Annotated in this window: 105 protein-coding genes and 3 pseudogenes; 32 read left to right on the top strand and 76 right to left on the bottom strand. The window is 42.4% G+C overall.

Going from position 1 to position 103,639, the window contains the following annotated elements:
- Nucleotides 1-463: 463 nt before the first annotated feature.
- From rplQ to CWB80_RS18210, 18 genes are all read right to left on the bottom strand, one after another.
- Nucleotides 464-865 carry a 50S ribosomal protein L17 gene (gene rplQ / locus CWB80_RS18295; RefSeq protein ID WP_004589197.1) on the bottom strand — a complete coding sequence of 134 codons (402 nt, stop codon included), beginning with the start codon at nucleotides 863-865 and terminating at the stop codon, nucleotides 464-466.
- Nucleotides 866-904: 39 nt separating this feature from the next.
- Nucleotides 905-1,891, bottom strand: coding sequence for a DNA-directed RNA polymerase subunit alpha (locus CWB80_RS18290; protein WP_004589198.1), 987 nt, complete (start codon nucleotides 1,889-1,891; stop codon nucleotides 905-907).
- A gap of 24 nt (nucleotides 1,892-1,915) precedes the next feature.
- Nucleotides 1,916-2,536: a 30S ribosomal protein S4 gene (gene rpsD, locus CWB80_RS18285; protein ID WP_036974007.1), complete on the bottom strand. Its 621-nt coding sequence runs from the start codon at nucleotides 2,534-2,536 to the stop codon at nucleotides 1,916-1,918.
- A gap of 21 nt (nucleotides 2,537-2,557) precedes the next feature.
- Complete coding sequence (gene rpsK / locus CWB80_RS18280) at nucleotides 2,558-2,944, bottom strand: 30S ribosomal protein S11 (RefSeq protein WP_036974009.1); 387 nt, start codon at nucleotides 2,942-2,944, stop codon at nucleotides 2,558-2,560.
- A gap of 13 nt (nucleotides 2,945-2,957) precedes the next feature.
- Nucleotides 2,958-3,314 carry a 30S ribosomal protein S13 gene (gene rpsM, locus CWB80_RS18275; RefSeq protein WP_036974011.1) on the bottom strand — a complete coding sequence of 119 codons (357 nt, stop codon included), beginning with the start codon at nucleotides 3,312-3,314 and terminating at the stop codon, nucleotides 2,958-2,960.
- A 128-nt stretch (nucleotides 3,315-3,442) separates the two neighbouring features.
- Complete coding sequence (gene rpmJ, locus CWB80_RS18270) at nucleotides 3,443-3,556, bottom strand: 50S ribosomal protein L36 (RefSeq protein WP_002959476.1); 114 nt, start codon at nucleotides 3,554-3,556, stop codon at nucleotides 3,443-3,445.
- Between the two features lie 22 nt (nucleotides 3,557-3,578).
- The gene (secY, locus tag CWB80_RS18265) at nucleotides 3,579-4,907 is read right to left on the bottom strand and encodes a preprotein translocase subunit SecY (protein ID WP_036974013.1); all 1,329 of its coding nucleotides are present in this window, start codon (nucleotides 4,905-4,907) and stop codon (nucleotides 3,579-3,581) included.
- A gap of 10 nt (nucleotides 4,908-4,917) precedes the next feature.
- The gene (gene rplO / locus CWB80_RS18260) at nucleotides 4,918-5,352 is read right to left on the bottom strand and encodes a 50S ribosomal protein L15 (RefSeq protein WP_054554386.1); all 435 of its coding nucleotides are present in this window, start codon (nucleotides 5,350-5,352) and stop codon (nucleotides 4,918-4,920) included.
- Between the two features lie 4 nt (nucleotides 5,353-5,356).
- Complete coding sequence (gene rpmD / locus CWB80_RS18255) at nucleotides 5,357-5,539, bottom strand: 50S ribosomal protein L30 (RefSeq protein WP_016710201.1); 183 nt, start codon at nucleotides 5,537-5,539, stop codon at nucleotides 5,357-5,359.
- A 3-nt stretch (nucleotides 5,540-5,542) separates the two neighbouring features.
- Nucleotides 5,543-6,049 (bottom strand): 30S ribosomal protein S5, encoded by a 507-nt coding sequence (gene rpsE, locus CWB80_RS18250; protein ID WP_036974018.1) that lies wholly within the window; start codon nucleotides 6,047-6,049, stop codon nucleotides 5,543-5,545.
- 9 nt (nucleotides 6,050-6,058) lie between these two features.
- Nucleotides 6,059-6,409, bottom strand: a complete 351-nt coding sequence (gene rplR, locus CWB80_RS18245; protein ID WP_036974021.1) for a 50S ribosomal protein L18 — start codon at nucleotides 6,407-6,409, stop codon at nucleotides 6,059-6,061.
- A gap of 9 nt (nucleotides 6,410-6,418) precedes the next feature.
- Nucleotides 6,419-6,952 carry a 50S ribosomal protein L6 gene (rplF, locus tag CWB80_RS18240; protein ID WP_054554387.1) on the bottom strand — a complete coding sequence of 178 codons (534 nt, stop codon included), beginning with the start codon at nucleotides 6,950-6,952 and terminating at the stop codon, nucleotides 6,419-6,421.
- 13 nt (nucleotides 6,953-6,965) lie between these two features.
- On the bottom strand, nucleotides 6,966-7,358 hold the full coding sequence (rpsH, locus tag CWB80_RS18235) for a 30S ribosomal protein S8 (protein WP_054554388.1): 393 nt from the start codon (nucleotides 7,356-7,358) through the stop codon (nucleotides 6,966-6,968).
- A gap of 21 nt (nucleotides 7,359-7,379) precedes the next feature.
- Nucleotides 7,380-7,685: a 30S ribosomal protein S14 gene (rpsN, locus tag CWB80_RS18230; protein WP_054554389.1), complete on the bottom strand. Its 306-nt coding sequence runs from the start codon at nucleotides 7,683-7,685 to the stop codon at nucleotides 7,380-7,382.
- 10 nt (nucleotides 7,686-7,695) lie between these two features.
- The gene (gene rplE, locus CWB80_RS18225; protein WP_054554390.1) at nucleotides 7,696-8,235 is read right to left on the bottom strand and encodes a 50S ribosomal protein L5; all 540 of its coding nucleotides are present in this window, start codon (nucleotides 8,233-8,235) and stop codon (nucleotides 7,696-7,698) included.
- Between the two features lie 16 nt (nucleotides 8,236-8,251).
- Complete coding sequence (gene rplX / locus CWB80_RS18220; RefSeq protein WP_054554391.1) at nucleotides 8,252-8,566, bottom strand: 50S ribosomal protein L24; 315 nt, start codon at nucleotides 8,564-8,566, stop codon at nucleotides 8,252-8,254.
- A 10-nt stretch (nucleotides 8,567-8,576) separates the two neighbouring features.
- Nucleotides 8,577-8,945: a 50S ribosomal protein L14 gene (rplN, locus tag CWB80_RS18215; protein WP_010378257.1), complete on the bottom strand. Its 369-nt coding sequence runs from the start codon at nucleotides 8,943-8,945 to the stop codon at nucleotides 8,577-8,579.
- A gap of 275 nt (nucleotides 8,946-9,220) precedes the next feature.
- Nucleotides 9,221-11,164, bottom strand: a complete 1,944-nt coding sequence (locus CWB80_RS18210) for an AsmA family protein (RefSeq protein WP_138601061.1) — start codon at nucleotides 11,162-11,164, stop codon at nucleotides 9,221-9,223.
- Between the two features lie 230 nt (nucleotides 11,165-11,394).
- Between CWB80_RS18210 and CWB80_RS18205 the strand changes: the two genes are divergently transcribed.
- The 4 genes from CWB80_RS18205 (at nucleotide 11,395) to CWB80_RS18190 (ending at nucleotide 14,307) form a co-directional block, all read left to right on the top strand.
- Nucleotides 11,395-11,814, top strand: a complete 420-nt coding sequence (locus tag CWB80_RS18205; protein WP_054554393.1) for a hypothetical protein — start codon at nucleotides 11,395-11,397, stop codon at nucleotides 11,812-11,814.
- 8 nt (nucleotides 11,815-11,822) lie between these two features.
- The gene (locus CWB80_RS18200) at nucleotides 11,823-12,023 is read left to right on the top strand and encodes a helix-turn-helix transcriptional regulator (protein WP_138601059.1); all 201 of its coding nucleotides are present in this window, start codon (nucleotides 11,823-11,825) and stop codon (nucleotides 12,021-12,023) included.
- A gap of 151 nt (nucleotides 12,024-12,174) precedes the next feature.
- Complete coding sequence (locus CWB80_RS18195) at nucleotides 12,175-13,341, top strand: hypothetical protein (RefSeq protein ID WP_138601057.1); 1,167 nt, start codon at nucleotides 12,175-12,177, stop codon at nucleotides 13,339-13,341.
- A 288-nt stretch (nucleotides 13,342-13,629) separates the two neighbouring features.
- Entirely contained in the window at nucleotides 13,630-14,307 is a 678-nt protein-coding gene (locus CWB80_RS18190; RefSeq protein ID WP_054554395.1) for a TorF family putative porin, read from the top strand.
- Nucleotides 14,308-14,372: 65 nt separating this feature from the next.
- On the opposite strand, the gene CWB80_RS18185 is transcribed toward CWB80_RS18190, so the two are convergent.
- Nucleotides 14,373-15,266 (bottom strand): aldo/keto reductase, encoded by an 894-nt coding sequence (locus CWB80_RS18185; protein WP_138601069.1) that lies wholly within the window; start codon nucleotides 15,264-15,266, stop codon nucleotides 14,373-14,375.
- A 170-nt stretch (nucleotides 15,267-15,436) separates the two neighbouring features.
- Here CWB80_RS18185 and CWB80_RS18180 point away from each other — a divergent pair, with 170 nt between their 5' ends.
- Genes CWB80_RS18180 through CWB80_RS18165 form a run of 4 tightly spaced genes read left to right on the top strand, consistent with a single transcriptional unit; the run spans nucleotide 15,437 to nucleotide 19,300 of the window.
- Nucleotides 15,437-16,147: a YIP1 family protein gene (locus tag CWB80_RS18180; protein ID WP_054554396.1), complete on the top strand. Its 711-nt coding sequence runs from the start codon at nucleotides 15,437-15,439 to the stop codon at nucleotides 16,145-16,147.
- Between the two features lie 48 nt (nucleotides 16,148-16,195).
- The gene (locus CWB80_RS18175) at nucleotides 16,196-17,362 is read left to right on the top strand and encodes an efflux RND transporter periplasmic adaptor subunit (protein WP_054554397.1); all 1,167 of its coding nucleotides are present in this window, start codon (nucleotides 16,196-16,198) and stop codon (nucleotides 17,360-17,362) included.
- A complete protein-coding gene (locus CWB80_RS18170) occupies nucleotides 17,362-18,069 on the top strand; it encodes an ABC transporter ATP-binding protein (RefSeq protein WP_138601055.1) in 708 nt (235 codons plus the stop codon). The genes CWB80_RS18175 and CWB80_RS18170 overlap by 1 nt, the downstream gene beginning before the upstream one ends.
- Complete coding sequence (locus CWB80_RS18165) at nucleotides 18,062-19,300, top strand: ABC transporter permease (protein ID WP_138601053.1); 1,239 nt, start codon at nucleotides 18,062-18,064, stop codon at nucleotides 19,298-19,300. The genes CWB80_RS18170 and CWB80_RS18165 overlap by 8 nt, the downstream gene beginning before the upstream one ends.
- Here CWB80_RS18165 and CWB80_RS18160 read toward each other — a convergent pair whose 3' ends face one another.
- Both CWB80_RS18160 and CWB80_RS18155 read right to left on the bottom strand, forming a co-directional pair.
- A complete protein-coding gene (locus CWB80_RS18160) occupies nucleotides 19,301-19,624 on the bottom strand; it encodes a Bor/Iss family lipoprotein (RefSeq protein ID WP_138601051.1) in 324 nt (107 codons plus the stop codon).
- A complete protein-coding gene (locus CWB80_RS18155) occupies nucleotides 19,621-19,935 on the bottom strand; it encodes a Bor family protein (protein WP_054554401.1) in 315 nt (104 codons plus the stop codon). The genes CWB80_RS18160 and CWB80_RS18155 overlap by 4 nt, the downstream gene beginning before the upstream one ends.
- A gap of 175 nt (nucleotides 19,936-20,110) precedes the next feature.
- Here CWB80_RS18155 and CWB80_RS18150 point away from each other — a divergent pair, with 175 nt between their 5' ends.
- The 3 genes from CWB80_RS18150 to CWB80_RS18140 are packed head-to-tail and all read left to right on the top strand — an operon-like array spanning nucleotide 20,111 to nucleotide 22,043.
- Nucleotides 20,111-20,965, top strand: coding sequence for an endonuclease/exonuclease/phosphatase family protein (locus tag CWB80_RS18150; RefSeq protein WP_054554402.1), 855 nt, complete (start codon nucleotides 20,111-20,113; stop codon nucleotides 20,963-20,965).
- A gap of 8 nt (nucleotides 20,966-20,973) precedes the next feature.
- Entirely contained in the window at nucleotides 20,974-21,336 is a 363-nt protein-coding gene (locus CWB80_RS18145) for a YfeK family protein (RefSeq protein ID WP_054554403.1), read from the top strand.
- A 29-nt stretch (nucleotides 21,337-21,365) separates the two neighbouring features.
- Nucleotides 21,366-22,043 (top strand): nitroreductase family protein, encoded by a 678-nt coding sequence (locus tag CWB80_RS18140; RefSeq protein ID WP_054554404.1) that lies wholly within the window; start codon nucleotides 21,366-21,368, stop codon nucleotides 22,041-22,043.
- Here CWB80_RS18140 and CWB80_RS18135 read toward each other — a convergent pair.
- From CWB80_RS18135 to CWB80_RS18125, 3 genes are read right to left on the bottom strand one after another with little or no spacing between them, the layout of a single operon-like run.
- On the bottom strand, nucleotides 22,036-23,097 hold the full coding sequence (locus tag CWB80_RS18135; protein ID WP_138601049.1) for an efflux RND transporter periplasmic adaptor subunit: 1,062 nt from the start codon (nucleotides 23,095-23,097) through the stop codon (nucleotides 22,036-22,038). The two genes, CWB80_RS18140 and CWB80_RS18135, sit on opposite strands and share 8 nt — an antisense overlap.
- A complete protein-coding gene (locus CWB80_RS18130) occupies nucleotides 23,087-26,374 on the bottom strand; it encodes an efflux RND transporter permease subunit (protein ID WP_138601047.1) in 3,288 nt (1,095 codons plus the stop codon). Before CWB80_RS18130 ends, CWB80_RS18135 begins: the two co-directional genes overlap by 11 nt.
- Nucleotides 26,375-26,377: 3 nt before the next feature.
- Nucleotides 26,378-26,683: an ArsR/SmtB family transcription factor gene (locus tag CWB80_RS18125; RefSeq protein ID WP_054554407.1), complete on the bottom strand. Its 306-nt coding sequence runs from the start codon at nucleotides 26,681-26,683 to the stop codon at nucleotides 26,378-26,380.
- A 145-nt stretch (nucleotides 26,684-26,828) separates the two neighbouring features.
- Here CWB80_RS18125 and CWB80_RS18120 point away from each other — a divergent pair, with 145 nt between their 5' ends.
- Nucleotides 26,829-27,173: a rhodanese-like domain-containing protein gene (locus CWB80_RS18120; RefSeq protein ID WP_054554408.1), complete on the top strand. Its 345-nt coding sequence runs from the start codon at nucleotides 26,829-26,831 to the stop codon at nucleotides 27,171-27,173.
- A gap of 62 nt (nucleotides 27,174-27,235) precedes the next feature.
- The gene (locus CWB80_RS18115; RefSeq protein WP_138601045.1) at nucleotides 27,236-29,026 is read left to right on the top strand and encodes an alkaline phosphatase D family protein; all 1,791 of its coding nucleotides are present in this window, start codon (nucleotides 27,236-27,238) and stop codon (nucleotides 29,024-29,026) included.
- Here the strand turns inward: CWB80_RS18115 and CWB80_RS18110 are convergent.
- From CWB80_RS18110 to CWB80_RS18085, 6 genes are all read right to left on the bottom strand, one after another.
- Nucleotides 29,023-29,565, bottom strand: coding sequence for a PH domain-containing protein (locus tag CWB80_RS18110; RefSeq protein WP_054554410.1), 543 nt, complete (start codon nucleotides 29,563-29,565; stop codon nucleotides 29,023-29,025). The genes CWB80_RS18115 and CWB80_RS18110 overlap by 4 nt on opposite strands.
- Nucleotides 29,566-29,663: 98 nt before the next feature.
- The gene (locus CWB80_RS18105) at nucleotides 29,664-33,968 is read right to left on the bottom strand and encodes an alpha-1,6-glucosidase domain-containing protein (RefSeq protein ID WP_138601042.1); all 4,305 of its coding nucleotides are present in this window, start codon (nucleotides 33,966-33,968) and stop codon (nucleotides 29,664-29,666) included.
- Between the two features lie 22 nt (nucleotides 33,969-33,990).
- On the bottom strand, nucleotides 33,991-36,885 hold the full coding sequence (locus CWB80_RS18100; protein WP_138601040.1) for a TonB-dependent receptor: 2,895 nt from the start codon (nucleotides 36,883-36,885) through the stop codon (nucleotides 33,991-33,993).
- Nucleotides 36,886-37,072: 187 nt separating this feature from the next.
- Complete coding sequence (locus CWB80_RS18095; RefSeq protein WP_054554413.1) at nucleotides 37,073-37,690, bottom strand: LysE family translocator; 618 nt, start codon at nucleotides 37,688-37,690, stop codon at nucleotides 37,073-37,075.
- Entirely contained in the window at nucleotides 37,690-37,869 is a 180-nt protein-coding gene (locus CWB80_RS18090) for a DUF4177 domain-containing protein (protein ID WP_054554414.1), read from the bottom strand. The genes CWB80_RS18095 and CWB80_RS18090 overlap by 1 nt, the downstream gene beginning before the upstream one ends.
- 1 nt (nucleotide 37,870) lies before the next feature.
- Nucleotides 37,871-38,275 carry a DUF3224 domain-containing protein gene (locus CWB80_RS18085; RefSeq protein ID WP_054554415.1) on the bottom strand — a complete coding sequence of 135 codons (405 nt, stop codon included), beginning with the start codon at nucleotides 38,273-38,275 and terminating at the stop codon, nucleotides 37,871-37,873.
- 77 nt (nucleotides 38,276-38,352) lie between these two features.
- On the opposite strand from CWB80_RS18085, the gene CWB80_RS18080 reads away from it, so the two are divergent.
- Nucleotides 38,353-40,125 carry an ABC transporter transmembrane domain-containing protein gene (locus tag CWB80_RS18080; RefSeq protein ID WP_138601038.1) on the top strand — a complete coding sequence of 591 codons (1,773 nt, stop codon included), beginning with the start codon at nucleotides 38,353-38,355 and terminating at the stop codon, nucleotides 40,123-40,125.
- A 224-nt stretch (nucleotides 40,126-40,349) separates the two neighbouring features.
- Here CWB80_RS18080 and CWB80_RS18075 read toward each other — a convergent pair whose 3' ends face one another.
- Nucleotides 40,350-40,982 (bottom strand): YiaD family glycine zipper/OmpA-like lipoprotein, encoded by a 633-nt coding sequence (locus CWB80_RS18075; RefSeq protein ID WP_054562840.1) that lies wholly within the window; start codon nucleotides 40,980-40,982, stop codon nucleotides 40,350-40,352.
- An 80-nt stretch (nucleotides 40,983-41,062) separates the two neighbouring features.
- Nucleotides 41,063-41,842 carry a substrate-binding periplasmic protein gene (locus CWB80_RS18070; RefSeq protein ID WP_171041555.1) on the bottom strand — a complete coding sequence of 260 codons (780 nt, stop codon included), beginning with the start codon at nucleotides 41,840-41,842 and terminating at the stop codon, nucleotides 41,063-41,065.
- Between the two features lie 119 nt (nucleotides 41,843-41,961).
- Between CWB80_RS18070 and chrA the strand changes: the two genes are divergently transcribed.
- Nucleotides 41,962-43,098 (top strand): chromate efflux transporter, encoded by a 1,137-nt coding sequence (chrA, locus tag CWB80_RS18065; RefSeq protein ID WP_138601034.1) that lies wholly within the window; start codon nucleotides 41,962-41,964, stop codon nucleotides 43,096-43,098.
- On the opposite strand, the gene CWB80_RS18060 is transcribed toward chrA, so the two are convergent.
- From CWB80_RS18060 to speA, 4 genes are read right to left on the bottom strand one after another with little or no spacing between them, the layout of a single operon-like run.
- Nucleotides 43,095-44,345 (bottom strand): mechanosensitive ion channel family protein, encoded by a 1,251-nt coding sequence (locus CWB80_RS18060; RefSeq protein ID WP_054554419.1) that lies wholly within the window; start codon nucleotides 44,343-44,345, stop codon nucleotides 43,095-43,097. The two genes, chrA and CWB80_RS18060, sit on opposite strands and share 4 nt — an antisense overlap.
- Nucleotides 44,342-45,265, bottom strand: coding sequence for a 1-acylglycerol-3-phosphate O-acyltransferase, YihG family (gene yihG / locus CWB80_RS18055; RefSeq protein WP_138601032.1), 924 nt, complete (start codon nucleotides 45,263-45,265; stop codon nucleotides 44,342-44,344). The genes CWB80_RS18060 and yihG (CWB80_RS18055) overlap by 4 nt, the downstream gene beginning before the upstream one ends.
- Nucleotides 45,266-45,293: 28 nt before the next feature.
- Nucleotides 45,294-46,172 (bottom strand): 1-acylglycerol-3-phosphate O-acyltransferase, YihG family, encoded by an 879-nt coding sequence (yihG, locus tag CWB80_RS18050; protein ID WP_054554421.1) that lies wholly within the window; start codon nucleotides 46,170-46,172, stop codon nucleotides 45,294-45,296.
- Nucleotides 46,173-46,193: 21 nt separating this feature from the next.
- Nucleotides 46,194-48,074, bottom strand: coding sequence for a biosynthetic arginine decarboxylase (gene speA, locus CWB80_RS18045; protein ID WP_054554514.1), 1,881 nt, complete (start codon nucleotides 48,072-48,074; stop codon nucleotides 46,194-46,196).
- Nucleotides 48,075-48,272: 198 nt separating this feature from the next.
- On the opposite strand from speA, the gene speE reads away from it, so the two are divergent.
- Nucleotides 48,273-49,136, top strand: coding sequence for a polyamine aminopropyltransferase (speE, locus tag CWB80_RS18040; RefSeq protein WP_054554422.1), 864 nt, complete (start codon nucleotides 48,273-48,275; stop codon nucleotides 49,134-49,136).
- Between the two features lie 49 nt (nucleotides 49,137-49,185).
- Here the strand turns inward: speE and CWB80_RS18035 are convergent, their stop codons facing one another.
- The 3 genes from CWB80_RS18035 to CWB80_RS18025 form a co-directional block, all read right to left on the bottom strand.
- On the bottom strand, nucleotides 49,186-50,787 hold the full coding sequence (locus tag CWB80_RS18035; protein ID WP_138601030.1) for a methyl-accepting chemotaxis protein: 1,602 nt from the start codon (nucleotides 50,785-50,787) through the stop codon (nucleotides 49,186-49,188).
- Nucleotides 50,788-50,860: 73 nt separating this feature from the next.
- Nucleotides 50,861-52,090: a hypothetical protein gene (locus tag CWB80_RS18030; RefSeq protein ID WP_138601028.1), complete on the bottom strand. Its 1,230-nt coding sequence runs from the start codon at nucleotides 52,088-52,090 to the stop codon at nucleotides 50,861-50,863.
- Entirely contained in the window at nucleotides 52,077-52,691 is a 615-nt protein-coding gene (locus CWB80_RS18025) for a methylamine utilization protein (protein ID WP_138601027.1), read from the bottom strand. The genes CWB80_RS18030 and CWB80_RS18025 overlap by 14 nt, the downstream gene beginning before the upstream one ends.
- Nucleotides 52,692-52,851: 160 nt before the next feature.
- Between CWB80_RS18025 and CWB80_RS18020 the strand changes: the two genes are divergently transcribed.
- Nucleotides 52,852-54,894 carry a glycoside hydrolase family 97 protein gene (locus CWB80_RS18020; RefSeq protein WP_054554426.1) on the top strand — a complete coding sequence of 681 codons (2,043 nt, stop codon included), beginning with the start codon at nucleotides 52,852-52,854 and terminating at the stop codon, nucleotides 54,892-54,894.
- 132 nt (nucleotides 54,895-55,026) lie between these two features.
- Here the strand turns inward: CWB80_RS18020 and envZ are convergent, their stop codons facing one another.
- Entirely contained in the window at nucleotides 55,027-56,322 is a 1,296-nt protein-coding gene (gene envZ, locus CWB80_RS18015; RefSeq protein WP_054554427.1) for a two-component system sensor histidine kinase EnvZ, read from the bottom strand.
- A gap of 5 nt (nucleotides 56,323-56,327) precedes the next feature.
- Nucleotides 56,328-57,047, bottom strand: a complete 720-nt coding sequence (ompR, locus tag CWB80_RS18010; protein WP_054554428.1) for an osmolarity response regulator transcription factor OmpR — start codon at nucleotides 57,045-57,047, stop codon at nucleotides 56,328-56,330.
- 166 nt (nucleotides 57,048-57,213) lie between these two features.
- On the opposite strand from ompR, the gene greB reads away from it, so the two are divergent.
- The 4 genes from greB (at nucleotide 57,214) to CWB80_RS17990 (ending at nucleotide 61,197) form a co-directional block, all read left to right on the top strand.
- Nucleotides 57,214-57,696, top strand: coding sequence for a transcription elongation factor GreB (gene greB, locus CWB80_RS18005; RefSeq protein ID WP_054554429.1), 483 nt, complete (start codon nucleotides 57,214-57,216; stop codon nucleotides 57,694-57,696).
- Between the two features lie 113 nt (nucleotides 57,697-57,809).
- Nucleotides 57,810-58,115, top strand: a complete 306-nt coding sequence (locus tag CWB80_RS18000) for a hypothetical protein (RefSeq protein ID WP_054554430.1) — start codon at nucleotides 57,810-57,812, stop codon at nucleotides 58,113-58,115.
- A gap of 49 nt (nucleotides 58,116-58,164) precedes the next feature.
- Nucleotides 58,165-58,746: a CBS domain-containing protein gene (locus CWB80_RS17995; RefSeq protein WP_054554431.1), complete on the top strand. Its 582-nt coding sequence runs from the start codon at nucleotides 58,165-58,167 to the stop codon at nucleotides 58,744-58,746.
- A gap of 135 nt (nucleotides 58,747-58,881) precedes the next feature.
- The gene (locus CWB80_RS17990) at nucleotides 58,882-61,197 is read left to right on the top strand and encodes a Tex family protein (RefSeq protein ID WP_054554432.1); all 2,316 of its coding nucleotides are present in this window, start codon (nucleotides 58,882-58,884) and stop codon (nucleotides 61,195-61,197) included.
- Between the two features lie 68 nt (nucleotides 61,198-61,265).
- On the opposite strand, the gene CWB80_RS17985 is transcribed toward CWB80_RS17990, so the two are convergent.
- The 3 genes from CWB80_RS17985 to bioH form a co-directional block, all read right to left on the bottom strand.
- Complete coding sequence (locus CWB80_RS17985) at nucleotides 61,266-62,132, bottom strand: putative metalloprotease CJM1_0395 family protein (protein ID WP_138601025.1); 867 nt, start codon at nucleotides 62,130-62,132, stop codon at nucleotides 61,266-61,268.
- A 6-nt stretch (nucleotides 62,133-62,138) separates the two neighbouring features.
- On the bottom strand, nucleotides 62,139-62,447 hold the full coding sequence (locus CWB80_RS17980; protein WP_054554434.1) for a hypothetical protein: 309 nt from the start codon (nucleotides 62,445-62,447) through the stop codon (nucleotides 62,139-62,141).
- Between the two features lie 101 nt (nucleotides 62,448-62,548).
- A complete protein-coding gene (gene bioH / locus CWB80_RS17975) occupies nucleotides 62,549-63,286 on the bottom strand; it encodes a pimeloyl-ACP methyl ester esterase BioH (protein ID WP_054554515.1) in 738 nt (245 codons plus the stop codon).
- A 58-nt stretch (nucleotides 63,287-63,344) separates the two neighbouring features.
- Between bioH and CWB80_RS17970 the strand changes: the two genes are divergently transcribed.
- Nucleotides 63,345-64,061 carry a ComF family protein gene (locus tag CWB80_RS17970; RefSeq protein ID WP_138601023.1) on the top strand — a complete coding sequence of 239 codons (717 nt, stop codon included), beginning with the start codon at nucleotides 63,345-63,347 and terminating at the stop codon, nucleotides 64,059-64,061.
- A gap of 6 nt (nucleotides 64,062-64,067) precedes the next feature.
- On the opposite strand, the gene CWB80_RS17965 is transcribed toward CWB80_RS17970, so the two are convergent.
- The gene (locus tag CWB80_RS17965; protein ID WP_138601021.1) at nucleotides 64,068-66,620 is read right to left on the bottom strand and encodes a M14 metallopeptidase family protein; all 2,553 of its coding nucleotides are present in this window, start codon (nucleotides 66,618-66,620) and stop codon (nucleotides 64,068-64,070) included.
- A 411-nt stretch (nucleotides 66,621-67,031) separates the two neighbouring features.
- On the opposite strand from CWB80_RS17965, the gene nfuA reads away from it, so the two are divergent.
- On the top strand, nucleotides 67,032-67,607 hold the full coding sequence (nfuA, locus tag CWB80_RS17960) for a Fe-S biogenesis protein NfuA (protein WP_054554437.1): 576 nt from the start codon (nucleotides 67,032-67,034) through the stop codon (nucleotides 67,605-67,607).
- Nucleotides 67,608-67,621: 14 nt separating this feature from the next.
- Nucleotides 67,622-67,891, top strand: coding sequence for a hypothetical protein (locus CWB80_RS17955; protein WP_054554438.1), 270 nt, complete (start codon nucleotides 67,622-67,624; stop codon nucleotides 67,889-67,891).
- A gap of 1 nt (nucleotide 67,892) precedes the next feature.
- Here CWB80_RS17955 and dinF read toward each other — a convergent pair whose 3' ends face one another.
- Entirely contained in the window at nucleotides 67,893-69,227 is a 1,335-nt protein-coding gene (gene dinF / locus CWB80_RS17950; RefSeq protein ID WP_138601019.1) for an MATE family efflux transporter DinF, read from the bottom strand.
- On the opposite strand from dinF, the gene CWB80_RS17945 reads away from it, so the two are divergent.
- Nucleotides 69,204-70,235, top strand: coding sequence for a polysaccharide deacetylase family protein (locus CWB80_RS17945; RefSeq protein ID WP_249362635.1), 1,032 nt, complete (start codon nucleotides 69,204-69,206; stop codon nucleotides 70,233-70,235). The two genes, dinF and CWB80_RS17945, sit on opposite strands and share 24 nt — an antisense overlap.
- On the opposite strand, the gene CWB80_RS17940 is transcribed toward CWB80_RS17945, so the two are convergent.
- The 13 genes from CWB80_RS17940 to CWB80_RS17880 all read right to left on the bottom strand — a co-directional run bounded on the left by CWB80_RS17940 (nucleotide 70,222) and on the right by CWB80_RS17880 (nucleotide 82,273).
- Nucleotides 70,222-71,256 (bottom strand): protein-glutamate methylesterase/protein-glutamine glutaminase, encoded by a 1,035-nt coding sequence (locus CWB80_RS17940; protein ID WP_138601017.1) that lies wholly within the window; start codon nucleotides 71,254-71,256, stop codon nucleotides 70,222-70,224. The two genes, CWB80_RS17945 and CWB80_RS17940, sit on opposite strands and share 14 nt — an antisense overlap.
- 8 nt (nucleotides 71,257-71,264) lie before the next feature.
- Nucleotides 71,265-71,882 carry a chemoreceptor glutamine deamidase CheD gene (gene cheD / locus CWB80_RS17935; RefSeq protein ID WP_054554441.1) on the bottom strand — a complete coding sequence of 206 codons (618 nt, stop codon included), beginning with the start codon at nucleotides 71,880-71,882 and terminating at the stop codon, nucleotides 71,265-71,267.
- Nucleotides 71,879-72,697, bottom strand: a complete 819-nt coding sequence (locus tag CWB80_RS17930) for a CheR family methyltransferase (protein WP_054554442.1) — start codon at nucleotides 72,695-72,697, stop codon at nucleotides 71,879-71,881. The genes cheD and CWB80_RS17930 overlap by 4 nt, the downstream gene beginning before the upstream one ends.
- Nucleotides 72,698-72,761: 64 nt before the next feature.
- Nucleotides 72,762-75,089 carry a methyl-accepting chemotaxis protein gene (locus CWB80_RS17925; RefSeq protein WP_138601015.1) on the bottom strand — a complete coding sequence of 776 codons (2,328 nt, stop codon included), beginning with the start codon at nucleotides 75,087-75,089 and terminating at the stop codon, nucleotides 72,762-72,764.
- A 29-nt stretch (nucleotides 75,090-75,118) separates the two neighbouring features.
- A complete protein-coding gene (locus tag CWB80_RS17920; RefSeq protein ID WP_054554444.1) occupies nucleotides 75,119-75,604 on the bottom strand; it encodes a chemotaxis protein CheW in 486 nt (161 codons plus the stop codon).
- Nucleotides 75,601-77,682, bottom strand: coding sequence for a chemotaxis protein CheA (locus CWB80_RS17915; protein WP_138601013.1), 2,082 nt, complete (start codon nucleotides 77,680-77,682; stop codon nucleotides 75,601-75,603). The genes CWB80_RS17920 and CWB80_RS17915 overlap by 4 nt, the downstream gene beginning before the upstream one ends.
- Before the next feature lie 15 nt (nucleotides 77,683-77,697).
- On the bottom strand, nucleotides 77,698-78,060 hold the full coding sequence (locus tag CWB80_RS17910; RefSeq protein ID WP_054554446.1) for a response regulator: 363 nt from the start codon (nucleotides 78,058-78,060) through the stop codon (nucleotides 77,698-77,700).
- Between the two features lie 9 nt (nucleotides 78,061-78,069).
- Complete coding sequence (locus tag CWB80_RS17905) at nucleotides 78,070-78,342, bottom strand: STAS domain-containing protein (RefSeq protein ID WP_054554447.1); 273 nt, start codon at nucleotides 78,340-78,342, stop codon at nucleotides 78,070-78,072.
- A 164-nt stretch (nucleotides 78,343-78,506) separates the two neighbouring features.
- Nucleotides 78,507-79,124 carry an SCO family protein gene (locus CWB80_RS17900; RefSeq protein WP_054554448.1) on the bottom strand — a complete coding sequence of 206 codons (618 nt, stop codon included), beginning with the start codon at nucleotides 79,122-79,124 and terminating at the stop codon, nucleotides 78,507-78,509.
- Complete coding sequence (gene cyoE, locus CWB80_RS17895) at nucleotides 79,121-80,029, bottom strand: heme o synthase (protein WP_054554449.1); 909 nt, start codon at nucleotides 80,027-80,029, stop codon at nucleotides 79,121-79,123. Before cyoE ends, CWB80_RS17900 begins: the two co-directional genes overlap by 4 nt.
- A gap of 9 nt (nucleotides 80,030-80,038) precedes the next feature.
- Nucleotides 80,039-81,028, bottom strand: a complete 990-nt coding sequence (locus CWB80_RS17890) for a COX15/CtaA family protein (protein ID WP_054554450.1) — start codon at nucleotides 81,026-81,028, stop codon at nucleotides 80,039-80,041.
- A gap of 20 nt (nucleotides 81,029-81,048) precedes the next feature.
- Nucleotides 81,049-81,543, bottom strand: a complete 495-nt coding sequence (locus tag CWB80_RS17885) for a redox-active disulfide-containing membrane protein (protein WP_054554451.1) — start codon at nucleotides 81,541-81,543, stop codon at nucleotides 81,049-81,051.
- Nucleotides 81,524-82,273 carry an SURF1 family protein gene (locus CWB80_RS17880; RefSeq protein ID WP_138601011.1) on the bottom strand — a complete coding sequence of 250 codons (750 nt, stop codon included), beginning with the start codon at nucleotides 82,271-82,273 and terminating at the stop codon, nucleotides 81,524-81,526. The genes CWB80_RS17885 and CWB80_RS17880 overlap by 20 nt, the downstream gene beginning before the upstream one ends.
- Nucleotides 82,274-82,287: 14 nt before the next feature.
- Between CWB80_RS17880 and CWB80_RS23165 the strand changes: the two genes are divergently transcribed.
- Complete coding sequence (locus tag CWB80_RS23165; RefSeq protein WP_138601009.1) at nucleotides 82,288-82,599, top strand: DUF2909 domain-containing protein; 312 nt, start codon at nucleotides 82,288-82,290, stop codon at nucleotides 82,597-82,599.
- Here CWB80_RS23165 and CWB80_RS17870 read toward each other — a convergent pair.
- From CWB80_RS17870 to lexA, 5 genes are all read right to left on the bottom strand, one after another.
- Entirely contained in the window at nucleotides 82,499-83,374 is an 876-nt protein-coding gene (locus tag CWB80_RS17870; protein WP_138601007.1) for a cytochrome c oxidase subunit 3, read from the bottom strand. The genes CWB80_RS23165 and CWB80_RS17870 overlap by 101 nt on opposite strands.
- 37 nt (nucleotides 83,375-83,411) lie before the next feature.
- On the bottom strand, nucleotides 83,412-83,942 hold the full coding sequence (locus CWB80_RS17865) for a cytochrome c oxidase assembly protein (RefSeq protein ID WP_054554454.1): 531 nt from the start codon (nucleotides 83,940-83,942) through the stop codon (nucleotides 83,412-83,414).
- The gene (ctaD, locus tag CWB80_RS17860) at nucleotides 83,942-85,537 is read right to left on the bottom strand and encodes a cytochrome c oxidase subunit I (RefSeq protein ID WP_054554455.1); all 1,596 of its coding nucleotides are present in this window, start codon (nucleotides 85,535-85,537) and stop codon (nucleotides 83,942-83,944) included. The genes CWB80_RS17865 and ctaD overlap by 1 nt, the downstream gene beginning before the upstream one ends.
- The gene (gene coxB / locus CWB80_RS17855; RefSeq protein ID WP_138601005.1) at nucleotides 85,537-86,679 is read right to left on the bottom strand and encodes a cytochrome c oxidase subunit II; all 1,143 of its coding nucleotides are present in this window, start codon (nucleotides 86,677-86,679) and stop codon (nucleotides 85,537-85,539) included. Before coxB ends, ctaD begins: the two co-directional genes overlap by 1 nt.
- A gap of 437 nt (nucleotides 86,680-87,116) precedes the next feature.
- Nucleotides 87,117-87,734: a transcriptional repressor LexA gene (gene lexA / locus CWB80_RS17850; RefSeq protein ID WP_054554457.1), complete on the bottom strand. Its 618-nt coding sequence runs from the start codon at nucleotides 87,732-87,734 to the stop codon at nucleotides 87,117-87,119.
- A gap of 161 nt (nucleotides 87,735-87,895) precedes the next feature.
- On the opposite strand from lexA, the gene CWB80_RS17845 reads away from it, so the two are divergent.
- Nucleotides 87,896-88,333, top strand: coding sequence for a PaaI family thioesterase (locus CWB80_RS17845; RefSeq protein ID WP_054554458.1), 438 nt, complete (start codon nucleotides 87,896-87,898; stop codon nucleotides 88,331-88,333).
- 7 nt (nucleotides 88,334-88,340) lie between these two features.
- On the opposite strand, the gene CWB80_RS17840 is transcribed toward CWB80_RS17845, so the two are convergent.
- Nucleotides 88,341-88,721, bottom strand: coding sequence for a hypothetical protein (locus CWB80_RS17840; RefSeq protein ID WP_054554459.1), 381 nt, complete (start codon nucleotides 88,719-88,721; stop codon nucleotides 88,341-88,343).
- A 158-nt stretch (nucleotides 88,722-88,879) separates the two neighbouring features.
- On the opposite strand from CWB80_RS17840, the gene CWB80_RS17835 reads away from it, so the two are divergent.
- Nucleotides 88,880-89,605, top strand: coding sequence for a PepSY-associated transmembrane domain-containing protein (locus CWB80_RS17835; protein ID WP_138601003.1), 726 nt, complete (start codon nucleotides 88,880-88,882; stop codon nucleotides 89,603-89,605).
- Here CWB80_RS17835 and CWB80_RS17830 read toward each other — a convergent pair.
- A complete protein-coding gene (locus CWB80_RS17830; protein WP_054554461.1) occupies nucleotides 89,580-89,933 on the bottom strand; it encodes a VOC family protein in 354 nt (117 codons plus the stop codon). The two genes, CWB80_RS17835 and CWB80_RS17830, sit on opposite strands and share 26 nt — an antisense overlap.
- Before the next feature lie 116 nt (nucleotides 89,934-90,049).
- Between CWB80_RS17830 and CWB80_RS17825 the strand changes: the two are divergent.
- Nucleotides 90,050-90,703 (top strand): annotated as a pseudogene (locus CWB80_RS17825) (endonuclease).
- Between the two features lie 114 nt (nucleotides 90,704-90,817).
- On the opposite strand, the gene hmpA reads toward CWB80_RS17825, so the two are convergent.
- Entirely contained in the window at nucleotides 90,818-91,981 is a 1,164-nt protein-coding gene (gene hmpA / locus CWB80_RS17820) for an NO-inducible flavohemoprotein (protein ID WP_138601001.1), read from the bottom strand.
- 20 nt (nucleotides 91,982-92,001) lie between these two features.
- The gene (locus CWB80_RS17815; RefSeq protein ID WP_138600999.1) at nucleotides 92,002-93,234 is read right to left on the bottom strand and encodes an NnrS family protein; all 1,233 of its coding nucleotides are present in this window, start codon (nucleotides 93,232-93,234) and stop codon (nucleotides 92,002-92,004) included.
- A gap of 156 nt (nucleotides 93,235-93,390) precedes the next feature.
- On the opposite strand from CWB80_RS17815, the gene norR reads away from it, so the two are divergent.
- Nucleotides 93,391-94,953: a nitric oxide reductase transcriptional regulator NorR gene (gene norR / locus CWB80_RS17810; RefSeq protein WP_054554465.1), complete on the top strand. Its 1,563-nt coding sequence runs from the start codon at nucleotides 93,391-93,393 to the stop codon at nucleotides 94,951-94,953.
- Here the strand turns inward: norR and CWB80_RS17805 are convergent.
- The gene (locus CWB80_RS17805) at nucleotides 94,950-95,843 is read right to left on the bottom strand and encodes a LysR family transcriptional regulator (protein ID WP_054554466.1); all 894 of its coding nucleotides are present in this window, start codon (nucleotides 95,841-95,843) and stop codon (nucleotides 94,950-94,952) included. The genes norR and CWB80_RS17805 overlap by 4 nt on opposite strands.
- Nucleotides 95,844-95,958: 115 nt before the next feature.
- Between CWB80_RS17805 and CWB80_RS17800 the strand changes: the two genes are divergently transcribed.
- Complete coding sequence (locus CWB80_RS17800) at nucleotides 95,959-96,528, top strand: NADPH-dependent FMN reductase (RefSeq protein ID WP_138600997.1); 570 nt, start codon at nucleotides 95,959-95,961, stop codon at nucleotides 96,526-96,528.
- Nucleotides 96,529-96,551: 23 nt separating this feature from the next.
- Here the strand turns inward: CWB80_RS17800 and CWB80_RS17795 are convergent, their stop codons facing one another.
- Nucleotides 96,552-96,998 carry a tellurite resistance TerB family protein gene (locus tag CWB80_RS17795; protein ID WP_054554468.1) on the bottom strand — a complete coding sequence of 149 codons (447 nt, stop codon included), beginning with the start codon at nucleotides 96,996-96,998 and terminating at the stop codon, nucleotides 96,552-96,554.
- 175 nt (nucleotides 96,999-97,173) lie between these two features.
- On the opposite strand from CWB80_RS17795, the gene CWB80_RS17790 reads away from it, so the two are divergent.
- A complete protein-coding gene (locus CWB80_RS17790) occupies nucleotides 97,174-97,491 on the top strand; it encodes a hypothetical protein (RefSeq protein WP_251603649.1) in 318 nt (105 codons plus the stop codon).
- A 2-nt stretch (nucleotides 97,492-97,493) separates the two neighbouring features.
- Here the strand turns inward: CWB80_RS17790 and CWB80_RS17785 are convergent.
- The 6 genes and pseudogenes from CWB80_RS17785 to CWB80_RS17760 form a co-directional block, all read right to left on the bottom strand.
- Nucleotides 97,494-98,086 (bottom strand): annotated as a pseudogene (locus CWB80_RS17785) (hypothetical protein).
- Nucleotides 98,087-98,209: 123 nt separating this feature from the next.
- Nucleotides 98,210-98,809: a 3-isopropylmalate dehydratase small subunit gene (gene leuD, locus CWB80_RS17780; protein WP_138600992.1), complete on the bottom strand. Its 600-nt coding sequence runs from the start codon at nucleotides 98,807-98,809 to the stop codon at nucleotides 98,210-98,212.
- The gene (gene leuC / locus CWB80_RS17775; RefSeq protein ID WP_138600990.1) at nucleotides 98,809-100,209 is read right to left on the bottom strand and encodes a 3-isopropylmalate dehydratase large subunit; all 1,401 of its coding nucleotides are present in this window, start codon (nucleotides 100,207-100,209) and stop codon (nucleotides 98,809-98,811) included. The genes leuD and leuC overlap by 1 nt, the downstream gene beginning before the upstream one ends.
- A 58-nt stretch (nucleotides 100,210-100,267) precedes the next feature.
- The gene (gene leuB / locus CWB80_RS17770; RefSeq protein ID WP_054554475.1) at nucleotides 100,268-101,344 is read right to left on the bottom strand and encodes a 3-isopropylmalate dehydrogenase; all 1,077 of its coding nucleotides are present in this window, start codon (nucleotides 101,342-101,344) and stop codon (nucleotides 100,268-100,270) included.
- Nucleotides 101,341-102,888, bottom strand: a complete 1,548-nt coding sequence (leuA, locus tag CWB80_RS17765) for a 2-isopropylmalate synthase (RefSeq protein WP_063528590.1) — start codon at nucleotides 102,886-102,888, stop codon at nucleotides 101,341-101,343. Before leuA ends, leuB begins: the two co-directional genes overlap by 4 nt.
- Before the next feature lie 451 nt (nucleotides 102,889-103,339).
- A pseudogene (locus tag CWB80_RS17760) lies at nucleotides 103,340-103,639 on the bottom strand (DUF2931 family protein); the annotation flags it as partial.

Below are 103,639 nucleotides of genomic sequence, written 5' to 3'. Positions count from 1 at the left end.
TTTATTTTTTCAAAACTCAGTTTTACTTGACTTAACCAACTCGTCGTTTTGCTTTTTTGTAAGCAGTCCGCCGTGTCGGTGGATGCGCATTATAGGGAGATCCGAATTGAGATCAACTGTTTTTTGAAGTTTTTATGAAAAAAATGACTGTTCGCGCAAAATACGAGCGAAACGGGTAAAAATAGCACTAAATTACTCGTATTATGACTATTTAGGCAGTGTTTTTTATAAATGAGCTTGTATTTAAGTTGTATAGAAGGTGATTTTAACTATAAAAGAACGCGAATTGATCTTTATATGTGATCTTAATTGCTGGGTGCTAAGTGCTAGGTGCTAGGTGCTTCAAGATTGCATGGTAATGTTTAGGGTTGATAGAGCTGTTTTATTGAGAGTGAATTTTTAGTAGTGAATTTTAGAAAGTAAAAAGCCGAGCATAAGCTCGGCTTTTTGGTGTCTTTACGACTTACTCTGCAGACTGCGCGTCTTCTTGAACTTCTTCGTTTGTCGCTGGGCGACCAACTAGTTCAATATAAGCCATTGGTGCATTATCACCAGCACGGAAGCCACACTTAAGAATACGAGTGTAACCACCAGGACGGTCTGTATTACGTGGACCGATTTCGCTGAATAATTTACCAACTACTTCATTATCACGCGTGCGAGCAAACGCTAAACGGCGGTTTGCTACACTGTCAGTCTTAGCCAGTGTGATTAAAGGTTCAATTACACGGCGCAACTCTTTAGCTTTAGGCAAAGTTGTTTTGATGATTTCATGTTTCACCAAAGAACCAGCCATGTTGCTGAACATCGCTTTGCGATGGCTGCTGTTACGGTTTAATTGACGACCACTCTTACGATGGCGCATGACCCTATCCTTCTAACTAAACTAATATAGTGATTTAGATTATTCAGCTAGGCTTGCAGGCGGCCAATTTTCTAGGCGCATACCTAGAGAAAGACCACGTGAAGCTAGCACGTCTTTAATTTCAGTTAGAGACTTCTTACCTAAGTTAGGCGTTTTAAGAAGCTCAACTTCAGTGCGCTGAACTAAATCACCGATATATTGAATTTGCTCGGCTTTCAAACAGTTTGCTGAACGTACTGTTAGCTCAAGATCATCAACTGGACGAAGCAGAATAGGATCGAATTCTGGCTTCTCTTCTTTCTCTTCTGGCTCAGTTACATCACGTAAATCTACGAATGCATCTAATTGCTCAGCTAAGATAGTAGACGCACGGCGGATCGCTTCTTCAGGATCTAGAGTGCCGTTTGTTTCCATATCAATGATTAACTTGTCTAAGTCTGTACGTTGCTCAACACGGGCTGATTCAACCGAGTACGCAATACGTTCAACTGGGCTGAATGATGCATCAAGCAGCAGACGACCAATTGGACGCTCATCGTCATCAGAGGATAAACGACTAGATGCCGGCACATAACCGCGACCGCGCTCAACACGAATACGCATGCTGATCTCGCTGCTATCTGTCGTAAGGTGACAGATAACGTGATCTGGGTTGGCGATAGTTACATCACCATCGTGCTGAATATCAGCCGCAGTCACAGGGCCTACACCAGATTTAGTCAGGGTCAGAAAAACTTCATCTTTGCCTTCTAAAGTTACTGCTAGACCTTTAAGGTTTAACAGAATTTCAATGATGTCTTCTTGTACGCCCTCTTTCGCGCTGTACTCATGCAATACACCGTCGATTTCTACTTCAGTTACTGCACATCCAGGCATAGATGATAACAGTATACGGCGTAAGGCATTACCCAAAGTGTGACCAAAGCCACGCTCTAATGGTTCTAAAACTACTTTAGAACGCGTTGGGTTGATAGCGTCGATATCGACTAACCTTGGTTTTAGGAATTCGGTAACAGAACCCTGCATTTTATCCTCTCTTAACTCTTAACTTTACTTAGAGTAAAGTTCGACGATTAGTTGTTCGTTAATGTCCGCAGACAGATCTGAACGCTCAGGTAGGCGCTTGAAGCTACCTTCCATTTTCTTACCGTCAACTTCAACCCAAGTCGGCTTTTCACGTTGCTCAGCCAACTCTAGAGCAGCGATGATACGTGCTTGTGTTTTTGACTTCTCACGAATTACAACAGTATCTTCTGGAGTAATTACGTATGAAGGAATGTTCACAACACGACCATTAACTAAAATCGCTTTGTGGCTTACTAACTGACGTGCTTCAGCGCGTGTGCTAGCAAAACCCATGCGATATACAACATTGTCTAAACGTTGCTCTAAAAGCTGTAACAAGTTTTCACCTGTATTACCTTTAAGGCGAGCAGCTTCTTTGTAGTAGTTACGGAATTGCTTTTCTAATACACCGTAGATACGACGTACTTTTTGCTTTTCACGTAGCTGTAAACCGTAATCAGATAAGCGACCTTTACGAGCGCCGTGCTGACCAGGTGCAGTCTCAAGTTTACACTTAGAGTCGATAGCTCTTACGCCGCTCTTAAGGAACAGGTCAGTACCTTCACGACGACTCAGCTTGAGCTTAGGGCCCAAATATCTTGCCATGTTATTTCTCCTAACCTATTGTTAAACGCGACGTTTCTTCGGTGGACGACAACCATTATGAGGGATTGGCGTCACGTCAGTGATGTTGGTGATACGGTAACCAGCAGCATTCAAAGCACGTACAGCAGATTCACGACCTGGACCTGGACCTTTGATGAAAACTTCTAGATTTTTTAAACCGTATTCTTGAGCAGCAGTACCTGCACGCTCTGCAGCAACCTGAGCCGCGAATGGAGTAGATTTACGTGAACCACGGAAACCTGAACCACCTGCTGTTGCCCAAGATAGTGCATTACCTTGACGGTCGGTAATTGTTACAATAGTGTTGTTGAAAGAAGCATGAACGTGAGCCATACCATCAGCAACTTGCTTTTTAACCTTCTTACGACGAATTGGTGCTTTAGCCATAATCTACCCCACCTTATTTCTTGATAGGCTTGCGAGGACCCTTACGAGTACGCGCGTTAGTCTTAGTACGTTGACCACGTAGTGGTAACGAACGACGGTGACGTAGGCCACGGAAACAACCAAGGTCCATAAGGCGCTTGATATTTAATGTAACTTCACGACGAAGGTCACCTTCTACAGTGTACTTGCCAACTGCTTCACGCAATACGTCAAGTGTTTCGTCTGAAAGTTCACCGATTTTTGTGGTCTCGGCGATACCAGTCGCTGCTAAGATAGCCTTAGAGCGAGTCTTACCTATGCCATAAATAGCAGTTAAACCGATAACTGCGTGTTTATGATCAGGGACGTTAATGCCAGCGATACGGGCCACTAACACATCTCCTATATTTGAATTTGGTAATCATCTGTTTGAAAAGCCCGTAAGGATACTCAAACGAAGACCAAATCACAACTAAAAACACAGGCCGAGTAAATAACTCAGCCTGCACGACTGTTTAATTAGCCTTGCCTTTGCTTGTGCTTAGGCTCACTGCAAATTACGCGTACTACACCAGCACGTTTAATAACTTTACAGTTACGGCATATTTTCTTAACGGAAGCACGTACTTTCATTGCTCAACTCCGTAAAATGACCTTATCGACCGTAGCCTTTAAGGTTTGCTTTTTTCAGCACAGAATCATACTGATGTGACATCAGATGCGTCTGTACTTGTGCCATAAAGTCCATGATTACAACAACGATAATCAAAATTGATGTACCGCCGAAATAGAATGGCGTTTGCCATGCCATAGTCATGAATTCGGGCACCAGACAGATAAAGGTTATATACAAAGCACCTGCCAATGTCAGGCGTGTCATCACTTTATCAATGTATTTAGATGTCTGCTCACCTGGACGAATACCTGGGATAAATGCGCCAGATTTTTTCAGGTTATCTGCTGTTTCACGCGGGTTAAATACCAACGCGGTGTAGAAAAAGCAGAAGAAGATAATAGCCGCAGCTAAAACCATCGCATATAAAGGTTGACCTGGAGTCAACGTTGTAGCGATTGCTTGTAGCACATCAGCGACCGGACCTTCACCCTGGCCGAACCAGCTTGCAATTGTACCAGGGAACAGAATTATACTGCTAGCAAAGATTGGTGGAATAACACCCGCCATGTTTACTTTCAGTGGTAAGTGCGTGCTTTGAGCAGCAAATACCTGACGACCTTGTTGACGCTTTGCGTAGTTAACGACGATACGACGTTGGCCACGTTCAAAGAATACAACTAGGTAAGTAACAGCGAATACGATTACAGCAATCAATAACAGTACAAGTACATTCAGATCACCTTGGCGCGCCATTTCGGCTGTCGAACCAATAGCAGACGGCAGGTTAGCTACAATACCAACAAAAATCAGAACTGAGATACCGTTACCGATACCACGCTCTGTAATTTGTTCGCCCAACCACATTAGGAACATAGTACCAGTTACTAAACTCACTACAGCAGTGAAGTAGAAACCGATACCTGGGTTAACAACTAACCCGTCCATCATGCCCGGTAAGCTAGTAGCAATACCGATTGATTGGATTGTAGCAAGCACAAGCGTGCCGTAGCGTGTGTACTGGCTAATTTTCTTACGCCCTTGCTCACCTTCTTTCTTAAGCTCTATAAACGGCGGATACATATGCGTTAATAGTTGCGTAATAATCGAAGCCGAGATGTACGGCATAATACCCAGTGCTAACACTGAAGCGCGCTCAAGCGCACCACCGCTGAACATGTTAAACATTTCAACAATGGTGCCCTTTTGTTGCTCGAAGAAATCGGCAAGTACAGCGGCGTCAATCCCAGGGATCGGCACGAATGAACCTAGACGGTAAATAATGATAGCACCTAATACAAATAGTAATCGACGCTTCAATTCCGAAAGCCCACTTTGTGCACTTTTCATATCTTGACCTGGTTTAGCCATTAGTACTTCCTTAGTCTTCTACCTTGCCTCCGGCAGCTTCGATAGCTTCGCGAGCACCTTTAGTCACTTTAAGACCTTTAACGGTAACTGCGCGTGAAACTTCGCCAGATTTAACTACTTTAACGAACTGGATGTTCTTTTTAACTAGACCAGCTGCTTGTAACGCGTTTACGTCTACTACATCGCCTTCAACTTTAGCGATTTCAAAAAGGTTAACTTCAGTAGATACTAATGATTTACGTGAAGTGAAACCAAATTTAGGTAGACGACGTTGCATAGGCATTTGACCGCCTTCGAAACCAACGCGTACTTTACCGCCAGAACGTGATTTTTGGCCTTTATGACCACGGCCACCAGTCTTACCAAGACCAGAACCAATACCACGACCTAGACGTTTCTTTTCAGTTTTTGCACCAGCAGCAGGTGAAAGTGTATTCAAATGCATCGAATTAACCCTCAACCTTTACCATGTAAGAAACTTGGTTAATCATACCACGCACACATGCTGTGTCTTCTAACTCAACAGTGTGATTGATACGACGTAGACCAAGACCGCGTAATGTAGCTTTATGCTTCGGTAAACGACCGATAGAGCTCTTTACTTGTGTTACTTTTACAGTTTTATTAGCCATGGTTTACCCCGTGATTTCGTCAACGCTAAGACCACGTTTAGCAGCGATTGACTCTGGAGAGTTCATGTTCTCTAGAGCAGCAATCGTTGCACGAACGATGTTGATCGGGTTAGTTGAACCGTATGCTTTTGACAATACGTTCTGTACACCAGTTACTTCTAGTACTGCACGCATCGCACCACCGGCGATGATACCTGTACCTTCAGAAGCAGGCTGCATGTATACTTTAGAACCCGCGTGGCGACCCTTGATTGGGTGCTGTAGCGTGTTACCGTTAAGGTCTACACTGATCATGTTGCGACGTGCTTTTTCCATTGCTTTTTGAATAGCAGCTGGAACTTCACGTGCTTTACCATAACCAAAACCTACTTTACCTGCGCCGTCACCAACTACTGTTAGTGCAGTGAAGCTAAAGATACGACCACCTTTAACCACTTTAGACACACGGTTTACCGCGATTAGCTTTTCAGCCAAATCAGGCTGTTGTTGCTTTGCTTCTACGTTAGCCATTGTCTACTCCTAGAATTGCAGACCGGCTTCACGCGCTGCATCAGCAAGCGCCTTCACACGGCCGTGATATTTAAAGCCACTGCGATCAAAAGCAATCTTTTCGATGCCTTTGTCAGCTGCACGTTCAGCAACCGCTTTACCAACTGCTTGAGCAGCTGCAACGTTACCTGTGCCTTTAACTGTTTCGCTAATTGCTTTTTCAACAGTAGAAGCAGCAGCCAGTACAGTACCCTCAGCAGTAACTACTTGAGCGTAAATGTGACGTGGCGTGCGGTGGATAACAAGACGCGTTGTGCCTTGTTCAATATAATTTCTACGAGTGCGCTTAGCACGACGTAGACGAGCTGTTTTTTTATCCATCGTCTTACCTTACTTCTTCTTAGCCTCTTTACGGCGTACATTCTCGTCCGCGTAACGAACACCTTTACCTTTATAAGGCTCAGGTTTACGGTATGCACGGATGTTAGCAGCTGTTTGACCAACTAACTGCTTGTCTACGCCCTTAACTAGAACTTCTGTTTGGCTTGGTGTTTCAATCGTAATACCTTCTGGTACTTCGAAATTCACTGGGTGTGAGAAACCAAGAGTTAAGTCTAATACTTTGCCCTTAGCTGCTGCACGGTAACCAACACCTACTAACTGAAGTTTCTTCTCGTAACCTTCATGCGTACCAACAACCATGTTGTTGATTAGAGCGCGAGCAGTACCTGCTTGTGCCCATGCATTAGCTACGCCTTCACGAGGTAAAGTTGTAATAACGTTGTCGTTAACTTGTACTTCAACAGCGTCGTTGATTGTACGAGTTAATTCACCGTTTTTGCCTTTAACTGTGATGTCCTGGCCTTTTAATGTAACTTCTACACCGGCAGGAACATTGATTGGTGCCTTTGCTATGCGAGACATAGTTCCCCTCCGATTAAGCTACAAAGCCAATGATCTCACCACCAACGCCGGCACTACGTGCTGCGCGGTCTGTCATTAGGCCTTTAGAAGTTGATACGATAGCGATACCAAGACCACCCATTACCTTTGGTAATTCGTCACGTTTCTTATAGATACGTAAACCAGGGCGGCTAACACGCTGGATGTTTTCAATAACAGCTTTGCCTTCGAAATATTTTAAATCGATAGAAAGCTCAGGCTTCGCTTCACCGCTTACAGCGTAATCTGCGATATAACCTTCATCTTTTAATACTTTAGCTACTGCTACTTTCAGTTTTGAAGTTGGCATCGTTACTGATACTTTCTTCGCTGACTGACCGTTACGGATACGTGTAAACAAATCCGCAATAGGATCTTGCAAGCTCATAGTCTTACTCCCGTGATACTATTACCAGCTAGCCTTTTTAAGGCCAGGAATTTCACCGCGCATAGCTGCTTCGCGAACTTTAATACGGCTCATGCCGAATTTGCGAAGGTAACCATGTGGGCGGCCCGTAACGTTACAACGATTACGTTGACGTGAAGAGCTAGAATCACGTGGTAAAGCTTGAAGCTTTAATACCGCGTCCCAACGATCATCGTCAGATGTATTAACATCACTGATGATAGCTTTTAGTGCCGCACGCTTTTCAGCGAACTGAGCAACTAATTTCGCACGCTTTGCTTCGCGCGCTTTCATAGAATTCTTTGCCATAACCCTACCCTTATTTCTTGAATGGGAAGTTAAACGCTTCTAACAACGCACGGCCTTCATCATCTGTTTTCGCAGAAGTAGTGATTGTGATATCCATACCGCGAACACGGTCTACTTTATCATAATCGATTTCTGGGAAGATGATTTGCTCACGTACGCCCATGCTGTAGTTACCACGTCCATCAAAAGACTTAGCACTTACACCACGGAAGTCACGGATACGTGGGATAGCGATTGAAACCAAACGCTCAAAAAAGTCCCACATACGCTCGCCACGTAGGGTTACTTTACAACCAATTGGGTAACCTTCACGCACTTTGAAGCCAGCAACTGATTTGCGTGCTTTAGTGATTAGAGGTTTCTGACCAGAGATTGCTTCTAGATCCGCAACAGCGTTATCTAGGATCTTCTTGTCAGCTAGAGCTTCGCCCACACCCATGTTTAATGTGATCTTTTCGATCTGAGGGACTTGCATGACAGAGCTGAAACCAAACTTCTCTTGAAGCTCAGCAACTACTTTGTCTTTATATACTTCATGCAGTTTCGCCATCATTCTACTCCAACTATTAGATAGTTTTACCAGTAGATTTAAAGATACGTAATTTCTTACCATCTTCAATCTTGAAACCTACACGATCTGCTTTACCCGTTTCCGAGTTGTAGATCGCAACGTTTGATACGTCGATAGACGCTTCTTTCTCAACAATACCGCCAGCTTGGTTCAACTGAGGAACAGGCTTTTGGTGCTTCTTGATTAAGTTGATGCCTTCGACAAATACTCGACCAGATTCAGCAACAACTGAAAGCACTTTACCGCGCTTACCTTTGTCTTTGCCTGCTAGTACGATTACTTCGTCATCACGACGGATTTTTGCTGCCATGATAGACTCCTTATAGTACTTCTGGTGCTAGTGAAACGATTTTCATGAACTTTTCAGTACGAAGTTCACGAGTCACAGGGCCGAAGATACGAGTACCAATTGGCTGTAAGTTATCGTTTAAGATAACAGCCGCATTGCTATCGAAACGGATCAAAGAACCGTCCGGACGACGAACGCCTTTTTTAGTACGCACAACTACCGCGTTTTTAACATCACCTTTCTTCACTTTACCGCGAGGAATAGCTTCTTTTACAGAAACTTTGATGATATCGCCAACCGCTGCATAGCGACGGTGCGAACCGCCAAGGACTTTAATACACTGCACTTTGCGAGCGCCGCTGTTATCAGCAACGTCCAGCTGAGTTTGCATTTGGATCATGTTAATGACCTCCGGTGTAGAAATTACAACACGCCTTAATTTTGTTTAAAATCAAGACATTTCGGTTAAATTCCACTCAAAAAACAAGCAAGTTGTCTCTTAAGGGCGGGCAATTGTAGCAGCAATGGCAAGGAAGTGGTAGGTTATTTTTTAATTAATTTGGAATTAATCGCAATGCTTGCATTGAGGAATTACAGCAGCTTGCTGGTTTGTTATTGATTATAAAACAAACAGGACGCAAATGCGCCCTGTTTTTGACTTTAATTAAATTTTTATTAATTACCAAATAGACCTTTTAATTTGTCTTTGATTTTATCTTTAGCTTTTTCTTTGACTTCTTCTTTAGCCGCATCACTGACATCTAGGCTATAACCAACATCATGGAATGGACCTTTGATACGCAGTGGAATTTTAAAGCCGGTACTGTCATCGGTCGTGCCTTGCCCTTCGATTGAATCAACAATCCCCGTTACCAAGCGATAGTCTACATTCGTCATAGGTAAATCAACTTTACCTGAGCCTGTAATGCGAATAAGCGGGCTAAGTAGTGATAGGTCTTTATTTTCACCAACACCGTTAGTGAATACAAAACTGCCCTGCAATGCCGAGAAGTCTGTTTGCTGTGAGTTATCAAAGCCTGTATCTAAACCTTCTGATACTGCACTCAAGTTACCTTTGATAAGCTCTTTTGCTTTACGAACCATCTCTGCAATGTTGGCCCCTTTTACCGCACCATCAGCAAACTCAAAGCCTAACTTACCATTTAAAGCATTGATAAAGCTCTTTTGGCTTTGACCTGTGGTCGTTAGATCCCAATTTAGAGAGCCTTTACCCATTAACTTATCGAAACCAGCCGCATCAGTTAGTAATGGCTGTGCATCGATTTTATCTAAAGAAAAGTTAGTACTAATTTTATAAGGTGTTTGCTTGGCGTTAACGGTTATTACACCTTTACCATTGCCTTCATAAGCAACAAACTTATCTAAACTGATTTTAGCCACAGCATTTTTTAGGTTCACCGTTAACTGGTTTTCACCAAGGGTAATATCATTTGCTTTTAAGCCACTTGAACGCACGACTACATTTGCATCTAGTGCGTTTAAGCCGCTCATATCAATTGCAGTATCATCCCAAACAATTGGCTGTGCTGGTGCATCTGCGGCAGGTTCTGTATGTTCTTCTTTAGCTACGCCCTCTGGTAGGTAAGGGTTTAAATCAAGCATGCCTAAATCAATATCGGCATTCACAGCTAAGCGGTCACCAAGCTTAATATCGCTTTTACCTTTAATTTGCAGCTCATCGAGGGTGGCAAGTAGCTCAGTAAGCTTAAACTGCTGTCCTTTTAGGTGCATTGAACCCTTTACATTAAAGGCATTAAACGCATTTTCTTTTGCATTAAGCTCAACACCTTGCCAACTCGCAATGTTTTTAACAGAGTCACCACTAACAGAAAGAAGCCCTTGCACGTCATTACCCATTTCTGCAATCGCACCTTTAAAATTTAAATCGACTAAGCGCGAATCAACCTCAGTGCTTACATTAAAGGTTTCGCCTTCAATCGCTTTAACAGGTGTATCTAGGGTGACATCTAAATCAAAGCGCTCACCCATATAGGTAATACCGCCTTTTAATTCTAAGGTCTTACGCAGAGAAGGTAGTAAGATGGCTAACTCTAAATCGCTTATCTGTTGCTTTGCCCCAGTTTTACCATCTAGATAAGTGAAAGTACCACCGTAGATTGCTACTTCACCAAGTTCAATATCAAAGTTATCTGGTAAGTTAACAGCGCCAGAACTCTTTTGCTGCTCTGTCTGTGGTTGCTCAGCAACCGCATCAAATAATTGCCAGTTTGCTTTACCATTTTTATCGGTTTCTAACAAAATCGTTGGTTCGTTAATAACGAATTTATCAAGCTTAAACTCACCGCCAAATAACGACATCCACGGGATACGGATAGCAAGTTGCTGCATGCTTGCCATATCTTTTTGCGAGCCTGTTTGCATATTGGCAAAGTGCACATCATTCAATTCGAGTTTTAATGATGGAAATACCGACAGCTTTTTATCGCCATTAATAGTCAGACTACGACCTGTGGTTTGTTCTACTTGCTCCGATACTTTATTAAATATCGCGTCTGTAGGTATTAGGAATGGTGCTGCGACTACCAATGCAATCAGTAATACGAAGATGACACCAACAATTTTCAGTAAGGTTTTCATAATCATCCTTAAAAATGGGCAAACAATGTTCTTATCATAGCGGGAGTTAGGCGCAATTGCATTGCCGAACACACAAAAAGGTTTGTAAACAAGCTTAGGTACAAGAATATGAATCAGCGCTGAAACTTTTTGATACCTGTAGGTTACAAAATGATCTTGATCGTATGATACCCTAGGGTTACATTGATACCTGTAGGTTACATTTGAGTTTAAAATAAAAGGAAACGATTATGTCTAAGCAAGATATCAAAACGGAAGAAAAGTTTATGAGTCATAACGCATGGTTTTCAATATTCATGGGAGTCACGTTATTAATTATTAGTGTTTACCCAATGCTCAAGCAAACATCAGTATTTTTACTATTTATTGGTGTTGCCGCATTTTTAGGATCTTTCTTTATGTTTGTGATTAGAGGGGGATTTACATGGAAACTTGGTTATCGCCTTACTTATAAGGATGAATTTTTAAATACGATTGATACCATCGCTTATAAACATGTTGTGCTTGGATTGCTTTTTAGCATGGGGGCTATTTTTTTATTGTCTGATGAACTTGCTTTAAATGTATCTCATAGCATGATGGCCACATTTTACCTTGCCTTGATGTGTTTGATATATGGCGTATCAATTCTTTGGCAAAGTAGAGACTAGGTATAAAAGTGCAAAATAATATCGCTAAATTCCGCAAAGAAAAGGGATTATCGCAGCAAGAACTTGCTGATGCTATTGCAGTATCACGTAAAACCATTAGCACAGTTGAAACAGGCCGCTTTATACCCTCAGTGATTATCGCGTTAAAAATCGCTGCTCAGTTTGAACTCAGTGTTGAGCAATTATTTACACTCGATGACCATGATTAATAAACCACGTCAGTCGCAATCTTACTTATAAATTATCAGTAAGATTGCATCATTTCATTACTTCGGTATGATGCACGACCCTGTTGTTTTTGCACCCTGTGTACTAAAATTAAACAACCCAATTTGGTCAAAACTGGAGTATCGATTAAGCATGAAGAAACTGCTTATTTCACCGTCAAAAATGGCGCTTGGCGAGCAAGAAAGTCAAATTTATCAAAATATCCTCAAGCAAGCCTCTGATATCAGCTTAAACCTTATGGCAGTTAAAGTAGAAAACCACCCTGAAGACTTTTTAGGTTGGTGCTATGAGCTATTAAGTGCAAGCCGCGATCGCATTAACTACGATCTGTTAGAAGATAAGCAATTACCCACTCTTAAAAAACTTCATGACTTATTAATTTCTGCAATCAGTTTTTTGCAGTTAAAAACATTAAGGGTTGCGCCATGGCCTGTTATTGCAGGCTTCATCGAGCAGCATAAAGAGCTTTTAGCCCTTGATGAGCAACTACGCTTAGCTAATTACATTGCTGCAATTAAATCGCAATCCCTAAAAGAGATGATCCCAGAAGACCGTTTAGCGTTTTCAGGTAAACACAGTGCCTCGCTTGATCCAAGCAGCTATAACTTCGACGTTGAATGGTTTGCTTCTACCAAGAACGCGAAAGGTTTCCACCAAATGTTGAGTGATTTACCTGGTGCGTTCGATGAGGCGCTTGTACACATTCCAGCTGAGGGTGAAGTAACGCAAGAACATTATCAGCATTTTATGGTTGCTTACTTCATGGCATTTAATGGCAGCGATGAAAAGCCAACGCTTGCTCCTGCTACTCGCTTGCTTGCGATGCGCCGACCTGACGTGTTTACACCAATCGTAAATAGTAAACTTGATGCCCTTTGTGCGGCATTAGGCATTACTAAGCTTAATAACCGTGATTTTGAGCGCTACTGGCAAGATGTTGTCGAAGCAATACATAGCATGCCTTGGTTCAAAATGGCCAGTGCAGCAAATGAGCTTGAACAATCTCTGGTTGAAATCAAAGCCCTATTGCCTAGCTTCTTTTATTATGCAGATAAAAGTACCGCTGATAACTCTAACTATATTAAGTTGTTAAACAAACCTAAGAGTACCACGAGCTCAGCAGGTAAAAAGACCGTACGCCGTGGCAAAGAATCAGCAGAGATACTGGTGGACCGAGCATTAGCAAGTGATGATATCCCTGAACATATCAAAGCTAAGCGCGATTCAATCATCAGTGAAGTTGAAAAAGGCCGCAGTGTTGAAGAAACCATTAGTCTAATGCGTGCAATTTTCGGCTAAGTTACTCTCAAATAAGCAAAACCCGGTTGCTTCGCAATTGTGCAACCGGGTTATTTTTTGCACCACACATGTGCGCATGAACAATTCAAATAACCATCCTTTTCACAATTAAACAAGTTTAAAAGCCTGTTTTTAAAGCCTTTAAGCATAAAATATCCCGTTAGAAATTAACTTGGCACAACCAGTGCAATATCGTATCCAGACAACACATAGAAAATGTCCTCAAATAATAACCAGACTGCAATCTGAAAATGGGACAAAATCAACATAACAACAGGATACAGAAACATGCTAAAACTAAAAAAAACGGTCGCAGCAAGCGCCCTTGCGCTATTAACTTTGAGCTCAACATATAGCTATGCAGAAGTCACAGCAAACGCTGCGGCAACTTCAAACTACTTATGGCGTGGTCAAGAGCAAGGCGGTGGTGATGCTGCAATCCAAGGTGGTATCGACTACGCAAGTGAATCTGGCTTTTATGCGGGTACTTGGGTGTCGAATGCTAGCTGGGCTGACGACATGACTTACGAGCTAGACCTTTATGCTGGTTTTGGCGGTGAAATCAATGAAACCTTTAGCTACGATGTTGGCTACATTTATTATGCATACCCAGATGCAGCATCTTACACAGATGCAGACTTCTCAGAAATCTACGGTAGCATTAGCATGGGTAGCTTCACCTTTGGTGCAGCTGTCCTAGCAACATCAGCAGCAAGCGGTGACGGTACAGATTTTGGTGATTCACTTTATTTAAATGCTGACTACAGCTTCCCAGTTGGCAGTACCGGTGCAGAAATGGCCCTTCACCTAGGTCATTACTCAGGGGATTTCATTGGTGATGATGACATCATCGACTACGGTGTTTCAGTGTCGAAAGACGGCTTTACTTTCGGTCTTTCAGACAACGACATTGATGGTTCAGATGTAAAAGTGTACGTCGCTTACGCGGTTGACTTCACTTTATAAAGAATGTGTTACTTGCTGCAACACGAAGGGCCGTTAAGGCCCTTTTCTCATTTATATCAATACACTTATGGTACACTATGACCAGTTGAGCCTTGCCAAATGCGATACCATTGCTCGCGGTTCATAGTAAGCTGCTTAGCGTCAACAGCTGATTTAACACGCTCAATATTACCCGTACCAAGTACCACAGATGGTGCACTTGGGTGCATTAACAGCCAAGCATAAACAACCTGATCAATGGCTGTGGCGCCAATTTCAGCCCCAACCTGCTCCAACACTGCACGTAAACGCACCGCTTTTTCATCTTCACTTGAGAATAAGCGACCCCCAGCTAATGGAGACCAAAGCATAGGTTTGATATCAAGCAATTGGCATTGGTCTAAGCTGCCATCATCAAGGGCTTTCATTTCGTACGGAGAAAACTCAATTTGATTAGTCACAAGCTCAAAGTCTAAACGCGACTGCAACAAGCTAAGTTGCGATGGGGTAAAATTAGATACACCAAAGTCAAGCACATCACCATTTGCTTTTAGGGTATTAAATGCTTGTGCCATTTCATCGGCGTTCATCAAGTAATCAGGGCGATGAATAAGTAATACATCTAAACGATCAGTGCTGAAGTTTTTAAGTGACTGCTGTGCCGAGGCAATAATATGCGCGGCACTTGAATCATAATGATTTGCTTTGCCTTGTAGCCCTAGGCTTGCAAACGCAGGCTTGATACCACACTTTGTGATTATTTTGATTTCATCACGAATACTTGGTTTTAGTTTAAGTGCTTTACCAAATTCAGCTTCACAACCGTATTCACCGTAAATGTCAGCGTGATCGGTATGTGACACCCCCATTTCAATTGCATTTTCTAAAAAACTTAAGCATTGCTGGGGCGTTATCTGCCAATCTAGCAAACGCCAGAACCCTAATACCAACTCATCAATACAACGATCATTGTTATTCACCATAACGACCTACTTTTCCTAATAAATTCGACTCAAATTAACTCTTTAACCATATCACAGATTTACCAATCACAGCTGTTAACATACAGTTACAAAATAGATTGCTAATTTGTTACTAAACAGGATATTTTAGTACCTAAAAACAAATGTTATAAAACAAGGAATAAAAAATGAAATCGTCAAATGTTATGACTGCTTTGGTTGATATTTTTATCAGCCCAAGCAAAGCCTTTAATGGTTTAAAAGAGGCAAAAGGTTGGTCTTTTGTTGCCTTTATTTTACTTGCCGGCATTCTCGCTGCCAGCATGTTTGCTTTTTACAATAAGGCTGACCCGCAGTTTTTAATAGATCAACAAGTGGCAGCGGCCAGTGTTGATGCCACCATTGCAGAACAAAAAATGATTCGCCAAAGCATGGAGCAAACCATAGATATGCAAGTATGGTTTGCTATGTTTGGTGGCATTATTGGTTTGGCTGTTATTAATGCTCTAATGGCAGGCTACTACCTATTTGTATCTAAGCAAGACCCAGAAGCTAATTATGGCTATGGTGCGTGGTATGGCTTTGGTGTGTGGACTATGATGCCAATGATTATTTCAAGCCTAGGTTTACTCATCTTAGTATTAACTGCGAGTACCGACCAAATCTCACAGACGTTATTTAACTATGCTTCGATTAACCAACTTTTAATTGGTTTAGAAATTGGCCACCCATTCTACACCTTACTTGAAAGTCTCAATATCTTTTCTATTTGGGGTATTTTCATCGCAGCTATCGGTTTAAAGAGCTGGACTAATTTCACTTTCAATAAGGCGCTACTGTTTGCAGCCTTACCAAGTATTGTTATTTACGGTATTTGGACTGTAATCGCTCTCGTTTAATTCTGCTTTGAGCGGCAATATGCCGCTCTTAACTTCCAAGGAAGAAAGATGAAAAAAGCCATTATAATTGGCCTCGCTGTTACGGCATTTGTCGCTTTACTAATCTCAAAACAAGTCACAGGCAATAAAGATGCACCAGAAATGCATATTGCAGAAGTTGAACAAGGCAATATTGCCGATTCAATTTTAGCCTCTGGTAACCTAGTTTTTAACACCCAAGTGCAACTGCGCTCAGAAGTGACTGGCCGTGTAGCTAAAGTATTTGTAGAAGAAGGTGAAAGTGTCACTGAAGGCGATATTCTTATGCGCTTAGATACGACCGCGTTTGAATCTGAAGTTGCCCGCAATAAAGCCGTGCTTCGTGCGACCGAAATCGATATTAAACATAGCGAAACCCGATTAAAAAATATTGAGCGCCAATTAAGCCGCCAAAAAGAGCTTTATGAAGTTGGCCTTGCTGGCCAAGAAGTGTATGAAAACCTACAAAATGCCCGCGATTTAGCAAAAATAGATATTGAAGCAAAACGTGAAGCTTACAACCAAGCCCAAGCATCACTATTGATTGCTGAAGACCGTTTAAATAAAAGCGTGTTTCGCGCTCCAATGAGTGGCCTACTTGCTTCGGTAAATATTAAAGAAGGTGAAACCGTTATTGCGGGAACAACCAACATTATTGGCTCAGACTTGATGCTAGTAGCTGACCCCAGCGCAATATTAGCCGAACTTCGAGTGGATGAAACCGATATTGCCGGTATCAAACTAGACCAACATGCAGATATCTATGCTGCCGCTTACCCAAATCAACCTTTTACTGGTAAAGTCATAAACATTGGCACATCAGCAAAAAATCAAGCTGGTTCACAAGGCTTATCATTTAAAGTCAAGGTACTGCTTGATGCCACTGACCGCCAGCTTTATGCCGGAATGAGCTGCCGCGCAGAAATCGCCACAAGCATTGCCGAAAACGGCTTAAAACTGCCTATTGAAGCTATTCAAAAAGAGGATGATAGCTACTTTGTCTGGAAGCTTAACGCAGATAACACAGTAACTAAAACAGCTGTTACGGTAGGTATTTCTTCAGATATCGAACAAGCACTAACCAGCGGTGTTGCAAAAGGAGATCGTATTGTTATCGGCCCAGCTAGACCACTTAGCTCACTTAAAGAGGGTGATACGGTAGCCGTTAAAAACAGCCCTGAAAAAGGTGCTAGCTAATGTCTGTGGTGATCAAACTCAGTAATATCAATAAACAATACAAAATGGGCGAACAAGTTTTCAAAGCCCTTGATGATATTAATATTGAAATTGCTCAAAATGAGTATGTTGCCATTATTGGCCCTTCCGGCTCAGGTAAATCAACCCTGATGAACTTGCTTGGCTGCTTAGATACTCCCACCAGTGGTGACTACTATTTAAAAGATAAGCTCGTAAAGCGCATGACCGAAACGGAGCTTGCTCATCAGCGTAATGAAAGTGTTGGCTTTATTTTTCAAAGTTTCAATTTATTACCAAGAGCATCCGCCCTTGAAAATGTTATGCAGCCCTTAGTGTATCGATTTATCTCAGCCAAAGAGCGAAAGCAACAAGCGCTCGAATCATTACAACGGGTTGGTCTTGGCGATAAGGTGAATCACCTTTCAAGCCAACTTTCTGGTGGTCAACGTCAACGTGTCGCTATAGCTCGCGCACTAGTTACTAAGCCCCATATTCTACTTGGTGATGAGCCTACCGGTAACCTAGATAGTAAAACCACCACTGAAATCATGGCGCTGTTTGATGAGCTTCATAACGAAGGACACACCATTATTTTGGTTACTCACGAACAAGATATTGCTGATCACTGCCAACGTGTTATTCGTTTAGTTGATGGCAAAGTTGTTAGTGATACCCGCAAAAGCGAAGGAGCAAGACAACATGTTTAAATCTGCTATCGCTGTAATGGAAGGCACAAAAGCAGCACTGATGGCAATTAAAGCCAATGCAATGCGTAGTGCCCTTACCTGCTTGGGCATTATTATTGGTGTTGCTGCAGTTGTGACCGTGGTAGCAGTAATGCAAGGGTTTACCAAGCAAATTAATGATCAGCTTGCTGATATGTCTCCAGATGTCACCAATATAAAGCCTTACACTAGCGTAGAAAAAGAAATGGTAGGGCAACAAGCAAAGTTAACCTACAGCGACTTTCTAACTCTAAAAGCACGCGTGAAAGAAGCTGAAACCTTTACTGCGCTTATGTTTACTTGGCGCTTTTCTGGTGCAGCAGAGTATGGCAATAAAAGCCATGCTTCAAGGGTAATGGGCACAGAGCAAGACTACCAAAAAGCTTACCGCACCTACCCAGAACTCGGCCGATTTATTCGCGCAGAAGATGATGCAAAACGCCGTAGAGTGGCGTTTATTGGCCCTTCAATTATCGAAAAGCTTAACCTGCCAGAAAACCCTGTAGGTGAATATATCAAACTCGGTGGTGAGTGGTTTCGCATTATTGGTGTTGCTGAAAAACAAGGTAGTTTATTAGGTTTTGACCAAGACGATTACATTAATATTCCGATAAGTACCATGAGCGCGCTAGAAGGTGGCAGTGTTGATACCAATGTACAAATGATGTTTCGTTTAAAAGACGATGCTAACGAAGCGCAAGTACTGGCTAAAATTCGCCGCATCTTACGTCAATTACATAAACTGAAAGACGGTGAAGATGACGACTTTGAATTTGAAACCGCCGAAAAAGCCCGTGCTAATATCGATAAATTTACCGGAAGTGCAACCGCAATTACCGCGGGGATCGTAGGTATCAGCCTGGTAGTTGGTGGTATCGGAGTGATGAATATCATGCTGGTTTCGGTAACAGAACGTACGCGTGTGATCGGCACTTTAAAAGCATTAGGGGCAACACCTGGTTTTATTATGCTGCAATTTTTAGTTGAAGCGGTGGTGCTATCACTGTTTGGTGGTTTAATTGGTTTAGCGATAGGCTACGGTGCTGCGGCACTAATTTCAGTTTTAGTGCCGAGCATGCCAGATGCCTACATACCGGGTTGGGCGATTATGCTGTCATTTGGCTTTACTTCATTGATTGGTATTGTGTTTGGCTTAGCGCCCGCTATTAAAGCGGCACGCTTAAACCCAATTGATGCACTGCGTTATGAATAACTAGTCTGGCTTATAAGGTACTTGAGCGCAGCTTATTTCAACTGTTTTCGGGTACCAAATAGGCCCAACTTGGTTTACTGCAACTTCAGCTAAACCATTGGTGAACGACTTATAAGTGTGAACAGTTTGCCATTCGGAATCAGGGCACTCCTCTGATAAGTCTACAGGCTCTGAACCTTCGTAAAGCGCCGCGGCAAAGTTATGATGCCATTGCTCTGTTGCAGGCGCTTTATTGGCTTGTGCAGCACTGCCATTATCAAAGTAGATATTTGTGCAACCACTTAAGGTTGCCACTAACACAGTTGTTGCTAGTAGGCTTTTCATAATTGTTGCTCCTGTGCTTGTTGCTCACACCATACTTTTACTGTGTGAGGAGCATAAATTCCGAGTGTAACGAGTCCTAATGCGCCATCAGCGAATGTTTGTTGCGATTGCATTTGGGCAACTTTTTTATCTTGGCAAATAGCCTTTACATCAACGCGCTCTTCACCAACGAGGCCCCACAAAAAGAATGGGCGACTATCTTGGTAATCAGCTTTAGTGGCTAATTTATTGGTTGTTTTTTCTGGCACTATGGTGACTGATGAACACGCTGTCACCGATAAGGCAAGCAGCATACAGGCCATTTGTTTCATGAGTAGTTCCTTTGTCTGAGTTGTTAAGCTCAGTAAGTATAAGAATATGAGTACTCATTTTGGGTAAGAAAGCGTATAGAAATTGTAGAAAATACTACAGTTTCTAACATTTAGCCTTTGAACTAAACTGAGGCTAACAACGACTAACTCTCAAGGAACGTAACTAAAGGTCATTATGACGGCATATCTGCGTATATTTTTATTACTTGTGTGTTTGAGTGTGCTGTCTTGGTATAGCTTTTCAAGCGATCCTAGCTCTGATGAGCAACAAGGTATAACCAAAACCGCTGTGAACCTTGCTAATTGCCAACAGCAGTTAGCACAAAGTCGTATGCAAACTTACGCTGAACATTATATTTTGCCCTATCAGTTCAAGTTATTGAGTTGGAATATCTACAAAGCACAAATAGATGGCTTACTCACCGATTTGCAAAACCTAAATGCCGGTGCTGATATTGTGTTACTACAAGAAGCTATCGAAGAACCTTCGCTTACAAAGCTCAAACCCTATTGGCGCTTTGCTAAAGGGTATAAGAGTGGCGGCGTGCAATCTGGAGTTATGACACTCAGCCGCTGGCCAGCTACTGTGCATTGTACACTCACCCATAAAGAGCCTTGGCTACGTAGCCCAAAAGCCACCAATATTGTGGAATATGCGCTGCCAGATCAACAGTTATTACTGAGTATTAACCTGCATGCCATTAACTTTGCTTTTGGCGTTAGTGACTTTAAACAACAGCTAGACGATGCCGCTGCTATTATGCAAACGCACAAAGGGCCTATCGTGTTTGCCGGTGATCTCAATACTTGGAGTGATGAGCGCCAAGCCTTATTACAGCAAACATTGACTCAGCTAGGTTTGCACGAAGCTATCTATTTAGATGATAAACGTACCAAAGCATTTGGGTTAGCACTTGACCAAGTATGGGTGCGTGGTGTCAAAATAAAGACAACCATAGTACCTGAGCTTGTAAGCTCAGATCATAATCCAATAATTGCAACCTTGACCATAGAGCAAAAAGTACAGTGAAAATAACAATGAAAGGATATTGGTTTATCGCGTTAATGTTATTGAGCATTAGCCAATTCAGTAATGCAGCGACCCCAGAACAAGAGATAAATCACCTCATTGATTTTGTCGCTAAGAGTGATGCCGTATTTATTCGCAACGGCACAGAGCACTCAAGCCAAGATGCTGCCGAACACCTAGCTATGAAGTATCGAAAAGCAACCCGCTATGCAAAAACTGCCGAAAAGTTTATCGAAAATCTGGCGAGCAAAAGCTCATGGAGCGGTAAGCCCTATAAAGTTAAACTCAGCAACGGTAACTTAATCAATGCAAAAGATTGGTTAAGCAATGAATTAAAAGAGTACCGTCGAAACCAACATATTCATAATTAAAATCATCAACACACAAGAAGCGAAAAGCCATGCAAGAACACAAGAATCAGCCACTCAATGACTTTATTGAGTACCCTCATGACGAGATGCTAAAACGCGCCGAAGAGTTTTTAGCCGTGAGTCAGCGTCGCCACAGTATTCGTAGCTTTAGCGATCGCCCAGTGCCAAAAGAAATAATCGAAACTTGTATTAAAGCGGCTGGCACTGCACCCAGTGGGGCCAATCATCAACCTTGGCACTTTGTAGCAATACACAGCAGCGATGTGAAAAAACAAATTCGAGAAGCCGCTGAAAAACTAGAGCGCTCATTTTATGAAGGTCGCGCAGGTGAAGAATGGTTAGATGCCTTAAAACCACTTGGCACCGATGCCAGTAAGCCCTACCTTGAGCATGCACCTTGGCTAATTGCCGTGTTTAGTCAAAAGAAAGGCGGTATTTCTGCCGATGACAAAAATACCAATTACTATGTTCATGAATCTGTTGGCCTAGCAACCGGCTTTTTAATTCAAGCACTACACAGAGCTGGTCTTGCCACCCTCACGCATACACCAAAACCAATGAGCTTCTTAACCGAAATTTGTGGCCGCGATAAAGATAATGAGCGCCCTTACATGCTACTTATTGCAGGCTACCCTGGCACAGATGCAACCATCCCTGAGCATGCCTTAGTGAAAAAGTCGCTAGACGAAATAGCAACCTTTATTTAGTTTTAAAATCAACAGCCAGCACATCACCCGGGTTTAAACCTGAAACGATGTGCTGCTGGCCATCGAGCATTTCTCCAAGGCGCACATAGCGGCGCACTATCTGATTATTTTCAAGTAAATAGACCATACTCAATTGGCCATATTGGTACACCCAGCTTGACTCAATCAACACCCCTTTTTCAGTAGCGAGCGGTAATTGTAATTGCGCATAAAGCCCTGGCATTAATCCAGTTTGCGCATCTGTTTCTAAACGGATCTCCATACTACGCGCAGCACTATCAGCAACCGGCACAATTTCTGTCACTGTAGCAGGCATTGACGTAGATAAAGCAGGTAGTTTAACCGTTAGAGTTTGACCAACATTCAACTTAATTGCTTGTTGTTCTCTGACATCAAATGCTAATTGCAATTGTTGTGGGTTATACAGTGCGAGTAATGGCGTGCCAGGAGTTGCGGTATCGCCAGGCTCTGCAAAGCGCTCAACCACAACACCTGAAATCGGCGCTTTAATTTGCGTAAAACTCAGTGCAACTTGCGCTTGTGTTTGCTGCTGTTTAGCAATCGCTAGGTTCGCCGTTAAATTATCGAACCTTGCTTTTGCATCGTCGTATTCGCTAATAGATACCAAACCTTGCTTGTATAAATCGTTAATACGCTTTAGTTGTTTCTCTGCTTGAGTCAGCGATGCATTAATCGCATTTATTTGTGCTTCGCTTTGAGCCAGCCCTGCTTTAAAGTCATCTTGCTGCAAGGTAATTAGCACGTCACCTTGTTTTACAGTATCGCCAGCGCGTACATTTAAACGCTCAACTTGTGCCATTACACGAGAAGAGATTTGCGTATTTTGTTTTGCAATCACGGTGCCCGGTACAACTTCATCACGCGCAATATCTGCCAGTGTCACTGTCACTAACTGACCAGTGTAATCATTTGCTGATGGGTTTTTCATGCCTGCAGCTTGCTTATCAGAGAAACTGCCCGCCATGTAAAGTACCGCCACAATGATCACAGATAACGCGATGATCGAGCCAGTAAGTTTTGATTTACCCTGCATGAGCTTGTTCCTCTTTACCTGCATCCTTTGCAAACACTAAATAATAAACCAGTGGCACAACAAATAATGAGAACAATGTTGATGCCACAATACCAAAAATAATTGCAATCGCTAGACCGCTAAATACCGGATCTAGGGTGATCACCAAGTTACCTAATAAGGTGGTTCCCGCTGTGAGTAACACAGGGCGCATACGCACCGTACCTGCGGCAATCAAAGCCTGTTTAATTGCCATACCTTGGCCGCGAGCTTGATTAATAAACTCAACTAAAATAAGTGAGTTACGAACCACAATACCAGCAAGTGCAATCATACCAATCATGGCTGTTGCAGTGAATAACACCGGCTCTGGAGCACCAGCAATGCTGCGCTCTCCAAATTGATTTAATAGCCAAAAGCCCGGCATGATCCCTATTACGGTTAATGGAATAGCCGACATGATGATCAGTGACAAACTGGCAGAGTTTGTTTGAATGCGTAAAATGATGAAAATGGCAGTGAGCGCAAACGCAAAGGCAATCCCCATATCTCTGAATACATCAATGGTAATTCGCCATTCGCCTTCACCACTAAAGGTCACGTCAGTGCCAGCAGGTAATTGCCAAGCTTGGCTACCACCATTATTGAAAAAGTGCCTACTTTGCCAATCAGTTTGGCTAAATTCGTCAGCGCTAATGCCTAAGTCAGCATTGACGTCAGCAATAATTTCAGCGGGTGTACGACCATTTAACTCAGCCATTACATACACAACATTACGCTGATCTTTACGCATAATTGGCTTGGCAACATCTTGATGCTGAAATTCACCTAACTCAGAGAGCGCCACCAGCGGACGCGGTGCACTTTGCAGCCCAAATTCATCACTGGTTTTTGCAAGCTCCCTATCACCACGAACTAGTAATGCCAGCAATTGAGCAAATTGGTTACGATCTTGATATGGCAGTTGTAACTTTATATCGACAGGGTCTGTTTCGCCGCTAACATATAACACCCCAACATTTTGCCCATGCGAAGCAATGGCTAAGGTCTGGGCAATATCTTGCGTAGACACCGCTGACAATGACGCTTTACTTTTATCAGTAACAAAACGTTGTAAGGGTGCATTGGCAGCAATACTGGTATCAACCTCAACCACATGCGGCTCTTGTTTTAACCTTGCAGCAACAGCAAGGGCTGCTTGATAGTGCGTGTCTGTATCAACAAATGGCTCACTGTAAACTTCGGCCACTAAGGTACTTAAAACCGGCGGACCCGGTGGTACTTCAACCACTTTAATCACAATGCCATCGGTTGCCAGTTGCGCTAATGCTGCTCGCAAGCGCATGACCACGCCATGAGATTGATGATCACGCTCAGTCTTATCGAGCAATAATACTCTGAGCTCAGCAAGGTTCGCTGCTTCACGTCGATAATACCCACGCACCATACCATTAAAGTCCATGCTTGATGGCTGACCAACGTAGGCTGCCGCCTCGCTTACTTCATTTAATTGCCAAGTGATGGTTTGTACTTGTCGAGTGAAAGCGGCGGTTTGCTCCAGGCTTGTACCTTCTGGCATATCGATTAAAACTTGTAACTCGTTTTTATTATCAAACGGTAATAGCTTTAAAGGCACTGCACGCATTACGGGTAACATGGCACTGGCGACAAACAAAGCTAATGTGGTCCATAAAACGAGTTTGGCACGGCCTTTAGACTCAAGTAATGGTGATAATATGCGCTCATATAAACCATGCTGATTGGCATCGAGTTGAACGCTGTCACCGACTGGCGCTTTAAGTAGTTTCATTGCCAACCACGGCGTAACAAAAAATGCCACTATGGTCGAAACCATTACACTGATTGGCACATTGAATGCCATCGGTGCCATGTACGGCCCCATCATGCCAGTAATAAACGCAAGTGGGATAAACGCCACCATAATGGTTAATGTAGACATAAACAGCGCCACACGAATTTCGCTCATGGCATCAACTATGCGTTGTTTTTTATCGCCTTTATGGGTTAAAAAACGACTTATGTTGTCTATCCCTGTAATTGGATCATCAACCAACAAACCTAAAGAAAGGATTAGTGCAAACAGTGTGACTCGGTTAATTGTATAGCCAAAGGCAAAATCAAGTGTCAGGGTGATGCCGTAGCAAATAGGCACTGCCAAACCAACCACAATCGCTGGTCGCCAACCTAAAAATACGCCAACAAAAATAACCACGGTAAATACCGCAAACACTAAGCTTGAGGTAAGGTTATTTACTTTCTCGTTCGCGGTTTGGCCATAATCACGCAGTACGGTGTAGCCCACTTCATCTGGCAATAGATTAGCCGATAAACTGTCCATCATGCTGTGCACTTCGTTGGCTACAGCGACCGCATTGGTGCCTGCTTGCTTAGCGACACTAATGGTGACTAAAGGAAGTTGTTGTTGGTTATCTGAATGAGCCAGCCATTGATAGCTTTGCGCTTCGCTTGGACCATCACTCACCTCGGCCACATCGCTTAGATAAACACTCTTACCGTTTACCACGTTGACAACAAGACGTTCAATCGCAGATTGAGAGCGTAAAACATCACCCACTTGTAAGGCAATTTGCTGCTTACCCTCAACAACACTGCCCACATTCACTAATTGGTTAGATACGCTAAGCGCATAATACACATCAGTTAGGGTTGTTTGATGGGCAGCAAGAGCGCTTGCATCAAGGTTAATTGTTAATTGACGGGTTCTACCAGCAATCACTTTCACTTCGCTGGTGTTTTCGATGCGCTGTAAACTATTAGCGATTTCGTTAGCAAAGCGGGTTAGTTGATAGTCATCGTAAAGTTTTGGATCTTTACTAAATAAGCCCAGCATCACAATGGGCACATCGTTCACTTCAACCGGACGGATTTGCCATGAGCTGATCACTGACGCCATAGTGTGTTGATAGCTATAGAGTTTAGCGTAAGTGTCGAGAATGGCTTGCTCACGATCGTGACCGACTTCAAAACGAAGAGTGACAACAGCAGCATTACTTTGTGTAGTCGAGTAAATATGCTCAACGCCCGTTAACTGCGCCAATAACTTCTCCAATGGTTCAGTTACCAGCCTTGCTACTTCTGGCGCTTCGACGTTTGGCGCTGCTACATATATATCAAGCATAGGAACCACAATTTGCGGTTCCTCTTCACGCGGGGTTTGCTTTAATGCCATTAAGCCAAGCAACACCGACATAATAAAAATAATAACAGGAAGGCGGCCACTCAAGCTGTTTTTAACAGCATTATCGATAGCACTCACAGGTTAATTACCTTTGCAAAATAAGCCATATAGAGTTGCTAGGATCGATACTACATTTTCATCAACCACGCGATAATAGATAGTTTGGCTTTCGCGTCGAGTAGCAACTATCTGAGCTTTTCTCAGCGCCGCTAAGTGTTGCGATAATGCAGACTGCGCCAACGGCACAGCTTCGTTTAATTCGCTCACGCTCATTTCACCATCTTGCAGCGAACATAAGATCATCAAGCGATTTTTATTCGCCAATATCTTTAGCATTTGCTCTGCTTGCTCCACATTGTCGGCCATAGCCGCAAAATCGATGTTCATATTCACACTACTCTATATTCTTAAAATGCCGCGAAAGTATAGATTGATATATTAGAAAAGTCTAATATTAAAATTTACTAATATAGTGTTATCTAATATATTAAATACATCACCCTTTTACGAAAACTTGGCATGGAGGATTAGTATGCTGACACCAATTCCTGACTTAATGAAAATTGTTGCCCCCAACCAGCGCCGCATTAGCGCTGACCAAGCAAAACAAGAGCTAAGCGAAAACCATGGTTTATTAATTGACGTACGTGAGCCTGCTGAGCACGCAACTAAAGCAGCGACAGGTGCAATTAATATCCCACGTGGTGTACTTGAAATGAAATTAATGGAAATCGAAAAAGATCCTGCAAGACCCATTTACTTACACTGTGCAAGTAGTGCCCGCGCCACACTCAGTGCCGAAGCACTGACTCGTGTTGGCTACGAAAATGTCACTGTAATCACCTGTAATACAGAACAAATTTGTCAGGTGTTTTAACTTCATAGAACAGTAACACTGGTCGGATAAGCTCGTACTTTTCTACTTATAGGTACAGAGCAATGACTTTTACGCGCAGACGCTTTTTAAAAGCATCGGCGGCTGGTTTTGGAGCCGCCGTTTTATCTTTTGGTTTAACGGGCTGTAGTCTTAATGACGATGATGACGAAACTACAAAGCAAATCCCTGTCAACTTTGATCACGGTGTTGCCAGTGGCGACCCGCTCGCTGACAGTCTAATTATTTGGACTCGCATAACCCCTCTTGAAAACGTCACGAGTGTTAACGTAGTTTGGCAAGCCTCAACAGATGCTAACTTTACAACCATTAGCCATGATGGCGAAACACAGGTAAGCGATGCAACTGACTTCACCTTAAAAGTTGATCTGCAAGGTCTCGATGCCAACACCACCTATTACTACCGCTTCATAAGTAATGGTAAAACCTCACCCACTGGAGCAGGTAAAACACTTCCAACCGACAACATAGAACAAGTAAAATTTGCCGTTGTCTCTTGCGCTAACTATCCTGCAGGCTACTTCCATGTGTATGGTGAAATCGCAAAACAAACCGATTTAGATGCAGTACTGCACTTAGGTGACTACATCTATGAATACGGTAATACAGGTTATGCCACTGAAGATGCCGCCGAACTTGGCCGTTTATTACCTGATGACAATAGCGATGAAATCATTTCTTTAGCGGATTATCGCAAACGTTACGCCCATTATCGTAAAGACGATAACTTGCAAGCTGCCCATAGTCATTGTGCATTTATTACTGTTTGGGACGACCATGAAATAACTAATGATACATGGCATAGTGGCGCTGAAAATCACAACGACGGCGAAGGTGAATTTAGCGAGCGCAAAATGCATGCGCTACAAGCATACTTTGAATGGATGCCTATCCGTAATGTTGCCGATAAAGAACGTATTTATCGACGCTTTGAGTTTGGTAATTTAGTTTCATTACACATGCTCGATACCCGTGTTTTGGCGCGCGACGAGCAAGTTAATTATGCGGATTTCGACTTAACCAGCAGCCAAGGACAAACTGACTTTGTTGCAGCAATTAGCTCACCTACTCGTGCTCTATTAGGTAACGAGCAACTTACATGGCTGACTGATGGTTTAACGACAGCAACAACACAATGGCAAGTACTTGGGCAACAGGTGCTGATGACCAAAATGCATTTGCCACTCGAGATTTTACAGTTACTAATGAATATTCAAGTGACTCAAGCAAACGGTGCTGATCCCTCGGCATTACTTGCTCAAGCAAACACATTATTTAGTGAGCTTGCGCAAATTAAAGGGCGCGTATTAGCTGGCGATCCAACGGTTACTAGTGAACAGCGAGCACGTGTAGAAACAACAGCACCTTATAATCTTGATGCATGGGATGGCTATGCTTATGAGCGCGAGCAAATACTTGGGACTGCAATTGCAGCACAAAAGAATTTGGTCGTTTTAGCTGGTGATACGCATAACAGTTGGGCAGGACACTTAGTCACTGATGCAAGCAATCCTGTTTCTGCTAAAGCCGCAGCTGGTGTTGAATTTGCAGCATCTTCGGTTTCATCACCAGGTCTTGAGAACTACTTAGCGTTAAATACGCAATCGAACGAAGCTGTCGCACAAATTGAGCAAGTCATTGCATTATTGGTTAACGACTTAGCTTACAATAACTTAGTTGAACGCGGCTACTTAACCGTCACCTTTACTCAACAACAAGCGCTTGCCCAGTGGCATTATGTAAGTAGCGTTAAAACAGCCGATTACACACTGCTTAGCGAGCGTCAAAAAGCGCTCAGCGTACAAGCTGGTAACCCTACTTTACAAATGGTTTAACGCTTTTCATCTAATAGCGTAACTAACATTTGCTCAATGTTTTTTACGCTATAAGTAAGTGAACGCAGCAGCTCTAACTGACTATCTTCAGGTTGATGCTCAGCTTTAGTACTGCTGCTTTGAGTCATCTCATCTTTTTGTTTTAAGATTGCCTCGCGAAACGTCTCTGCATCAACCACTCCGAGCAATGATACTAATGCACCTTGCCCTGATTGACCTGCCGTTTCAAAACTCAGTCGATAAAGACCAAATTGGCGCATTAAGGGACCTTGGCTCAGTGCCACATCAGTTATTTTTTCAAGTGGGATCGATTTTTCTTCTTTAAAGAAGACACCGCGTTTTACCACTAACTTACGTGTTAACAACGTGGCTGACATCGCCGCTAAAATACGCCCTGCCACCAGCCAGATTATTAACGCAACAATGGGAATGAAAGGGATCCCTACCATACTAATCACACAGGTAAAAATACCCAGTAATAACCAATACTGTTTTACTTTTGGATCAAAGCTGGCACTCAATAAACTGGTTTCTGTCATCATAGGCTCCTTGATAGAGAGTTATGACAATATACAAACTTTTCATTAAACACAAAAAAAGCCGAGCAAAGCCCGGCTTAAGGGTACTGCAGGGAAAGCTATTCCACTGCTTCAACCGTCACTGTTAATTTACTCAGATCAGGTCCTTGCACTGTAAAACGATAATCCCCCGCTACAGCAATACTCAAGGTGATATCGCCCCCAACGGCTTCTAATAAGGTCGCTTCACCAATAATAGCGATGGGTGAATCACCACTACCGCCATAATTTATGGTGTTCCAGTCGCTTGAAGCGACTTTGAATCCATATTCTCCCACTTCAAGTGCCAGTGTCGTACTATATAAAGCATCACCAGTATAAATTAACGGATCCACTGGATCCCAATTATTCATGCTGCCTCGCAAATAGACTTGAGTTTCGCCAAACATTTCTGCATTAAATACGGTCATGAGTGGCTCTTCAAGGTTACTAGCATCAAACACAAACTGATATTGACCATCGCTGGCAATATCCATTGTCATGTTTGCGCCTTTTACTGCGAGTAGTTTTTCAGTACCCACTGTAACCGCTGCGCTACTTTCACCTGAGCCATAATCGACTGTATTCCAATCACTTGAAGCAAACTTAAAGCTATAGCTACCTGCAGTTAATTGTTTAGTGAAAGTATAAACACCTTTGCCTTGGTACATTAACTCATCACTGGTATCCCAACTATTGAAGTCACCGCGCACATAAATTGGGGTGCCAACAAATGGCTCTTCATTATAGATTTTAAGCACTGGGTTATCGGTGTCTGTGGCATCGAATGAGAACACATAAACAGCATCCATTGCCGCCGTAAAGGTCATATTGGCGCCACTGCGTGTTAGCGGCTCATCTTCACCTTCGATCACTTCAGCAACATCGGCAGAAAGCGCACCAAAATCAACGGTAGACCAATCTTCAGAAGCCACTTTAAATTCATAGCTACCTGCTGTTAGAGGAATCGCAATTTTGTACTCGCCATTACCTACATATTCAAAGCTATTTGCCGTCCCCCAGTCATTTAACGAGCCACGAACATAAACTGTTGTGCTACCAAATGGCACAATATCTGGCGCCCCCACAGTCGCATCAGCACTTAAGCCTTCACCTTGTGCATCAGCTTGTGGTTTCACAAACACAGCAACAGTATATGGTGGAACATTAAAGGTACCTTCGCCCTCACCAGCCATAAAGCTTGCCGCTGACATACTTGAGTCAACACTCGCTTTTAAAACAGGATGAAGCTCAAAACCCGCAGCCGTTGATACCGTATGCGATAAGCTTTGCTCTGTACCGTTCATCACCACGACAATGGCATCGTATTGGCTATCTAGGTCAGTCAACCCAACACCATCATCAATACTCATCACGACTAAGCCTTGTTGTTGACGCTTACCAATATTGTGGAAGCCAACGCGGTCTAGAATGTCTTGCTCTGTGGTTAAACTAAATAATGGGCTGGCACTACGAATTGCTAAGAACTCAGTAAATACATTACTTGCGTACTCAATGTCGCTTGCCATCGCTTGCGCATTCGTATTTGCAGAAATAGGTGCAATTTCGCCCCACTTCGCTTGGTTATCTTGCGCAGGAGGTAGGCCTACATTCCAGTTATTGGTATCCATACTGAAATCAACAAAGTTGAACCAATCACCAGAATCATAGCTGTTACGATCCATTGATTTAGAACGCAGCATATCAGCACCCATTTGCATAAATGGAATACCTTGGCTCATCAGCGGCATAGCTAAAGCCATATTGTGAACACGCACACGCTCTTCAATACTTAAGTTAGTACCATGCTTATATTGCAGCTGATCCCATAGTGTTTCGTTATCATGCTTAGAGACATAGTTAATGCTATCAGCTGGGTCGAGTGCATAAGCTGCTGGCTGACCACCCCAACTAAAGCTGCTACCTTTTGCTGAATTACCTTTAAAGTCTTTAAGAATGTAGTTTTGTAAGTTACCTGCCAGCGATAAACGCAACGTATCTTGCTCAGATAAATTGCCATCTGTGGCATTATTGCTAAAGAATGCACCACCACGAATTGCTTCACGAATACGGTCATTAAAGGTACCTACTTCAGTTCCAGCCATATCCATTTGTTTAGCTTGCACAAATAAACGATTATCTGCGACTTCATCAAAGTTCCATCCTTCACCGTAAAAGTAAGTATCTGGGTCAACTGCTTGCACTGCATTAAGCGCTGCCATAATTGAGGCTTTTGGCATATGCCCCATCACATCAAAGCGGAAGCTATCGTAACCAAAGTCACGGGCTAAAATCACCATAGAGTCAGTAACAAACTTATCCATCATGACATGTTCTGTTGCAGTATTCTCACAACATGTTGAGCGTTCCATTATGCCTGTTGTTTCGTTATATCTGTGGTAGTAACCTGGTACTAGTTTATCAAACACAGATTTATCCCAAACACCTGATGAGGTAGTGTGGTTATAAACAACATCAAGCACAACACGCAAACCAATTTCCTGTAAAGACTGGATCATCGCACGGGTTTCTTTGACTCGTGCAATACCTTCAGGCGATGAAGCGTAAGAGCCTTCAGGCGCAATAAAATGATGCGGATCATAACCCCAGTTAAAGCTATCAACACCACGCATTGCATTAGCAAGTGCTTGAGCATCATCAGAGCCAGGTAGGTATGACGCCATTAAATCAACTATCAATGAACTCTTATCTTCGGTTTTACATGCATCGGCATCATCGTCAATGCGGCTACATAAATCACCTAAGGTTGCAGTGATATCAACACGCTGACTGGCATCTTCATCTATGGTGCCAATATCTGTCAGTGGCAGTAAATGGAAATGGGTTAAACCATTATCTGCCAGCTTTTTAAGATGTTGCATTGGTGCGCTATCAAGTTCAGTAAACGCTAGATACTTACCACGGTTTGCTTCACTGACAGTTTCATCACGCACACTAAAATCACGTACATGACCTTCGTAAATAACCGCTTGCTCTGGGTAATCAACCGTTGGCACCATACGCTCATCCCAGCCGGTTGGTTTAGTATCTTCATCATTAAGGTTAATCAATTGGCTATATAAACCATTGGTCGAAACGTTCAATGAGTAAGGATCTGTGCTCCATAAGCTTTCAATTTGCTTGGTCGCTGGGTGATAAACATCAAACATAAAGCGGTAGTAATGGCGATCGTGACTAATATCGATATTGCTAGACCAAATACCCGTTGCGCTATCAAAGGTCATCGCAAATTGTTCAAGCTCTGTTTTATCAGCATCATACAGCGCTAATTTCATATTGCTTGCAGTCGGTGCCCATACCGACACATCAATGCCATTATTTGCGTAATACACACCAAGTTGTGCTTCATTAGCATCACTTTCGCCACTGGTGTATAAGTCATCTAGGGCTTTAGCGGTTTGCACATAAGTGGCTTCTGTTAGCTTGCCATCAGCATCATAGCCCGCCACAACTAATTGTTGTTTAATAAGCTCTTTTGCAGCGGCGGCATCCCAGTTACCTTGGTACGCATTCCATCCGGCAAGGTGTGGTACTTTAGCGATTTGCTCATCACTTAAAGATGTCGATGTAAGCTCAACCACTTGACCATTTAGCTCTTCGGTGTCTTCATCTATTGCTAAATCTGCATTGTTTGATGAGTGTAATTTAATGATACTAGTCAGTTCATTACTTGGATTATAGACAAAGGTTGAGAGGTCAAGCCAATGTGCTGAGGCACCTGAAAGACTCACTCCTAAACTCAAAATTGGGAATTCAAAAACAGACGGTTCACCATGAAAAGTAAAGTTCATACGTTGGAACTTTTCATCGTCCTGCATCAATGGCATTTTTAAGTCAACATCACCAAACGCTTTGCCGGACCCTTCGGTTCCAATATGCACAATGAAGTTAGCACACTCGTTGTAACCCTCTTTTAGTTTTACAATCCAATACGCGCCGTAGTTAGGGTCAACACCATCGTATTCATGACCATTGGCCCAATCAGTGGCATCAAACGGTGCAGCGTAAGCATCACAGTCATCGTTATTCCATGAGTGTAAACGGTATCCTTCATAGATTTTATCTGTGCGGTTATAGAATAAGATGGCTTCGTCGTCTGCAGGGAAAACCACAGGATCAGGCAAAGTGGGATCAGCGCCTACTACGCAGCTCTCATTATTTTCATCTGGTACGGAATTGCCTTTACAACTAATTGGTGGTGGATCTACACACTCAGTCCCTGCTTCATTAGGGATTTGCGGTACGCTACAAGTTAATAAAACTTGCCCAGAATCTATATCGTCACTTGCGCCACCACCACATGCAGTTAGCAATACCATGCTACATGCAATCAGTAAGCGGTTTAAATTAGCTATTACTTTCATATTATTATCTCCAGCTTACTGATCAATGGTTATAGGTAAAACCCAGATAAAACTGACGACCAAAGAATTGCGTGGTGCCTGTTTTACTGGTTGTTCCAAAATAGCTTTGTGTTGGTTCATCGGTTAAGTTATTTACTTGTAATAACATGCCGAATGAATCTGTGAACTGATACGATGTTTGGAAATCGACAACCGTTTCTGCATCAAAATTCACCACTTGCTCATTGACAGCAACTTGCTCTGAAACAAAATCATCGCGATAACGAACATTCAAACGTGTTTCAAAGTTTTCATAGCTGTAAAAAAGTGTGCCGTTAAAGACATTGTTTGATAGGCCAGGCAAGTCTTGCGACACAGAATCACCACCTAAATCGGTAATAGATTGCACCTCACTCTCGGTATACGAGTAACTGGCGTTAATACCTAGGCCTTCAAACGGTGAGGGTAAGAATGAGAAAACTTGCGTATAGGCAAGCTCAATACCACGAATATAACCGCCTTTGGCATTGTTAACCGCAGTGGTGTACACCCCATTAGTAGTTTCGATTTGCTCACCGCTGACAGGGTCAATAATGTATTCTGGTACGTTAAAACCATTACCCTTAAAGTCAAAGTTCTCTATGGCTACCGTATCTATGAATGAGTCGATATTCTTATAAAACGCAGCAACAACCAGTGCACCATCGGTGTCTTCAAAGTATTGCTCGTACGAGATATCGTATTGATCAGCATAAAAAGGTTTTAAGAATGGGTTATTAGTACTTGAACCGTTAATTTCGCCGTCATTGTTAACCGATGCACTGGCATCGCCTGCTAAACGGTTAATCGGAGCACGCGCCATCACTTTTGCCGCAGCAAAACGAATTTGTGTCGCGTCACTCACTTTAAAGTTTAGGTTTAATGAAGGCAGGTAGTCTGTGTATTTTATGCCTAACACGCTTGGTGCATAAAGGTCGTTAACAATGCCATTGTCATCAACAATATACTGCGCACCGAGTTGTGGGTCACCACCGACGTTTTCAAGCACCGTCGCGGACTGATCGGTATCTACTCGGCGAATACCAATATTACCTGTGATTGGCAGCTTGCCAATTTCAGTATCAATGTTAAGCATAAGGTAAGCGGACACCACTTCTTCATACACTGAACCACTTTGCAACATGGTCCATGAATAGTTAGTGGTATAGTCTTGTGCATCTGGCTCACCATCACCATCTAAATCAACAACACCATCAGCATTACCCCAGGTTTGTACTGGTTGCGGAATACCATTTGGGAACCATGCGTTAAGTGCTTTATCTAAATCTATCGCTAGATATGATGGGAAATAACTAAACTCACCTTGCCAATTGACGACTGTAGCCATGTCATCGGTAAGGCGAAGCGGTGGTTGAGTCGAAGAAAATGCACCGTCGTTACCGTATTCAAATACAGAGCGATTATTGCTGTACTCACGGTCTGAATAACGAGCGCCAAATTCAATGGAGCTAAACCAGTTATTCTCTAACTCATACTTAAAATCGAGTCGAAATGCTTTTACTTCATCTTCATTTTCATACGGGTAAATACCGTATTTACTGACCATAACTCGGTCAATATCGCTAAATGCGTCGGCTTGGTTAAAACCTACATCAGGCAAGTTTAAGCCGTTCAATTGATAGTTAAGCGATACATTGGTATCGAACACTGGGTTCTCAACGGTGGCATCTTCCGCAACCAATGCCCAAAGTAAACCATTACGGAAATTACTCTTAGCACGTGATAGCGACACGTCAGCATTGACGTTTAAACGCTCAGTAACTTGCCAATCCGCATTAATGCCGTAGCTGTCTACTTCATCGAAATCTTGGTTATCATCATTAACAATTTCAACACGGGTAAAGCTATTTGATGTGCGGTTAATCGCACCACCAATCACCGCATTACCGTCAAGCACTGGGTTAGCATACACCGCAGACGGACCACCAAACTTAACTCGGAAACCACGGGCAAATGACTCGCTATCAAAACGCGATAAAAACGCATCACCCTTTAATTTAAAGTTATCGGCTGGCACCCATTCAATTGAGGTTAAATAACCATTACGGGTTTCTTCACCACCTAAGTGCTGAAGCTCAAATCCCTCGCTGATGTATTCATTGGCAGGATTATCTGCAGGGCCATCGGTATCATTTGCCAGTCCATCAACATCTTTGTTTCCGTTATATGCTAAACCGATAAACTGAGTCGCCACACTTGGTTGGAATAAGCGCGCGTAACCCACTGCGACACCTAGCGTATCGTCAAGAAACTTACCTTGGTAAGAAAAGCTAATACGGTCGCCGTACTCGGTTGCATCAAAGACCTCTGAAGCACGGTCGTTATACATACCACGCACATTCGCAGTAAATTTGTGTTGCTGGTCATTATCCAATGGGCTGGCTGTTTGTAGCTCTACCGTACCTGCTACGCCCCCTTCAATGAGCGATGCCTTTGGCGACTTGTAGACCGCCGCTGAACTGATTAACTCAGACGGGTATTGATCAAACTCAATACTGCGACTACCACTAGTAGATACTTGCTCACGACCATTTAATGTCGAAAAAACAAAGCCACCAGATAAACCGCGAATGTTGATTTCGGCAGCTTGGCCTCCGGTACGTACCGCCGAGATCCCCGGTAGACGTGTTAATGCATCAGCCATAGACACATCAGGTAATGCCCCTAAGTCATCAGCTGATAGTTGCTCAGAGACAGTGTCGCTAAAGCGTTTTTGATTTAATGATTGAATTAAGCTGCGACTAAAGCCGCGCACTTCGATTACTTCAAGCTCAGGATCGATTTCCTTTGCTGATGTGCGTTCTTCTTCCGTCGCCGCTATTGCACTATTTGCTGCCACTAAAGCCAGCATAAGCGCACTTAGCTTGAATTTCCCCATTGGATTTCCACCCTGTTGTCGTTGGAGGTGTTGTATTTGTGGTTATTGTTGTTGTCAAAAAACAACCAATAAAGTGTAACCAAAAGGTAAATATTGTGTGATGAATACGTATGCAATAGGAGCTTGCTGGGGAGAGCAGCGATCACAACCCTTTTCTATTAGTGATGTAATCGCAATATAGAGGGATTTATAAAGTAATAACGACGCGAACAGCTAGAGCAATAAAGATTATCCCTAGCAATTTTTCGAGCCATGGATTTGTCTTGGTGAAACCAAAACGCTTTTTTGATATGTCGGTTAACAGTGCAACAACTAGATACCAGCCCGTATCAAGCACAAATACCGTTAAACACATGATTAAACCAACTTGCAAAGTCAGCTTTTCAGGATCAATAAATTGCGAAAACAGTGCTAAAAAGAACACCGCAAGTTTTGGGTTTAAAAAGGCAATAGCAAAGCCATCTTGCAATGCGCTACGAGGACTCGGCTTAGTCTGCTCAACATTCAATGTTTGCGAGCTGGGTTTAGCTAACAGAATACGAATACCTAAATATGCGAGATAGGCTGCACCGCCATAGACCAGCACTTGATAAAGCGTTGGCAACTGAGTCATCAGCGCACCTAAACCAAGTAACGAGGCACACGCATAAAAGCCAACCCCAATACCATGGCTTAACGCCGCTAACATGCCATTCTTCATACCGCCATGTAAACTGTGTTTTAAAACCACAGCTAAACTCGGCCCCGGCGACATCGCTCCCATCACGCAAATTAAAACTAAACTCAACCACTCAGTTAGTGTCATTATTCGTTATTCTCGATTAGCAATAAAACGGATGTTATCTGACCATAAACCCCTGTTGCTGTAGTGATGGTTTTCACTTGCCAACCTGCTTGTCCTAATTCGAACACTCGTTGATTTAATGCATCAATATCGATGCCGCCAAAAAAGCGTTTCTTTTTAAACTCTACAACTTTTTGCATGTTAGTCCGTCAGTTGGTATTCAAAGTCATAATGATGAATACCCGATTCAATTCGAATTGCCATTTTACCAGAAATACCTTCAAGTTCACCTGCGCCTGAGTCTGGTACCACTTCTAAAATCAATCGGTCAGCCCCTTTATCCATGGTGCCAAAATGTTGCAGCACAAAACTGCCTTGCTTACCTTCTAAGCTACCAACAACTTGCTCTATCGCTACATAACCTGCACTGCCCTGAGTTGCAGTCATGGCACTGAGCATTTCGCCTTGGCTTGTTGCTTCTAATGGACCTGAAAACTGTTTATCAATCGACATACGTCCTAAATTTACGCCATCTTGCCCTGTGGCATAGCCGCCAATTGGGTTTAATTTTACGGTGAATTGACCACTGATCGTTGTAGATTCCATACTAATCCCTTAATAACTGTTGATTTTTAGAGCATTGATAACCATATCTATACCCTATTCATCAACAAGAATCTAGCATGTCTACCAATAAAGAAAAGGCCGCATTTAGCAGCCTGTTACCGATTTTAGCTTTTATTAAACCCTATAAATGGGTGGTGTTTGCAGCCCTTGGCGCCTTGCTGCTTACGGCCGCTGTTAACTTATCACTCGGACAAGGCGTTAAATTTGTTATCGACCATGGCTTTATTGCAGGCTCACAAGCTCAGCTTCAACAAGCAGTAATGGTGTTGATTGGTTTAATAAGCTTATTAGCTGTAGGTACTTTTTGTCGCTTTTATTTAATGTCGTGGATTGGTGAGCGAGTCAGTAACGATATCCGTAAAGCCGTGTTTGATCGCATCGTGACACTACACCCCAGCTACTTTGAAGAAAACCGTAGTGGCGAGCTGATGTCGCGCCTGACCACCGACACCACCTTATTGCAATCTATCATTGGTTCCTCTTTTTCAATGGCACTACGTAGTAGTTTAATGCTGATTGGTGGCTTGGCTATGTTACTAATTACCAACTTAAAGCTGACCCTTGTCGTTGTTGCCTGCGTACCAGTAGTATTAGTGCCGATGATGATTTTTGGCCGAAAAGTAAGAAAACTGGCAAGCTCAAGCCAAGATGCCATTGCCGATATCAGCACCTATGCTGGTGAGATCATTCAAAATATTAAAGTAGTGCAAAGTTATAGCCATGAAGAACGTGAAAAAGCAGCATTTAGCGAAGAGACCAACAAGGCGTTTCAAGTAGCGAAGAGCCGAATCAAACAGCGCTCGTTTTTGATTGCAGCGGTGATATTTCTGACCTTTAGTGCTATTAGCGTGATGCTTTGGGTTGGTGGCAGTGACGTATTAGCTGGCACTATGACAGGTGGTGAGCTAGGTGCTTTCGTGTTCTATGCGATTATGGTGGCGATGTCTGTAGCAACCGTTGCCGAAGTGTATGGTGAGCTGCAAAGAGCCGCAGGTGCAGCAGCACGGCTGTTAGAGCTACTTGCCGTTGAAAGCATGATCAAAAGTCCAGATACAAATCATGATGCACAACTTGAAGCAAACAAACTTAATCACCCTGCTATCGAGTTTAATGAGGTATCTTTTCATTACCCTTCAAGGCCAGATAAAGCCGCTTTAAATACGCTGAATTTACAAGTAAAACAAGGTCAAACTCTTGCTATCGTTGGCCCATCGGGGGCTGGTAAAACAACGTTGTTTGAGTTACTGCAGCGCTTTTACGACCCAAGTTCAGGGAGTATTTCGCTGGCAGGAATAAACATAAAAGCACTCTCTCTTGATTGCTTACGCCAGCAAATGGGGATGGTGGCACAAAACCCAATTTTATTTAGCTCAGACGTAATGCATAACATACGTTATGGCAACCCAAGCGCCAGCGACGAGCAAGTATATGCGGCGGCCAAATATGCCCATGCCGATGAGTTTATTAGTCAACTACCAGATGGTTACCACAGCTTTTTAGGGGAGCAAGGTGTTAGGCTTTCAGGTGGGCAAAAACAACGCATAGTTCTGGCCCGCGCAATATTAAAAGACCCTGCAATTTTATTGCTTGATGAAGCAACCAGTGCACTCGACGCACAAAGTGAGTTTCATGTACAAGCTGCCCTTGAGCATCTAATGAAAGACAGAACAACACTGATCATTGCCCATCGTTTGGCAACGGTTAAACACGCCGATGTGATTGTCGTGATGGATAAAGGAGAAATTATTGCAACGGGTACGCATCAGCAATTGTTTGAGACTAACCCATTGTATAAACAATTGTGCGAATTACAGTTTAATCGAGATTAAGAAGGGAAATGTCAGGTTTGAAAGGGCATATCAAACCTGACCACAAATCTAGATGAAATACCAATTCGCTTAATTAAGTAGTCTATTTTGAGGCAATAAAACCTCGTTGATAGCAAGGCAAAAATTTCGTTATTTAGTTGTTCTAAATCAGAAATTTTTAACGCAGTTAACGACAGGTTTTATCCCTCAAAATAATTAAGTATTATCGCGGATTGGTATAATATCTAACCTTGTGTATTCGGTACGATCTGAATTTCTACGCGGCGGTTTAACGCTCGGCCATTTGCTGAGTCATTGCTTGCCACGGGACGTGTTTCACCATAGCCTCGTGTGCTGATACGCGCAGACATAATCTGATGATTCACTAAGTAATCTTTTACGCTTTGCGCACGTTGTTGAGATAACGTCATATTGTAGCTATCTTTACCTGTGCTGTCGGTATGACCTTCTACGCTTAAGTAGGTTTTTTCGTATTTATTCATCACCTTAGCAATCGCATCTAAGGTGCTATGAAAGCCCGACGAAATATAAGATTGGTCAGTTGCAAAAGTAATATTTGATGGCATGACTAGACGAATATTGTCGCCTTCACGAACCACTTCAACACCTGAGCCTGCTAGCTCATCGCGAAATGCTTCTTCTTGCTTATCCATATAATCGCCAACGGCTGCACCTGCTAATGCACCAATAGCCGCACCAATGAAGATACGTTTATCATCGTGGTCGCCAGTTGCTTTACCTAGAACGGCACCTGTAGCAGCACCAATCGCAGCGCCTTTACCTGTATTCGTTGTCTCACAACCTGTCAATAAAACGGCTAATACGCCCACTGTTAAAACTGATTTTGTAAAAGTCATGTGTCTCTCCATGGCAATTATTCAAATTGAATTGTTAACAATTATGAATGAACGTCTATGAACAAACTATGAAGAATGGGTTACTTATCGATTGCTACAGCAGTAACCGGAGGTAAGTTATAACTTTTGACCAATTCTGTTAAACGGCCATTGAGGACTAAGGTATTGAGGCGCTCTTGAATTTTTTCGGCTAAACTCGAGCTTGCAAACTGTTTACTTAGGGCAATGTGACCATAAATAACATCTTTATAGCGATAAGGCATTTTTACAATTTCTTGTGAAGGTCGCTGCAAAAAAACGGAGGCATGATCTGCAGTCTCTTCAACAGCAATCACTAAATCAACACGATTTTTTAATAACATCTCAAAAGCATTATGTTCGCTTAAAGCCTCGATTTTAGTGAGGGTTTTATCAGTGTCGAAGCGGGGAAAATGCGCAGCACCTCGCATTATCGCAATGCGCTTACCGACTAGGTCTTGGTAATTGTTTATTTTAAGCTCGCTATCAGCTTTTGCATAAAACACGAAAGAAGACGACAGCATCATATACGGCGGGGTAAGAAACTGCATTTTTTGTTCGCGCGCTTCTGTGCGAATAAGGCCGCCCATCACATCCAGCTCATTTTGCTCAAGCATCTTTAAACAACGAGAAAATGGGCAAGCAACATACTCAAACTTAATTGGTAAGCTAGGTTGCATTTCACGCATAATATCAACAATTGCGCCACTCACTTTACCATCATCAGAAATCATGCCATAAGGGGGCGCATGATCAACAGCCACCAACACTTTCTCGTAAGAGTTCGCAGATACTAAGCCACTGAAAAAAAATAACAACAAACTTGCAATGTAGTGTTTCATAGTGATACTCATGACTACGTTCACTGGTTCTGTATATTGTAGACGGCCTTGTGTCATAAAAACCACAAAAATGTCATACAATTTTGTCATAATTGAAAAAAATTACTGATGGCAAATCAATGTTATTCATCATATTTAAGCAATTCTTTTTATTAGGCTGTATGAGCTTTGGTGGCCCTGCAGCACACCTTGGTTACTTCAAACGCCACTTTGTTGATAATTTAAAATGGCTTTCTGCTGAACGCTATGCCCAACTGATTAGTCTTAGCCAAGCATTACCGGGCCCAGGTTCGAGTCAAGTTAGCTTTGCGATGGGGGTTGAAAAAGGAGGGGTATTGGGTGGCCTGTGCGCTTTTATTGGGTTTACCCTACCCTCATTTTTAATCATGTTTTTTCTGGCTCTAAGCGCTCATCAATTTGGTGATATATACTTTGCAGTAATTGCTGGGCTAAAACTCTTTGCAGTAGTGATTGTTGCCGATGCAACCAATAGCATGGCAATGAGCTTTTGCAAAAACCGCTTACATAAACTTATAGCAGTGCTAAGTACTGTTGTATTGATTATTTTCTCACAATTATCGAGCCAAATTTTAGTACTTATTGCAGCAGCGGCTATAGGTTGGTGCTATCCACAACTTAAATTACCTGAAAGCCAAGAGCAAAAATCAGTGAAAATAGCTTGGTTACCACTTGGCTTATTTGCCATCTTGTTATTAATTAGTTTTTTACCTTTCGGTGAATGGTTTTCTGTGTTTGCCCCATTTTATCAAACTGGCGCTATGGTCTTTGGTGGCGGTCACGTTGTGTTACCTATTTTACATGCTGGTGTACCGAGCCTTGAAACTGAGCAGTTTTTATCGGCTTATGCCAGTGCCCAAGCCATACCTGGACCGATGTTTACTATCGCTACTTATTTAGGCGCACAAGTTACACCAAGCATTCCACTTGTAGGTGCTATTGTCGCGACCATCCTGATTTTCTTACCTGGTTTTTTGTTGATGTTAGCCTTTATGAAAAGCTGGTTACAGTTAGCAGATAAGCCACGCTTTGCAGGCAGTATCGCAGCGCTAAATGCCGCTGTAGTGGGGTTTTTAGCCGCTGCTCTTTATTCACCGATTTGGCAATCGGCAGTGCAAAATCTATGGCAAGTAGCTTTAGTCATTGCAGCATTTACATGGCTAAGAATGGCAAAGCCACCTATTTGGTGGCTTTTGTTAGGCTTTATTACGATTAGCTTATTGATTGGTCAGCTTTAAGCTTTCTCACGTGGAGGATTAGCTACCTTGATACTAGGCTTTAAGCCAGTTTGGGCTTCGCTTGTGCTCAACTGACCCGTAACACTTTGATAAGGTCTAAGCCCAAAAATAGGCAGTACAGCAAGTAGATGATCCATGATCTCTGCTTGCAAGTGCTCGTATGAAATCCAGCGCTTATCCTCACTAAAGCAATAAAACTCAATAGGTAAACCATGATTTATTGGTTGCAGCTCTCGCACCATTAAAGTTAAATCACGATTAATTTTTTCATGTTGCTTTAAGTAACCTTCAGCATAACGTCTAAATAAGCCAAGATTTGTTACTGGGTTAGGTAAATTTGCTACTCGTATGTAGTCATGCAAAGGAATTGCATCATCAATTTGCTCTCGAAAAGCATCATCCACCAAACGAATACTATTCATATCAATGTTTAAAGAACGCTTGATACGACGACCACCTGACTCTTGCATACCACGCCAGTTTTTAAATGACCCTGCAACTAACATGTAAGTTGGAATGGTTGTAATCGTGTTATCCCAGTTACGCACTTTTACTGTATTTAAACCAAGGTCGATAACTTCACCGTCTGCGCCATAGCTATCCACTTGGATCCAATCACCGTAAGTTACTAGTCGATTTGCCGCAATTTGAATACTGGCGACAAACCCTAAAATAGTATCTTTGAATACGAGTAAGGTTACCGCCGCTATCGCACCAAAACCAGACAAAATATAAGTCGGTGATTTCTCAAGTAGAATACTCACAATGAGGATTGCACAGACCATAAAGGTGATAAGTTTTACAACTTGGATCAAGCCCTGAATCGGAATATCGCGCGCAAAATCAAGCTGGTTATAAATACCACCAGCAATGCTCACCACACTACTTAAAATGAAGCCACCGTAAATGATCAGTGCAATTTGACCCACCGTTTTAAGTACTAATGCAGCGACATCATGAACTGGATAAACATAATCGAAGGTCGCTAAATAAAGTACACAGCACAATATCCCTGCAAAACGACGGTTTAACTTATTGAGCATAGGTGTGAGCGCACCAATACGCTCAGGAGACAGGCGTGTAACAACCTTTTGAATACCCGGTAGTAATAAGCGACGGGTAAACATGTAAATTATTAGTAATGAGCCAACGCCGATAGCTGTAGCGGTTAATGCACTTATTAGCGCCGCGTCTGGCATTGATTCAAACCAAGGCATCACCAACTCTTGTAGGTGAGTTTGCTTCATGGCGCTTCAATCTCCTTATTGATGGTATCAAGGTACTCAGCTTGCTGAGCTTGGTGATAAGTTAGTAGCTGAGCATCTTTTTGTAACCACAACTCATTAATATGTTGTTGGAAAGCCGTTCTAAATGCACGGTCATGCTGATAATCACCAATCATCTCTGCGCTAATTGCTTGCACTTGCACTTCAACTTTAATCACGTTTAAACGGCCACGCATCAGGTTACGGCAAATATGGTCGCCCTCCCCCTGATAAATAATCGAGGTATTTAATAATGCATCAAATTGCTCACCTAACACCTCAAGAGCAAATGCTATACCGCCTGCTTTGGGCTTTAAAAGGTAAGTAAACGGACTATTTTGCTTACTGTGCTTTTGACTTGTAAAGCGCGTGCCTTCAACAAAGTTAATGATTGTTGTTGGGTGATTACGAAAATCACGGCAGCTACGTTTGGTGCGCTCAACATCAAGCCCTTTCAGCTTAGGATTTTTTGCCAGTTGCGCTTTGCTCACCCGCTTCATAAAAGGCATACCCATAGCCCATGCGCCAGTGCCAATGAATGGCACATACTTCAGCTCATCTTTTAAGAAAAACTTTGGCGCGGGTAAAACATCGATTGCACTCAGAACAACAATGTCTAGCCAGCTCATATGATTAGAGATAAGTAAGTACCAACCATCTGTAGTAACTTTACCTTTAATATCAATTTCAATTACTGGGCAACCTAACCACAAGGCAAAGCGGTTACCTTTACACCAACCGCGATAAGCTAAATGAAGAATATCGCTAACCACCTTAAATGGCAGTAGTAACTTAAGCACACCAAACAGCAGCACCAGCGTGCCCCAAATAATCACATTAGCAAACAAGACAATACTAACTAGAACGCCTGTTAACCAATTTGGTAAAAATTTCTTTAACATATGTGTGCTCTCGACTGCGTTAGCAATACTACTGCGTTTTAGCTTCTAATTCGGCTAACTGTTGATTTTTTTCTTCCCAAATTCGATTTAGCTCAGCTTGAAAATTTACTCTAAACTCTGCATCGCCCGTATAATCCCCAATCAAATTTGGACTCACTTCCATCACTTCTACTCGCACATCGACTTGCTTTACTCGACCACTAGCAAAGTCCACAAAGCTAGGAATACCACCAGGGTAATGAATGGTTACATTCACTACTTTGGAAATTTGTTCACCCATTGCTTGCATAACAAACGCAACCCCGCCCGCTTTCGGCTTTAATAGGTGCTCAAAAGGACTATTTTGGCGAGAATGCTTTTGCTCAGTAAAACGCGTACCTTCAACAAAGTTAACAATACTCACTGGCATTTCTTTAAACTTTTCACAGGCTTTGCGCGTGGTTTCTAAGTCTTTGCCACGCAATTTAGGGTTTTTCTTTAACTGGGCTTTACTCGTACGAGTCATGAATGGGAAATCCAACGCCCACCATGCAAGACCCAAGAAAGGAACGTATATCAGCTCTTTTTTCAAGAAAAAGTTTAAAAACGGAATACGGCGATTAAACAGACGTTGCATAACAACGATATCGACCCAGCTTTGATGATTCGCGATCACCAAGTACCAGTCTTTCGCTTTTAACTGCTCAAGACCTGTCACGTTCAGATTATATGAAGCAAATATGTTTTGGTTGATGCTGTTGCAACTCACCCACATAGTGGCGCATTGCTTAGCAATCCAACTCATTAATTTTTGCAATGGCTTGATTGGAATAAGCTTTATGAGGCCACAAATAAAAATAGGCACAAACCAAAAAAGGGTATTGAGGGTGTAAAATAAAAAACTGAACACACAACGGATCATCGACATTACTACTTATTCCTTTAACGCTTAATCTTCAAAATACGTATAGCCAGCAAGGCCTGCATTTAGTTCTGATAAATATTGTGCCTTAGATTGCTCATCAATTGCCAGTGAGTTGACCCGTTTTGCAAAGTTTTCAGCAAGAATCTCGCTATCATAATCAACAAACTTTAATACGTCCTTAACACTGTCACCTTTAATGGCATTAGTCAGTTGATAGCCTGCTTCTGTAAGCTCAACATGCACTGAATCTGTATCGCCGAACAGGTTATGTAAATCACCTAAAATCTCTTGATACGCACCCACTAAAAACATTGCAATATGGTATTGCTGACCTTGCTTGTACTCAGGAATAGGTAAGCTGCTCTCTATGCCTGTGCCTTCGACATAATCACGAATTTGCCCATCTGAGTCACAGGTAATGTCTTGAATAATGGCGCGCTGTGTTAATGGCTGATGCAAGTTTTCAACTGGCATGACAGGGAATAACTGCCCAATCCCCCAGACATCGGGGAGTGACTGAAATAATGAGAAGTTAACGAAGAGCTTATCGGCAAGTTTCTCGTTTAAATCGTCTAACACTTCTCGATGTGAACGGGCATTCTCACTAAGTGATGCACGAACACGATGTAAAATTGTGAAATACAACTGCTCGAGCTTCGCCCACTCAAGCATAGTGAGTAGGCCATGCACATATTGGTCATGGGCTTCACTGAATAGATGCATTGCATCATGATAAATTTCCAACGCCATTCGCGGTGTTAAACGCTGTAAACACTGCCACATTTCATCTAGTACCAATACACTGCCTGCCTCTGGCGCCGTTGGATTTGCATGGTTTGGCGCACGCTCAACATCAATAACATCTGTAATTAATACCGCGTGGTGCGCTGTTAACGCACGGCCTGACTCGGTAATAATGGCAGGGTGTTTAAGGTCATGTTGCTGACACACTTCAGCAAACGCATTAACTACATTACGCGCATATTCTTCAACACTGTAGTTCATTGAACACGAACTACGTGACCCAGAGCCTTCGTAATCAACACCTAAACCGCCACCGACATCCACGGTATTAAGTGGTACGCCTAACTGTGTTAACTCTGCAAAGTGACGAGCACATTCACGCAGTGCGCGATGAATATCGCGGATATTGGCAATTTGCGAGCCGATGTGGAAATGCACTAGTTGCATTAAATGAAGTTTATTGCGCGATTTAAGCAGCTCAACCGCAGATAGCACTTGCCCTGCTGTTAAACCAAACTTACCTTTTTCGCCACCGGTATTCTGCCATTTCCCCTTACCAACCGAGTTTAAGCGAATACGAATCCCAATTGATGGCTCGATGCCTAGGTCATCAATTTCTGCCAATAGAGTAGTTAGCTCAGAAAGTTTTTCTACAACAATATGAACCTTATGACCCATGCCTTGGCCAATACAGGCTAAGCGTAAAAACTCACTGTCTTTATAACCATTACAAACGATGGTAATTGGCTCTTGTGCTACACCTAAAATAGCCATCAGCTCAGGTTTTGAACCGGCTTCAAGGCCCACTAAACCACTTGGGTGAGCAAGTAGTTTACTGACCACAGAACGCTGTTGATTAACTTTAATTGGATAAACACAGGTATAACTACCTTGGTATTCACGGGCATTTCGTGCTTTGGTAAATGCGCTAGTCAGCGTTTCAACGCGATTTTGTAAGATATCGGTAAAACGCACTAAAACAGGTAGGGTAAGACCTTGCTTTTTAAATTGCTCAGTCAGTTCAGATAAAGACACCGCGGCTTTAGTTTGATCGCCATCAGGGTAAGCCACCAGCTCACCTTGTGCGTTAATGTCAAAGTAACCGTCACTCCAGTGAGCAACATTGTATGTTTCGCGTGCTTTATCTAAACCCCAAGTCATGGCAATGTCTTCTGTAAATTCATTAAATATAAACGCACATTTTAATACGCTAGGGCTGACCACGCTAACAAAAATTGCGCTGTATGCCAAAGTGATAAAAAATATTCGCTATACTGATTAAAATTTGATTGAGCAATTAGCCAAGCACTGGCAGAATTGCACCCCTTTTTTACCATTAACCAAAAGTGTATAAGCAAGATGGCTAATTTAGATCAAAATAACTGGTTCACTGAAATTAGTGACCGTGATGGTAGTGCCTTTTCATTACGCATTACTAAAAAGCTTGATGAACAGCAATCGCCATTTCAAAAAGTAGAAATGTACGAAACAACTGACTTCGGTAATCTGATGATTATTGACGGTTGCACTATGGTAAGTAGCCGTGAAAACTTTTTTTACCACGAGATGATCAGCCATCCGGCACTGCTTGCACACCCAAATCCAAAAAATGTTGTGATCATTGGTGGTGGTGACTGCGGTACTTTACGCGAAGTATTAAAACACCCAAGTGTTGAAAACGTAACGCAAATTGATATCGACGAAGTCGTGACACAAATGTCACTTAAATACTTCCCTGAGCTGTGTGAATCAAATCAAGATCCGCGTGCTACAGTGATGTTTGATGACGGCATCAAGTACATGCGCGAAGCAGCGCCAGAATCAATCGATGTAGTAATTGTTGATGGTACAGATCCAGTTGGCCCAGGCGAAGGTTTATTTAACCACGCTTTCTATACCAGCTGTTTAACTGCACTTCGCCCGGGTGGCATCTTAATTCAACAAAGTGAATCGCCACTTATGCACATGCCACTTTTAGTTGAAATGCGTGATGCAATGACTGAAGTGGGCTTTGTTGACTTACAAACGCTGCCTTTCCCACAACCAATTTATCCAAGTGGTTTATGGTCTGTAACGCTTGCTCGTAAGTCAGAAGCGTTCGCTGGTTTTCGTGAAGATGATGCCAATAAACTTGCGCAAAGCACTGAATACTATAATGCAGGTATTCACCACGGTGCATTAGCCACACCTAATTATATGAAACGTGCTTTCGAGAAAAAGTAAGCGTTTTGACTAAATGAAAAAAGGGCTCATTGAGCCCTTTTTTGTTGTATTACACCTTAAATCTATTAACTAACTGATTCAGTTCGTCAGTAAGCTGATTCATACGGTTAGCGACCTCTTGTGTTGAACTCGCTAACCCGCCTCCATGTTGGGTTTGATCGTTTAGATCAGACAGGTTTTGACTAATTTCATCTGCCACAGCAGTTTGCTCTTCAGTTGCTTGTGCTGTTTGCATCGCCATATCATTTACTTTGACCGATGATTCTTGCATCGAGTTAAGTATATCGTTAGTTTGGGTAAACGATTCTACTGCTTCATCAGCAAAACGCTTACCACTATTAATCGCCTGTAAGGATTGCTCAACACTGGCTGCAAATTGCTCAACCATAGTTTGAATATCATTAGTGCTTTCTTGGGTCCGAGTTGCTAGGGTACGAACCTCATCTGCAACCACCGCAAAACCTCGCCCTTGCTCACCAGCTCGCGCAGCTTCAATTGCGGCATTGAGTGCAAGTAAGTTAGTTTGCTCAGCTATAGCGCGAATAACTTCAAGCACTTTAGCAATGTTGTCTGAGCTTTGTTGCAGTTCAGTGGAACGTTGGCTGGCATGTTCCATATTATCTGACAAGGCAACAATTTTTCGACTCGAGTTATCAACCGCAGCCAAGCCTTGTTTAGCCAGTTGCTGTGAGTTGTCAGCTTCATGGGATGAGTTTTGTGCCACACCTGCAACCTCACGACTTGCAACGCTCATTTCATGTACTGCACTAACTATTGATTCAGATGCTTGGCTAAGCTTTTGATTTATTTGATGGTTCTGATTAGCAAAATTATCAAGGTCACGACCTAAATTATGCAGCTCTTTAGCCTGTCCAAGTATGTCTTTGATAAGTTGTTGTAGGTTATCTAAAAACCCGTTAAAAGCCGTCGCAAGTTCTGCAAACTCGTCTTGTGTTTTTACATTGATACGGCCTGTTAAATCACCATCTCCCGACGCAATCTCATTAATTCGCTCTGTCACAAAGTTAATCTGCTTCGTGAGTTGTCGAGGTACATAATAGCTAAACCAACCAGCGACAAGTAAAACGATAGCGATCATTATCATTAGTTTAACTTTAAAGCTGATAACACCATCCATTAACTTCTCAGTTTCAGATTTTGATGTTTTATCTGCTGCTTCGCCTGCTTTATCTAAAATATCCCTCAGTGCTGAAAATGTTTGTTCAGCAATCTGCTTTTTTTCACTGTTTTGTGGGTCATTAATAAAGTTTTTTGATGCCGAATACCATGAATCAAATGCGCTATCAAAATGACGAAACCGGTCGACTACCTCGGTGTAAGGTGACATGTAAGACAAGTATTGCCCAAAGCGCTCTTTAACTTGCTCGGCATTTTCTTGATGTTCATTTAGATAAGTTTTATCTGTGTTACTGCTTGTAACAAGAGTAAGCTCGGCAACCTTTGCTTGGTAAATATCTCTATCAGCATTAACAACGACCGAAATCGCATTCAAAAATCGTTCTGATTGCGCGTCAACAGCTTGTTTTTGCAAACTGATAAGATAAGTGTAGCCTGCAATTAGAATAAGAATGGCAATGCCTAACAAAATAATCGGTAGGGAACTTTTAACGCGAATGCTTTGTAAATTCATACATTTTCCTAATTAAAAATCGAAACCAGCATGCTTATTGAATCTTAGCTGAAAAATATAAAACTGTATGAAATTAAAAGTGCCAACTCGCTGAAAGCTGAAATTGCTGCTGCGAGTTATGCTCATTAAATCCCATACCGGGTCTGTTTTGAGCGTCACTGCTCAGCACTGAATATTCAGCACCTACTTGCCACTTGGTTGACAGTTGATAACGCCAACTTGCGGTTAAAGCTTCTCCACGACTTTGGTTAGGATCAAATTGCCAATCATCATGATCGCTAACCTTGAAATAATCATACCTAATTGTGAGACGATGCTGGTCTAACTTGTGGCTTAATAAAACAAAATGGCTATAAAAATCATTGTCTACCCCACGATTTGTGCCCATCGCAGTTTTACCATCAAGGAGCTGTACAATAATGCGTGTTTGCTTATTAAACTTATACAACCATGCCGCGCTTAAAAAGCGTGTATCCCACGCATATTGACCAGTACGGGTATTCAAAGCACCTGGATCGCCATTGTTGTCATAATAATAGACACGTAATTGTGATTTTTTTTGATAATCCCAATGAGCGCCAACGTAATAGCCAAAACGCCCATCTACTTCTTCGAAAGGCTGCACGTGCTCGGCTTGCTTATCTAGCTGCGACCATTCAAATGAACGTGGAACAGCAAAATCAATTTGTTCATTGAACGTAGTCTGCCTGTCATGCATAGCAAAGCCACGCCATGACAGCAACGTCCCAGCAGGATCGTTGCCTTTAAAAACCGCAGCAAAGCCTTCAAAACTATGATTACTTCTAAATTGCCTACCTGGGCGCTTAATGTTTGCCTCTAAACCAAAGGCCCGCACTTCTTCGCCAAGCCAAGTATTAATCGCAGAATTAGTGTAGTTATAAGGTGACATCCAGCCATTTTGCGGGTTCTCAAGCGACATTTTGGGATAAAAGCCACCTCCTTTCACTGTCCATTTATAACGACTAGCTGTAAGAGGCTGATATTGCAAATAAGCCTGAGTTAAACCAACTGTTAGTTCTGGATCAGGATGAGCGTTAAGTACTGTGTGCGCAGACCAATCGCTATTTAACTCAAAACGACTACTCAGCATAGCTTGGGATATCACAACACCATCATGCTCTTGGTCATAACGGTATAAGCCAATTCCTTTACGCTGATAGCTAGCTAGTTGGTCACCACGCACAGCCGAAACAGTTACCAGACCATCATGCTCAGCATATACCACTGCAGGCAACCCAAAAACACTCGCCAATAGCAAGGCTTGCCATTTATTCATAATCATCAAACTCGTCACTGCTTAGTTCTAATTTTGGTAATAAGTTTTGCTTTAACTGATAGCTCACCGACTTTGCATTGTTCGTTATCTCGATAGTTTCTGGTGTACTGATATCATTAAAGCGGTCATGCCAAACAGCCAAAGTAAACTTACTTTCAGGTAAGCTTAATTCAACCATACCTTGATCATCTGTTTGCCCATAAATCCCACCATCGACGACCACAATGTAACCCAGCATCCAGTCATGAATGTTACAGCCAAGCTCAACAACCCCCGATTGTGCAAAGTTAATCGGTTTTTCGGGTTTATCGTGGTAAAGCTTTAACTCAAATTGCTTTGTTTTAGAAAATGAATAAACGTGGTGCATGATTGAATCAAGGTTAGGAAATTCAACATTTGCCCCTTGTGGCACTGCCAGCACATGAGGCACAAAGGCACGTTCTTTTTGGCTCATGGTGTAGTGACTCTCAGCAACAGCAAGCTGTTTTGAACCTTTGAGCCAAACCACGGCATTCTTGACTGGCTGATTCTGCTTATCAACTATCTGTATTTGCTGTGCCAATAAACTTTGACTAAACAATAGTAGCAACAGGGTTATTCTTGTCATTTTGCTAAACCTTTTTCAGTGCTAGGCTGGATATCGCCGCGTTCACTTTGTTGAATACGTATGCAGATCTCTCGTATTAACCGGCAAGTCACTTTATGCTTTAAGGATGTATGTGAATACGTGACAACAATCCATAACCATAAGCCGCCAAGGAACAACAATGCGATTAACTGCCTTAATGTTAGCAGCCTTTTCAGGTACTTGCCTAGCACAAACCACAACCGTCAGTTCACCTGATGGGCAGATCAAAGTAACTATCTCAGATGAGCAACACACACCTAGCTACGAAATCAGCTTTGCAGGTAAACAAGTCATTGCGAACTCTTCGTTAGGCCTTGTTTTTAAACAACAACCAGCAATGAGTGAAGGTTATAAAATTAGCAGCCAAACCACTGATTCGGTAAAAAGCAGCTGGGAGCAACCTTGGGGTGAACGCCAAACTGTGGTTGATAACCATAACGAAGTCGCTGTTACCTTTAAAAAACCACAACCACAAGGTGGCACGTTTACGGTACGTTTTCGCGCTTTTAATGATGGTGTGGGTTTTCGATACGAATTACCAAAACAAGCTGGCTATGATGATGTAGAAATCACTAAAGAACTTACAGAGTTTGCTATTACAGACTCATCAGATGCAACTGCATGGTGGATACCAGCTCGTGGTTGGAACCGTTATGAGTATGTTTATAACACCACTCCACTTCATAAAGCAGCACTTGTGCACACACCATTTACTATAAAAAATAAAGAGGGTGTGCATATTAGTATTCACGAAGCTGCCCTTGTTGATTATGCAGGCATGGTGTTAAATCAACGTCGTGATGGTACCTTCCAAGCCGATTTAACACCTTGGTCAGACGGTGTAGCGGTTAAAAAGCACGGCGCATTTAATACTCCTTGGCGTACAATTCAAATTGGTGATGAAGCCGTTGATTTAATCAACTCAGATATCATCTTAAACCTAAATGAGCCAAATAAGCTGGGTGATGTATCTTGGGTTAAACCGGGTAAATACGTAGGTATTTGGTGGGGTATGCACATCAATGAAAATACTTGGGGTAGCGGTAAAATTCATGGTGCAACCACTGCAAACACGAAATATTACATGGACTTCGCTGCTAAATATGGCTTCGATGGCGTGCTAGTCGAAGGCTGGAATATTGGCTGGGATGGCGACTGGTTCTACAACGGTGACGTTTTTAGCTTTACACAACCTTATGACGACTTTGATATTGAAGAGCTGACACGTTACGGCAAAGAAAAAGGCGTACAATTAATCGGTCACCACGAAACGTCGGGTAACGTGACTAACTACCGTAACCAAATGGAAGATGCATTTGCGTTATACGAAAAATCAAATGTAAGCCAAGTTAAAACAGGTTATGTCGCCGACGGTGGTAACATCAAGCGTATCGATGAAAATGGTATTGTACGCAAAGAGTGGCACGATGGTCAGTTCATGGTTAATGAATACCTACACAACGTAAAACTTGCTGCAAAACATAAAATTAGTATCAACACGCATGAGCCTGTGAAAGATACCGGCCTACGTCGTACATACCCGAACTGGATTGCTCGTGAAGGTGCCCGTGGTCAAGAGTTTAACGCATGGGGTACACCGCCGAATCCACCAGAGCATATTCCAATGCTAGCTTTCACGCGTATGCTTGCAGGCCCAATGGACTTTACGCCAGGTATTTTTGATATGGGCTTTAACGGTTTAGGTGCTGATACCAACCGCCCACAAACAACCCTAGCGAAGCAATTAGCGCTATACGTTGTAATGTACAGCCCAATTCAAATGGCGGCAGATTTACCACGTAATTATTTAGCGAAGCCAGATGCATTCCAGTTTATTCAGGATGTACCAACTGATTGGCAACAAAGTATTGCACTACAAGGTGAAGTTGGCGATTTCGTTGTATTTGCACGTAAAGAACGCAAGCGTGATCAATACTCAGGTAACGACTGGTATCTAGGTGCTGTTACAGACGAAAAAGCCCGCACTTTAGAAGTGAAGTTAGACTTCTTAGATAAAGGTAAAAAGTTTGAAGCGCAAATCTACCGCGACGGTGACAAAGCTGAATGGGTAAATAACCCTTACGACTTAAAAGTAGAAAAACGCATAGTGACTGCTGATGATAAGCTAACGTTAAAGCTTGCCACCAGCGGCGGTACAGCGATTCGTTTTAAAGCAATCTAAGCTAAAAGCTGTTAGTTTAAGCTTCAAGTAAAAAGAGCGCGGCATTTGATGTCGCGCTTTTTTATTGCCATAAAAAAGCAGCCCACTCGGGCTGCTTGAAACTTATAGCTTAAGGCTTACAGCTAAATACTTTTAAAACGGCAAATAGATTTGCGCGCTGAGGCCACCTTCTGGGCGATTAAGTAGTTGTACTCGGCCGCCGTGCATATCGACAATACGTTTAATTATCGCAAGGCCTAAGCCACTGCCTTCGCTACCGCGAGCGGCATCACCTTGTTTAAACGGTTCAAATACAGTTTCAAGTTCGCTTTCAGGGATCCCCGGGCCATGATCGTTAACCACGACTATGGCAAACTTTTTATTACTGCTCACGCGGGTTTCAACCTCTATATCACCATCTGAATAGCGAATTGCGTTTTCAATCATATTAGTAACAACACGCTTTATTGCCACCATACTCACTGGCACTTCACTTAAGCTCGGATTCTCTTTAAAGGTAATAGTGCGGTGATGTTTTTGTTCAGCTTCGACAACTTCTGACACAATCGCGTTTAAGTCTTCTAGCTCAAGTTCTTCACGTTTGTGGTGGCGTAAATATTCAATGAATTGGTCGATAATGGCATTCATGTCTTCAATATCATGAATAATCCCTTCACGCAGGTAATCTTCATCGTCCGACATCATTTCGGTGGCAAGGCGAATTCGTGTAAGCGGCGTGCGCAAGTCATGAGAGACACCTGCCATTAATAACCGACGGTCGTTCTCAAGAGCTGCAATACCACGCGACATTTGGTTAAACGCACGGGTTACTTCAATGACTTCTGTAGAACCTTGTTCTTCTAATTTGGTAGAAAAGTCACCTACCCCTACTTTAACAGCGGCTTGTTGCAGTGCTTTTAAAGGTCTATTTAGATGACGGGCAAATAACCAACCACCGAGCACACTTAAAAAGCCAATACTCGATAAATAAAAGGTTAAGAATTTTAGGTTGTTTTCTTGCAGGCCGGTGAGCGGCACGCGTACCCAATAACCCGGTGCTTGTGGAGCTTCAACCCAATAAACAAGTGGGTCGGTTTGGCTAATACGTACCCGAGCAGAACCATTGAGCTCTTTCGACATGCTTCGCGATAGCATTGAGTACTCACGAGTTTCAGCCAAACCCTGACTCATTGCTTGGCGCTGGGTCATGACCTCGATGCCAGTGATCTCAAAAAACTTATCAGAAGCTTCCTTGCTAACCTCAACCCCTTCTTCCCATTCAATAAACACGGTTTTCACCTGTTTAGATAGGATCAGGTTTACTTGTTCTATAGTTGGTTTAACAACATAAAAACTGACCGTAATATAAGAGACAATTTGATTGATTAACAGCAGGGCTGCAACCAAAAATACCGTTTGTCCAAACGCACTACGTGGAAACATGCCCATTACTGTTATTTTTCACCGTCTGGCACAAATACGTAGCCTAAGCCCCATACTGTTTGTATATAACGTGGATTAGCGGCATCCACTTCAATCATACGACGTAAGCGTGAAACCTGAACATCGATACTGCGCTCAAGCGCACTGTAATCTCGGCCGCGCGCTAAGTTCATCAGTTTATCGCGACTAAGCGGTTCACGAGGATGAGTCACTAACGCTTTTAATACCGCAAACTCACCACTGGTTAACGACATTGTTTTATCACCATGGCTCATTTCGCGGGTCGCAAGGTTTAGTGTGAAGTCACCAAAGCTAATTTCGTTTTCTTCGGCAGCAGGCGCACCTGGCACTTCTTTCGCACGACGACGTAAAATTGCTTTAATACGCGCTAACAGTTCACGTGGGTTGAATGGTTTTGGAATGTAATCATCAGCACCAAGCTCTAAACCGATTATGCGGTCAACTTCATCGCCTTTGGCTGTAAGCATTACAATTGGAATGTCATTTTCTTTTTGGCGTAAACGACGGCAAATTGATAACCCATCTTCACCTGGTAACATTAAATCTAATACTATCAAGTGGAAGTTTTCACGCTCTAATAAGCGATCCATTTGCTCTGAATTTGCTGCTGAGCGAACAATAAAGCCTTGTTCTACAAGGTAACGCTCTAGCAAACTACGTAAGCGCATATCGTCATCAACAACCAATACTTTTGTCGTTTCGTGTCCCATAACTTTCATTCTTTTTGTAATATGTTACTTATTAATATAAATGAAAAAGTTAAGAATAAAAAACGAATTACGCGCTTAGATTGTTACTGAACATTTCAAAATCCCACTCGACAAAGGTAAAAGACTTTTATACCTTGCGGCTGGTTTTCTTTTTAGGCTGAATAAAATGGCAAAGACAAATTTAATAACCCGAGAAGGGTATCAGCAATTACAACAAGAACATGATTACTTATGGCATGAAAAGCGCCCTGAAATTACCAAAATTGTGACTTGGGCAGCAAGCTTGGGCGACCGTTCTGAAAACGCTGATTATCAGTTTAATAAGCGTGTTTTACGACAGATAGATCGCCGTGTGCGCTATCTTCGTAAACGCATGCCAGATCTTAAAATTGTTGACTACAACCCGCAACAAGCAGGTAAAGTGTTTTTTGGTGCTTGGGTCGAAATTGAGAATGAACAAGGCGATACAAAGCGTTTTCGCATCGTCGGCCCCGACGAAATTTACGAGCGCAAAGATTACATTTCGATTGATGCACCTATGGCTCGAGCGCTCCTTGGCAAACAGGTAGATGATGATTTTTCGGTGATCACGCCTGAAGGCGCAAAAGAATGGTATATCAACGAGATAACTTATCCTGATGCAAACTAATTTTCCCTGAAAATTCAGAAAGCGTTAATTAGTGATTGTTTAGTCTAAAAATGTGATCTATAACTAAAGGTACTCAAGATAAATCATTACTTGAGTTTTAGAAGGTAGTAAGTATGTCAAACGCAATACAACGCATAATGAGTAATGCCATTGTATTCGCACTATTAATTAGTGTGAGTTTGATATCTTACGCCAGTGATATAGAAAGCCACTCAGACAGTGTTACGCCAACTGCTCATTTTATTGCGTGTGATAGTGCAGACCCTGCTAACTTAGATACCGACCTCGATAAACATACTCCTGCGTTCATCACTAATGTAGCCCAACCACTGCAAGATGCACCTGTTGTTTCGTATGTTCCCCCTTGTAATAAGGTGTCTGTTTATAGCGCGCACCAGCGAGGACCACCTGCTTTTTAATTAACTCAAATTTTCTATTTCAGTTTTATTAAAATGTATGGTGATCAAAATGAATAAATTCAAAGAATTACGTCTTCAAGACATTTCTAATGGTGCTTTATCTAATACTGTAAACGAAGTTGAACCAACCCTCGACTTAACTTCTCCAGCGCTAAAAGTATTAAATAGCTTTACAAGCAAAGACCCTGTGCGAGCACATCATGATTTGAGTATTGTCGATGCACTTAAACAAACCAGCAGTCGTTGTTCTGACTTTATTTTAGTCGTAGATAATGACGAAAAGCTTATTGGTATTACTTCAAGTGCTGACTTACAAAGCTCTAAAATCATGATTCTTGCTCAGCGCCTCAATTTACATCGCAATGAAGTTACTTTGCAGCATGTAATGACACCACTTAGCAGCTTAGCTGGTGTAAGCTTACAAAGTATTAGCTATGCATGCATTGGCGATGCACTGCAAACTATGGAACACCAAGGTATGATGTTCCTTTTAGTAACCAGCGCTGAACATGAAATTTGTGGTTTGATTTCAGCCCGTGAAATTGCTAAAAAATTACATATTCCTGTTAATATCAACCCAATTGCTAATGGCTTCAGCGAAGTATTACAGCAGGTTGATCACCCGCACTAAGCGTTAAAACCCGCGTTGTGTAAGACTATTTTTGCAGGCCTTAAAAGCAGTGCTTTTAAGGCCTTCTTATTGTGATATTATTCAGGCAATTAATCTTCAGTTTTACTGATTTTCTATTTTTAAAAAGGGTTATGCATGAGCAATATCTCTGCACGCTTAGCAACTGAGCTAAGTGCCCAGCAACCACAAGTTGTTGCTGCAATCAAATTACTTGATGAAGGTGCCACAGTTCCTTTTATCGCCCGTTATCGTAAAGAAGTAACTGGTGGCTTAGATGACACGCAATTACGTTTACTTGAGCAGCGTTTATCGTATTTACGTGAATTAGAAGAGCGCCGCAGCTTTATCCTTAATACTATCGAAGAGCAAGGCAAGTTAACTGCTGAGCTAAGTGCTGATATTAATAACGCTGACAGTAAAACTGAGCTTGAAGATTTATATCTGCCTTTTAAACCTAAGCGCCGTACAAAAGGACAAATTGCCATTGAAGCGGGTATTGAGCCGCTTGCCGATGCGCTATTTAACAACCCTAGCCTCGACCCTGAACAACAAGCAAGTGACTACATTAATGCCGATGCAGGCTTTGCAGATAATAAAGCGGTGTTAGATGGCGCTAAGTTTATCTTAATGGAGCGTTTTGCAGAAGACGCCAAACTACTTGCTAAATTCCGTAGTCATATCGCACAACATGGTCAGATTGAAAGTACTGTAATCGCTGGTCAAGAAAATGAAGGCGTAAAGTACCGCGACTACTTTGAGCATCAAGAACCACTAAAAAAAGTACCATCACACCGTGCACTTGCTATGCTGCGTGCGCGTAATGAAGGCGTGTTACAACTTAGTATCAACCCAGAGCCTGGCGCAGAAAATCCGGCGCAAGTGTGTGCACAAATGATTGCCGATCATTATCGCTTAGATGTTAGCAATTCTGCTGCAAGTAGTTGGTTAATGGGCGTAGTGCAATGGGCATGGAAAATTAAGTTAAGCCTTCACCTTGAGAATGAATTTTTAGGTGCAATGCGCGAAAAAGCAGAAACCGGCGCAATCGACGTTTTTGCTAAAAACTTAAAAGATTTATTAATGGCCGCTCCTGCAGGTCCACGTACTACGTTAGGTCTCGATCCTGGCCTGCGTACTGGTTGTAAAATTGCCGTTGTCGATAGCACTGGCAAGCTGTTAACAACACAAACAATTTTCCCGCACGCACCACAAAATCATTGGGATAAATCACTTCGTACTTTAGAACAACTATGCCGCCAGCATAAAGTTGAGCTAATCGCTATTGGTAATGGTACGGCTTCACGTGAATCTGACAAGTTAGTTGCAGAGCTGATCAAAGCGAACAGTGAGCTTAAGCTAAATAAAATTATGGTCAGTGAAGCGGGCGCTTCTGTTTATTCAGCGTCTGAGTTTGCCGCCAATGAATTCCCTAACCTTGATGTTTCACTACGTGGTGCTGTGTCTATCGCGCGCCGCTTACAAGACCCACTTGCTGAGCTGGTAAAAATTGAGCCTAAATCAATCGGTGTAGGTCAATATCAGCACGATGTATCGCAAAGCCAACTTGGTCAAACGCTAACATCTGTGGTTGAAGACTGTGTAAACTCAGTGGGTGTAGACTTAAATATGGCGTCGGTGCCATTACTTACTCGCGTATCTGGCTTAAACAAAACGTTAGCACAAAATATCGTTAGCTACCGTGATGCGAATGGCTCATTTAGCAAACGTTCTGAACTTAAAAAAGTTGAACGTTTAGGGCCTAAAGCCTTTGAACAAGCTGCCGGTTTCTTACGTATCAGCACAGGCTCAGATCCTCTTGATAACTCGTCAGTTCACCCTGAAGCCTACCCAGTTGTTAAGCGTATCTGCGAGAAGAACAGCTTAGATGTTAACAGCCTAATTGGTAACTCTGACATCCTAAACAAGCTCGTTGCGAACGACTACACAGACGAAAAGTTTGGTTTACCAACGGTTACCGACATTATCAAAGAACTTGATAAACCGGGCCGCGACCCGCGCCCTGAGTTTAAAACAGCTGAATTTAAAGCCGGTGTTGAAACCATTAATGACCTAAAACCGGGTATGATTTTAGAAGGTGTAGTGTCTAACGTTGCTAACTTTGGTGCCTTTGTTGATGTGGGTGTACACCAAGACGGTTTAGTGCATATTTCTGCTATTACGAACAAGTTTATCTCTGATCCACGTGAAGTGGTTAAAGCGGGCGATATTGTAAAAGTAAAAGTAGTTGAAGTAGATGCTGCCCGTAAACGTATTAGCTTTACCATGCGTTTAGACGATGATGTTGATACCAGCAATAAAGCCGCATCAGCTAGCAAACCTAAGCCAGCTGCGAAAGCGAAAAGTGCACCTAAACAAAAACGCGAATTTGGCAATGTTGCCATGGGTAATGCCTTTGCTGATGCATTTGCCAATGCAAAAGTGAAAAAATAATAGGCTGTAGGCATAAGTTGAAAAAAACCGCGTAAGTGTAAACTTACGCGGTTTTTTATTTTAGAAGCTTAAATAAAAGCAGAGAACTGATTTTGATTAGTTGGCGAGGTCGCTGCTTGATAAAAATTAGCAATACGTGCAGCGCGCTCATCTACTTCAACGTCACGCTTTGCTGTTTTGGTTTCGCTAGTTTGAGTAGCGCTATCTTCACCATACTCACTGTTTATTTTGAAGGTCGATTTACCTGAATCAACATCGCCATCGGCTGATTGACTGGCGAGCTCAGCTTGCGCTGCCATCAGCTTTTGCGTGGCATCTGCGGCAATTGAACGATCAGCACTCGAAGGCTCTTGTGGTGCAAGTGCTGCAGCACGCACCGTCTGCATTTTTTCAATTGTGGCTTTTGGGTCGCCTTCAATTACAGCAACATCAATTTGCACCTCGCCGCCCACAGCATAGTTCGTACCATCAGGACCGCGTTGATATTCATAGCTTGGTGAGCCCGCATATTGCCCCCCCACTGATGCATGAGCTTGCTCATGAATACGTACTTCGGTATCGCGGGCTTTTAGCTCTTTAATTTGCTCAGCATCTTGCTGCTCTTGCTGGGCAACCTTTTGCTCTTTTTGCTGCTCTTGTTTAGCTTCTTGTTGTTCTTGCTCTGATTGTTCAGGCTCTTCTTGCTCACCACCTTGCTTACGTTCTTCAATCACCTTGTCTTCAGCCAGACGCCCTTTTGCATCATACGTACCCGCCTCAGAACCCGGCTGCTTGGTTTTGTCGCCATCATTCAGGGTTTTATTTTCTGCGTTACTCGGCTTGGTAGCGGCAGGTGGCGGGATCACTTCACGTAACTGATTATCACGGCGAGCACTTTCGGTGTGCACGTTCGCCGTGTTGATATTAATCGAAGGAAACGGAGTGACGATATTCATAAGTTTTTAAACTTTAATATCTATTAATGTGCCGAGCACTTCATCAGCAGTCTGAATCGTGTTGATATTGGCTTTTGCATTAAACTCTTCAACTTTTAAGTTAACAAGCGACTCATCAATTGGGGCAGGTTGTGAAACTGGCGGAGTTACAGCTTCATTTGGAGTCGCCGCTTGTAATTGGCGTTGTTGAGCTAATTGGGCATCATCTTGCTGATCAATTGAGGCACGGCTAATCTCAGCGCTTGCCTTTTCGATACCTTGGCTTGCACGGTTATAACCTTCTACCGCATTATTAAAAACAGAACTGATTGGCATAACACCCTCCAACAGTGAGATCTACCCGGTAAGTATCGCTCATAAAACGAGCAAAATAAAGCTAAATCCCGCTATTTTTCTGGTCTCTCAGCGAGTTTTGCTTAACACATTGATTTCAGTGCTGATATAAATGCTGCTTTATGAGAAATAAAAGGCGCATGTGAAGCTTTATCTAAAACCTCGTATTCAAACTGGGGTTGTATGGCATGCATTTTTTCAATCGCACGATACGGTACTAATGAATCTAAGCGACCGAAAATACCACGCACAGGTACGCTAAGGTTAGCGAATAGCTCCCGTAAATCATCCTGCTGTAAAATGTCTAAGCCCGCACTTAAAGCTTGCTCTTGAGGCGCAGGGTATTGGTTTAAAAGTGCTTTAAGTTGCTTAATATCATCCCGAGCTGATTCACTGCCCATCGCTTGTATCGCCAAAAACCGTTCTATCGTTTTTTCTCTGTGACTAACTAGCTGATCTTTAAATGCATTTAATACGTCAGGTTTGATACCCGGCCATTCGTCGGTTTGCGCAAAAAAAGGCGTTGAGGCAACCAACACAACCTTTGCTACTTTGTCAGGCCAATGTGCTGCAATATACAAGGCAAAAAGCCCGCCCAACGACCAGCCAACAAGAATAGACTGATCATTTAGCTGTGTACTTAGTTGCTCAGCCGCAGCGTGCAATGTGTAAGGTGTGGGAATAGACTGTGCGTTACCAAAGCCAGGTAAATTAAGGCAACGGACTTCACCATCATGAAAAAACTCAAGCTCAGGTTTGATCACTTGCCAAACCCCTTGGTTCATTCCCCAGCCATGTAATAGCACCATATCATTTTGCATATTTTGTATTTCCCAACCACACTTAGCGCTCATAATAGCGTTTAAAGGAATGAATGCAATGTCTCACTTACCTCATGCCTTAAAACTAGGGCTAGACGCACTATTCCCCAACTTTTGCATTAGTTGCCAGAATCACATACAGGCTGATCAAGCTTTGTGTCAGTATTGTTTAGATGACCTTAATTTATTTGACCTTACACGCCATCCAAATCTGTTACACCGACCAGATATATGTGATGCATTTCCTGATAGTAATTTTGACCATTTAATTGCCTGTGCGTGGTATCAAGCACCTTTTAAACTTTGGCTCAAGCAATTGAAATTTAATGACCAACAATATTTTCGTGTGGCACTACAACAAGTGATAGGGAAACAGCTGCAATTAGCTCGTCAAGTTAATGCAAATTGGCCAGACCTTTTTATTGTGCTGCCTCTGCATAATCAACGCTTTTTAGCACGCGGCTTTAATCAGGTAAGCCAAACTTGGCTGCCTGTTTTAAAAAACCAGCAATGTACTGTTAGCTCAGCTCTTTACAAGCAAAAAGCAACCAAAGCACAATCACAGTTAAGTAAAGCGAAAAGAGTTAAAAATCTACAAAATGCATTTGTTTGTCAGCAAGATTTAACAGGGAAAACCGTGGCAGTTGTTGATGATGTGATGACCTCTGGCGCAACTTTAAATGCTGCGACAGAAGCCATAAAAAATGCAGGGGCGAAGCAAATATGGGCTATGCTCACTTGCCTAACAGGGTTAGGCAACCTGCATTATGATTAAGTGTGATTATTTATCACCAGAGGCATGAAAGGCATTACCAAAAAATAAGGCATTGCTTAGTAATCGACTCGTGCCGTACCAGTAACCACGGAATACTGGGTTATCTGTCATGCCTATCACACTGCCTTTGCCATATGAATGCGCAATGAGGCCAGCAGCACCCGCTACTTGCTCTACGTTTACGTCATCAGTAAAGCCAGCTAAAAGCGGTTTATCTGTGTAAGTAAGCACATTAACAAATGGGGCATCTGACTTCTCAAGTAGCCAAGTGCTATTCTTAAACACAGGTAATGTATTACGATTCAGCGAATAGGTAAGTGGGTGAGATAAATCTACAGAGGTATTAAAAATTGCGCCGGCAATACGCTGACGGCCTGCTAAGTGATCTTTATCAGCATAGCTAAGCCCTGTGGTATCAAAGGCACTCGCTACATCACGACGAGATAAGTAATTGGCTTTTAGTAGCTGCTGATCGGCTAAGAACTTAGCACCGCCTTTGTGACCCCAAATAACACCGCCTTTACGCACCCACGACTTAATAGCCACTTTAGTCGCATCATCAAGACGATTGAAATTTCCGTGCGCTAAAATAATATGGCTGTAGTTTTCAAGGTCGATGTTACCTAAACGTTCCATTTCGATAATGCTTGGCGCTGTACCAACAAAACGATCTAAGTAGTACCACACTTCTCCCAGCTCATACTGGCTAGTTCCTTGACCACCCACTAGCAATACTTTAGGCGCTTTCACGACCGCCATTGCACGAGAACCTAAATCAGCCCCCTTCACCGTTAAGCCCGAACTAATGGGTGTAATTTCAATGCCAAACTCATTCTGTGCTTGGTTTAAATAACTAACCCAGTTGCTATCAGTTTGCAGACCAGCAGGAACAAGAATACTACCTGGCTCAAAAGCGATTTCACCTGATGGTGTTTTTGCTGTTAGTGGGCTTAATGCCACACGTGCTTTCACGCCTTGCTCGAGTAAGCTATTAAGCATTTTTGGCGCTAGGTAGTCATCCCATTTGAATGCGTATGCATAGCTTTGCGGTAATGCTGCAAAGCTTGACTTAACACTTTGCTGCCAAGGCATTTTTGCCACATTTAAACCCCAGTTGCTGCTTACCTTTGCAAATTCTAGGTTGAAGGCATGAGCAAGTGTCCAGCCAGATACATCATAAAACGTATTATCAACAAAACGCTGCTGCTCACTGAAAATTGCTTTAATTAAACGAAATTGTGGCTGTGCTAATGGCACATAATAGCTCTGCTCAGAAAAGCTTTGACCGTTTACTTTTAACGGCTCTTCTAACATGTACGCATTGATTTGATGTTGTCTAAGTAAATCAAGGAAGTATTGCATGCGGCTTTGATCAGCGCCGCCTTTAACTACATACCCTTTAAAGTCTTCATCACCAGCAAGATCAACTGCTTTGTTGTAAAATTTTGCTTGATAATCAAGTAAGTCTGTACGGTTATCAATCGCTGCTTGGAATGTCGATAAGCTAGTTAATAACTGATTTTTAATTGTAAACGGGAAGCTTAACGGACCGTTGATCGTTTCTTGTAAGTGACCACGCGAGCTCGCTTGTTCAAATAAGATGCCTACACCGCCATTGACGTCTGGGTAAGTTGAGCCTTTACCATAGTAAAAGTCATCAAAGCTTTCTTCAGTGAAGTAAAGTGCGTTGTGCTCATCAAGTGTCTTTGCATGATAGTTTGCAATTGCTTTAGTCAGCGTGACATTTTCTTCAGGCGTGATTGGGTGCTTACGAGTTGGGATCCCTGGTTGGAAAAAATAAGTGCTGTTTGGGCCCATCTCATGGAAGTCAGTTAGGATATTCGGTTTCCATTGGTGAAACTGTGCAATACGTGCACGTGATTCAGGATGTTGTAGTAATAACCAGTCGCGGTTTAAATCAAACAAGTAATGGTTAGTACGGCTACTAGGCCAACTTTCGATATGCTCACGAGTTTGCGGATCTGATGATAACTTCATGCCACGGTTGCTGTTTGCCCAATTTGCAAAACGCGCTAAGCCATCAGGGTTTAATGATGGGTCGAGTAAAATAACCGTGTTGTTAAGTAAGGCGTCAATTTCTGGGCCCTGTGCAGCTGCAAGGTAATACGCAACCAGTAACGACGCATTGCTACCTGATGATTCATTACCGTGAACACTGTAACCCATCCAAACAACCGCTGGCTGCTTACTTGAGTCACTTGCTTCACCATTTAGGCGAGCTAAGTGAGCCTTACGAATTTGCTCAACTTGGCCAAGTTTGTCGGACGCTGTAATTGTTAGCATCACCAATGGACGCTGCTCATGAGTACGACCGATTACTTTAAAATTCATTCGGTCACTTTTTTCAGCAAGAATTTGCATATATTGCACAAGCTGATCGTGACGTACATGCCACTCACCCACTTCGTAGCCTAACACCTGTTCAGGAGTCGGAATACTTGGGTCAAATTTCACATCTTGTTCAAAGTAATAAGAAAGAGGTTTTGCTAATGCGCTAACGCTCACTAGCATGGTTAATATTGTTATTATGAAACGCATAGATAGCACCCGTAATTATTTGATGTTTTAACGCTACCATTCGATAAAATAGATGCAACTTTTTACGCTCAACACTGGCGACAACACGATGAGCGGAGTATGATACACAGTATCCGAGTAATTGAGAGCGTGTTGACCTTTCAGGATTAGAATTTGTTCAACCTAGGAGCGCCTTAATTACGGCGCGAGGACTGTAGCATAGTAGTTCTATGTAAAGTCCGAGCAACACAGAGTAAGGCGCTCCTAGGCAGAACCCTGTGGGCAGTGCGTGTTTGGTATTTATACTGCGTTATCGCACGACTTATGTAGAAAAACTACACTTCGCGTGCTCCGCCTTGTCTAAATCCCAAACTCGCTGCTGCAAATCTAATCTCGAAAAGTAAACGCGCTCTAGAAAGTATAGTCCGTTTTATGATCTCTATTTCTGAATCTGCACAATCTCATTTTGCTAAACTTTTAGCAGACCAAGCTGAACAAACAAACATTCGTGTGTTTGTAGTAAACCCAGGTACTTCGCAGGCTGAGTGTGGTGTATCTTACTGCCCAGAAGACGCCGTTGAAGCGACTGATATTCGTCTACCATTCAATGGTTTTGATGCCGTTGTTGATGCAGAAAGCGCCCCTTTCTTAGAAGAAGCTGAAATCGATTTTGTAACTGACAAAATGGGTACTCAGTTAACGCTTAAAGCACCAAACGCAAAAGCACGCAAACTTAGCGATGATGCGTCACTACAAGAGCGTGTTCAACACATGCTTGAAACCGAAGTTAATCCACAGCTCGCTAACCACGGCGGTCAAGTAAGCCTAGTAGAAATTACAGCTGACGGTATCGCGGTACTGCAATTTGGCGGTGGCTGTAACGGTTGTTCAATGATTGACGTCACACTTAAAGAAGGCATCGAGAAAGAAATGATCGCCAAGTTTGACGAAATCAACGGTGTAAGAGACATTACTGATCACCAATCTGGTGAGCACTCTTACTACTAACCGGTATCTAAAGCATGCTTAAAAAATGGGTATTTCGCTTAGGTAGCGATCCCAAATTAAGCTTAAAACGCTTTCTTCGCGGCCTAGCACTGTTTGTGCTAGCCGTGATTTTTATTGCCATAGGTTATTATGGGCCCGCACTATTTCAATTAATTGGCCTAGTCATACTCGCAGTGGCTTTATTCTTTGCTGGTTGGGGCTATTTAGGTATTTTTGCCAACCGCTTCGCGCAAGTTTTAGAGCGCTCTTCACCCAAAAATCACGACCCTGATTTGTGGAAGTAATTTAATCTAATAATTGCTGATTATTAACAATTTTACGGTAGCGAAACCACAGCGTTAACCCGCGCATCAGCATAAAGCTGGTCATCGCAAACCATAAACCATGATTTTGCCAGCTACTCACTAACCAAAACAGCCCAAAAAAGCCCACTAAAGCACTAAATAGCATAGTATTACGCATATCTTTAGCACGGGTTAAACCAACAAATACGCCATCAAATAAGAAGCAGCCCATCGCCGCGATAGGCAATATAATCACCCAAGGAAGGTAAACCGTTGCAAGACTGATAACTTCGGGCACATCGGTAAGTAAGCGAATAATTGCCTCACCAAATAATAAAAATATAAGGCTATAAAACAGCGCAAATAACCCGCCCCAAAACAAGCTCAAATTAACCCATAACTTAATCTGCTTAGCGCTGTGCTCACCTTTCGCTTTACCGACCTTAGCTTCACTCGCATAAGCAATACCATCAAGCGCAAAGCTCACCAACATTAAAAAGTTTAGCAATACGGCATTAGCCGCTAAAGTTGTTTCGCCGATCCGTGCGCCATAAAAAGTCATAAAACTAAAACACAGCTGGAGTGCTAGTGAGCGAATAAAAATATCGCGATTTAAGCTCACCAAATCAAGTAACTTAGCAACACTTAACCAGGCTTTCACGGCAAGGTTGACACCTTGCTTTTTGGCGAGCTGAGCAACTAACATAAGTGCAAAAGCAAGGGCGATATAATCAGCAATTAAAGACGCCCACGCAGCTCCAACCACACCCCAATCAAGAAACACCACAAAATAAATATCAAGCACGATATTGGTAATATTGGTGATTAGTAATAAATAAAAAGGCCCGCGGCCATAATGGACACCTAGCATCCAACCAAGTAAAACCAAATTACATAAAGCAGCTGGCGCACTAAAAATACGAATAGAAAAATAGCTATTTGCTTGTTCTAAAACAGCTTCATTAGCATTTGATAAATATGCCATTAAGGATTGAATAGGTATACTCAGCGCTATTAATAACAGCGCAACCGCTGTTGCTAGTAACAAGCTGCGCTTTAATAGCTCAGCGAGCAAGGTATGATCGCTTTTACCATAAGCCTGGGCAACCAAACCTGTGGTACTCATGCGCAAAAAGCCTGCTAGCCAAAATAATAACGAGATAACTGCTGAGCCGAGCGCTATACCAGCCAAATAGTGAGCGCTTCCTAAGTGGCCGATTACAGCAGTATCAACTAAACCTAACATTGGCACGGTAATATTTGATAAAATCATCGGACCGGCTAATAACAGTAAACTTTTATGGTGTGCCTTATGACGTTTAAGAAAATGTTTCATGTAGTATTTGCAGTCCTGTTAGGTTTATCTTTGCGCGCCCATGGTGCAGTCATTCTACAGTATCACCACGTCAGTGAAAGCCTTCCTGTGGTTACCAGTGTCAGTAGCGAAACATTCACTGAACATATGCAATATTTAAAAGATAATAACTTTAACGTTATTCCATTAGATGAACTCATTACCTCATTACAAACAGGCCAACCGCTAACAGATAAAACCGTCGCGATTACCTTCGACGATGGCTACAAAAATAACTATGAAGAAGCAGCGCCCATCTTAGAAAAATTTGGCTATCCGTACACTATTTTCGTCAATCCCGAGCTAATTGATGAAGGCAAAAGCTATGTAATGACTTGGCAGCAGTTAAAGGAGCTATCGAAAAAAGGTGCCTTAATTAGCAACCATACGCAAATTCATAATTACTTACATCGCAAACAACCAGGCGAGAGTGAAGAAGCATGGCTTGCACGTACTAAAAAAGACATTTTATCTGCCCAGCAGCGAATTAAAGAAGAAATTGGCCATGATTATAAATACCTCGCTTACCCTTATGGCGAGTTTAATAATTCATTGCAACAACTAGTAAAATCGCTAGGCTTTGTTGGTATAGGTCAGCATTCGGGTGCTGTTGGTATCCATTCTGACTTTACCCGATTACCCCGTTTTCCAGCATCGGGCTTTTATTCAAAGCTTGAAACACTTGCCACTAAACTCGACTCTCAAGCATTCACTATCAAACAGCTCACCTACTCAGATAGTGTGACAGACGAAAACCCACCTAGTTTAACGATGCAATTTGATATGCAGGACTTTCATAAAAGCCAGTTTGCTTGTTATGTATCAGGTATTGGTCAAGCTGATTTAACCTGGCTTAGTAAAGATACGGTGAAGATCACATCACCTGAAAAACTGAAAAAAGGCCGTTCTCGCTTTAACTGCACGGCCCCTTCTATCGCGAAGAAAGGCAGCTATTATTGGTTCTCTCAACCTTGGGTTATTGTACCTTAACTGCTTGTTTTAGCATTTGCGCTGTGACTTTATCAAGGCGAACCACTTCATTAGCCGCATTGAGTTCGACTGCGGCTTTTGGCATGCCCCATACCACTGACGATAATTCATCTTGCGCGATGGTGTAAGCTCCTGCTTGATTTAATGCGAGCATGCCTTTTGCGCCATCGCTGCCCATACCGGTCAATAACGCAGCCACAACCGCTTTAGGGCAAGCCACAACCAAGGAGTTAAATAGCACATCAACCGCTGGGCGATGGCGATTAACCAACTCATTAGTATCAAGCTGGCAGTATAGGCCGCCTGCTTTTTTCACTACACTTAAATGCTGATCGCCTGGCGCAATGTACGCCCAACCTGACTGTAACTTATCGCCATGTTCAGCCTCCTTAACACTAATTTTGCAGGTTCTATCCATGCGCATCGCAAACGAAGTACTAAAAACCGGCGGGATATGCTGTGTAATCACTATCGGTGGACAGTTTTCTGGCATGCGCACAAGCACTTCTTTAATTGCTTCTGTTCCACCTGTTGAAGCACCAATTGCAAGTACACTATTGGGCTTAAATTGCAGTGCTGTTAAGGCGCTATCGTCTTCAATTTTTGTTTCTTTAAATGCACGTATTCTTGCACCTGCGGCTGTGCGTACTTTTTGATGAAGTAAATGTGCATATCGCTGCAAGTTTTCTGTTACATTGATAGTTGGTTTAGCAATAAAATCAACAGCACCAATTTCGAGGGCTTCCAGTGTAATGGGTGAGCCTTTTTGAGTCAGTGTTGAAATCATCACAACTGGCATAGGACGAAGGCGCATCAAGTTTTTTAAAAAGCTTAATCCATCCATTTTCGGCATTTCGATATCCAGCGTTAAGACATCAGGATTGAGGCGCTTAATTAAATCTCGGGCTTGATAAGGATCTTCTGCCGCGCCAACAACTTGAATGTCTTCTGCTTGCTCGAGTACTTCCTTGAGTAAACCACGGATCAAAGCAGAATCATCAACTATGAGTACTTTGATCATTTGCTCTCCTAAAATAATTCAATATCCGTTTCTGCATCTTGCTGTTCGATATCGTGTAGGTATTTGATTTCACGTTTTTCGAGCTTATCTGAATGCAGTTCACGCATTTTTTTTACTTGGGCTTTACCTGTTTGAGGATCAAACATCACCTTTCGGGGCCAAGGCCCACCGACATCATGAGATACTAAATCTAAACCTTCCTCAAGTATATAAGCATTTGCAAAACGAATGTTGCCAACACCAATATCAGTCATTGAGCGGATTATTTTCCCTCCGCCAAACAGTTTTACTTTGAGATTGCGCCTAGAAGCACCGTTTTTAAGGATTTCATTGATCAGATATTCCATTGCCCAGTTACCGTAACGACAATTAAGACTATGAGCATTACTAGGATCGACTCCTTTTTCTACAGGCAACATAAAGTGATTCATGCCGCCAATTCCTAGGCCTTCATCATAAATACATGCTGCAATACATGAACCAAGCACTGTCGTGATCAATTCATCAGTTTTAGAGACATAAAACTCGCCAGGTAATACCTTAGCAATTACCTTCCCACGACGATTATCCCAAAACCGTTTCACATGCTCAAAGCCAGATATAACAGGCCGGAAGTGACTATTCATGATCCGCCCCTTTGGTAAATAGTCTGGCCTAAGTTTTTAAATTCCTTATGATCCTTCCCTAATGTCTCTGAATGCCCTAAAAATAAGTAGCCAGTGTTAGTCAGTAAGTCGTGATAGCGTTTAAAAAGTTCGTCTTTGGTTGGCTTATCGAAATAGATAACAACATTACGACAAAAAATCACATCAAACGGTCCTTTCATAGGCCAGCTCTGTAATAAGTTTAGACGCTTAAAAAAAATGTTCTTTTGTAGTTCGGGCTTTACTTTATAAAGTTCTCCATCGTGGCTTTTCAAAAACCAGCGCTTAAGATGGCTTTTGTCTAGTCCATTCACATTTGCTGCGGTATAGGTGCCAGCCTGCGCTTTTGCGAGTACATTTGAGTCTAAATCGGTGGCTAAAATTTTCACATCCCAATCGGGTGGAAATAAACCATGCAATGTCATAGCAATCGTATAAGGCTCTTCGCCAGTGGAACAGCCAGCTGACCAGACCCTTACCCGCTTTTGTTTTGCATTACCAACCAATAGTTTTGGCACTATAGTATTTTTCAGGTAATTAAAGTGATGGGGCTCACGAAAAAAAGAAGTCAGATTAGTGGTTATAGCATTAATAAATTCACTGAACTCTTGCTCTTTATTCTCATCAAGAAAACCTAAGTACTCCCTAAAACTCTTTAGCTTGTGATGGCGGATACGTCTTGCTAAACGCGAGTAAACCATTTCACGTTTATGCTCCGCCAATACAATGCCACACGCATCGTACACCTGAGAAGAAATAGCCTTGAAATCATTATCCGTTAATAAAAACTCTTTCATGTGTTAGACCCTGCAGCTGTAACAGTCGGTGCAATTAACTTATTAAGATAAAGTCGGGAAGAGTTTAAAACTCTTCCCACTCGTCACTGGGATCAACAAAATTGTTGCCTTTTGGTGCCGAACGCACTGGTGAGCTTGGCTGTTTAGCTGCAGGCGCTGAACTAGCGCTGTTTGAAATATCAACTTCGTTATTTGATAACGAGAAGAAGTTTAACAAGCGGCGCATATCATTTGCTTGTTCAGCCATTGATTCGCCCGCAGCTGATGCTTCTTCAACTAAAGCTGCATTTTGTTGAGTCATTTCATCCATTTGAGCGATGGCTTTATTAACTTGCTCAATGCCAGAGCTTTGCTCTTCTGATGCTTGGGCAATATCAGAGATCATTGCCGTAACTCTTTGTACTGCTGTTACTATTTCTTGCAATGTTGAACCTGATTCATTAACAAGTAATGTACCATCTTCAACTTTGCCAACACTGTCTCGGATTAATTCTTTGATTTCTTTTGCTGCGGCGGCTGAACGCTGTGCTAAGTTACGGACCTCACCAGCAACAACAGCGAAACCTCGGCCTTGCTCACCTGCTCGTGCAGCTTCGACTGCAGCATTCAACGCAAGTAGGTTTGTTTGGAAAGCTATTTCATCAATCACACTAATGATGTCAGCAATTTTCTTACTCGATTCATTAATTGCCGACATGCTGGTTACGGCGCGATTGACAACTTCACCACCTTTTTGCGCTTTTGTACGCGTTTCTTCCGCAAGTTCATTCACTTCTTTTGCATTATCAGCATTTTGACGAACCGTACTGGTCATTTCTTCCATGCTTGATGCTGTTTCTTCAAGTGATGAAGCTTGCTCTTCAGTCCGTTGACTTAAATCTGCATTACCTTGCGAAATTTCTTCTGCACCACTGGCAACGAGCGTTGCAGAGGTATTAATGCGATTAATCACTTCAGTAAGCTTATCAGCTGTGGCATTTGCATCACGTTTTAACTTATCGAATGAACCTTGGTACTCTTGTTCTATTCGTTTTGATAAATCACCATTTGCCATGGCATCAAGCATATTGCCCGTGTCTTTTACTGCATCATCGACGATACTAACTAGACTATTCAAGCCCTGCGCTAGACGTAAGAAGAATCCTTGTTTGCCCGCTTCTTCAACACGCGCTTCTAAATCACCATTCCCGGCAGCAGCAACAAGGCCTGCAATTTCTTTTTCAATCGCCACTTCAGCCGTTCTATCTTCCCACTCTACAACCGTACCAATTCGTTCGTTTTCTGGCGTAAAGATAGGGTTTGCAACTAATCCAAATGTTCGACCACCAACATATATTTCAGTGCTATATGTGCTACTCAGCTTCGCCAGCATATTGCGCTGATGTGCTGGGTTTTTATGGAACACATCAATATTTTGACCAATGAGGTTACTACTGTTGAAATTAGGTAAGTCTTTACGTAAATCACTTTCAGCTGCTTTCATCATATTTAAAACAGCTTCGTTCATGTAAATAATATTATTGCCGGCGTCTGCAATCATGGTATTGGTTGCCACACGGTCTAACGCGCGTCGAACACGAAGATTCTCTTCTGCTTCACGTTTTTCAGCTTCCGCTTTTGCCACGCTATCAGTGATATCTTGCCATTCAACAATTGTTCCTAGACGACTTCCAGATACACTGAGCCACGGCGTTGCTATTAAACTAAATATTAAATCCGCAATTTTAAGCGTTGTTTTAAAAGGCTCGGTCAAGGTTCTTAGTACTTCACGCTGATGAGATGGTTGCTTATGAAAGTCATCAACACAGGTGCCAACTAAGCTATCAACCGAGAAGTTTGGCAGCACCTCTTTTAAAGCTTCTTCACGAAACTTAAGCATTTTTTGTACTTGGTCGTTAACAAAAATAATTTCTAGGTCATTATTAGCAATCATCACATTGGCTTGGCAGACCCGAAGCGCGTTTGACAGATCTGCATCACGCTTAGATTTTTTTTCTAGCTCTTTTTGCGCTGTAATATCACTGGCAAACTTAATAACTTTAACGACATTGCCATTACTATCAATAATTGGGTTATAGGTAGCTTGAATCCAAATTTCTTTACCATTTTTGGCAAACCGCTTGAATTCATCTGACATAAATTCACCTGTGCGCAAGCGCTGCCAGAACTGTTGGTATTCAGGACTTTGAGTTTCTTGGTCATCAACAAAAATTGCGTGATGTTGCCCTTGAATTTCTTCAAGTCGGTAACCCATGGCATTCAAAAAATTAGCATTCGCAGTGATTATGTTTCCACTTGGTTCGAACTCAATAACTGCCAGCGATTTGTTCAGTGCTGCAACAACTAAATCATTATTTGACTCAACGTTTTTAGGACTACTAAACCATCCCATACCCTTCACCTTCTTGTTAATCTACCCAATTAAATGTCCATTGTTTTTTGTAGGTCTAGTAACGCGACCATCTTTTCACCCACATTGACTAAACCCGCAACAAATTGAGTGTTGTCTGAGTCAGACAAGTGCGGCACCGCTTTCGCTTCATGCTCTGCAATGCTATAGACATCCGAAACGGCATCAACCACGATACCCATAATTTTACATGTGCTCTCTAATTTAACTTTCAGTACAATAACGACAGTTAACGGTCCATAAGTGACAGCGGGCAAGCCAAAGCGCAGCCGTAAATCAATAATAGGAACTATAGTGCCGCGCAAATTTATAACGCCTTTAACAAAGTCAGGTGAGTTTGGAATTTCAGTAATTTCTTCCCAACTACGAATTTCCTGTACCGTAAGAATATCTACACCGTACTCTTCATCAGCCATGAAAAAGGTTAAAAACTGTTTAATATCTTCGTCTTGCCCGATATTCAGCTTACTTTGTAGGTCATCGTGCTCAACAATCATGACGCCTCCAAATTAGCTTTTGATTCAATAATTAACTCTTGGCTTCCTGGCTTCCTTAAGCCTGACAATTTAATTAAGCCGCTGATATCTATAATTAAAGATACTCTGCCATCTCCTAAAATTGTCGCTCCTGATACACCATCAACTTTTTGATAATTCGCCTCTAAACTTTTAATAACCACTTGTTGCTGTGATAATAAATCATCAACCAACAAACCAACTTTTTGATTATCGCTCTCAACAACAACCAACAAAGTTCTATCAAGCGTTTCTATCGCACCTTTGTGATTAAAAATATTGTAAAGCCTTAAAATTGGGATGTACTCATCTCTCAAACGAAGTACATCTAAATCTTTACCGACGCGACTGACTTTGCTGATATCAATTTGTAGTGACTCAATAATAGAAATGAGTGGAATAATGTATGTATGCTGGGCAACTTTAACCAATTGACCATCCAAAATAGCTAGAGTAAGAGGTAACCGGATGGTGAAGGTTGAACCGACACCTGGCGCTGAAGCCACCTCAACCGAGCCACTGAGCGCTTCGATATTACGCCTAACCACGTCCATACCAACACCGCGGCCAGATAAGTCACTCACTTGATCCGCTGTCGAAAAGCCAGGTAAAAAGATAAGCTCATTAATTTCGTTATCGTTTAAATCGTCACTTTCAGAGATCAAGCCATTTTTTATCGCCTTTTCTCTGATCTTTTGCGTGTTGAGCCCCTGACCATCATCCATAATTTCGATAACAATATTACCGCCTTGATGAAATGCATTAAGCGTCACAGTGCCAACAGGGTCTTTGCCCGCAGCAACACGCTTATCAACGGTCTCTAAGCCATGATCTAAGGAGTTTCTCACTAGATGCACCATAGGATCAGAAAGCTTCTCCATCACCGTTTTGTCTAGTTCTGTTTGTTCACCAAGCAATTTAAGCTCAACTTGTTTATCCAACTTTTGCGAGATATCACGAACTAACCGAGGGAAGCGACTAAATACAAAGCTTATTGGTAACATACGAATACGCATGACATTTTCTTGTAAGTCACGAGTATTATGTGCCAGTTGCGCTAAGCCCTCTTGTAACGAGGCGATGGTTGCTTCGGTTATTTCTTGCTCACCTAACTGGCTTAACATCGCTTGAGTAATAACTAACTCACCCACCATGTTGATCAATGAATCAACTTTGTCGATACCAACCCTGATTGAGGTTGACTCTGCATTGGCTGTGGTCGCTTTAACGGGTACTGGTTTTTTCGTATCAGTAGTTGGTTTAACTGGAATAGGCTCGACTTCTTTCTTTTGTTCGACAACTGCTGTAGCCGTTTCAGTCGTTGTAATTTCTTCATCACCAAACAAGCCACCGCACAATGTGATAGCAATGTCAGCGTCATCCTCAACCCACTCAAAAATTTCTTCTATGCAACTTTGCTCTTTGTCTGTGGTTAAGAAAAAACGCCATGATAAGAAACAGTCTTCGGGGGCAAGGTTAGTAATATCGGGGACATCATCTTGAAAGGCTTGTGTTTCTAGCTCACCCAACTCAGCAAGTTCACTGATCATGTACAGTGGTTCATTGCCAGTTTTAAATAAATGATGATGGGGTTTGAAGTCAATTTGAAAGGTATTTTTTATGTTAGTTTCGTTACTAACTGCCTGCTGCTGAACAACTTTGCTCTTAGAGCGCATGCCCAGAATTTCTTCAAATTTAACCCGTAACTCATCAGCCTCTGTTAAGTCTGGCTGCTGCTCCGCTTGCAATGTTCTTAACAACGCTCTTAAGCAATCAACCGACTTGAGAAGTAGATTAACGTGTTCTGCGGTTAAGGTACGAGAGCCTTCACGGATTTGATCTAACAAAGTCTCAAGTACATGAGTAAAGTCAGCAACGGCGCTGAAACCAAAGGTACCACTGCCTCCTTTTATTGAGTGTGCAGCACGGAAAATTGTATTTATCGTTTCCAAGTCTTCTTCGCCTGGCACCAAGTTCAATAACTCGGCTTCCATTGCATCAAGACCTTCGAAGCTTTCTTCAAAGAAAACCTCAAAAAATTGGCTTAGATCTATACTCATGCCCCGCTCCTATTATTAGCGAATCACTTTTTTCAATACCGCTAACAATTGCTCAGGATTAAATGGTTTAACAATCCACCCTGTTGCTCCAGCAGCTTTACCTTCTGTTTTTTTATCAAGCCCTGACTCTGTAGTCAGCATTAGTAGTGGTGTAAATTTATAATTAGGTAAGCTACGCAGCTCGCGAATAAGAGTAATGCCATCCATGACAGGCATATTCACATCAGAAATAACCGCATCAAAACCTTGTTGCTTAGCGATATTTAGTGCTTCGCTACCATCTTTTGCTTCTGTTACATCGAAGCCTGCTTTTTTTAGTGTAAAGCTGACCATTTGGCGCATTGATGCAGAATCATCGACAGCTAGAATTCTCTTCATAAAAACCTCTTAATTGGCATTTTCAAGCACAAGATAATGGCTTAAACCCAAACTAGTAATTGCTTGTTGCAAAGGCTTGCTTTCACCAACCCATATGATTTTGTGTTGTACTGAAAGCAAATGTTTTTGCAGCGCACATAAAAGCTGAATTGACGCCGTATCAGCTCGTGTCACTTCACTAATATCAAGACAAATATCGTCATTCGCAGACAATTCTTGTAGCAAATCTTGATGGAGTGTTTCGACCTGAGTAATGGCTAATTCAATAGGGAGCTTTAACATTATTTGAATCTTCCCTGCTTAAAACAATTCATAATAAAAGCTTAGACTGACTAAACGAAATTGCCATAAATTGCTTTAAAAAATAGTAAATTTTTTTAGTAGCTTAGCGAGTTATGGCAAAAAATGTATTTACTATTGTTAGCTAATATCGCAAGGCAAATGCTTTATTCTGCATAATAGTCTGCTATTAACTTAAACTCCTCCGTTAACTTGCTAGCATCTACTAATGGCACATTACCTTGCTTAAATTGTGGTTTAAAAATAGCTCTAACAGAGCCTGTAGGATCAACTAAAACAACTGATGCACTATGATCAACTGCGTATTCTTGCTGATCGCTATCGTTAATTGCGTAAATTAAGCCTAACTCTCTTACAAATGGAAAAAGTTGTTTATGCGGACCTGAAACAGCAAGAAAGTTAGGATTAAAGTAATCAATATAAGCTTTACGCTTTTCAGTTGTGTCACGCTTTGGATCAACAGCAACAAACCATACTTGTACTTTGTAATCTTGACTTAACTGTTTTTGAATCGCGGTTAGTTTTGCTAGTGTCATTGGACAAATATCTGGGCAACTGGTGTAACCTAGAAAGACCAAATTCCAATGATCCATAAATTGGCTGTTATCTGCAGGCGCACCATGTTGATCAGTTAATAAAAAAGGACTAATCGGTTTCGCTTGCTCATAAACCAGCGCTTCCACCTCAGGGACGCTATTATTTTTTTCACATCCAGCAATAAATAACACCAAGCCCATAAATAATAAAGCGACTATTCGCGTCATAAAACTAACCATTTATCAATAAATAAGACAATAAAGAGTAGCATTAAATGCACAATTGAAAAACGAAATAAGTCCATTGCAGTATCATCTTTAGGTGCTATTTTCAGCTTCAGCGCCTTATAAATGAAAACAGCATTTAGTATGCTCGCCCCAAGCAAATAAATTAGCCCTGACATACCAATTAAGTAAGGGAGTACACACACTAACGCGAGTAAAATGCTGTAAGCCACTACACATGTTTTACAAAATTCAATACCGTGAGTAACTGGCAGCATCGGAATTTTTGCCCGCTCGTAATCACTTTTACGTGCAATCGCTAATGCCCAAAAATGTGGTGGGGTCCAGGTAAATATAATCATCACCAATAACCATGGTGCAGCAGCCATATGGCCAGTTTCAGATACCCATCCTAACAGCGGTGGCATAGCTCCAGCCAAACCACCAATAACAATATTTTGCGGTGTGGCACGCTTTAAAAATGAAGTGTAAATAAAGGCATAGCCAACAAGCGCAAACAAAGTAAGAATGGCTGTAAGTGTATTCGCCCAAATCACAAGCATCATAAAACCTATTACGCCAATCACTCCAGCAAAGCTCAAAGCGTGCTGTTTACTGAGTCGACCTTTTGCCACAGGGCGATGGCGCGTACGTGCCATTTTACTGTCGATTTCACTATCAACAACATGATTGATCACAGCAGCTGCGGCCGACAGCAAACCAATGCCTAGCAAGCTTGCAAGTTGCACAAATACTCCTCGCCCAACATCAGGAGCTAATGCCAGACCAACCCATGCTGTGAGTACAAGCATGGCAACCACTTTAAATTTACTGATAGCTAAGTAATCTTTAAGTAACTCTGAGCTTTGAATAAATAATGATTTTTCTGAGCTTAGTAATAATGCCATCACAGCCTCCTAGGTTCTTATTTTTAAGTGGAAGCATAGTCTTACCATGCTAAGCAGTAACAATGCGGCCATTAGGTTGTGCGCAAGTGCAACACTTAATGGAAAGTGCCAGTGCACAACAGCTAGGCCTAAACAGATTTGGCACAACAAAGCGATTAATACAGTGACGGTACAGTGCTTAATTTTTCGAGAGTAACAGCGTGAATATATGCGCCACATGATCAGTGCTAACACCACACAAGTAACCAGCGCCCAAATACGGTGTAGCAGATGAATAGACATACGCGCCTGCTGCGATAAAACGCCATATTCATAGGTGCTGTGCTCAAGCGGTAGCTGAAACACACTCTTCAAAGAAAACGGTTGTCCGTAGCTACACAGCGGTAAGCCATTGCAATGTGGAGCTGCATAATTCGCCGCAAGCCAGCCACCCAATGCAATTTGCAGTATAAGCACCACTAAGCCCACCAGCGCTAACCGGTAATATGGCTTTGCGCCGCTATCACTGCTAGCAACAGGTTCGGTCTTTAAACGTAGATACAATAAAAACAGCAACGACAAAATACTAAAACCGCCGAGCAAATGCCCCATTACAACTAAAGGTTGTAGGTTCATAGTGACAGTCCACATGCCCAATACGGCTTGGAATACCACCAGTAATAATAGTGCTAATGGCAGCTTAACCGGCATATTTGGATATTGACGTTTTAAAAATGCAAAAACAAACAAAGCTAAAATTAATAGGCCAAGGGCACCGGCAAAATAGCGGTGGATCATTTCTTTCCATGCTTTTGCAGCCTCAAACATCATATCAGGGTAGTTTTGCTCAACATGTAACAGAGCAGTTTCATGTTTTGGCACGGTTAAAAATCCATAGCACCCAGGCCAGTCAGGACAGCCAAGCCCAGCATCACTCAGCCGTGTATAAGCACCAAGCCCAACAACTAAGATTGAGAAGAAAACCGTAATTAAGACTAAATATTTATAATTTTTATACATCTTTATCCCCTTAATGAGGTTTAACTTGAACGCGCATAGTTAAGTAGTTTCTTTAAGTCTTTAAGTAAGCCTTTTTGAATCAGTCTGTTTTGTTCTGGCTCAGCCGTGTAGGGGTAATGCAAAACCACTAAGCCCATGTGATCAACTAAATATAGGTCTCCCGCTTTGAGTGCAGGACTTACTGCTAATTGACGCCAATTTGCCGATACCTGCTGTTGATTTGTCAGTACCGCCACATCCACTTTTTGCTGATTTTTACCTAAAGCGACATATAGGTTATCTAGACTGGCTAATTGGCTTGCACAAACATCAGTGCACTCTTTTGGATAATTAAGCGCAATAGTCCATTGTTTAGGTTCGCCTTGTTGCCAATCAACTAGCTTCACTTCTTCACTTAAAAGCTCACCATGATTACTCGAACCACTCGGTAACCACTCAAGCTTTAATGCTGCATATGCAAGTGCCAACGGCACAAAACAGCACAAAACGAACAAACTAAGCGGGTTTATTTTCATAACCTCTCCTTCTCATCGCAAAAAAAGCAATAACTACACACGCTAAGCCGATTAATAACCACTGCACGGCATAGGCGTAATGTTTATCTGGCCCCATCACGACACTCTGGTAATGCGGGGTTGCAATACCATCTGCTTCATTACGATAACCAATAAAGTCTTGTAAGGGCTTTGCTAATTGAGTACTAAAAATTGTTAAATCGATGCCTTGAATACGCTTAGGCCAGCCTTGTTCTGCACCAATCTCATCGGCAAGTGTGAAGCCTTGTAAGTTGCCTTGTTTCAATTGCACTGTGGCCGAAAACCTTGTTGATTCTGGCCACTCAACGGTTGGTAACAGGTTGCGGTTTACAGGAGCTTTTAACCAACCAAAGTTAACGATTATAGGCGCGGTTTCGCCGGTAATTGTCATAGCTACTAGTAAGTCATAGCCCACTTGCCCCTGATAAATTTGATTATCAAGCAGCCAGTACTGTTGTTTATTTACCTCGCCAGAGACTTTGACTTGCAAGCCCGTTTTGTTCAGCTCTCTAGGTAAATTTTGCAGCTCTTGCCAGCTCAAAACTCCTTGCTCTTTCGAAACGGCTAACTGACTTAGTTGCTGCTGTTTTTGCTCGCCTCGCTGGTATTGCCAAACGCTGAGTCGTAAACAAATAAGCACTGCAAGTATCACAACGCAAATTGCGATAATTGAGCTAAGCTTTTGTTTGCGCCATAAAATTAACTGCATTTGGAATACCTAATATGATTAAAATCATTATTGTTTTGTTATTACTTTATATTCTGTTCAACCTGTTTAGAGCGCTGTTTGTGATGATGTCAGCAAAAGAGCACTCGAAACCCATGTCGCATTATTTAGGTCGTCGAGTGCTGTTTTCAGGTATTGTGCTGGTGCTCATCATTGCCGCAATGAAATTAGGCTTTATTCACACCAACCCGTCGCCGCTTCACAAAGCTACAGCACGTAAACAAATACAAATAAACACAACCACACCACATCAACAAAGTGCCAATACCAAGCAGCTGCTTGAAAGGCAAAGTGCTTTTCACTCGTGAAGTGGCCTTTAAAAATTCTTAGTAGCACTACAAATAAAATAATGGTTCCAAGTGTCACGTGCATACCGTGAAAGCCCGTTAACAAGAAAAAGGTATTCCCATAAACGCCCGCATCTAAGGTCAAACCTAGGTCTTGATAAGCATGCATATACTCATAAACTTGTAAGCCAAGGAAAATCACACCTAATAGCACGGTTAAAGATAAAAATACCTTAAGAGCGCCGCGCTTATTGTTTTCAATAGCAACATGAGCAAAGTGAATTGTGACCGACGAGGTAAGCAGAATAAGCGTGTTGATCAATGGTAGACCTTGCCAGCCCATAGCTTGTGTGGTCTCGCCCGCTGGCGTAGTTAATAGCGGCCATACGGCTTCAAAGGTTGGCCAGAGTACTTCATTGGTCATAGCATTATTACTTGCGCCACCAAGCCAAGGCACCGAAATCATACGGGCGTAAAATAGTGCGCCAAAAAATGCCATAAAGAACATAACTTCAGAGAAGATAAACCAGCCCATACCTTGTTTGAATGAACGATCCATTTGCGCTGAATAAAGCCCTTTATGAGACTCTTCAATAACGTTTTTAAACCAGCTAAAAACCATATAGATTAATATGGCAATGCCTAGATACAACACATACTGGCCACTACTGCTCTCACCACTTACTTGCATCACTGTTAAACCAGCACCAACAGCAATTAAAAACATCGCGATGGCACCAACTATTGGCCAAGGACTCTCGGCTGGAACATAGTATTTTTCATAATTTTGATTCATTTTGTTTGCTCCCAATTAGCAATTAGCTTGGCGGCTTTTAATCGTTTTTAGCCACAACATGCCCGCTAATATCAAACACGGTATACGACAACGTCAGTTCCTCAACATCGTCGGGTAACTCAGTATCAACATAAAACAACAAGGTAAACTCCATTTCTTCACCGGCTTTCATTGGCTGCTGATCAAAGCAAAAACAGGCGATTTTATGTAAGTACTTTGCCGCTTTACCCGGTGATACTGATGGAATTGCTTGCATGACTTTGTCTTCATTACTGGTGTTTTTCGCTGAGAATTTAACTTCACGCATGGCACCAGGTTGTACTGCCACACTGTATTGCTCAGACTGCACCTTAAATGGCGCGCCGCTTTGAGCGTGAGTGGTAAAGCTGACATCAACTTGACGCTGTGTATTTATTGATTCACTCGCGCTCGCTTTTTCTAATGATGGCTTACCATTCAACCCTGTAACGTCGCAAAACACGTCGTAAAGCGGCACCATTGCAAAAGCAAAAGCAAACATGAGCAAGCATGTAATCAGCAGTTTTTTTAGCAAAGGTGCATGGTTCATTACTTAATCTCCGGCGGTGTTTCAAAGGTATGATAAGGTGCTGGAGAATCGACTTCCCACTCTAAACCTTCAGCTCCATCCCATACTTTGGCAGGCGCTTTTTCGCCCCCTCTGGCACATTTAAATACCACCAACACAAACAACAGTTGCGATAAGCCAAATGCAAAACCACCAATACTGATAATGGCGTTAAAGTCAGCGAATTGCAGTGCATAGTCAGGAATACGACGCGGCATACCGGCAAGGCCAACAAAGTGCATAGGGAAGAACAACACGTTGACACTGATTAGCGATAACCAAAAATGCCATTTCGCCAGCGTTTCGTTATACATGTTGCCGGTCCATTTCGGTAACCAGTAGTAGGCCCCCGCCATAATTGAGAACACAGCTCCTGTCACAAGCACATAATGGAAGTGTGCTACCACAAAATAGGTATCATGATATTGAAAATCTGCCGGTGTAATCGCAAGCATCAAGCCAGAGAAACCACCTAAGGTGAATAACACAATAAAGGCGATGGCAAACATCATCGGAATTTCGAAGCTAATTGAACCGCGCCACATGGTGGCCACCCAGTTAAACACTTTAACGCCCGTTGGCACCGAAATGAGCATGGTGGCGTACATGAAAAACAACTCGCCTGCCACAGGCATCCCAGTGGTAAACATATGGTGTGCCCAAACGATAAAACTTAGCAGCGCAATCGATGAAGTTGCATACACCATAGACGCGTAGCCAAATAGCTTTTTGCGCGAGAAGGTAGGTACGATAGTCGATATAATGCCAAAGGCTGGTAAAATCATGATGTACACTTCAGGGTGACCGAAGAACCAGAAAATGTGCTGGAACATCACAGGGTCGCCCCCACCGGCTGCATCAAAAAAGCTGGTTGCAAAGTATTTATCGGTCAACACCATAGTGACCGCCCCTGCTAGAACAGGCATAACAGCAATTAACAAAAATGCAGTGATTAACCATGTCCATACAAATAGCGGCAGCTTCATCCACGTCATACCCGGCGCTCTTAGGTTGACGATAGTCACGATAACGTTAATCGCCCCCATAATTGAGCTGATACCCATGATATGTACAGCAAATACAAACAGTGCGGTGTTGTCGTTACTGTAAGTGGTGGAGAGTGGTGCATAGAAAGTCCAACCAAACGCAGGACCGCCACCCGGCATGAGTAACGAAGCCAACAGGATTAAAAATGCGAAAGGCAATATCCAAAAGCTCCAGTTATTCATACGTGGTAAGGCCATATCCGGTGCGCCTATCATCATAGGTACCATCCAGTTTGCAAGCCCAGTGAACGCGGGCATAACGGCACCAAACACCATGATCAAGCCATGTACGGTAGTCATTTGATTAAAAAAGTGCGGATCGACTAACTGTAATCCAGGCTGAAACAGTTCAGCGCGGATCACCATTGCCATTGCTCCGCCAATTAAAAACATGGTGAGTGAAAAAATCAGGTATAAACTCCCGATGTCTTTATGATTGGTGGTGTAAAGCCAACGCTTAAAACCTTTAGCAGGGTGATGATGGTCGTGATGCGCATGCCCAGTTGCTTGCTCGTTAATAACGTTACTCATTAGTTCGCCTCCGCTGCTGCATCAATCGCGGCTTGAATTTGACTCGGTTGGATAACATCGCCGGTGTCATTACCCCACGCATTTCGCTTATAAGTAATAACCGCAGCAAGTTGCTTGATTGAAAGCTGTTTATCAAACGCTTGCATTGCTGTGCCAGGCTTACCGTGTAACACAATATCTATGTGATCTTTTACATCACCTAATACAATCGGGCTGCCTTTAAGTGCTGGAAATACGCCAGGTAGGCCCATACCGGTAGGTTGGTGGCATGCAGCACAACTAGCCATGTAGACTTGCTCACCCAAGGTCATAAGCTCTTCTTTCGGTAATGTTTGATCAAGCAAAGCAGCATCCGCTGCGGCCGCATTGGCTTTTTCTTGCTTAGCATCTGCAAGCCAATTAGCAAACTCATCTTCAGGTAAAGCTTTCACCACTACAGGCATAAAGCCATGATCTTTACCGCATAACTCAGCACATTGGCCACGGTACACGCCTGGCTCGTTAATACGTGTCCACGCTTCATTGATAAACCCAGGATTTGCATCCTTTTTAACCGCAAAATCAGGCACCCACCATGAATGAATTACATCGTCTGAAGTCATTAAAAAGCGAACTTTTTTATTGATAGGAAGTACTAGCGGTTTATCTACTTCAAGCAAATAATGTTCAGTTTTCTCTGCTTGGTTGTCTATTTGATCTTTAGGAGTAGATAGAATCGAGTAATAGGCAATGTCTTCACCCATGTACTCATAATGCCACTTCCACTGTGAGCCCGTCACTTTAATGGTGATATCGGCTTTAGAGGCATCTTCCATGGCAATTAAGGTTTTTGTGGCAGGCACAGCCATGGCGATTAAGATGACAAATGGAATGGCAGTCCAAAGTATTTCAACTTTTGTACTTTCATGAAATTGGGCAGGCTTGGCCCCTTTGGATTTACGGTGGTGTATTAAAGCCCAAAACATCACCGCAAATACGATGATGCCGATTACACAGCAGATAATAAATATCGTCATGTGTAACTCATAAACATTATTACTTATATCGGTCACCCCTTTACGCATATTGTATTGGCTATTTGCCAATGCAAGCTCAGGAAGTGCAAACAATATAAGCCACAAGGCGTAACGCAGTTTACCCATGTGACGGCTCCTTTAGATGCTATTGCAAGACGCAAAGCGAAAAGGCGATACAACAAGGTGCCCATTCGTTTTTCTTATTGTTCAGAGCGACTACGTATCATTTTGACCCACTTATGATACCTACCCCCTGTCTAACACCTCGCACATTTTTGTGTCTTTTTATTAATTAGGTGTTAATACAGTGTATTAACCAATTAGTTAAAAAATGACCAATAAGCAAGTTTTAATGATAATAAATGTTTATTTTGGTGCAGAAATAACAACTATAATCAGCGCGTTATTTAATGTTTAGGAGTAAAAACGAAATATAAAAAGAGAGGAAAACTGCGCCATATAAGGCTTTAAATGAAGAGTAAGGATTCACAAATCCTAATTAAGTAGTAAAATTTCAGCGGCGCACCAAATTGAGTCAATTTGATGCACCAAATTGGGAAAAGTTACATCCAATCAGCGTTACGAATAACCCCAACAGCTAACCCCTCGATGTTGAACGACTCGTGCTCAAGATCAACCTCAATAGGCGAAAACTCTTCGTTCTCAGCGTGTAAAAGTACTTTGCGACCCGCTTTTTCTAGACGCTTAACTGTTACATCTTCATCGACTCGAGCTACAACTACTTGCCCGTTTTCAGCAACTTGTGTTCTGTGTACTGCAAGCAAATCGCCATCCATAATACCAATGTCTTTCATACTCATGCCATTTACACGCAGTAAGAAATCGGCTGCAGGCTTAAATAATGAAGGATCAACTTGGCAGTGACTTTCAACATGTTCTTGCGCCAAAATAGGTTCACCGGCTGCAACACGGCCAATTAAAGGTAAGCCTAATTGCTCTGGCTCATCTTCTTCAATTAACTGAATACCGCGACTCGCCCCAGGCTTCATTTTGATCATGCCTTTTTTAGCCAGTGCTTTTAGGTGTTCTTCAGCAGCGTTGGCACTTTTAAAACCTAATGTTTGAGCTATTTCAGCACGCGTAGGTGGCATGCCTGTATCTTTAATAAAGACTTTAATTAGTTCTAAAATTTGCGATTGGCGTTTAGTTAATGGGCGCATACAACTGGTTTTCCATACAGTACATTTAACTGTGAGTATATACAGTTATTTGAAAATCGCAAATTTAAATTAACCCCATCATATTGCTACAAAACTAACATTGAACCACACCGAAAGATGCCATAAGGTATTAGCTTTAATTAGCAGGCTAAGGAAACACAATGAGTATTTGGCACCACCCAATCACGTTAGAGCTTTGCAAAGAGCTAGAACAGGGGATCACCGGTCAAGGCACTTTAATGAAAACTATGGGCATTGAGGTAACTGAAATTGGTGATGATTATTTAATGGCAACTATGCCTGCTATTCCTGAGCATCATAACCCTATGGGTATGGTTCATGGCGGAGCAAACGTTGTATTAGCAGAGACAGTGGCAAGCTATGCAGCAAATTTCGTGGTTGATTTCAATAAGTTCTATGCTGTTGGCCAAGAAATTAATGCCAACCACATGAAAGCGTCACGCAAAGGAACGTTAACAGCAACAGCAAGACCGTTGCATTTAGGTAAGCGAACTTCTGTTTGGGATATTAAAATTACCAATGCCGCAGGAGAGCTTTGCTGCGTATCAAGAATGACCGCAGCTGTTGTAGAGCGATAAATTCAGGCTATTTTTCGACAGGATAAATAGTAATTTCAATCCCTGCGCCAATTGCAGAGATACGTAACAAGGTATCGGCATGCAGGGGTTGGTTAAAGCATTTAGGCGAATTACCTGATTCAAAGCCTATATCAAATGTACGCTTTGAGCACGATAACCACTGTTTTAATGCATTGCGCGAGCAAGACTCAATAAGCTCGCAAAGCTGGTTAATGGCTTTATCTGGAGAGCTGATATCTGCGGTTGCTTCAATACGTGCTAGTTGGCGGTATTCATCTTGGTCATAATGTAAAACCATGGCGTTTTTCTTCAAATCAGCAACAAGCGCACTAATATCGTGCTTTGATTCAAGCTCCAGATCTACATTTAAAAATTGAATTTCCGACATACTCTCGTTTTTACCCTCTATTGATATCGACTGAAACTTTAACTCAGTTTTGTATATATACCAAATCTAGAATACAGTTAATGCGACATTATGCCGCATTGGCAATCTAGCTAAACAACCTAAAATAGCGCCCACATAACAATAATAACGGGGTAATAATGAATAAACGCCTGTTTAAGTATGCTCGTAAAGGGCATAAATGGCTTGGCTACTTACTTGCTTTGCAGATCTTTTTTTGGCTCTTAGGAGGGCTGGTAATGAGCTCATTACCACTTGAAAAAGTGCATGGTAAGCATCTGGCTAATCGCAGTTTAAGTAGCCCATTTTTATTGTCGGACTACCCTGCTTCAATTGATAAAATAACAGCGCAATTTGAGCAAATCGAAGGTATTAAATATAGCCACTTTCTAAATACACCGATTATAGAAGTAACAACCTCTAGCGGTACATTCAACTTTGATGGTAGAACAGGTGCTAAAATGCCTGCACCGAGTAAAGCGCAAATCATTGAAAATGCGCAAGCTCACCTGCTTATTGACGCAAAAATAACGCAAGCGCAGTTATTAACAAAAGGGCCTAGAGAAGTCGGTCACAAAGCCAATGTTTGGCAAGTAAGCTTTGATGATTGGCGATCAACAACCTTATATTTAGATAGCCAAACCGGTAACCTTATTACTGTGCGCAGCACCCTGTGGCGCATTTTCGACTTTTTCTGGATGCTACACATTATGGATTATGATGAGCGTGAGAACTTTAACAATCCACTACTCATCAGCTTCTCGGCCACCAGCGTACTATTTTGTATTACAGGAGTTCTCTTGTTACTACAAAACGTTCGAATTAAACGTAAAAAGCCAGCTACACGTGTTGGTCAATCAAAATAGGATTGCCATCTGGGTCGGTGATAATAAAACTCGCGTCACCGGCCTTTTGTATTTCTAATCCTTGTTGCTGAAATTGTGCAGCTAATTGCTCAAAGGTTGCAAATTCATCCAAAGCTTCAGCATTTTGATCCCACCCTGGGTTAAAGGTCAGCATGGTTTTGTCGAACATACCTTGAAACAAACCAATTAAATGTTCACCGTTTTTCATAATTAGCCAATGCTGTTCTATCTCCCCAGCAAACTCGTTGAAACCTAGCTTTTCATAAAACTGCTTTGAAGCACGAATATCTTTGACATTTAAACTCACTGAGAAGGCACCTAATAACATAGTTGTAATTCCTTTAATTAAAACGGCCTAACAACTATAGCTGAGTTGAAAAACTTTTCATTTTTAGAATAGTCGCTCTAAAATAGCGCTTCCTGTAGTTCACTGATGTGATGGATATGCGTTTATTTCTATACTTAGCCCTGTGTTTTATTTTCACTTTTCCTATATCCGCTAAAGAATTTTCGAGCTTTTACAGTGCCAAAAAGCATTTAATTAAGAACCTACCAAGCAACAATAAAAGCTTATATTGTGGCTGCGACATAAAGCGCCAAGGTAAAAAACTTGTGCCAGATCCTGATGCGTGTGGTTATATTCCTAGAAACCCTGTCACCCGCTCAGGAAAAGAGAATGCCCGCGCAAAAAGAATAGAGTGGGAGCATATTGTGCCTGCCTGGGAGTTTGGTCATCAATTACAATGATGGCAAGATGGCGGTCGTAAAAACTGTAAAAAGGTCAGTGCGAAATTCCGTCAAATGGAAGCCGACATTAATAACCTTGCCCCTGCTATAGGCGAGATCAATGCTGACCGTTCAAACTTTCGCTACGGCATGGTGTCAACATCAAGTGCAAGTTACGGAGCATGCCCTGTAAAAATCGACTTTAAGCAGCGCGTATTTGAGCCACCCATTTATGCAAGAAAGCAAATAGCCGATACCTATTTTTATATGCAAAAAACCTATGGCTTAAAAATATCAGACAAACAACGCAAGCTATTTGAATCGTGGCAAAAGCTTGAAATAGCTGAAATTAGCAATCGTAAGTTACTCTAATAGTGAAATTCTTATGGGCTTCTAAAGTACAAAAAGAGCTCCGTATTTCACTTCCTGATCTAGAGCGCGAAGTTAACTAACAAAAAAGGCGCAGCTTCAGCTACGCCTTTTACATCATAAGCTTTGGTGAGGGCCAAACACCTCGTAGTGAATGCGTTCACTTGCAACCCCAATACTTAGTAGTTGCTCTTTGATCATTGCCATAAAGGCGATAGGGCCACACAGGTAAAAGTCACCTTTACTAATTGGTAAGCTGTCAGCGATGTGGTTTACATCCATCAAGCCCGCAAAATCGCCCCCCTTGCCATCTTTAAACCAGGTAACACAATGTAATGAAGCGTGCGCTTGTTGTTGCTTAAATAAATACTCTTTAAAGGCAAACTGCGTCTCACTGTCGCAAGCATGTAGATAATGGATTGACTGGTTAGGTTGATTACTTAATAGTGTTTCTAGCATCGCCATCATTGGGGTTTGACCAACACCCGCAGAAATCAATACAACAGGCGAGTCGATTTCGCGAAGCACAAAGTCGCCTGCAGGTGGGTAAATTTCTACCTCATCCCCCTCAGTTAAGCTGTGTAGGTAGTTAGATACCAAGCCTTCTTCTTTAACGCTAATTCGGTAATTGTGGCCATTACTTTGCTGTGATAAAGAGTATTGCCTAACTTGCGTTAAATCACTGTTTGCTGGCGTTACTTTAATTCCTAAATATTGGCCCGGTAAATACGCCACAACAGGCTTTGCATCGGCAGGCGTTAATATGAAACTGCAAATTTGCGATGACTCCATACGTTTTTCTGTAATTGTGAAAGTACGAGTACCAAACCAACCTCCCGGTGCCTTTTTGGTTTTTTGATATAGCGACATCTCCTCATTGATACATACATCCGCTAATAATGAATAGGCTTCACGCCATGCATACTCGACCTCAGGAGTAAATTGTTCTGGCAATAACTCTTTTAAAGTCGCAATCAGATGTCCACCAACAATAGGATAATGCTCTGGCAAAATATGGTAACTGGTGTGTTTATGATTAATGCGCGCAAGCGCACCTTTTAACACTGCCAAGTTATCAATATTTGCCGCGTAGGCAGCTAAGGCATTAAATAGCGCAAATTGCTGAGAGCCCGATTGCTGATGCGTCATATTAAAAATATTTTTAAGCTCTGGGTTGTAGCTAAACATACGATCATAAAAATACTCAGTCACTTGAGGGCCTGCTTGTGCAAGCAACGGCAAAGTACTTTTAACAATCTGGATCGTTTTTTCAGATAACATAGTTTTTCCTATTGGAGAGATTAACCGCGGCGACCATCAACACGACGATTCACTAAGATGGGCGCACAATGAAATAAAAATAAGCTAAAGCCAGCAACCCACAGCAACGCACTTAACTGCCATGCAAGGTGATGACCTAAATAAACGGGAAGTAACGAACGTACAATGGCAGCTATCACAATGAGTACAAATGCCAAACTAATGTACGCAGGGGCTTGTAATGCGCGCCCAGTGTGACCATGAGAGACACGTACCATCATGGCGATGATCATCACACCTATGGTGCCAACAGTGATCAGATGAAGCGCATCTTTGAATAAGATAATTGGGCTGAAATAGCTCAGCGCGACGAGTATTAAACCAACCGATAAAGCCCAATAAGCCACGTGTAATGACCATAGCAAAGGCACTTTTAGAATGCCTTTATGCCACCACAAAACACACCGGGCTGAATGTAAACAAGCAAGCCAAGCAAAAACCCAACCGGTGCTCATTGCGCTAAAAAATAGCTGACTCATAAAAAACCACGCAATGGCGAAAAATGAGCTAAATACGACTAATTTATCGAGCTTGGGGGCTCTAACTTGTTCACTTAGGTTAAGGCCGCGCGCGGTAAAAAATGGCACAACTCGCCCAGCCACAACACCAACTAGCAGTGTCATGATAAGTACAGCGGTATCAACAACCCCCAGTGCCAGCGACATTTTATTAAGTACAACTAAGCTCAAAAAAATCACATTGAGCGCACAGAGCAAAGATGCGATGACAACAAATAAGTAGTTATGGCTGCTTTTTGCCTGTATCAGCATGTCAGCTAGAATAATAATTCCAGCTAGCCACCAAACGAGTTGTAGCGCACTAACAATATAAAGGTTTAGCTGCTCGAACCCTGCAATCTCAATAAAAAAACTAAACCTTGCAGCAAGCCAAATCATGCTAAGCAAACAAAGCTTAATACCACTTACACTCGCCACACCTGTCCATGTTTGTGCGGCGGTTAGCAAAAAGCCCATGGCAACCACGCCTGCAAAGCCAAACAGCATTTCGTGAGCATGCCAAAGCGTTGCGGGCATTGTTAGGTGCCACGGTGCATAGCCCGCCAAGATTAAAAACCAGTAACTCATAGCAAATACAGCTAAGGCACCTGCCGCCAAGAAAAAAGGCCGAAATGCTAATGCCCATAACGGCCACTGGCTGAGTTGATAAAATTTGATCTTAGTTGGCATAGGTTCAGTTAAATTAATGACTTTCATTCGTGCTCTCAGCGTTTAATTTCCCCAGCTATTGCACAGTTCAAGCCAAAAATAAAAACCTTTAAATATCAATGCGTTAAATTTGGACGCTTGATAAATAAGTCAAAATGACACACCATTAAAAGCATCAATAAAACACATTCAGGTCAAATTGACATGATGCTCAAAAAATCCCTTCTTGATGTTGCACTTGCACTTACCAAAGCAAGCAGTGTTGATCATAATTTCAGTTATCTGTTGAGTTGCATTAATGATTGGCTTGAATGTGATGCAGTTGCCTTATTATTGAAACAAGGCGATGTGTTAAAGCCCGTAGCCCTTCATGGGTTGTCGGACGATACGTTAGGAAGACGCTTTAAAATAGCGGAGCATCCGCGCTTATTTGAAATATGCCGTGGCAGTGAACCGCTAAAATTTGCCAAAGACTGTGGCCTACCCGACCCCTACGATGGTTTATTACAAAGCCAGCATGGCGACTTTCCTGTTCATGCCTGCATGGGCGTGCCGCTGCTGAGTAGCAAAGATAACAACGAACTATTGGGTGTTTTGACCTTTGATAGTTTAGATGAACATGCCTTTGACGCTTTAGCAATGAACGAGCTCAATCAACTAAAACAGCTAGCTGCAGGCTATGTTGAGCATGCCCTAACCTTGCAGCATTTTATGCAACACGCACAGCACAGCCATCAAGTTGCGCAGCAGCTTAACCTTGAGGCACTAACACGAGAAGGTGTCGAAATTATTGGTAATAGCCAAGCAATGCAGACCCTTAAAAATGATATTCAGCTGGTGGCTGCCTCAGAATTTAGCGTTTTAATACAAGGCGACACAGGCGTCGGTAAAGAACTCGTTGCGCGCAATATCCATTTAAACTCAAAACGCCGTGACATGCCGTTGATCCACTTAAACTGCGCATCGTTACCAGAGAACTTAGCCGAAAGTGAATTTTTTGGTCACAGTAAAGGCGCATTTACTGGCGCACATACTGCGCGTCAGGGTAAGTTTCAACTCGCCGATGGCGGCACGCTATTTTTAGATGAAATCGGCGAACTTCCGCTTGCCATGCAAAGTAAGTTATTGCGTGTATTACAAAGTGGTGAAGTACAAACGGTGGGGGAAGATCAAAGCCGTTATGTTGATGTCAGAGTGATTGCAGCAACCAATCGCGATTTAAAACAAGAAGTCGCTGCGGGGCGCTTTCGTGCAGATCTTTATCACCGATTAAGCGTTTACCCATTGCATGTTGCACCACTAAAAGAGCGCGATAACGATGTTATTTTATTAGCAGGCTTTTTTATTGAGCAAACATCTAAAAAACTGGCAATTAAGCAACTTAAGCTTAGTAGCGATACACAATTACTACTGCGTCAATATGATTGGCCAGGCAATGTGAGAGAGCTTGAACATGTGATCAGTCGCGCAGCACTCAAAGCCAAACAACAGCAATGGCAACAAAGCATTGTCACAATCGAGCCTGAACATTGTGATATTGCTAAAACCGCCGTTGCCGCACCAAGCCCTGTTGCAGTTAACGAACAAAAAGCCACTCGCTTATCGCTGAAAGAGGCAACTGACGCTTTTAGTTATCAATTGATTATGCAACAACTTGAACTACATAACCTAAACTGGGCTGCCACAGCACGTAGCTTAAGTGTTGATAGAGCCAACCTTGTGCGCCTAGCCAAACGGCTAGGCATTAGCGTTAAAAAGTCTGTTTAAGCTTTTAAATCTTTAAAATAGGCTTTTAAAAGCTGACTAAATGCTTGGACTTTGGCTGTGCGATGCACCAAGTGATGCGTTACCAGCCAAAGATCCGTTGGCCAGTTTAGCTCTTTAGGAAGCACTGGCAGCAGATCAGGGTATTGGCTTGCCACTTCATGCTGTAAACCACCAATTCCTAAGCCCCTCACAATCGCCCGTGTAGCTTCTGATGTTTCAGACACCCGTAGCTTAATTTGCGAAGGTTCAATGTGTTGATCAACCCATGCAAAATAAGGCACTTTACCGTTATAGCCAGCCACCCCAGAGACAAAACTATGCTGCTGCAACTGCTCAATATTCTTTGGCATGCCATACTTTTCAATATAACTTTTAGAGGCATAAAACCCTGACGAAAGTTCAGCTAAATGCTGGGCAATATAGTCGCCTTCATCAGGCCGAGGACCTGCTCGCACGGCAATGTGTGCCTGACCGTGATCAAGACGTAAGCGGTTTTGATCAAGAATAACTTCGAGCTGCACTTGCGGGTGCAGGCTTTGAAACTGTTCGCAGACATCACTAAGCACATCAATAAAACCACTGACCGTAGTTAATAATAAACTGCCTCGCAGTTGGCTATCAGCGGCAATAATATCGTTGTGAAGTTTTTCAAGTTCAGCGTTAATCGATTTTGCAGTCGCAAACAACTTAGCGCCTATTTCTGTCACTGTATAGCCACGGGCATGACGGTGGAATAACCGCGCGTCAAGGTTATCTTCTAAATTGTTGATTCTTCTAAGCACTGTGCTGTGATGAACACCTAAAGATTCGGCAGCAGCGGTTAACGTACCGAGCCTTGCCACCTCAAAAGCGACTTTTACATCTTGCCAATCATCAAATTGAATCGCCATAACGGCTCCTTGTGTGCATATACGCACATAAGTTTTGCGTTTATTTGGCTTTTCTGCAAGCTGTTTTTTGCTACAGTGAGTATATCAACAGTGAAGCTTAAAAAAGGAAGCCATCATGACAGCACCAAAAATTATTGCCCTAGCAGGCAGTCTACGTAAAGACAGCTTTAATCAAAAACTGATTAATGAAGCTGCGCGCTTCGCCCTCGAAAGTGGTGCTGAAGTAGAAGTGATTAAATTAAGCGATTTAAACTTACCTTTATTTGACGAAGATATTGAAGCGCAAGGTACACCTGCTGGCGCACAATTATTGAAAGATAAGCTTCGCGCAGCTGACGGTATTTTATTAGCAAGCCCAGAATATAATGGCTCAATTACAGCACCACTTAAAAACGCAATCGATTGGGCATCTCGTACAGAGCAAGGTGCAGTGCCTGCTTTTCGAAATAAAGTCACAGCACTTTATGCATCGTCACCGGGTGGTTTAGGTGGCTTACGTGGTTTAAATCACGTACGTGATATTTTATCGGGTATTGGTAGTTTAGTGCTTGCAGATCAACTTGCAGTGCCTGCTATCCACAGCAAATTAGATGAGCAAGGCCGCATCAGCGATGCTGATACAGCCGATAAAGTTGCCAGCCTTGCCCAGCAACTTGTGAGCGTAGCGAGCAAATTAAATAAATAATTGCTAGCCTAGTTTTATCGCTACTAACTTAGCTTTGTCGCTGCTAGCTTAGCAGCGATAAAGTCTTCATGAGTTACATACAGCAAGCTTGCGACGCGGCGAATAACCATTTCTTCATGCTTATCTAAATTGCCATCTGCGTAGGCTAAACGCCACAACAGCTCGATGATATCAATACGCTGCTCGGCGCTGCACTGGGCATTAATTTGCTTTGAAAACTGAAAATAATCTATTGCATCATCTAGGCTTTGCGATGCACTTGCAACTAACTCTTGAACCTCTTCCTCGTTAAGCGAGAAATACTTCTTTAAGGTCTCATTCAGGGTCTGTTGCTCATCATCTTGTAACTCATTATCTGCACGCATAACCTCAATCAATAACGCAGCAACGGCGGTTTTTAGGTCATGCTCAGTAATGCTAGATTGGGTATCATTCAGCGCTGAAAACAGCTGTTTTATTTTATTGAGCATCACATTTTCCCTTTTTGGGTGTTAGACTACATGTAAGACGTAACGTTACCTTAGTTTGACTATGGATGCTAATTCAGGTTCAACATCACGATGAAACAAGGTATTAATCACATGGAGTTAAGTGTTTATGAGTGAACTGAGAAGTACACAAGCACTATTAATTAGCGCCGTTTTAATGTTAGCGGGGTGCAGTAATGCACAAGCAGCAAAAGGCGAAACCGAAAAGCTCTATGACTTCGACGAAAAAGTCCATTACTACCAAACTAAATTGGCCGACGGCCGCTACCACCTCGAAATTCAGTCTGACGACTACAAGCACTTTCGCAATCAAAGCGTATTCTTACTGCGCCATGCAAGTCGCTTATGTAGAGACAAACCTTTTATGCTAAGAGTGACTGATGGGGTGCAGGAGTATGAACGTTTTCCAACTAAACCACGCGCCTATCAGCCACCTTTAACGGTTGTTTTACAGTGTGAAGACGAAGCTAAATAGTACTAGTCTTCATATCCCCACGGCGCGCTTGGCGGCGTGATAGGTTTTGTTAAGTCAAAATCAACGCGAAACTCACGTCCTTCACGCACTAAGCGATACGTAAATTGCTTTGGATAAATATACATTTGCCACGTGTTACCCATTGATTGGGGAATACCTTGACTCACAAACAACTCTTTTGAATACTGATCAGCCGGGAACGACTGTGCGTTAGCAAAACCCGCATCAAGAGTATGCCCACCATACATGGTTGATTTATCATCGCTGCCATCTTTATGGCGATGGTCATGCTTTAAACTAAGTCCACTGCCCGTTTTTGTGATGATCCAAGTACGAGATGCATCATCCCCTACATGAAATGGCACTTGTAACTCACGCTCGTTACAACGACGTACATGCATTACTAACTTTTTGCCCGCAAATGAGCTCGGGCCAGCTGCGTTATCAACGCTCACTTTACCTTCGTAAGCTTTACCGCAATGGGCAGCAATATTATCAAAAAAGCCATCATGGCTTGGAATTGACACTAACGGTGCAGGTCGCGCAGCTGCTACTGTGATGCTGCCAAGAGCATCGATGCCACTAAATATTTCATGGTGTGTTCCCTAAATAAAATTTTGCTTAGACTAATTGTTTAAAGGCCATAAAGAAAACAATTACGATAAAAAACAAAAAAACGCGACCTTGGCCGCGTTTAGGTTCACATGGAAAAAACAGGTTATTGCCAAGGGCGTTCTGCTGCAAGTTGCTGCTCAAAGGCATCAATTTGGCTGTTAAGTGTTTCAGTCACACCGATAAAGTCTAAGCCACTTAATAAACGCTCTTTAATGTCATGGCGAATATCAAAGTGAATAGTGTCAAACTTATCGCTACGAAGTTGTTGGTTTTCTAAATCAACTTCGATATGAATATCATCATGCTGTTCACTCAGCACAAATAATTGCTCAAGTGTTTCTGCTGGTAATGCGATAGCAAGCATTTGGTTATTGCCGCAGTTATTAAAGAAAATATCGGCAAAGCTTTCCGCTAAGATAACTTCAAAACCATATTGCTTTAATGCCCATGGCGCGTGCTCACGCGATGAACCACAACCAAAGTTGTCGCGAGTTAAAAGAACTTGCGCACCTTGGTAACAAGGACGATTCAAAATAAACTCAGGGTTTGGCTCACCGTTATCTAAATAACGCCAATCGTAAAAAAGCGCCGCATCAAAGCCATCACGGCTGGTCGAAGTTAAAAACTGCTTTGGAATAATTTGGTCAGTATCAACATTGTTTTTATCTAACGGGGCCATTAAGCCACTAAAAAATACGCTCATTAGGCTTCTCCTCTGATATCAACAAAACGACCATGAATTGCCGCTGCCGCAGCCATTGCTGGGCTCACTAAGTGAGTGCGGCCACCGCGACCTTGGCGACCTTCAAAGTTACGATTAGAGGTCGACGCACAGCGTTTACCGGCTTCTAATCTGTCGTCATTCATTGCTAAGCACATTGAACAACCTGGTTCACGCCATTCAAAGCCAGCTGCTTTGAAGATATCTGCAAGGCCTTCGTCTTCAGCTTGTTTTTTTACAAGGCCAGAACCAGGAACAATCAGCGCTTCAACACCCGCTGCAACCTGCTTACCTTCAACAATTTGCGCAGCAGCACGTAAATCTTCAATTCGGCTATTTGTACATGAGCCAATAAATACGGTATCAACAGTCGCAGAAGACAATTTATCACCGGCTTTTAAACCCATATATTTTAGTGCGCTACGTATTGCATCAGCTTTGATTAGGTCTGGTTCTTGCTCAGGATCAGGAATGAATTCATCTACGCCAATCACTTGCTCAGGGCTGGTACCCCACGTAATTTGCGGTTGAATATCAGCAGCCTCTAATTCAACAACATGATCAAACTCTGCGCCTTCATCAGTTTTTAGTGTTTGCCAGTAGGCAACGGCACTATCAAAGTCAGCACCTTGTGGTGAAAATGGGCGACCTTTTAAATAATCATAAGTTGTTTGATCTGGCGCGATTAAACCCGCTTTTGCGCCCATTTCAATACTCATATTACAAAGCGTCATACGCGCTTCCATAGACAGCGCTTCGATCCCTTCACCACAAAACTCAGCAACATAGCCAGTACCACCCGCAGTGCCTAATTTACCAATCACCGCCATGATTAAATCTTTGGCAGTAACGGTTGGACGTAGGCGACCATTTATTTGAATTTTTAATGACTTGGCTTTTTTCTGCTGCAGTGTTTGAGTGGCTAGAACATGCTCAACTTCTGAAGTACCAATACCGTGCGCTAGTGCACCAAATGCACCATGGGTAGAGGTATGGCTGTCACCACACACTATGGTTGTGCCCGGTAAGGTAATGCCCTGTTCAGGCCCCATTACATGCACAATACCTTGATTAATCGAATTTAAATCATAAAGTTGAATACCAAACTCTTTACAGTTTGCATACAGTGCCATTAATTGATTTTTCGACACTTCACTCGCAGCATCTAATGAGCGACTTTTTGTTGAAACATTATGGTCCATAGTCGCAAAGGTTTTTTCTGGGCAACGTACTTTGCGGTTTTTCTCACGTAAACCAGCAAAGGCTTGCGGCGATGTAACTTCATGAACTAGGTGACGGTCGATATAAAGTAAATCGGTTTGATCATTTATACTGGCGACTACATGAGCTTGCCAAATTTTATCGTATAAGGTTTGGGCCACTTGCTATTCCCTCATTTTAGTTACGCTGAGTGACGAGCTCAGCGCAAACAATTTTTAATTAAATACGTGCCACAATTGCCGCAGCAACATCACTGGTGGTGTACCCTGCATTTGGGTAGATATCTGGCGTACCAACACCTGCTTCAACCGCTTCTGCCACCGCTTTTTCAATCGTACGAGCCGCTTCATCTTGACCTAGTGAGTAGCGCAACATAAGCGCAGCACTTAAAATTTGCGCGATTGGGTTTGCCACCCCTTTACCAGCGATATCAGGTGCTGAGCCACCAGCTGGCTCATACAAACCAAAGCCAGACTGATTTAAACTCGCTGATGGTAATAAGCCCATAGAGCCTGTGATCATCGCGCACTCATCAGACAAAATGTCGCCAAATAAGTTATCGCAAAGTAATACATCAAACTGGCTTGGCTGTTTTACTAACTGCATTGCCGCGTTATCAACATAAATGTAGTCAAGGCTTACTTCTGGGTAATCTTTGCTTACTTCAGAGACCACTTCACGCCAAAGTACGCTGGTCGCTAACACATTCGCTTTATCAACCGAGGTAACATGATTACTACGCAGCTTAGCGGCTTCAAATGCAAAGCGTGCGATGCGCTCAATTTCTTTACGTGAATATGTTTGGGTATCGAAAGCGGCTTCTTGCTCACCTTCGCCACTGCGGCCTTTTTCACCGAAATAAATACCGCCGGTTAGCTCGCGCACACATAAGATATCAAAGCCTTGTGCGCTGATATCTGCACGAAGTGGTGACGCAGCACTTAGTGCTGGTAATAATTGTGCTGGGCGTAAATTACAGAACAAACCAAAATGCTTGCGCAATGGCAACAGTGAAGCTCGCTCTGGCTGCTCATTCGGCGGTAAGTTTTCCCACTTAGGGCCGCCTACCGAGCCAAATAAAATCGCATCGGCATTTTCGCAGGCACTCAGTGTGCTTTGCGGCAGTGCCTGACCAAACTCATCAATGGCAGCACCTCCAATCGCGTGGTGATGACGAGTCAAAGTAAAACCAAACTTTTCGCTTACAGCATCCAAGACGGTTTCTGCTGCTGCCATAACTTCTGGACCAATCCCGTCGCCTGCTAATACTGCGATACTGTAATTCGATTGACTCATCCTGCTTTCCTCTGTTGTTTTAAATCAGACACTTTTTGTGCACGATAAATTAAGTTATAAACGCGGATCATGGCGCGTACTGACGCTTCTACCACATCCGCTGCAATGCCCGCGCCGTGATATGGGCGACCATCGTATTTAGCGATAATATTCACTTGCCCTAGCGAGCTGGCACCTTGGCCTGTTGCTTCTAGGTTGTATTCAATCATCTCAACCGACATACCCGTTAAGCGCTCAATTGCTAAGAATGATGCTTCTACAGGGCCATTCCCTGTTGCGGCCTCTTGCTTTGACTCACCATCAATTGTCATGCCGATTGTTGAGCTCGCCACCGATTGTGAGTTAGACGTCGAGTTAACAAACTCAAGTTGATATTTTTCGTCTTTATCTTTGATTTGATTAAAGTAAATCATCGCTTCTAAGTCGTAGTCATACACAGTGCCTTTTTGGTCTGCTAATGCTAAGAAGCTGCTGTATAAGCTATCCATATCGTAATCAGATTTTTGATAGCCTAACTCTTCTAAACGATGCTCAATAACATGACGACCTGAACGCGAAGTCATGTTTAATTGGTTATTTGGTACACCAACACTTTCTGGCGACATAATTTCGTAAGTGTTTTGTGCTTTTAATACGCCGTCTTGGTGGATCCCTGAGCTGTGTGCAAAGGCGTTTTCACCAACAATTGCTTTGTTTGGTTGCACTGGCATATTACAAATCTTCGCGACTTGGCGCGAAGCACGGTAAATCTCTTCACTGCGAATATCAGTATGCACTTTCAAGTGGTCTTCACGCATCTTCATGATCATCGCCACTTCTTCAAGCGAGCAGTTACCTGCGCGCTCACCAATACCATTAATCGTACATTCGATTTGGCGAGCACCGGCTTGTACCGCTGCGATTGAGTTAGCAACCGCTAAACCTAAATCGTTATGGCAATGCACGCTTAAACGCGCCTTGTCGATATTTGGCACATTGTTCATTAAGTGATGGATCATCGCAGCGTATTCGTCTGGCGTTACATAGCCTACGGTGTCAGGTAAGTTGATAGTTGATGCACCCGCATCAATAGCGCTTTCAACGATGCGGCATAAATCCCAATGCGGTGTACGACCTGCATCTTCACACGAAAACTCAACGTCATCGGTGTAGTTACGCGCAAGTTTAATCGACTTAACAGCCATTGCCGTTGCATCGTCTAAGCTCATACGTAATTTGTGTTCAAGGTGTAATGGGCTGGTTGCAATAAATGTATGAATACGGCCCTGCTCTGCCGGGCGAAGTGCTTCACCACATGCTTCAATATCTTTTGCTACTGCACGTGCTAAGCCACAAATAATCGGCCCTTTCACTTCAGTCGCAATGCGCTGTACAGAGCGAAAATCTGCCGGGCTAGATACCGGAAAACCCACTTCCATTACATCCACATTTAAGCGGCTAATGGTATGCGCAAGTTGAATTTTGTCGTCTTCGGTTAGGCTCGCTTTTAATGCTTGCTCACCATCACGTAACGTTGTGTCAAAAATCCAAACCTTATCTTTCATAAACTGTCCTCGTTCCCAATGACCCATTAGCGAGATAAAAAAAACCCCGCGGTTGCGGGGTTTTTTAATGTTCTACAAATGCAAATACACTAAGCCCCGCTCACTGATTTAAGCAGTAAGAGGTTTAGTTTTAATGTAATTGAATGTGTAATTTGCATCTTAATTTACTAAATGTGTGTTCAGTGGCTGTATTTTTAACATTCAAAAAACCAGCTTGCAAGCATAATTTTTCCACAAAATCGATTTTTAAATCGCGTTAATGAAATTAAAAATCCATAAAAGCACGCTTTAAAGGTTAATTAAACCCAATTGAATGCATTGAACGTTTAAAGTTTCGGAAGGTAAAGCTTCTATTGCTTAGATTAACTTTTAAATGTGACAGTTATCACATACACATAAAGTAACAGTACGAGGAAAAAATCTAATTATTTAGTGAGGTGCTCTAAAAACATCATTGATTCTCACGCCACTGCGCTTGCCCTGAGCCAAGCTCATGTAATACACGACCTGTGAACCCTGCTGAAGGTGTATTTGATAGCCACACTTTTATTTCACCGGTCTCACCCATACCAATAATTAAATAGGGTTTTACATCGTTAAAAACTTTACCTGTGTGCGCAGTGAATGGGGGTAAGTTTTTAACTAATTTATATCCCGCCTTATCTATGGCCACTTCACCGTAATAAATTCTATTTTCTGATTTATCGAGCCATTCAACCGCCACTTTTTCCGGGAATTTTTGGTCGTATAC

It is taken from the genome of Pseudoalteromonas sp. S1650, assembly GCF_005887195.1.
Lineage (GTDB): Bacteria > Pseudomonadota > Gammaproteobacteria > Enterobacterales > Alteromonadaceae > Pseudoalteromonas > Pseudoalteromonas simplex.
The sequence above is the reverse complement of the archived record's forward strand: the minus strand, read 5'-3'. Positions and strand labels throughout refer to the sequence as shown.

Coding starts and splice junctions, on each gene's coding strand:
- bioH (WP_054554515.1), bottom strand. CDS start 63,286: ATGCAAAATGATATGGTGCTATTACATGGCTGGGGAATGAACCAAGGG.
- CWB80_RS17845 (WP_054554458.1), top strand. CDS start 87,896: ATGAGTATTTGGCACCACCCAATCACGTTAGAGCTTTGCAAAGAGCTA.
- CWB80_RS17900 (WP_054554448.1), bottom strand. CDS start 79,124: ATGACGCGAATAGTCGCTTTATTATTTATGGGCTTGGTGTTATTTATT.
- ctaD (WP_054554455.1), bottom strand. CDS start 85,537: ATGAGTAACGTTATTAACGAGCAAGCAACTGGGCATGCGCATCACGAC.
- CWB80_RS18080 (WP_138601038.1), top strand. CDS start 38,353: ATGTCTACCAATAAAGAAAAGGCCGCATTTAGCAGCCTGTTACCGATT.
- CWB80_RS17925 (WP_138601015.1), bottom strand. CDS start 75,089: ATGGGATGGTTTAGTAGTCCTAAAAACGTTGAGTCAAATAATGATTTA.
- CWB80_RS17985 (WP_138601025.1), bottom strand. CDS start 62,132: ATGAATATCGTCACTCCGTTTCCTTCGATTAATATCAACACGGCGAAC.
- CWB80_RS17995 (WP_054554431.1), top strand. CDS start 58,165: ATGAATAAATTCAAAGAATTACGTCTTCAAGACATTTCTAATGGTGCT.
- CWB80_RS18070 (WP_171041555.1), bottom strand. CDS start 41,842: ATGAAACACTACATTGCAAGTTTGTTGTTATTTTTTTTCAGTGGCTTA.
- CWB80_RS18155 (WP_054554401.1), bottom strand. CDS start 19,935: ATGAAACAAATGGCCTGTATGCTGCTTGCCTTATCGGTGACAGCGTGT.
- ompR (WP_054554428.1), bottom strand. CDS start 57,047: ATGGGACACGAAACGACAAAAGTATTGGTTGTTGATGACGATATGCGC.
- CWB80_RS18140 (WP_054554404.1), top strand. CDS start 21,366: ATGCAAGAACACAAGAATCAGCCACTCAATGACTTTATTGAGTACCCT.
- CWB80_RS18125 (WP_054554407.1), bottom strand. CDS start 26,683: ATGAACATCGATTTTGCGGCTATGGCCGACAATGTGGAGCAAGCAGAG.
- dinF (WP_138601019.1), bottom strand. CDS start 69,227: ATGAAACATTTTCTTAAACGTCATAAGGCACACCATAAAAGTTTACTG.
- nfuA (WP_054554437.1), top strand. CDS start 67,032: ATGATCTCTATTTCTGAATCTGCACAATCTCATTTTGCTAAACTTTTA.
- chrA (WP_138601034.1), top strand. CDS start 41,962: ATGTTATTCATCATATTTAAGCAATTCTTTTTATTAGGCTGTATGAGC.
- CWB80_RS17980 (WP_054554434.1), bottom strand. CDS start 62,447: ATGCCAATCAGTTCTGTTTTTAATAATGCGGTAGAAGGTTATAACCGT.
- CWB80_RS18035 (WP_138601030.1), bottom strand. CDS start 50,787: ATGAATTTACAAAGCATTCGCGTTAAAAGTTCCCTACCGATTATTTTG.
- rplO (WP_054554386.1), bottom strand. CDS start 5,352: ATGCATTTGAATACACTTTCACCTGCTGCTGGTGCAAAAACTGAAAAG.
- rpsH (WP_054554388.1), bottom strand. CDS start 7,358: ATGAGCTTGCAAGATCCTATTGCGGATTTGTTTACACGTATCCGTAAC.
- CWB80_RS17805 (WP_054554466.1), bottom strand. CDS start 95,843: ATGGCGATTCAATTTGATGATTGGCAAGATGTAAAAGTCGCTTTTGAG.
- rpsK (WP_036974009.1), bottom strand. CDS start 2,944: ATGGCTAAAGCACCAATTCGTCGTAAGAAGGTTAAAAAGCAAGTTGCT.
- CWB80_RS18000 (WP_054554430.1), top strand. CDS start 57,810: ATGTCAAACGCAATACAACGCATAATGAGTAATGCCATTGTATTCGCA.
- rplE (WP_054554390.1), bottom strand. CDS start 8,235: ATGGCGAAACTGCATGAAGTATATAAAGACAAAGTAGTTGCTGAGCTT.
- rplQ (WP_004589197.1), bottom strand. CDS start 865: ATGCGCCATCGTAAGAGTGGTCGTCAATTAAACCGTAACAGCAGCCAT.
- CWB80_RS18105 (WP_138601042.1), bottom strand. CDS start 33,968: ATGAAAGTAATAGCTAATTTAAACCGCTTACTGATTGCATGTAGCATG.
- CWB80_RS18165 (WP_138601053.1), top strand. CDS start 18,062: ATGTTTAAATCTGCTATCGCTGTAATGGAAGGCACAAAAGCAGCACTG.
- CWB80_RS17890 (WP_054554450.1), bottom strand. CDS start 81,028: ATGTATAAAAATTATAAATATTTAGTCTTAATTACGGTTTTCTTCTCA.
- CWB80_RS17930 (WP_054554442.1), bottom strand. CDS start 72,697: ATGAAAGAGTTTTTATTAACGGATAATGATTTCAAGGCTATTTCTTCT.
- greB (WP_054554429.1), top strand. CDS start 57,214: ATGGCAAAGACAAATTTAATAACCCGAGAAGGGTATCAGCAATTACAA.
- leuA (WP_063528590.1), bottom strand. CDS start 102,888: ATGAAAGATAAGGTTTGGATTTTTGACACAACGTTACGTGATGGTGAG.
- rplX (WP_054554391.1), bottom strand. CDS start 8,566: ATGGCAGCAAAAATCCGTCGTGATGACGAAGTAATCGTACTAGCAGGC.
- CWB80_RS18210 (WP_138601061.1), bottom strand. CDS start 11,164: ATGAAAACCTTACTGAAAATTGTTGGTGTCATCTTCGTATTACTGATT.
- CWB80_RS17955 (WP_054554438.1), top strand. CDS start 67,622: ATGCTTAAAAAATGGGTATTTCGCTTAGGTAGCGATCCCAAATTAAGC.
- speA (WP_054554514.1), bottom strand. CDS start 48,074: ATGACTTGGGGTTTAGATAAAGCACGCGAAACATACAATGTTGCTCAC.
- CWB80_RS18145 (WP_054554403.1), top strand. CDS start 20,974: ATGAAAGGATATTGGTTTATCGCGTTAATGTTATTGAGCATTAGCCAA.
- CWB80_RS18110 (WP_054554410.1), bottom strand. CDS start 29,565: ATGACAGAAACCAGTTTATTGAGTGCCAGCTTTGATCCAAAAGTAAAA.
- CWB80_RS18090 (WP_054554414.1), bottom strand. CDS start 37,869: ATGCAAAAAGTTGTAGAGTTTAAAAAGAAACGCTTTTTTGGCGGCATC.
- CWB80_RS17790 (WP_251603649.1), top strand. CDS start 97,174: ATGTTAGCGGGGTGCAGTAATGCACAAGCAGCAAAAGGCGAAACCGAA.
- CWB80_RS17915 (WP_138601013.1), bottom strand. CDS start 77,682: ATGAGTATAGATCTAAGCCAATTTTTTGAGGTTTTCTTTGAAGAAAGC.
- rplN (WP_010378257.1), bottom strand. CDS start 8,945: ATGATCCAAATGCAAACTCAGCTGGACGTTGCTGATAACAGCGGCGCT.
- cheD (WP_054554441.1), bottom strand. CDS start 71,882: ATGAATAGTCACTTCCGGCCTGTTATATCTGGCTTTGAGCATGTGAAA.
- CWB80_RS18190 (WP_054554395.1), top strand. CDS start 13,630: ATGCTAAAACTAAAAAAAACGGTCGCAGCAAGCGCCCTTGCGCTATTA.
- rpsN (WP_054554389.1), bottom strand. CDS start 7,685: ATGGCAAAGAATTCTATGAAAGCGCGCGAAGCAAAGCGTGCGAAATTA.
- CWB80_RS18120 (WP_054554408.1), top strand. CDS start 26,829: ATGCTGACACCAATTCCTGACTTAATGAAAATTGTTGCCCCCAACCAG.
- CWB80_RS17865 (WP_054554454.1), bottom strand. CDS start 83,942: ATGAACCATGCACCTTTGCTAAAAAAACTGCTGATTACATGCTTGCTC.
- CWB80_RS17970 (WP_138601023.1), top strand. CDS start 63,345: ATGTCTCACTTACCTCATGCCTTAAAACTAGGGCTAGACGCACTATTC.
- rplR (WP_036974021.1), bottom strand. CDS start 6,409: ATGGATAAAAAAACAGCTCGTCTACGTCGTGCTAAGCGCACTCGTAGA.
- CWB80_RS18075 (WP_054562840.1), bottom strand. CDS start 40,982: ATGACTTTTACAAAATCAGTTTTAACAGTGGGCGTATTAGCCGTTTTA.
- CWB80_RS18060 (WP_054554419.1), bottom strand. CDS start 44,345: ATGAAGCAAACTCACCTACAAGAGTTGGTGATGCCTTGGTTTGAATCA.
- CWB80_RS17830 (WP_054554461.1), bottom strand. CDS start 89,933: ATGTTATTAGGTGCCTTCTCAGTGAGTTTAAATGTCAAAGATATTCGT.
- CWB80_RS17885 (WP_054554451.1), bottom strand. CDS start 81,543: ATGAAAATAAACCCGCTTAGTTTGTTCGTTTTGTGCTGTTTTGTGCCG.
- CWB80_RS17965 (WP_138601021.1), bottom strand. CDS start 66,620: ATGCGTTTCATAATAACAATATTAACCATGCTAGTGAGCGTTAGCGCA.
- yihG (WP_138601032.1), bottom strand. CDS start 45,265: ATGTTAAAGAAATTTTTACCAAATTGGTTAACAGGCGTTCTAGTTAGT.
- norR (WP_054554465.1), top strand. CDS start 93,391: ATGATGCTCAAAAAATCCCTTCTTGATGTTGCACTTGCACTTACCAAA.
- CWB80_RS18030 (WP_138601028.1), bottom strand. CDS start 52,090: ATGATTATGAATAAATGGCAAGCCTTGCTATTGGCGAGTGTTTTTGGG.
- rpsE (WP_036974018.1), bottom strand. CDS start 6,049: ATGGCTAACGTAGAAGCAAAGCAACAACAGCCTGATTTGGCTGAAAAG.
- CWB80_RS17990 (WP_054554432.1), top strand. CDS start 58,882: ATGAGCAATATCTCTGCACGCTTAGCAACTGAGCTAAGTGCCCAGCAA.
- CWB80_RS17815 (WP_138600999.1), bottom strand. CDS start 93,234: ATGAAAGTCATTAATTTAACTGAACCTATGCCAACTAAGATCAAATTT.
- CWB80_RS18290 (WP_004589198.1), bottom strand. CDS start 1,891: ATGCAGGGTTCTGTTACCGAATTCCTAAAACCAAGGTTAGTCGATATC.
- hmpA (WP_138601001.1), bottom strand. CDS start 91,981: ATGTTATCTGAAAAAACGATCCAGATTGTTAAAAGTACTTTGCCGTTG.
- CWB80_RS18095 (WP_054554413.1), bottom strand. CDS start 37,690: ATGACACTAACTGAGTGGTTGAGTTTAGTTTTAATTTGCGTGATGGGA.
- coxB (WP_138601005.1), bottom strand. CDS start 86,679: ATGGGTAAACTGCGTTACGCCTTGTGGCTTATATTGTTTGCACTTCCT.
- CWB80_RS17910 (WP_054554446.1), bottom strand. CDS start 78,060: ATGAAGAGAATTCTAGCTGTCGATGATTCTGCATCAATGCGCCAAATG.
- secY (WP_036974013.1), bottom strand. CDS start 4,907: ATGGCTAAACCAGGTCAAGATATGAAAAGTGCACAAAGTGGGCTTTCG.
- leuB (WP_054554475.1), bottom strand. CDS start 101,344: ATGAGTCAATCGAATTACAGTATCGCAGTATTAGCAGGCGACGGGATT.
- lexA (WP_054554457.1), bottom strand. CDS start 87,734: ATGCGCCCATTAACTAAACGCCAATCGCAAATTTTAGAACTAATTAAA.
- CWB80_RS18170 (WP_138601055.1), top strand. CDS start 17,362: ATGTCTGTGGTGATCAAACTCAGTAATATCAATAAACAATACAAAATG.
- CWB80_RS18115 (WP_138601045.1), top strand. CDS start 27,236: ATGACTTTTACGCGCAGACGCTTTTTAAAAGCATCGGCGGCTGGTTTT.
- CWB80_RS18195 (WP_138601057.1), top strand. CDS start 12,175: ATGAAGAAACTGCTTATTTCACCGTCAAAAATGGCGCTTGGCGAGCAA.
- CWB80_RS17870 (WP_138601007.1), bottom strand. CDS start 83,374: ATGAATCAAAATTATGAAAAATACTATGTTCCAGCCGAGAGTCCTTGG.
- CWB80_RS17920 (WP_054554444.1), bottom strand. CDS start 75,604: ATGATTGTTGAGCACGATGACCTACAAAGTAAGCTGAATATCGGGCAA.
- yihG (WP_054554421.1), bottom strand. CDS start 46,172: ATGTCGATGATCCGTTGTGTGTTCAGTTTTTTATTTTACACCCTCAAT.
- CWB80_RS17835 (WP_138601003.1), top strand. CDS start 88,880: ATGAATAAACGCCTGTTTAAGTATGCTCGTAAAGGGCATAAATGGCTT.
- CWB80_RS18025 (WP_138601027.1), bottom strand. CDS start 52,691: ATGACAAGAATAACCCTGTTGCTACTATTGTTTAGTCAAAGTTTATTG.
- CWB80_RS17880 (WP_138601011.1), bottom strand. CDS start 82,273: ATGCAGTTAATTTTATGGCGCAAACAAAAGCTTAGCTCAATTATCGCA.
- CWB80_RS17800 (WP_138600997.1), top strand. CDS start 95,959: ATGACAGCACCAAAAATTATTGCCCTAGCAGGCAGTCTACGTAAAGAC.
- rpmJ (WP_002959476.1), bottom strand. CDS start 3,556: ATGAAAGTACGTGCTTCCGTTAAGAAAATATGCCGTAACTGTAAAGTT.
- CWB80_RS17940 (WP_138601017.1), bottom strand. CDS start 71,256: ATGATCAAAGTACTCATAGTTGATGATTCTGCTTTGATCCGTGGTTTA.
- CWB80_RS18150 (WP_054554402.1), top strand. CDS start 20,111: ATGACGGCATATCTGCGTATATTTTTATTACTTGTGTGTTTGAGTGTG.
- envZ (WP_054554427.1), bottom strand. CDS start 56,322: ATGGGCATGTTTCCACGTAGTGCGTTTGGACAAACGGTATTTTTGGTT.
- CWB80_RS17945 (WP_249362635.1), top strand. CDS start 69,204: ATGACGTTTAAGAAAATGTTTCATGTAGTATTTGCAGTCCTGTTAGGT.
- CWB80_RS18085 (WP_054554415.1), bottom strand. CDS start 38,275: ATGGAATCTACAACGATCAGTGGTCAATTCACCGTAAAATTAAACCCA.
- CWB80_RS23165 (WP_138601009.1), top strand. CDS start 82,288: ATGATTAAAATCATTATTGTTTTGTTATTACTTTATATTCTGTTCAAC.
- CWB80_RS17795 (WP_054554468.1), bottom strand. CDS start 96,998: ATGCTCAATAAAATAAAACAGCTGTTTTCAGCGCTGAATGATACCCAA.
- leuD (WP_138600992.1), bottom strand. CDS start 98,809: ATGAGCGTATTTTTTAGTGGCTTAATGGCCCCGTTAGATAAAAACAAT.
- CWB80_RS18205 (WP_054554393.1), top strand. CDS start 11,395: ATGTCTAAGCAAGATATCAAAACGGAAGAAAAGTTTATGAGTCATAAC.
- CWB80_RS18020 (WP_054554426.1), top strand. CDS start 52,852: ATGCGATTAACTGCCTTAATGTTAGCAGCCTTTTCAGGTACTTGCCTA.
- rpmD (WP_016710201.1), bottom strand. CDS start 5,539: ATGGCTAATAAAACTGTAAAAGTAACACAAGTAAAGAGCTCTATCGGT.
- CWB80_RS18135 (WP_138601049.1), bottom strand. CDS start 23,097: ATGCAGGGTAAATCAAAACTTACTGGCTCGATCATCGCGTTATCTGTG.
- speE (WP_054554422.1), top strand. CDS start 48,273: ATGGCTAATTTAGATCAAAATAACTGGTTCACTGAAATTAGTGACCGT.
- rplF (WP_054554387.1), bottom strand. CDS start 6,952: ATGTCTCGCATAGCAAAGGCACCAATCAATGTTCCTGCCGGTGTAGAA.
- CWB80_RS18175 (WP_054554397.1), top strand. CDS start 16,196: ATGAAAAAAGCCATTATAATTGGCCTCGCTGTTACGGCATTTGTCGCT.
- rpsD (WP_036974007.1), bottom strand. CDS start 2,536: ATGGCAAGATATTTGGGCCCTAAGCTCAAGCTGAGTCGTCGTGAAGGT.
- CWB80_RS18180 (WP_054554396.1), top strand. CDS start 15,437: ATGAAATCGTCAAATGTTATGACTGCTTTGGTTGATATTTTTATCAGC.
- CWB80_RS17905 (WP_054554447.1), bottom strand. CDS start 78,342: ATGTTAAAGCTCCCTATTGAATTAGCCATTACTCAGGTCGAAACACTC.
- CWB80_RS18100 (WP_138601040.1), bottom strand. CDS start 36,885: ATGGGGAAATTCAAGCTAAGTGCGCTTATGCTGGCTTTAGTGGCAGCA.
- CWB80_RS17840 (WP_054554459.1), bottom strand. CDS start 88,721: ATGTCGGAAATTCAATTTTTAAATGTAGATCTGGAGCTTGAATCAAAG.
- CWB80_RS18160 (WP_138601051.1), bottom strand. CDS start 19,624: ATGAAAAGCCTACTAGCAACAACTGTGTTAGTGGCAACCTTAAGTGGT.
- cyoE (WP_054554449.1), bottom strand. CDS start 80,029: ATGGCATTATTACTAAGCTCAGAAAAATCATTATTTATTCAAAGCTCA.